At 66.9% G+C, this 112,326-nt stretch carries 111 protein-coding genes, 1 tRNA gene and 1 other RNA gene (2 of these 113 cut by a window edge); 54 read left to right on the top strand and 59 right to left on the bottom strand.

Features of this window, described 5'->3' with window-relative positions; translation table 11 throughout:
* Positions 1–305, bottom strand: the 5' portion of a protein-coding gene (locus tag KWG56_RS12325) for a malate synthase G (RefSeq protein ID WP_219354979.1). 1,837 nt of this gene lie to the left of the window's left edge; the window shows 305 of its 2,142 coding nt (coding positions 1–305); it begins with the start codon at positions 303–305; its stop codon lies off the left edge, out of view.
* A 187-nt stretch (positions 306–492) separates the two neighbouring features.
* Between KWG56_RS12325 and KWG56_RS12330 the strand changes: the two genes are divergently transcribed.
* Together KWG56_RS12330 and KWG56_RS12335 are read left to right on the top strand one after the other, a co-directional pair.
* Complete coding sequence (locus KWG56_RS12330) at positions 493–1,155, top strand: DUF1345 domain-containing protein (protein ID WP_219354980.1); 663 nt, start codon at positions 493–495, stop codon at positions 1,153–1,155.
* Between the two features lie 149 nt (positions 1,156–1,304).
* Complete coding sequence (locus KWG56_RS12335) at positions 1,305–1,679, top strand: hypothetical protein (protein ID WP_219354981.1); 375 nt, start codon at positions 1,305–1,307, stop codon at positions 1,677–1,679.
* A 39-nt stretch (positions 1,680–1,718) separates the two neighbouring features.
* Here the strand turns inward: KWG56_RS12335 and KWG56_RS12340 are convergent, their stop codons facing one another.
* Positions 1,719–1,865 (bottom strand): hypothetical protein, encoded by a 147-nt coding sequence (locus tag KWG56_RS12340; RefSeq protein WP_219354982.1) that lies wholly within the window; start codon positions 1,863–1,865, stop codon positions 1,719–1,721.
* 156 nt (positions 1,866–2,021) lie between these two features.
* On the opposite strand from KWG56_RS12340, the gene KWG56_RS12345 reads away from it, so the two are divergent.
* A complete protein-coding gene (locus KWG56_RS12345) occupies positions 2,022–3,701 on the top strand; it encodes a tetratricopeptide repeat protein (RefSeq protein ID WP_219354983.1) in 1,680 nt (559 codons plus the stop codon).
* Positions 3,702–3,704: 3 nt separating this feature from the next.
* Here KWG56_RS12345 and KWG56_RS12350 read toward each other — a convergent pair whose 3' ends face one another.
* Positions 3,705–4,409 (bottom strand): alpha/beta hydrolase, encoded by a 705-nt coding sequence (locus tag KWG56_RS12350; protein WP_244999503.1) that lies wholly within the window; start codon positions 4,407–4,409, stop codon positions 3,705–3,707.
* A 208-nt stretch (positions 4,410–4,617) separates the two neighbouring features.
* Positions 4,618–6,741 (bottom strand): S9 family peptidase, encoded by a 2,124-nt coding sequence (locus KWG56_RS12355; RefSeq protein WP_219354984.1) that lies wholly within the window; start codon positions 6,739–6,741, stop codon positions 4,618–4,620.
* Between the two features lie 109 nt (positions 6,742–6,850).
* Between KWG56_RS12355 and KWG56_RS12360 the strand changes: the two genes are divergently transcribed.
* The 8 genes from KWG56_RS12360 (at position 6,851) to KWG56_RS12395 (ending at position 17,267) form a co-directional block, all read left to right on the top strand.
* Positions 6,851–7,708, top strand: a complete 858-nt coding sequence (locus KWG56_RS12360) for a GNAT family N-acetyltransferase (protein WP_219354985.1) — start codon at positions 6,851–6,853, stop codon at positions 7,706–7,708.
* Positions 7,705–8,163: a tRNA (adenosine(37)-N6)-threonylcarbamoyltransferase complex ATPase subunit type 1 TsaE gene (tsaE, locus tag KWG56_RS12365; RefSeq protein WP_201099970.1), complete on the top strand. Its 459-nt coding sequence runs from the start codon at positions 7,705–7,707 to the stop codon at positions 8,161–8,163. The genes KWG56_RS12360 and tsaE overlap by 4 nt, the downstream gene beginning before the upstream one ends.
* Positions 8,150–9,247, top strand: a complete 1,098-nt coding sequence (amgK, locus tag KWG56_RS12370) for an N-acetylmuramate/N-acetylglucosamine kinase AmgK (RefSeq protein ID WP_219354986.1) — start codon at positions 8,150–8,152, stop codon at positions 9,245–9,247. The genes tsaE and amgK overlap by 14 nt, the downstream gene beginning before the upstream one ends.
* Complete coding sequence (gene murU, locus KWG56_RS12375) at positions 9,244–9,960, top strand: N-acetylmuramate alpha-1-phosphate uridylyltransferase MurU (RefSeq protein WP_244999504.1); 717 nt, start codon at positions 9,244–9,246, stop codon at positions 9,958–9,960. Before amgK ends, murU begins: the two co-directional genes overlap by 4 nt.
* Positions 9,957–13,046, top strand: a complete 3,090-nt coding sequence (gene addB, locus KWG56_RS12380) for a double-strand break repair protein AddB (protein WP_219354987.1) — start codon at positions 9,957–9,959, stop codon at positions 13,044–13,046. The genes murU and addB overlap by 4 nt, the downstream gene beginning before the upstream one ends.
* A complete protein-coding gene (addA, locus tag KWG56_RS12385) occupies positions 13,043–16,546 on the top strand; it encodes a double-strand break repair helicase AddA (protein ID WP_244999505.1) in 3,504 nt (1,167 codons plus the stop codon). The genes addB and addA overlap by 4 nt, the downstream gene beginning before the upstream one ends.
* 118 nt (positions 16,547–16,664) lie before the next feature.
* On the top strand, positions 16,665–17,000 hold the full coding sequence (gene trxA / locus KWG56_RS12390; RefSeq protein WP_201099967.1) for a thioredoxin: 336 nt from the start codon (positions 16,665–16,667) through the stop codon (positions 16,998–17,000).
* A gap of 72 nt (positions 17,001–17,072) precedes the next feature.
* Positions 17,073–17,267, top strand: coding sequence for a hypothetical protein (locus KWG56_RS12395; protein ID WP_219354988.1), 195 nt, complete (start codon positions 17,073–17,075; stop codon positions 17,265–17,267).
* A 183-nt stretch (positions 17,268–17,450) separates the two neighbouring features.
* Here KWG56_RS12395 and KWG56_RS12400 read toward each other — a convergent pair whose 3' ends face one another.
* The 13 genes from KWG56_RS12400 to KWG56_RS12460 form a co-directional block, all read right to left on the bottom strand.
* Positions 17,451–18,737 carry a bifunctional folylpolyglutamate synthase/dihydrofolate synthase gene (locus KWG56_RS12400; RefSeq protein ID WP_219354989.1) on the bottom strand — a complete coding sequence of 429 codons (1,287 nt, stop codon included), beginning with the start codon at positions 18,735–18,737 and terminating at the stop codon, positions 17,451–17,453.
* A 5-nt stretch (positions 18,738–18,742) separates the two neighbouring features.
* Complete coding sequence (accD, locus tag KWG56_RS12405) at positions 18,743–19,633, bottom strand: acetyl-CoA carboxylase, carboxyltransferase subunit beta (protein ID WP_201099964.1); 891 nt, start codon at positions 19,631–19,633, stop codon at positions 18,743–18,745.
* A gap of 10 nt (positions 19,634–19,643) precedes the next feature.
* Entirely contained in the window at positions 19,644–20,483 is an 840-nt protein-coding gene (gene trpA / locus KWG56_RS12410; protein ID WP_219354990.1) for a tryptophan synthase subunit alpha, read from the bottom strand.
* Complete coding sequence (locus KWG56_RS12415; RefSeq protein ID WP_219354991.1) at positions 20,480–20,950, bottom strand: hypothetical protein; 471 nt, start codon at positions 20,948–20,950, stop codon at positions 20,480–20,482. The genes trpA and KWG56_RS12415 overlap by 4 nt, the downstream gene beginning before the upstream one ends.
* Positions 20,947–22,161, bottom strand: a complete 1,215-nt coding sequence (gene trpB, locus KWG56_RS12420; RefSeq protein WP_219354992.1) for a tryptophan synthase subunit beta — start codon at positions 22,159–22,161, stop codon at positions 20,947–20,949. The genes KWG56_RS12415 and trpB overlap by 4 nt, the downstream gene beginning before the upstream one ends.
* Positions 22,162–22,193: 32 nt before the next feature.
* Positions 22,194–22,832 (bottom strand): phosphoribosylanthranilate isomerase, encoded by a 639-nt coding sequence (locus KWG56_RS12425; protein WP_219354993.1) that lies wholly within the window; start codon positions 22,830–22,832, stop codon positions 22,194–22,196.
* Complete coding sequence (locus tag KWG56_RS12430) at positions 22,829–23,242, bottom strand: type II toxin-antitoxin system VapC family toxin (protein WP_201099959.1); 414 nt, start codon at positions 23,240–23,242, stop codon at positions 22,829–22,831. Before KWG56_RS12430 ends, KWG56_RS12425 begins: the two co-directional genes overlap by 4 nt.
* On the bottom strand, positions 23,239–23,502 hold the full coding sequence (locus KWG56_RS12435; protein ID WP_201099958.1) for a type II toxin-antitoxin system Phd/YefM family antitoxin: 264 nt from the start codon (positions 23,500–23,502) through the stop codon (positions 23,239–23,241). The genes KWG56_RS12430 and KWG56_RS12435 overlap by 4 nt, the downstream gene beginning before the upstream one ends.
* An 18-nt stretch (positions 23,503–23,520) precedes the next feature.
* On the bottom strand, positions 23,521–24,735 hold the full coding sequence (locus KWG56_RS12440; RefSeq protein WP_219354994.1) for an NAD(P)/FAD-dependent oxidoreductase: 1,215 nt from the start codon (positions 24,733–24,735) through the stop codon (positions 23,521–23,523).
* A 57-nt stretch (positions 24,736–24,792) separates the two neighbouring features.
* Positions 24,793–25,527 (bottom strand): pseudouridine synthase, encoded by a 735-nt coding sequence (locus KWG56_RS12445; RefSeq protein ID WP_219354995.1) that lies wholly within the window; start codon positions 25,525–25,527, stop codon positions 24,793–24,795.
* Entirely contained in the window at positions 25,527–26,426 is a 900-nt protein-coding gene (locus tag KWG56_RS12450; protein WP_219354996.1) for a class I SAM-dependent methyltransferase, read from the bottom strand. The genes KWG56_RS12445 and KWG56_RS12450 overlap by 1 nt, the downstream gene beginning before the upstream one ends.
* A 231-nt stretch (positions 26,427–26,657) precedes the next feature.
* A complete protein-coding gene (locus KWG56_RS12455) occupies positions 26,658–27,458 on the bottom strand; it encodes an undecaprenyl-diphosphate phosphatase (RefSeq protein ID WP_201099954.1) in 801 nt (266 codons plus the stop codon).
* 22 nt (positions 27,459–27,480) lie between these two features.
* The gene (locus KWG56_RS12460) at positions 27,481–28,662 is read right to left on the bottom strand and encodes a citrate/2-methylcitrate synthase (protein ID WP_219354997.1); all 1,182 of its coding nucleotides are present in this window, start codon (positions 28,660–28,662) and stop codon (positions 27,481–27,483) included.
* Between the two features lie 145 nt (positions 28,663–28,807).
* Between KWG56_RS12460 and KWG56_RS12465 the strand changes: the two genes are divergently transcribed.
* The 3 genes from KWG56_RS12465 to KWG56_RS12475 all read left to right on the top strand — a co-directional run bounded on the left by KWG56_RS12465 (position 28,808) and on the right by KWG56_RS12475 (position 31,883).
* Positions 28,808–29,833 carry a cation diffusion facilitator family transporter gene (locus tag KWG56_RS12465; RefSeq protein WP_219354998.1) on the top strand — a complete coding sequence of 342 codons (1,026 nt, stop codon included), beginning with the start codon at positions 28,808–28,810 and terminating at the stop codon, positions 29,831–29,833.
* Between the two features lie 44 nt (positions 29,834–29,877).
* Complete coding sequence (gene fzlA, locus KWG56_RS12470; protein WP_219354999.1) at positions 29,878–30,561, top strand: FtsZ-binding protein FzlA; 684 nt, start codon at positions 29,878–29,880, stop codon at positions 30,559–30,561.
* A 224-nt stretch (positions 30,562–30,785) separates the two neighbouring features.
* Positions 30,786–31,883 carry an FAD-dependent oxidoreductase gene (locus KWG56_RS12475; RefSeq protein ID WP_219355000.1) on the top strand — a complete coding sequence of 366 codons (1,098 nt, stop codon included), beginning with the start codon at positions 30,786–30,788 and terminating at the stop codon, positions 31,881–31,883.
* Positions 31,884–31,970: 87 nt separating this feature from the next.
* On the opposite strand, the gene KWG56_RS12480 is transcribed toward KWG56_RS12475, so the two are convergent.
* The gene (locus KWG56_RS12480; RefSeq protein ID WP_219355001.1) at positions 31,971–32,390 is read right to left on the bottom strand and encodes a hypothetical protein; all 420 of its coding nucleotides are present in this window, start codon (positions 32,388–32,390) and stop codon (positions 31,971–31,973) included.
* A gap of 198 nt (positions 32,391–32,588) precedes the next feature.
* On the opposite strand from KWG56_RS12480, the gene KWG56_RS12485 reads away from it, so the two are divergent.
* Both KWG56_RS12485 and queG read left to right on the top strand, forming a co-directional pair.
* Positions 32,589–33,056: a hypothetical protein gene (locus KWG56_RS12485; protein ID WP_219355002.1), complete on the top strand. Its 468-nt coding sequence runs from the start codon at positions 32,589–32,591 to the stop codon at positions 33,054–33,056.
* 21 nt (positions 33,057–33,077) lie between these two features.
* Positions 33,078–34,211, top strand: coding sequence for a tRNA epoxyqueuosine(34) reductase QueG (queG, locus tag KWG56_RS12490; RefSeq protein ID WP_373274056.1), 1,134 nt, complete (start codon positions 33,078–33,080; stop codon positions 34,209–34,211).
* On the opposite strand, the gene bamJ is transcribed toward queG, so the two are convergent.
* Positions 34,212–34,742, bottom strand: coding sequence for a BamJ family beta-barrel-assembly machinery protein (bamJ, locus tag KWG56_RS12495; protein ID WP_219355003.1), 531 nt, complete (start codon positions 34,740–34,742; stop codon positions 34,212–34,214).
* Positions 34,723–35,925 carry a threonine ammonia-lyase gene (locus KWG56_RS12500; protein WP_219355004.1) on the bottom strand — a complete coding sequence of 401 codons (1,203 nt, stop codon included), beginning with the start codon at positions 35,923–35,925 and terminating at the stop codon, positions 34,723–34,725. Before KWG56_RS12500 ends, bamJ begins: the two co-directional genes overlap by 20 nt.
* A gap of 197 nt (positions 35,926–36,122) precedes the next feature.
* Here KWG56_RS12500 and KWG56_RS12505 point away from each other — a divergent pair, with 197 nt between their 5' ends.
* A complete protein-coding gene (locus tag KWG56_RS12505; protein WP_219355005.1) occupies positions 36,123–36,620 on the top strand; it encodes a hypothetical protein in 498 nt (165 codons plus the stop codon).
* Positions 36,621–36,758: 138 nt separating this feature from the next.
* Positions 36,759–36,953: a hypothetical protein gene (locus KWG56_RS12510; RefSeq protein WP_219355006.1), complete on the top strand. Its 195-nt coding sequence runs from the start codon at positions 36,759–36,761 to the stop codon at positions 36,951–36,953.
* A gap of 48 nt (positions 36,954–37,001) precedes the next feature.
* On the opposite strand, the gene KWG56_RS12515 is transcribed toward KWG56_RS12510, so the two are convergent.
* From KWG56_RS12515 to rplU, 3 genes are all read right to left on the bottom strand, one after another.
* A complete protein-coding gene (locus KWG56_RS12515; RefSeq protein WP_201099943.1) occupies positions 37,002–37,535 on the bottom strand; it encodes a GNAT family N-acetyltransferase in 534 nt (177 codons plus the stop codon).
* A 167-nt stretch (positions 37,536–37,702) separates the two neighbouring features.
* Positions 37,703–37,990: a 50S ribosomal protein L27 gene (gene rpmA, locus KWG56_RS12520; protein ID WP_201099942.1), complete on the bottom strand. Its 288-nt coding sequence runs from the start codon at positions 37,988–37,990 to the stop codon at positions 37,703–37,705.
* A gap of 92 nt (positions 37,991–38,082) precedes the next feature.
* Entirely contained in the window at positions 38,083–38,592 is a 510-nt protein-coding gene (rplU, locus tag KWG56_RS12525) for a 50S ribosomal protein L21 (protein ID WP_219355007.1), read from the bottom strand.
* Positions 38,593–38,840: 248 nt separating this feature from the next.
* On the opposite strand from rplU, the gene KWG56_RS12530 reads away from it, so the two are divergent.
* Both KWG56_RS12530 and KWG56_RS12535 read left to right on the top strand, forming a co-directional pair.
* The gene (locus KWG56_RS12530) at positions 38,841–39,497 is read left to right on the top strand and encodes a hypothetical protein (protein WP_219355008.1); all 657 of its coding nucleotides are present in this window, start codon (positions 38,841–38,843) and stop codon (positions 39,495–39,497) included.
* Between the two features lie 81 nt (positions 39,498–39,578).
* Positions 39,579–40,562 carry a cation diffusion facilitator family transporter gene (locus tag KWG56_RS12535; protein WP_219355009.1) on the top strand — a complete coding sequence of 328 codons (984 nt, stop codon included), beginning with the start codon at positions 39,579–39,581 and terminating at the stop codon, positions 40,560–40,562.
* Positions 40,563–40,764: 202 nt separating this feature from the next.
* Here the strand turns inward: KWG56_RS12535 and KWG56_RS12540 are convergent, their stop codons facing one another.
* Positions 40,765–41,622, bottom strand: a complete 858-nt coding sequence (locus tag KWG56_RS12540; RefSeq protein ID WP_219355010.1) for a glutamate racemase — start codon at positions 41,620–41,622, stop codon at positions 40,765–40,767.
* Positions 41,623–41,764: 142 nt separating this feature from the next.
* Between KWG56_RS12540 and KWG56_RS12545 the strand changes: the two genes are divergently transcribed.
* Together KWG56_RS12545 and KWG56_RS12550 are read left to right on the top strand one after the other, a co-directional pair.
* Positions 41,765–43,948 (top strand): M3 family metallopeptidase, encoded by a 2,184-nt coding sequence (locus tag KWG56_RS12545; protein ID WP_219355011.1) that lies wholly within the window; start codon positions 41,765–41,767, stop codon positions 43,946–43,948.
* Between the two features lie 131 nt (positions 43,949–44,079).
* The gene (locus tag KWG56_RS12550; RefSeq protein ID WP_201099936.1) at positions 44,080–45,045 is read left to right on the top strand and encodes a magnesium and cobalt transport protein CorA; all 966 of its coding nucleotides are present in this window, start codon (positions 44,080–44,082) and stop codon (positions 45,043–45,045) included.
* A gap of 166 nt (positions 45,046–45,211) precedes the next feature.
* Here the strand turns inward: KWG56_RS12550 and ppc are convergent, their stop codons facing one another.
* The gene (gene ppc / locus KWG56_RS12555) at positions 45,212–47,911 is read right to left on the bottom strand and encodes a phosphoenolpyruvate carboxylase (RefSeq protein WP_244999506.1); all 2,700 of its coding nucleotides are present in this window, start codon (positions 47,909–47,911) and stop codon (positions 45,212–45,214) included.
* A 184-nt stretch (positions 47,912–48,095) separates the two neighbouring features.
* Here ppc and KWG56_RS12560 point away from each other — a divergent pair, with 184 nt between their 5' ends.
* Both KWG56_RS12560 and KWG56_RS12565 read left to right on the top strand, forming a co-directional pair.
* Positions 48,096–49,286 carry a divergent polysaccharide deacetylase family protein gene (locus KWG56_RS12560; protein ID WP_219355013.1) on the top strand — a complete coding sequence of 397 codons (1,191 nt, stop codon included), beginning with the start codon at positions 48,096–48,098 and terminating at the stop codon, positions 49,284–49,286.
* 5 nt (positions 49,287–49,291) lie between these two features.
* The gene (locus tag KWG56_RS12565; protein ID WP_201099934.1) at positions 49,292–49,768 is read left to right on the top strand and encodes an RNA pyrophosphohydrolase; all 477 of its coding nucleotides are present in this window, start codon (positions 49,292–49,294) and stop codon (positions 49,766–49,768) included.
* Between the two features lie 51 nt (positions 49,769–49,819).
* Here KWG56_RS12565 and KWG56_RS12570 read toward each other — a convergent pair whose 3' ends face one another.
* A complete protein-coding gene (locus tag KWG56_RS12570; protein ID WP_201099933.1) occupies positions 49,820–50,293 on the bottom strand; it encodes an Hsp20 family protein in 474 nt (157 codons plus the stop codon).
* Between the two features lie 272 nt (positions 50,294–50,565).
* Here KWG56_RS12570 and KWG56_RS12575 point away from each other — a divergent pair, with 272 nt between their 5' ends.
* The 3 genes from KWG56_RS12575 (at position 50,566) to KWG56_RS12585 (ending at position 53,462) form a co-directional block, all read left to right on the top strand.
* Positions 50,566–51,378, top strand: a complete 813-nt coding sequence (locus KWG56_RS12575; RefSeq protein WP_219355014.1) for a class I SAM-dependent methyltransferase — start codon at positions 50,566–50,568, stop codon at positions 51,376–51,378.
* Between the two features lie 108 nt (positions 51,379–51,486).
* A complete protein-coding gene (locus KWG56_RS12580; RefSeq protein WP_201099931.1) occupies positions 51,487–52,410 on the top strand; it encodes a class I SAM-dependent methyltransferase in 924 nt (307 codons plus the stop codon).
* Positions 52,407–53,462 carry an alpha/beta fold hydrolase gene (locus KWG56_RS12585; protein ID WP_201099930.1) on the top strand — a complete coding sequence of 352 codons (1,056 nt, stop codon included), beginning with the start codon at positions 52,407–52,409 and terminating at the stop codon, positions 53,460–53,462. Before KWG56_RS12580 ends, KWG56_RS12585 begins: the two co-directional genes overlap by 4 nt.
* An 11-nt stretch (positions 53,463–53,473) precedes the next feature.
* On the opposite strand, the gene KWG56_RS12590 is transcribed toward KWG56_RS12585, so the two are convergent.
* On the bottom strand, positions 53,474–54,697 hold the full coding sequence (locus KWG56_RS12590; protein ID WP_219355015.1) for a S41 family peptidase: 1,224 nt from the start codon (positions 54,695–54,697) through the stop codon (positions 53,474–53,476).
* 63 nt (positions 54,698–54,760) lie between these two features.
* Entirely contained in the window at positions 54,761–55,654 is an 894-nt protein-coding gene (locus KWG56_RS12595; protein WP_219355016.1) for an ATP-grasp domain-containing protein, read from the bottom strand.
* Positions 55,655–55,762: 108 nt separating this feature from the next.
* On the opposite strand from KWG56_RS12595, the gene KWG56_RS12600 reads away from it, so the two are divergent.
* On the top strand, positions 55,763–56,779 hold the full coding sequence (locus tag KWG56_RS12600; protein ID WP_219355017.1) for an adenosine kinase: 1,017 nt from the start codon (positions 55,763–55,765) through the stop codon (positions 56,777–56,779).
* A gap of 36 nt (positions 56,780–56,815) precedes the next feature.
* Here the strand turns inward: KWG56_RS12600 and KWG56_RS12605 are convergent, their stop codons facing one another.
* From KWG56_RS12605 to KWG56_RS12615, 3 genes are read right to left on the bottom strand one after another with little or no spacing between them, the layout of a single operon-like run.
* A complete protein-coding gene (locus KWG56_RS12605) occupies positions 56,816–57,397 on the bottom strand; it encodes a Smr/MutS family protein (protein ID WP_219355018.1) in 582 nt (193 codons plus the stop codon).
* Positions 57,394–57,630, bottom strand: a complete 237-nt coding sequence (locus tag KWG56_RS12610; protein WP_219355019.1) for a helix-turn-helix domain-containing protein — start codon at positions 57,628–57,630, stop codon at positions 57,394–57,396. Before KWG56_RS12610 ends, KWG56_RS12605 begins: the two co-directional genes overlap by 4 nt.
* 23 nt (positions 57,631–57,653) lie before the next feature.
* Entirely contained in the window at positions 57,654–58,244 is a 591-nt protein-coding gene (locus KWG56_RS12615; RefSeq protein ID WP_307417890.1) for a DUF2975 domain-containing protein, read from the bottom strand.
* A 494-nt stretch (positions 58,245–58,738) separates the two neighbouring features.
* Between KWG56_RS12615 and rdgB the strand changes: the two genes are divergently transcribed.
* Both rdgB and hemW read left to right on the top strand, forming a co-directional pair.
* Positions 58,739–59,341 carry an RdgB/HAM1 family non-canonical purine NTP pyrophosphatase gene (rdgB, locus tag KWG56_RS12620; protein ID WP_219355020.1) on the top strand — a complete coding sequence of 201 codons (603 nt, stop codon included), beginning with the start codon at positions 58,739–58,741 and terminating at the stop codon, positions 59,339–59,341.
* Positions 59,334–60,509: a radical SAM family heme chaperone HemW gene (hemW, locus tag KWG56_RS12625; protein ID WP_219355021.1), complete on the top strand. Its 1,176-nt coding sequence runs from the start codon at positions 59,334–59,336 to the stop codon at positions 60,507–60,509. The genes rdgB and hemW overlap by 8 nt, the downstream gene beginning before the upstream one ends.
* Before the next feature lies 1 nt (position 60,510).
* Here hemW and KWG56_RS12630 read toward each other — a convergent pair whose 3' ends face one another.
* Complete coding sequence (locus KWG56_RS12630) at positions 60,511–62,163, bottom strand: GNAT family N-acetyltransferase (RefSeq protein WP_244999507.1); 1,653 nt, start codon at positions 62,161–62,163, stop codon at positions 60,511–60,513.
* Between the two features lie 151 nt (positions 62,164–62,314).
* Here KWG56_RS12630 and KWG56_RS12635 point away from each other — a divergent pair, with 151 nt between their 5' ends.
* Positions 62,315–62,716: a hypothetical protein gene (locus KWG56_RS12635; protein WP_219355022.1), complete on the top strand. Its 402-nt coding sequence runs from the start codon at positions 62,315–62,317 to the stop codon at positions 62,714–62,716.
* Positions 62,717–62,779: 63 nt separating this feature from the next.
* On the opposite strand, the gene KWG56_RS12640 is transcribed toward KWG56_RS12635, so the two are convergent.
* Entirely contained in the window at positions 62,780–62,962 is a 183-nt protein-coding gene (locus KWG56_RS12640; protein ID WP_236261312.1) for a GlsB/YeaQ/YmgE family stress response membrane protein, read from the bottom strand.
* Between the two features lie 224 nt (positions 62,963–63,186).
* Here KWG56_RS12640 and KWG56_RS12645 point away from each other — a divergent pair, with 224 nt between their 5' ends.
* Together KWG56_RS12645 and hisN are read left to right on the top strand one after the other, a co-directional pair.
* Positions 63,187–63,576: a helix-turn-helix domain-containing protein gene (locus tag KWG56_RS12645; RefSeq protein ID WP_201099994.1), complete on the top strand. Its 390-nt coding sequence runs from the start codon at positions 63,187–63,189 to the stop codon at positions 63,574–63,576.
* Between the two features lie 27 nt (positions 63,577–63,603).
* The gene (gene hisN, locus KWG56_RS12650) at positions 63,604–64,389 is read left to right on the top strand and encodes a histidinol-phosphatase (protein WP_219355023.1); all 786 of its coding nucleotides are present in this window, start codon (positions 63,604–63,606) and stop codon (positions 64,387–64,389) included.
* Between the two features lie 7 nt (positions 64,390–64,396).
* On the opposite strand, the gene nth is transcribed toward hisN, so the two are convergent.
* Positions 64,397–65,143: an endonuclease III gene (gene nth, locus KWG56_RS12655; protein WP_219355024.1), complete on the bottom strand. Its 747-nt coding sequence runs from the start codon at positions 65,141–65,143 to the stop codon at positions 64,397–64,399.
* Positions 65,140–66,441 carry a flavin monoamine oxidase family protein gene (locus KWG56_RS12660; RefSeq protein ID WP_219355025.1) on the bottom strand — a complete coding sequence of 434 codons (1,302 nt, stop codon included), beginning with the start codon at positions 66,439–66,441 and terminating at the stop codon, positions 65,140–65,142. The genes nth and KWG56_RS12660 overlap by 4 nt, the downstream gene beginning before the upstream one ends.
* Before the next feature lie 126 nt (positions 66,442–66,567).
* On the opposite strand from KWG56_RS12660, the gene KWG56_RS12665 reads away from it, so the two are divergent.
* From KWG56_RS12665 to KWG56_RS12685, 5 genes are all read left to right on the top strand, one after another.
* Positions 66,568–67,677, top strand: a complete 1,110-nt coding sequence (locus KWG56_RS12665; protein ID WP_219355026.1) for an HlyD family secretion protein — start codon at positions 66,568–66,570, stop codon at positions 67,675–67,677.
* Positions 67,674–69,293 (top strand): DHA2 family efflux MFS transporter permease subunit, encoded by a 1,620-nt coding sequence (locus KWG56_RS12670; RefSeq protein WP_373274057.1) that lies wholly within the window; start codon positions 67,674–67,676, stop codon positions 69,291–69,293. Before KWG56_RS12665 ends, KWG56_RS12670 begins: the two co-directional genes overlap by 4 nt.
* A complete protein-coding gene (locus KWG56_RS12675) occupies positions 69,293–69,895 on the top strand; it encodes a TetR/AcrR family transcriptional regulator (protein WP_201099914.1) in 603 nt (200 codons plus the stop codon). The genes KWG56_RS12670 and KWG56_RS12675 overlap by 1 nt, the downstream gene beginning before the upstream one ends.
* A 100-nt stretch (positions 69,896–69,995) precedes the next feature.
* On the top strand, positions 69,996–70,757 hold the full coding sequence (locus KWG56_RS12680; RefSeq protein ID WP_219355027.1) for a creatininase family protein: 762 nt from the start codon (positions 69,996–69,998) through the stop codon (positions 70,755–70,757).
* A 68-nt stretch (positions 70,758–70,825) separates the two neighbouring features.
* On the top strand, positions 70,826–71,224 hold the full coding sequence (locus tag KWG56_RS12685) for a phasin family protein (RefSeq protein ID WP_244999508.1): 399 nt from the start codon (positions 70,826–70,828) through the stop codon (positions 71,222–71,224).
* Here KWG56_RS12685 and KWG56_RS12690 read toward each other — a convergent pair.
* From KWG56_RS12690 to ftsY, 3 genes are all read right to left on the bottom strand, one after another.
* A complete protein-coding gene (locus tag KWG56_RS12690) occupies positions 71,221–71,829 on the bottom strand; it encodes a MarR family winged helix-turn-helix transcriptional regulator (protein ID WP_219355028.1) in 609 nt (202 codons plus the stop codon). The genes KWG56_RS12685 and KWG56_RS12690 overlap by 4 nt on opposite strands.
* 156 nt (positions 71,830–71,985) lie before the next feature.
* Positions 71,986–72,645 (bottom strand): inner membrane-spanning protein YciB, encoded by a 660-nt coding sequence (locus KWG56_RS12695; RefSeq protein ID WP_219355029.1) that lies wholly within the window; start codon positions 72,643–72,645, stop codon positions 71,986–71,988.
* A 2-nt stretch (positions 72,646–72,647) separates the two neighbouring features.
* The gene (gene ftsY / locus KWG56_RS12700) at positions 72,648–73,583 is read right to left on the bottom strand and encodes a signal recognition particle-docking protein FtsY (protein WP_219355030.1); all 936 of its coding nucleotides are present in this window, start codon (positions 73,581–73,583) and stop codon (positions 72,648–72,650) included.
* Between the two features lie 131 nt (positions 73,584–73,714).
* Between ftsY and KWG56_RS12705 the strand changes: the two genes are divergently transcribed.
* The 4 genes from KWG56_RS12705 to KWG56_RS12720 all read left to right on the top strand — a co-directional run bounded on the left by KWG56_RS12705 (position 73,715) and on the right by KWG56_RS12720 (position 78,116).
* Positions 73,715–74,029, top strand: coding sequence for a YdeI/OmpD-associated family protein (locus tag KWG56_RS12705; protein ID WP_219355031.1), 315 nt, complete (start codon positions 73,715–73,717; stop codon positions 74,027–74,029).
* 575 nt (positions 74,030–74,604) lie between these two features.
* Entirely contained in the window at positions 74,605–76,650 is a 2,046-nt protein-coding gene (locus KWG56_RS12710) for an NAD(+) synthase (RefSeq protein WP_219355032.1), read from the top strand.
* Between the two features lie 59 nt (positions 76,651–76,709).
* Positions 76,710–76,934: an alkylphosphonate utilization protein gene (locus tag KWG56_RS12715; RefSeq protein WP_201099907.1), complete on the top strand. Its 225-nt coding sequence runs from the start codon at positions 76,710–76,712 to the stop codon at positions 76,932–76,934.
* Between the two features lie 45 nt (positions 76,935–76,979).
* Entirely contained in the window at positions 76,980–78,116 is a 1,137-nt protein-coding gene (locus tag KWG56_RS12720) for a CobW family GTP-binding protein (protein WP_219355033.1), read from the top strand.
* A gap of 465 nt (positions 78,117–78,581) precedes the next feature.
* On the opposite strand, the gene KWG56_RS12725 is transcribed toward KWG56_RS12720, so the two are convergent.
* From KWG56_RS12725 to KWG56_RS12765, 9 genes are all read right to left on the bottom strand, one after another.
* Positions 78,582–79,637, bottom strand: coding sequence for a 1,9-bis(guanidino)-5-aza-nonane synthase (locus tag KWG56_RS12725; protein ID WP_219355034.1), 1,056 nt, complete (start codon positions 79,635–79,637; stop codon positions 78,582–78,584).
* A gap of 138 nt (positions 79,638–79,775) precedes the next feature.
* The gene (locus KWG56_RS12730) at positions 79,776–81,041 is read right to left on the bottom strand and encodes a type III PLP-dependent enzyme (RefSeq protein WP_219355035.1); all 1,266 of its coding nucleotides are present in this window, start codon (positions 81,039–81,041) and stop codon (positions 79,776–79,778) included.
* A gap of 347 nt (positions 81,042–81,388) precedes the next feature.
* On the bottom strand, positions 81,389–83,437 hold the full coding sequence (gene cckA / locus KWG56_RS12735; protein WP_219355036.1) for a cell cycle histidine kinase CckA: 2,049 nt from the start codon (positions 83,435–83,437) through the stop codon (positions 81,389–81,391).
* A gap of 51 nt (positions 83,438–83,488) precedes the next feature.
* Positions 83,489–84,565 (bottom strand): flagellar biosynthesis protein FlhB, encoded by a 1,077-nt coding sequence (flhB, locus tag KWG56_RS12740; protein ID WP_219355037.1) that lies wholly within the window; start codon positions 84,563–84,565, stop codon positions 83,489–83,491.
* Complete coding sequence (fliR, locus tag KWG56_RS12745; protein WP_201101028.1) at positions 84,558–85,331, bottom strand: flagellar biosynthetic protein FliR; 774 nt, start codon at positions 85,329–85,331, stop codon at positions 84,558–84,560. The genes flhB and fliR overlap by 8 nt, the downstream gene beginning before the upstream one ends.
* Positions 85,331–85,594 carry a flagellar biosynthesis protein FliQ gene (gene fliQ, locus KWG56_RS12750; protein WP_008258892.1) on the bottom strand — a complete coding sequence of 88 codons (264 nt, stop codon included), beginning with the start codon at positions 85,592–85,594 and terminating at the stop codon, positions 85,331–85,333. Before fliQ ends, fliR begins: the two co-directional genes overlap by 1 nt.
* 97 nt (positions 85,595–85,691) lie before the next feature.
* Positions 85,692–86,090 carry an arsenate reductase (glutaredoxin) gene (gene arsC, locus KWG56_RS12755; protein ID WP_219355038.1) on the bottom strand — a complete coding sequence of 133 codons (399 nt, stop codon included), beginning with the start codon at positions 86,088–86,090 and terminating at the stop codon, positions 85,692–85,694.
* A complete protein-coding gene (arsB, locus tag KWG56_RS12760) occupies positions 86,087–87,142 on the bottom strand; it encodes an ACR3 family arsenite efflux transporter (protein WP_219355039.1) in 1,056 nt (351 codons plus the stop codon). The genes arsC and arsB overlap by 4 nt, the downstream gene beginning before the upstream one ends.
* A gap of 9 nt (positions 87,143–87,151) precedes the next feature.
* Positions 87,152–87,502 (bottom strand): ArsR/SmtB family transcription factor, encoded by a 351-nt coding sequence (locus KWG56_RS12765; protein WP_373274058.1) that lies wholly within the window; start codon positions 87,500–87,502, stop codon positions 87,152–87,154.
* A gap of 44 nt (positions 87,503–87,546) precedes the next feature.
* Here KWG56_RS12765 and arsH point away from each other — a divergent pair, with 44 nt between their 5' ends.
* The 6 genes from arsH to KWG56_RS12795 all read left to right on the top strand — a co-directional run bounded on the left by arsH (position 87,547) and on the right by KWG56_RS12795 (position 96,297).
* Positions 87,547–88,269 carry an arsenical resistance protein ArsH gene (arsH, locus tag KWG56_RS12770; RefSeq protein WP_219355041.1) on the top strand — a complete coding sequence of 241 codons (723 nt, stop codon included), beginning with the start codon at positions 87,547–87,549 and terminating at the stop codon, positions 88,267–88,269.
* 74 nt (positions 88,270–88,343) lie between these two features.
* Entirely contained in the window at positions 88,344–88,931 is a 588-nt protein-coding gene (folE, locus tag KWG56_RS12775) for a GTP cyclohydrolase I FolE (RefSeq protein ID WP_201101025.1), read from the top strand.
* 67 nt (positions 88,932–88,998) lie between these two features.
* Positions 88,999–90,153 carry an acyltransferase family protein gene (locus KWG56_RS12780; RefSeq protein ID WP_219355042.1) on the top strand — a complete coding sequence of 385 codons (1,155 nt, stop codon included), beginning with the start codon at positions 88,999–89,001 and terminating at the stop codon, positions 90,151–90,153.
* A gap of 152 nt (positions 90,154–90,305) precedes the next feature.
* Positions 90,306–91,001 carry a sugar transferase gene (locus KWG56_RS12785; protein ID WP_244999509.1) on the top strand — a complete coding sequence of 232 codons (696 nt, stop codon included), beginning with the start codon at positions 90,306–90,308 and terminating at the stop codon, positions 90,999–91,001.
* Positions 91,002–91,149: 148 nt separating this feature from the next.
* Positions 91,150–92,823 carry an MFS transporter gene (locus KWG56_RS12790; protein WP_219355043.1) on the top strand — a complete coding sequence of 558 codons (1,674 nt, stop codon included), beginning with the start codon at positions 91,150–91,152 and terminating at the stop codon, positions 92,821–92,823.
* Positions 92,824–92,916: 93 nt separating this feature from the next.
* Entirely contained in the window at positions 92,917–96,297 is a 3,381-nt protein-coding gene (locus tag KWG56_RS12795) for a hybrid sensor histidine kinase/response regulator (protein ID WP_219355044.1), read from the top strand.
* A 196-nt stretch (positions 96,298–96,493) separates the two neighbouring features.
* On the opposite strand, the gene KWG56_RS12800 is transcribed toward KWG56_RS12795, so the two are convergent.
* Entirely contained in the window at positions 96,494–97,123 is a 630-nt protein-coding gene (locus KWG56_RS12800) for a response regulator transcription factor (RefSeq protein ID WP_244999510.1), read from the bottom strand.
* A 151-nt stretch (positions 97,124–97,274) separates the two neighbouring features.
* Here KWG56_RS12800 and KWG56_RS12805 point away from each other — a divergent pair, with 151 nt between their 5' ends.
* From KWG56_RS12805 to KWG56_RS12815, 3 genes are all read left to right on the top strand, one after another.
* The gene (locus tag KWG56_RS12805) at positions 97,275–98,657 is read left to right on the top strand and encodes a DcaP family trimeric outer membrane transporter (protein ID WP_219355045.1); all 1,383 of its coding nucleotides are present in this window, start codon (positions 97,275–97,277) and stop codon (positions 98,655–98,657) included.
* 4 nt (positions 98,658–98,661) lie between these two features.
* Positions 98,662–100,617: an acetate--CoA ligase gene (gene acs, locus KWG56_RS12810; RefSeq protein WP_219355046.1), complete on the top strand. Its 1,956-nt coding sequence runs from the start codon at positions 98,662–98,664 to the stop codon at positions 100,615–100,617.
* Between the two features lie 98 nt (positions 100,618–100,715).
* Positions 100,716–101,732: a bile acid:sodium symporter family protein gene (locus tag KWG56_RS12815; protein ID WP_219355047.1), complete on the top strand. Its 1,017-nt coding sequence runs from the start codon at positions 100,716–100,718 to the stop codon at positions 101,730–101,732.
* Positions 101,733–101,747: 15 nt separating this feature from the next.
* On the opposite strand, the gene leuA is transcribed toward KWG56_RS12815, so the two are convergent.
* The 7 genes from leuA to KWG56_RS12850 all read right to left on the bottom strand — a co-directional run bounded on the left by leuA (position 101,748) and on the right by KWG56_RS12850 (position 107,496).
* The gene (leuA, locus tag KWG56_RS12820) at positions 101,748–103,466 is read right to left on the bottom strand and encodes a 2-isopropylmalate synthase (RefSeq protein ID WP_219355048.1); all 1,719 of its coding nucleotides are present in this window, start codon (positions 103,464–103,466) and stop codon (positions 101,748–101,750) included.
* Between the two features lie 219 nt (positions 103,467–103,685).
* Positions 103,686–103,760 (bottom strand) — tRNA-Gly (locus tag KWG56_RS12825).
* 109 nt (positions 103,761–103,869) lie between these two features.
* On the bottom strand, positions 103,870–104,835 hold the full coding sequence (locus KWG56_RS12830) for a TraB/GumN family protein (RefSeq protein ID WP_219355049.1): 966 nt from the start codon (positions 104,833–104,835) through the stop codon (positions 103,870–103,872).
* A gap of 43 nt (positions 104,836–104,878) precedes the next feature.
* The gene (locus KWG56_RS12835) at positions 104,879–105,529 is read right to left on the bottom strand and encodes a hypothetical protein (protein WP_219355050.1); all 651 of its coding nucleotides are present in this window, start codon (positions 105,527–105,529) and stop codon (positions 104,879–104,881) included.
* Positions 105,530–105,538: 9 nt separating this feature from the next.
* Positions 105,539–105,727, bottom strand: a complete 189-nt coding sequence (locus KWG56_RS12840; RefSeq protein ID WP_201101015.1) for a helix-turn-helix transcriptional regulator — start codon at positions 105,725–105,727, stop codon at positions 105,539–105,541.
* A 3-nt stretch (positions 105,728–105,730) separates the two neighbouring features.
* Positions 105,731–106,189, bottom strand: a complete 459-nt coding sequence (locus tag KWG56_RS12845; RefSeq protein ID WP_219355051.1) for a hypothetical protein — start codon at positions 106,187–106,189, stop codon at positions 105,731–105,733.
* 92 nt (positions 106,190–106,281) lie between these two features.
* Positions 106,282–107,496 carry a DNA recombination protein RmuC gene (locus tag KWG56_RS12850; RefSeq protein ID WP_219355052.1) on the bottom strand — a complete coding sequence of 405 codons (1,215 nt, stop codon included), beginning with the start codon at positions 107,494–107,496 and terminating at the stop codon, positions 106,282–106,284.
* Positions 107,497–107,610: 114 nt separating this feature from the next.
* On the opposite strand from KWG56_RS12850, the gene KWG56_RS12855 reads away from it, so the two are divergent.
* The gene (locus tag KWG56_RS12855; protein WP_219355053.1) at positions 107,611–107,907 is read left to right on the top strand and encodes a hypothetical protein; all 297 of its coding nucleotides are present in this window, start codon (positions 107,611–107,613) and stop codon (positions 107,905–107,907) included.
* Between the two features lie 6 nt (positions 107,908–107,913).
* Here KWG56_RS12855 and recR read toward each other — a convergent pair whose 3' ends face one another.
* Both recR and KWG56_RS12865 read right to left on the bottom strand, forming a co-directional pair.
* Positions 107,914–108,531, bottom strand: coding sequence for a recombination mediator RecR (gene recR, locus KWG56_RS12860; RefSeq protein ID WP_219355054.1), 618 nt, complete (start codon positions 108,529–108,531; stop codon positions 107,914–107,916).
* Positions 108,531–108,860: a YbaB/EbfC family nucleoid-associated protein gene (locus KWG56_RS12865; protein WP_201101010.1), complete on the bottom strand. Its 330-nt coding sequence runs from the start codon at positions 108,858–108,860 to the stop codon at positions 108,531–108,533. Before KWG56_RS12865 ends, recR begins: the two co-directional genes overlap by 1 nt.
* Before the next feature lie 163 nt (positions 108,861–109,023).
* On the opposite strand from KWG56_RS12865, the gene KWG56_RS12870 reads away from it, so the two are divergent.
* Positions 109,024–109,638 (top strand): malonic semialdehyde reductase, encoded by a 615-nt coding sequence (locus KWG56_RS12870; RefSeq protein WP_219355055.1) that lies wholly within the window; start codon positions 109,024–109,026, stop codon positions 109,636–109,638.
* 59 nt (positions 109,639–109,697) lie between these two features.
* Here the strand turns inward: KWG56_RS12870 and KWG56_RS12875 are convergent, their stop codons facing one another.
* Together KWG56_RS12875 and ffs are read right to left on the bottom strand one after the other, a co-directional pair.
* The gene (locus KWG56_RS12875; RefSeq protein ID WP_219355056.1) at positions 109,698–111,554 is read right to left on the bottom strand and encodes a DNA polymerase III subunit gamma/tau; all 1,857 of its coding nucleotides are present in this window, start codon (positions 111,552–111,554) and stop codon (positions 109,698–109,700) included.
* A 137-nt stretch (positions 111,555–111,691) separates the two neighbouring features.
* Positions 111,692–111,787, bottom strand: an RNA gene (ffs, locus tag KWG56_RS12880) — signal recognition particle sRNA small type.
* A gap of 70 nt (positions 111,788–111,857) precedes the next feature.
* Here ffs and nudC point away from each other — a divergent pair.
* A protein-coding gene (gene nudC / locus KWG56_RS12885) for an NAD(+) diphosphatase (RefSeq protein ID WP_219355057.1) crosses the window boundary here: on the top strand, positions 111,858–112,326 show its 5' portion. Its footprint extends 452 nt past the window's final position; 469 of the gene's 921 nt are visible here — the first part of the coding sequence; its start codon is at positions 111,858–111,860; its stop codon lies off the right edge, out of view.

Raw genomic sequence — 112,326 nt, forward strand, 5'->3', positions numbered from 1 at the left:
GTGCCGATGGTGAAGGGCGCGGGCTCATCCACCAGATAGCCGATCTCGCGCAGGAAGGTCTCTGAGGCGCCCACGTCATAGGGCTGGTCCTTGCGCGCGCGGTTCCAGTCATCAATCTGGCCCTGCAGCTCATCCCGCTTGGCCAGCAGGGCGCGGTTCTGCGGCGCGAAGGTCTCGAACACTGTCGCCGCGCCGCTCCAGAAGGCCGCTGCATCAAGACCCAGACCCGGAAGCACATCCTGTTCGATCAGGGCGATGATTTCGCCCGCAACCTTCAGTCCGGCGCGATCTTCATGGGTGGTCATGGCGGCCTCTCTTCCGGCCCGGAGATCGAGCCTGTAACAATACGTGATCTCGTAAGCCAAGCCCGCGCCGCTCTGCAAGGGTCACGTCGCGTCATCCGCATCGCTTTTCGTCGAATAGGCGGCCTGTGCGGCACAGGCGCTGCGATCCAAGACTTGCAGGCGGGCGCGGGCGCGTCATGATCGTCGGATGTCCGTTCGCCGCTCCCTTTCCCTGCACGGCATCCTGCTGGGCAGTTTCGTGCTCACGGGGCTGGTCGGATGGCTGTCGCCGTTCGGGGGCCATTGGCTGACCCGCGCTGCTATCGGCTGGGACGTGGGCGCGGGGGCCTTCATCGCCGCCACCCTGTGGCGCATGGCGCGCGCCGAAGGGGTGGATGCGATCCGCAAGCGGGCGGCGGCTCTCGATCAGGCGGGCCATTGGGTTCTGCCGCTCAGTCTGCTGGCCGCCATCGCCAGCATCGTCGTGGTGATCGGCGAGGCGACGCGGGGCGACGATCCCCTGACCAGCGGCCTGCTGTCGCTGGCGACCGTGGGCCTGTCGTGGACCTTCATCCACCTGATCTTCGCCCTGCACTACGCCCATGCCTTTTATCAGGAGGAAAAGGCCGGCCCCAAGACGAAGGGCAAGGATCGCGGCGGCCTGCTGTTTCCGGGCGAGACCGAGCCGGATTACTGGGACTTCCTGCATTTCTCGCTGATCATCGGCGTGGCGTCGCAGACGGCGGATGTGCAGATTTCCGACCGGCATATCCGGCGCCTGTCCAGCATCCACAGCCTGACGGCCTTCACCTTCAACACGGTGATCCTGGCCCTGACGGTCAATCTGATGGTCGGGCTGCTGGGCAAATAGACAGCGCCATCAAGGTGCGCAGGGTGTGAACGCCCGCCCCGGCCGGTGATGAATGCTTAACCGCGTCCGTGAACGGGACCGCAAGCGGCGGGGCCTATTGTGGCGCTACGGACGACATCGCGTCCGGCCCGTATCGAGCGTTTGCGCCCATGCTGTTTCTTCTGAACGACGTCGTGTTCGATCTGGACGAGGCCTGCCCGGTCACGCCCGCCGACGCGCGCCGGTTCGAGAAGCTGGATTTCGATTATGTGCTGCAACTGGGCTGCGAGTTGTTCGCCGAGGACCCGCTGCTTCACCGCAACGATCCCGGGCGTGCCCGACGTCTGGCCTGGCTGATCTCGGAACGCAGCCCGGATATGAACGCCGCATTGTTCGCCGCCCCCTCGGTCGCCTGCAATCCCGATCTGGTCGAGCCGCGTTTCTGCGCCCTGCCCCACGTCGTCATGCAGCAGTTGCAGGCCAAAGGGCGTCGCCTCAACGCGGTCGCCGCAGACCGCGCCGTCTGGAACCGCCTCGCCGCCTGATCCTCTCGGGATCAGGACGGCCAAGAGGCGTCGTGTTCGCTAGATCACCACATTGAAGACGATGTGAACCAGCGTTGCGATCGCGAAGATAAAGCCAAACCCGACCAGTAGGCCGAAGGCGGGATGCAAGGGTTTGCCTTCACGGCGTGGGCGGGCGTAGCGGTCTTGAGGATGGATTACGGCCATCGTTCTTTTCCTTTCCCTATGTCCAGATCACCTCATCGGCGCCTGGGCGGGCGTCCGGCTCTGACGGCTGGATCGTCCCTGCAAAGATAGAATGACTCGAAAAGCCCTTGGTTGCGAGGGGTTATTTAATACGGCGAAATTGCGACGATACGGCATTTGCGAACACCGCCGCACAACACCCCTTTACGGCCCATCGCAACCTCTGCGATCAATACACCGCTCTGGGAGAGGTGTATGAAGTTCGAAACTGCGCGCGCTTGCGTCATAGGCGCATTTATCGGCCTGGGCCTGGCGGCTGCGCCGCAGGCCTCCCACGCTGATTGGCTGAGGGCTGAGAGCGAACGCTTCATCGTCTATAGCGAAGGCAGCGAGCGATCGCTGCGTGACTATGTGCAGAAGCTCGAAATCTTCGACCGGGTCATGCAGTACAAGTCCGGCATCCCAATCAGCACGACACCGCCCAGAAAACTGCCCATTTACCTGGTTTCCGGCCGCCCCGGTCTGCTGAAGATCAACCCCAACAGCGGGGACATCACGGTGGGGACCTATTTTGCGGCGGATGAAGACATCTTCGCGGCGGCCGTCCGCACCAGCAATTCAGATGGGGTTTCAGGGCAGGACGTCCTGATGCACGAATACGCTCACCATTTCATGCTGGGCAACTCTCCAGGCGCCTATCCCGCATGGTTCGTGGAGGGTTTCGCCGAATACTACATGACCGCCGCCATCGACGTGAACAAGAACGAGGTTCTTCTGGGCGGCTACAACGCCAATCGCGCCTATTGGATCATGCAGGAAGATTGGATTCCGCTGGATATCCTGTTGAAATCCAGGCCGGATGAGGTGCGTCGCGAAAGCCAGCGCGCGACCTATTATCCGATCGCCTGGCTGCTGACGCACTGGTTCTTCAGCGACCCTGCACGCCTTCAACAGTTTCAGGCCTATCTGACCGATGTCAGCCAAGGCGGCGATTCTGTTGAGGCGATGCAGCGCGCCACGGGCATGAGCCTGGACCAACTCCGCGCCGCCTTGCGTCGTTATACGCGTGTCAGACTGACCGGTAACCGCATTCAGGGCCAATTCCCGACTGCCGACATCACAGTCACCCGTCTGCCTCGATCCGCCAACGACCTGCTGCTCATCAACCAACGCATGAAGCTGGGCGTGCCGGAGGATGACCGTGCGGCTGTCAACCAGGAGGTCACGAGACTGGCCGCACGTCATGGCGAAGATCCGTTCGCCCTGCTGGTCGCCGGCCATGCCGGGCTGCGTCTCGGAGACGCCCCGGCTGGCGAGCGCGCGCTGCTGCGGCTGATCGAGATAGAACCCGACAATGTCGAGGCTCTTCAGCTTCTGGCGGAAGATCGATTGAAAAAGACGCGCGAGACCGACGACGAGGATGAAGCGTTGACGTTCAGGCGTGAAGCGCGAGACTATCTTGCCCGCGCTTATGCTGCGGCCAGCAACGATTACCGCACCCTGATGCTGATGACGGAAATGCGCCAGGGCCAATCCAGCTATCCCAACGACAACGATATGCTGGCGATGGGGCTGACGCTGGATCGCGCGCCGCAGTTGGCTTCTGTTCGTTTCAACTACGCCTCCGCCTTGACTGAAAAGGGCGACAGAGCGGAAGCCATCGCGGTGCTTCGACCACTGGCGAACAATCCGCATGGCGGGGGCGCCTCAAAGGCCGCCGTCCGCATGATTGCGGCGCTGGAAGCCGGCGGGGCTCTGCCCGACCTTTCGGACGACGAAATCGCGCCGCAGATCAGCCAGACAGAACCCGAGGCGCCAACTCCTGAGGGGGCATCGCCGAACGCACCGGCCAGCTGACGCCTATTGCAGATGGCGGCGGAAGAAGCCCGCCACCTCATCCCACGCCGAGGCCTCGGGGCGGTCGGATAAAAGGAAGGCCTCGATGATCCCAGCATGATCCAGGCCGGGGTAGAGTTTGATTTCTGATCGGCCACCACTGTCGCGCAGGCGCTGGTGCAGGGTCACGGTGTCGGCGGCGGCGACTGTGTTGTCATCTGCGCCGTATCCCAGCCAGATCGGCGGGGCGTTGGGGCGGACATAGGCGATGGGCTGGGTCCAGGTCGGGTCTGTGGTCTGTGCGGCGCCGTAAACGCCCGCCAGACCGGCGGCGGCGCGGATCAGGTTCGGCTGGTCGACGGCGGCCATGTAGCGACGGTCCAGGGTGATCATCATCGCCAACCCGGCGCCCGCCCCATGGCCAATGACGCCCAGACGGGTCGGGTCGCCGCCATGGTCCGCGGCCAGGCGCGCCGCCTGAGCCATCGCCAGGGCTGCGTCTGCGATCTGGGCCGGAAACAACGGCGGCCTAGTTACCGGGTAGTCCGGGAGCGCGACCACGAAACCTCGCGCCGCCAACGCTAGAGCCGTCGGCTCATACTGATCGTGCACGCCCGGCTTGCCGAGGAAGACCAGCACCGGAAGACCCCTCGCCCCGCGCGGTGCATACAGGTCGAGCCTTTGGCGCGGATCCTCGCCATAGGGCAGATCGTGCGCGACGCGACGCACGTCCCTGCTCAGCCGCCCCTCGAGCCCACCGCGCAGACCCAAAGGCGCGCAGGCGGCGGCCAGAAGGCCCAGCGCGGGCGCGAACAGGCCCCGGCGGGTCAGGTCGAATGCTCCATGCCCTTCAATAGGCCCGCGATCCGGTTCTCGGCAAAGAAAAGGGGCGCAGCCTTTCGACCGCGCCCCTCAATTTTCGATCCGATCTTCCGGCCTATTTGGCTGGGGCCAGATATTTGTTCAGCCAGCCGAACACCTCGTTGTGCCATTGCAGGCTGTTGGCTGGCTTCAGCACCCAGTGGTTCTCGTTGGGGAAGACGATCAGGCGGCTGTCGATGCCGCGACGCTGCAGCGCCGTGAAGGTCGACAGGCCCTGGGCGGTCGGGATGCGGAAGTCGCGGTCGCCCTGGACCACCAGCATCGGCGTCTTCCAGTTCTGGACGTGGTTGGCCGGGTTGAACTTCTGATAGCCTGCGGGATTTTCCCACGGCGTGCCGCCGTATTCCCACTCGGTGAACCACAGCTCCTCGGACGAATAGCCCATGCCGAAGGTGTCGAAGACGCCGTCGTGGTTGACCAGGCACTTGAAGCCGTCAGGCCAGTTGCCCGCGATCCAGTTGATCATATAGCCGCCGTACGAGGCGCCCAGGGCGCAGGCGTTCTGACCATCCAGGAAGCTGTATTTGGCCTGGGCTGCGGCCCAGCCCTTCTGCAGGTCCTCCAGCGGGCGGTCGCCCCAGTGCTGGCTGATCGCGTCGGTGAAGGCCTGTCCGTAGCCGGTCGAGCCGTGGAAATCGATCATCACCACCGCATAGCCCGCGCCTGCATAGGTCTCAGGGTTCCAGCGATAGGACCAGCCGTCGCCGAACGAGCCCTGCGGTCCGCCATGGATCAGGAAGGCGACCGGATATTTCTGGCCTTCGACATAGCCGACCGGCTTGATGACATAGCCGTGGACCGTCTCGTTGTTCCAGCCGGGGAAGTTGAACTGCTCATATTCGCCGAACGCCTTCTGGGCGAAGGACGGGTTGGCGTTGGTCAGGCGGCGCGGCATTTCGCGCCCCCGGAAGGTCTTGAAATAGAGGTCGCCCGGCTCGCGCAGGCTGTCCTGGGCGAAGACGAAGCCCGACGGCGTCTGCTGGAAGGCCGAAACGTGACCTGCGCCCGTCAGGGGAACCACCGTGCCATTGCCGACATCGATCGAGAACAGCTTGGTCGAACCGACATCGCCGGCGGTCGTGTACAGGGTGCGGCCGTCGCGCGACCACTGCAGGGTGTCGGCCGAGCGATCCCAGTTGGCGGCGATCTGACGCTTCTGGCCCGTGGTCACGTCCATCAGCACGATCTGATAGCGGTCAGCCTCGAAGCCCGGACGGGCCATGGCGCGATAGGCCAGGGTCTTGCCGTCGGGCGAGAAGACCGGGCCGGTGTCCCAGGCCAGGTTGTCTTCGGTCAGGTTGGTGAACTGGCCGTCGCCGGTCAGGCCGTTGGTCTTGAACAGGTCGAAGTTGGTGCTCCACGGCTCGCTGTGGCCAGCGACGCGGGCTGAGAACACGATGGAGTCGCCTGCGGGGGTGAAGACGAATTCGCTCTCGTCGCCGAACGGCTTGGAGGGGGTGTCGCCGTCAAAGCCCTTGGTGACCCAGGCCGGGGTTCCGGTCGCCCGGCCGTCGCGGCCGATCGACTGGACAAACAGGTGGTTCTGGGTGTGGTCGCTCCAGGTGTCCCAGTGACGCACGAACATGCGGTCATAGACCTGGCCGGAGGTCTTCTGCTCGGCGACTTCCTTGCCGTGCGCGACCGAGGCGTTCAGGTCGGCGGCGTTCGGATAGACGGCTAAAGACACCGCCACCTTGTCGCCCGTCGGGCTGACGCGATAGGCGTTCACATCAGTCGGCAGGTCGGTCACCTGAACCGCAGCGGCGGTCGGAGAGGCGACGCGCCACACCTGGCTGGAGCCCGACTTGTCCGACAGGAAATACAGGTTGCCGTCGCCGCCCCAGCGGGCGGTGTTGGCCTTCTGGTCCGAGATGGCCAGACGGCGCGGCGCCTGATCGGGCGCGTTCAGATCCAGAATCCACAGGCTGCCCGAACGGCTGTTGGCCGCCACGTCCGTGGTCGTCACCGAATAGACGACATAGCGCCCGTCCGGCGACACCTGCGGATCACCCAGCCGGTTGGCCGAGATCATGTCCTGATAGGTGAAGGCGTTCGGGGCTGCGGGGGCTGCCGGAACCGGCGCCGGCGGCACCTGCGCCAGGGCGGGCGCGGCGGCCATCAGGGCGCCCGACAAGGCGATACTCGCACAGGCGGCGGACAACAGGGAGCGGTGATGCATGGGGGCCTTCCTCGCAAAACAGTTGCCGCGAGGGGTAGCACCACAGTTCGTGGCGCGAAAGCGGTCCGCGCTTGCCCGCATCACGCGAACCGGCGACAAGCGATCTTCCATGGATTCCGCTTCGCCCCCCGCCAGACGCCAGCCGCACATTGTCGATGTGCTGATCGCCGAGCGTGCGCCGCGTTTGACCGCCTCGCCCTTGTGGCCGGTCGTGCGGCCCGCCCTTTACGGGGTGCTGGGCTATGGGGCGGCGGTGCGGATGGCGGACGCCATTCGGCCCCTGTCGGGGGCCGGGACCTTCGACTATGTGTCGGACCTGCTGAGGCTGAAGGTGACGACGACCAATCTGGACCGTCTGCCCGCCACTGGGCGCTGCATCGTGGTGTGCAACCACCCGACCGGGATCGCCGACGGGGTCGCTGTCTATGACGCGATCAAGCAGAGGCGCAGCGACATGATCTTCTTCGCCAACGCCGATGCGATCCGCGTCTCGCCGCGCCTGGATGAGACTATCATCCCCGTCGAATGGGTCCATGAGAAACGCACCCGCGAAAAGACCCGCGCCACCCTGAACGCGGCGAAAGAAGCCTTCGAGGCCGAACGCTGCGTGGTCATGTTCCCCGCCGGGCGTCTGGCGCGGGTGGGCGAGGATGGTCTGATCACCGACCCCGAATGGGCGCCGACCGCCGCCTCCATGGCGCGGAAATACGATGCGCCCGTCACGCCCATGCACGTCACGGGGCCCTACAGCCGCTTGTTCCACACCTTCGACCGCTTCTCGCAGGAACTGCGCGACGTGACCCTGTTCCACGAACTGCTGAACAAGGAGGGCAAGGATTTCGGCGTCAATGTCGGCCTGCCCATCCCGGCTGAGCGGCTGGACGTGGACGCTGCAAAGGCGACTGAAGTCCTGAAACATTTCACCGAACGGACGCTGGCCGCCGATCATGACGCGGTGTTTGCATGAAGATTGAACTGCCCGACGCCGAGGCCACCACCCGCCTGGGTCAGGCCATCGCCCCCCTGCTCGCCCCCGGCGACAGCGTCCTGCTGTACGGACCGTTGGGCATGGGCAAGTCGACGCTGGCGCGCGGCCTGATCCGCGCCCTGACCACGCCGGATGAGGACGTGCCGTCGCCCACCTTCACCCTGGTTCAGTTCTATGAGAGCGACCCGCCCGTCGCCCATTTCGACCTGTACCGCCTGACCCGGCCCGAAGAGGCCTTCGAGATCGGTCTGGACGAGGCGCTGGACGAAGGCTGCGCCGTCATCGAATGGCCCGAACGTCTGGGCGAGGCGCCGGAGCGGTTCCTGGGCCCCGACCGCCTGACCCTTGTCATCGCAGAGGACGGCGAAGGCCGCCTTGCGACCGTTTCCGGCGCAGGCCGGTGGGAAGCCCTGATCGACCATGTCCGTCTCTGACCGCGAAACCCTCCGTATCGACTTTCTGAAGGCCGTCGGCCTTTCCGACGCCGTGCGCGCCCCCCTGCCCGGGGACGCCTCGACGCGCCGGTACGAGCGGTTGGCCCCGGCTGACGGCCCGACCCTGATGCTGATGGACCAGGCGCCCGCCGCCGAAAGCCCGCCGTGCGATCCGTCATGGACGCCGGATCAGCGCCGCGCGGCGGGCTGGAACGCCGTCGCCCGCCTGTCGGCCGGTCGGATCGAGGCCTTCGCCGCCGTCGCCGCCCATCTGAAACGCCTGAGCCTGTCCGCCCCCGAAATCCCGGCGCTGGACGCGCCGAACGGTCTGGCGGTGCTGGAGGATTTCGGCGACGCCCTGTTCGCCCGCGTGATCGAAGACGGCGCCGACGAGACGTCGCTTTATCTGGCCGCCATCGAGGCCCTGGCCGTCCTGCACGAAGCCGGAAATCCGCCCGAAATCCTGCAGGGTCCGGCAGGCGAATGGCCTCTGCTGACCTATGACGAGACGGCGTTGCAGGGCGGGGCGGACCTGTTCGTCGAATGGCTGCCGAAACTCGATGACCGGGTGTCGTTCGACGCCGCCGCCATCGCCGACTGGCGCGCGGCCTGGGCGCCCATCGTGACCTCGGGCGCAGCGGGGGCCTCGGTCATGGCGCACCGCGACTATCATGCCGAAAACCTGATCTGGCTGCCTGAGCGTCAGGGCGCCGCCCGCGTCGGCATGATAGACTTCCAGGACGCGGTGCGCGCCCACCCGTCATGGGATCTGCACTCCCTGCTTCAGGACGCCCGGCGCGATGTCGCGCCCGCGCTGGAGGCTGAGGCTCTGGACCATTATTTCGCCCTGCGTTCCGATGTGGACCGTGCCGCCTTCATGGCCGATTACGCCGGTCTCGCGGCGCTGAACCAGGCGCGGATCATCGGCATCTTCGCCCGCCTGATCGCCCGCGACGGCAAGCCGCGTTACCGTCAGTTCCTGCCGCGCATGTGGCGGCATCTGAACGCCAATCTGGAACAACCCGCCCTGGCGCCCGTCGCCCGCTGGTTCGACCGCCATGTCCCAGCCGAGGTCCGCGCATGATGGCTCCGACAAAGGCGATGGTGCTGGCAGCGGGACTGGGCACGCGGATGCGTCCGCTGACCAATGACCGGCCCAAGGCCCTGGTCGAGGTGCAGGGCCGCGCCCTGATCGACCATGTGCTGGATCGGCTGGCCGATGCGGGCGTGACCGAGGCCGTGGTCAATGTCCACTGGTTCGCCGAGCGACTGGAGCAGCATCTGGCGGCGCGTGGCCGGGGCCCGCAGATCGTCATCTCCGACGAACGCGCCGAACTGCTGGAGACCGGCGGCGGGTTGAAGAAGGCGCGCCCGCTGCTGGGCGATGATCCGGTCTTCGTCGCCAATATCGACAGCGTCTGGATCGACCGGGGCGACGCTCTTGGCGACCTCGTCCGCCTCTGGGACCCTGAGACGATGGACGCCGCCCTGCTGCTGGCCCGGCGCGAGGGCTCCATCGGTTTCGAGGGTGGTGGCGACTTCTTCCTGGCCGATGACGGCAGGCTGACCTTCCGCGGCGACGCCCCGTCCGCCCCCTTCGCCTATATGGGGGTCCATATCACCCGACCCGGATACGCCGACCAGGGCCCCGACGGCGCTTTCTCGCTGAGCCCCCTGTGGCGCAGATCGGCGGCTGAAGGCCGCCTGTTCGGCTGCGTGCTGGACGGCGACTGGATGCACGTCGGCGATCCGCAGGCGCGCGATGAGGCCGAGGCGAAACTGGCGGGAGCGGCGTGACCGCGTTCGATCCCTTCGGCGGGTCGGGCCCACGATGGCACGCCATTCCGGCGCATAGGCCCTTCCTCGAAGACCTGGCGGCGGGGGTGCTGGCGTGGCTGGGCGAACTGCCGCCCGAGACCCTCTCGGACGCGACCATACTGCTGCCCAACCGCCGGGCGGCGCGGGCCTTCACCGGGGCGCTGTCCAAGCTGGCGGACGGGCGGCCCGTGCTGCTGCCGCAGGTGCGGCCTCTGGGCGATCTGGAGGAGGACGAGCCGCCCTTCACGCCCGGCGCCCTGGGCCTGGACCTTGCGCCCGCCATCGCCCCCCTGACGCGCCGGTTCGAGATGGCGCGGATGATCGTGGAGCAGTTCGACAGCGATCTGACGCCGATGCGGGCGCTGGATCTGGCGGACGCCCTGGGCGGTTTCCTGGATTCCTGCCAGTTGGAGGAGGTTCCCGATCCCGAACGGGTCGCCAAACTGGTCGACGGCGAAATGGCCGAACACTGGGAGCGGTCCGCCGACTTCCTGAGCCTGGGCGTCGTCGCCTGGCCGAAGCGGCTGGCCGAACTGGGCCTGGTCGATCCGGCGTGGCGGCGCGCCACACTGCTGCGCCGTCTGGCCGACCTGTGGGACGCCCATCCGCCCAGCCAGCCGGTCATCGCCGCCGGATCGACCGGCACCGTGCCCGCAGCCGCCGACGTTCTGGGCGCCGTGGCCCGCGCGCCTCTGGGCTGCGTGGTCCTGCCGGGTCTTGATCCTGATCTGGACGACCGCGTCTGGGACCAGATCGACGAAGAAAACGAACAACACCCCCAGCGCGCCCTGAAACGCCTGTTGGAACGCCACGGCATCCACCGTCACGCCGTGCGTCCATGGTTCCAGCCGCCAGTCCCGCCCCAGACGGAGCAGCGCGGTCTGGCCCGCCAGCGCCTGCTGAACGAAGCCCTGCGCCCCGCCGATGCGACCGGAGACTGGCGCGAAGCCATCCGCGACATCCGCGCCCGCGCCGTGGAGGCGGGCCGCGCCGCCGACCCCATCGCCGAGGGACTGCAGGGCCTGTCGGTCCTGAACCTGCGGCATGACGAAGAGACCGCCGCCGCCATCGCCCTGATGATGCGCGAGACGCTGGAGACGCCCGGCAAGACCTGCGCCCTGGTCACGCCGGATCAGGGTCTGGGGCGCCGCGTCGCTGCGCGTCTGGAACGCTGGGGCGTGGTGCCTGACGCCTCGGCCGGTCAGCCGCTGAACCGGATGCCTGCGGGCGTGCTGGTCGAACTGTGCGTGCGCTGGATCGCCGCCCCGACCGATCCGCAGGTGCTGCTGGGCCTGCTGAAGCATCCGCTGGTCCAGTTGGACCTTGGAGAAATCGACGCCGCCCGCGCCGTCGTGGCCTTCGAGGACATGGCCCTGCGCGGCCCGCGCCACGCCAGTTTCGCGCGGCTGAAGAGGAAGCTGGACCACGCCCTGTCGCCAGACCGCGACGGCGCCCCGCCGTCTGAGGGCCGCCTGAAACGCCATGCCCAGGCGCGCGCCCTGGGCGACCATCTGGAGGGCCTGATCACGACGGCCCGCGCGTCCTTCAGCCCCGACGCACCACTGGACGCCGCCGCCCGCGCCCTGACCGTGCTGATCGAGGCGCTGGCGGGTCAGAACGCCTGGGCCGGGCCGGATGGCGAATGCGCCGCCGGTCTGTTGTCGAACCTGATCACCGGCGGGGCCTCGCTGGGCGTCGTCTCGACCAGTGATCTGGTGGAACTGATCAAGGGGTTGCTGGCCGACGCCGTGGTGCGCACCGGCGGGGCGACCCATCCGTCGCTGCGCATCCTGGGCGCCATCGAGGCGCGTCTGGTGCGGGCCGACCGGATGATCCTGGCCGGGCTGGAGGAAGGCGTCTGGCCGCAGGGCGCGCCGGTCGATCCCTTCCTGTCGCGCCCCATGCGAAAGGCGCTGGGCCTGCCCCCGCCCGAGCGCCGCATCGGCCAGAGCGCGCAGGATTTCGTTCAGGCCGCCTGCGCCGACGAGGCCATATTGATCCACACCGAACGGCGCGGGGGGCAACCCGCCGTCCGCTCTCGCTGGCTGTGGCGGCTGGACATGCTGACGCGCGGCGCGAACATGGCTGAGACGCCGGTCGCCGTTTCCGCCCCCGCCCATGTCGCCGACTGGATCCGCGCGCTGGATGCGCCTTTGCGCGACACGCCCGACTATGCACGCCGCCCCGCCCCGACCCCGCCGGTGGACCGCCGTCCGCGCAACCTGCCCGTCACGGGGATCGAGCGCTGGGTGCGCGACCCCTACGCCGTCTATGCCCAGCGCATTCTGGGGCTGAAGGTGCTGGACCGGCCCGGCGCCTCGGCCGAGGCCATGGCGCGCGGCAACGCCATCCACGAGGCCATCGAACAGATGGTCCGCGTCTGGCCCGATGTCCTGCCCGAAGATTGCGCCGACCAGATCGCCGACTTCATCATGACCGCCATGACCGACGCCGGGTTCGAGGATGCGGCCCTGGCGCGCGAACGCCCGCTGGCCCGGAACGCCGCCCTGTGGCTGGAGCGGTTCGAGCGGGAACGGCGCGCGCGCGGGGCGACCCTGCTGATCGAACAGTCGGGCGCCGTCGTCTTTGACGCCCCCGCAGGCCCCTTCACGGTCACCGCCCGCGCCGACCGGATCGAACTGGATGCGAACGGGGCGGCGGTTCTGGACTTCAAGACCGGCCAGACGCCCAGCCAGAAACAGGTGGTGCAGGGGTTCGCGCCGCAGTTGACCCTGACCGCCGCCATCCTGGCTGAGGGCGGGTTCGACGCGCCCCCGACCGAGGCGACCGAACTGCTGTACGTCAAGGTCACCGGCCGCCGCGACCCGGGCAAGGTGGACGACGTCTCACGTCAGGGGCGCGGCAACACCCAGACCGCAGCCCAGATGGCCGCGCGCGAATTGGACCGGCTGAAGCTGGGCGTCGCCGCCTTTGATGACGAGGCTACGCCCTACACCTCATGGGTGGCGCCGCAGTTCATGGGCAATTTCGGCGGCAACTACGACCATCTGGCGCGCGTCTGGGAATGGCACGTCGTCGGCGGCGAGGACGAGGCGCCCGAATGACCGATCTGTCCCCAGTGGATATGGCGCGCGCCCATCAGGCCACCGCCGCTGATCCGGCCCTGTCGGTCTTCGTCACCGCCAACGCGGGCTCGGGCAAGACCACCACCCTGGTCAGCCGCGTGGCGCGCCTGCTGCTGAAACGGGTGCGGCCCGGTGAAATCCTGTGCGTCACCTACACCAAGGCCGCCGCCGCCGAGATGCAGGCGCGGCTGTTCGAACGGCTAGGCGAATGGGCCGTCGCCGACGACAGGGCGTTAGCCGCCGATCTGGCGCGGCTGGACGGGCGCGATCCCGCCAGCCTGACGGACGCCGAACTGTCCGAGGCCCGCGTCCTGTTCGCCCGCGCGCTGGAGACGCCCGGCGGGCTGAAGATCCAGACCATCCACGCCTTCTGCGAAAAGCTGCTGCGGCGGTTCCCGCTGGAAGCCGGGGTCGCGCCGGGGTTCGAGGTGCTGGAGGATCAGGCGGCCCTGGCCCTGTCCCACGCCGCACGCGAGGATCTGGCCCGCTACGCCCTGAACGACGCCGACGGTCCGGTGGGCCGCGCCTACGCCCATTTCGCCGTCGAACTGGCCTGGAGCGACTTTCATTCGCTGCTGGACGCAATCGAGGCGAAACGCGAGCCGCTGCTGGACTATCTGGCCCGCATCGACGCCGGGACCGCGCCCGGTCCGCATGAACTGGTCGGCGTCACGCGCGACGAAACCCCCGCCCAGATCGAGGCCGGGTTCATGGACTGGCTGAACCCCGCCGACTGGCTGGCCGCCGCCGAAGGGTTCGCCACGGGCGGCGCCAATGACAAGAAACTGGCGGGCCAGATGCGCGAGGCCGTTCCGCCCGCCACGACCCTGGCCGCGATGACGCCCATCTTCATCGATTCCAAGGGCGTGGCGCGCGACAAGTTCGGCACGTCCAAGGCCCCGCCCGGCGCGACCTCCTATCTGGCGGATGTGTCGCTGAAGTACGTCTCGACGCTGGACCGGGTGCGCGCCGCGCGCGTGGCGGACGAGACGGAGAAGGTGCTGACCCTGGCCCGCGTCCACGCCGCCCTTTACGAGGCCGCCAAACGGGCGGACGGCGCGCTGGACTTCACCGATCTGGTGGGACGCACGGTGGAACTGCTGACCAAGCGGGCCACAGCCGCCTGGGTTCTGTACAAGCTGGACGGCGGGATCGAGCATGTCCTGATCGACGAGGCCCAGGACACGGCGCCTGACCAGTGGGACATCGTCCGCGCCCTGACGGAACCCTTCTTCGCTGGTTCGGGCGCCGAGCGGAAGGACGCGGCCATCCCCCGCACCGTCTTCGCCGTGGGCGATGAGAAACAGTCGATCTATTCCTTCCAGGGCGCCAAACCGGAGCGGCTGCGTCAGGAAGCCCGCGTCTATGATGATCTGGTGCGGGCGGCGGGCGCCGACTTCCGCGAGGTGCCGCTGGACACTTCTTTCCGCTCGACGGAGGAGGTGCTGCAGTTCGTGGACGCCGCCTTCGACAGCCCCGGCCGCACCCGCGCCCTGGTGGGCGAGACCGGCGAAATCGCCATCCACCGCCCCGCGCGTCTGCAGCAGTATGGCGCGGTCGATCTGTGGCCCCTGTTCGAAGACCCGGCGACGCCCGAGCGCGAAGCCTGGAACGCCCCGGTCGACAAGGAAGACAGCCGCAGCGCCCGCAAACAGCTGGCCCAGTCGCTGGCGCGCGAGATCAGACAGCAGGTCGAGACGGGCGCCGCCATCTATGACCCGAAACAGCGCGGCGCGCTGCGCCCGGTCCGGTACGGCGACTTCCTGGTGCTGGTGCGCCGCCGCGATGCGACGTTCGAAGAAATCATCCGCGCGTTGAAGACCGAGGGCGTGCCGGTCGCGGGCGCCGACCGGCTGAAGCTGTCGAACCATATCGTCTTCGATGACCTGATCGCCCTGGCGCGCTTCGCCCTGTTCCCCGACGACGACCTGTCGTTGGCGGAGATCCTGCGCAGCCCCTTGTGCGATGTCGCCGATTTCGGCCCCGCCGACGCCCTTTATCCGCTGGCGGACAAGGTGGGCCGCGAGGGGCGCAGCCTGTGGCGGGAACTGCAGCGCCGCGCCCATGAACACCCTGCCTGGGCCGCCGCACGCGATCTGATGGGGGCGCTGATCGAGGCGCGCGACCGCGATCCCTTCGCCTTCTTCTCCGCCGCCCTGAACCGGGTCGGACCGGACGGGCGTTCGGGCAGAGCGCGGATTCTAGATCGGCTGGGTCGCGAGGCCGAGGAGGCCATCGACGAAACCCTGGCCCAGGTTCTCGCGGCCGAGGAACGCGGCGGACGCGATCTGGAGACCTGCCTCAATCTGCTGGAACAGGCCGACGTCGAGGTGAAGCGCGAGATGGAAGGCGCGCGCGACGAGGTCCGCGTCATGACCGTGCACGGCTCCAAGGGGCTGGAGGCGCCCATCGTCATCCTGCCCGACACCACTGGCAAGGCGAAGCCGCAGGGACCGACCCTGATGCCCGCGATCTTGGCCGATGGTTCGGAGGCCTGGCTGATGTGTCCGTCCAGCGCCAAGTCCGACTGCGCCGCCTCCGCCGAGGTGCGTCAGGCCCGCGTGGACCGCACCGACGCGGAATCCCTGCGTCTGCTCTATGTGGCCCTGACCCGCGCCCGCGATCGCCTGATCGTCATGGGCAGGAAGATGAGCCGTCCGAAAGAGACGGGCTACGAAGAAGGCAGTTGGTGGGACGTGATCGCCGGCACCTTCGAGCGGCTGGCGCAGGACCGGCCCGACGCTGTTCAGTTGCTCGACGGCGGGCGGCTGAGGTTCGGGGCCGATCCGGAAACCACGCCTCGCACCGCGCTATCGACAGCCGCCGCAACCGCCATTCCGGCCTGGGCGACCACGCCGCCGCCCGCAGACGCCGCCGCCCGGTTCGCCGCGCCGTCGCGGATGGAGGGCTCCATCCGTATCCCCGCGCCGTCGCCCTTGGCCAAGAGCAGTTCGGGCGGCGCGGATCTGGGCCGGTTCCGGCGCGGCGACCTGATCCACCGTCTGCTGGAACGGCTGCCGGACATCGCGCCCGCCGACCGGGCCGACGCCGCCGTGCGCCTGTTGTCGCGTGAGACCGATCTGGACGACACCCAGCGCGCCGAGATGATCGCCGCCGCCTTCTCGGTGCTGGACGACGCCCGCTTCGCCCCTGTGTTCGGCCCCGGCTCGCGCGCCGAGGTCGCCCTGACGGGATCGGCGCCCGGCCTGCCGTCCGGTGTGTCGATCAACGGCCGCATCGACCGGCTGGTGGTGACGCCGGAACGGGTTCTGGTCGTCGACTACAAGACCAACCGCCCCGCCCCCGACGCCATTGAGGCGGTCGACGCCGCCTATGTGCTGCAGGCGGCGGTCTATGTGGCGGTGCTGAAACGCCTGTATCCTGACCGCCCGGTCGAGGCCGCGCTGGTCTGGACCGACGGGCCGAAGCTGATGCCGATTCCGCAGGCGATGCTGGAGGCGGCGCTTTCGACCAGTTGAATTGCCCGCGATTCGCTCCCACATCTGTGGCCGAACCCGGACGCATCCGGACAACCTCTATTCGCGCTCAAGCAGCGAGGCCCTGCGGGCCGAGTGCTGGCGCCCCAAGGAGCCATTTATGGCGACGGTAAAAGTCACCGACGAAAGCTTCGACGCCGACGTCCTGAAGTCCTCCACCCCTGTGTTGGTCGATTTCTGGGCCGAGTGGTGCGGCCCCTGCAAGCAGATCGGCCCCGCGCTGGAACAGATCGCCGACGAACTGGGCGGCCAAGTCACCGTGGCCAAGGTGAACATCGACGACAGCCCCCTGATCCCGTCCAAGCTGGGCGTGAAGGGCATTCCGACCCTGATGCTGTTCAAGGACGGCCAGATGACCTCGATGAAGGTCGGCGCCATGCCCAAGGGCAAGATCGTCGAATGGCTGGCCGAGGCCGGCGTCAAGGCCGACGCCTGATCCTTCGCCGCCACTGAGGATCCAGCGCCCGCCGGTTCCGACCGGCGGGCGTTTTCATGCTAGGATGCCGCCATGAACGACGACGACCACATCACCGACCCGGCGGCAACCGACGACATTCCGGGCGAAACCCCGGTCCAGAAGGCGTTGCGCCTTAAGAACGCCAAGCTGGACGCCCGCCCCAAGGCGCCGCGCGGCGGCCGTTTCCAGCGCGAACAGAACGCGCGGATCGCAGCGGGCAAATCCCGTCCGTGGATGAGCAAGTAACACCAGTTCTCTCCCTCCCCGTTCCGGGGAGGGTCGTCGCGCAAGCGACGGGGTGGGGGCAGCCCGGCAAGGCCGCACTTGTCTGTTACGAACAAGGCCTGTGGGATTAGCACTGCCGCCCCCACCCGGTTTCGCTTCGCTCAACCACCCTCCCCCGCGGGGAAGGGAAAGCGCAGCTCTATCCTAGTCGGGCCAGGTTTCGCGGCTGGCGCCCAGAACCTCTCCGGCCAGATACAGCGAGCCGCAGATGGCGACCCGGCCTGCGCCCAGACGTAGCGCCAATTTCAACGCCTCATCGACCGATCCGGCAGGCGTGGCGGCCAGACCGTGTCCGCGCGCCACGGCGGCCAACCCCGCCGGGTCCGCCGCTGTTCCGTCAAAGCCCACGGTGAAGACGGTGGCGTGGCTGTCCTTCAGCGCGGCGAAGAAACCGCCCGCGTCCTTGTTCGCCAACATGCCGCAGATCAGGGCCAGCGGACGCGGCGCGCGCGCCTGCCGGTCGGCCAGAAACGCCGCCAAGGCCCGCGCGGCATGGGGATTATGCCCCCCGTCCAGCCACAGTTCAGCGTCCATCGCCTTGGCCGCCTCGCCATAGGGGCCAGCCGAAATCCGTTGCAGACGTGCAGGCCATCGGACGGACCTCAGACCTTCGGCGATCGCCGTTTCCGGCAGATCCAGCTCAAGCGCCGCCGCGATGGCCACGCCTGCATTGTCGATCTGGTGCGCGCCCGCCAGACCCGGCGCCGGCAGATCCAGGAACCGCTGCTGATCTTGAAACGCCAGCCCGCCGCGTTCCGTCCAGGCGTCGAAATCCACGCCCATGACCGTCAGCGGGGCATGGACAGCCTGCGCCGCGCGTTCGATGGCGGCCATGGCGACCTCCTGCTGGCGCGCGATCACGCCCGGCGCCCCGGGCTTCAGCACCCCCGCCTTTTCGGCGGCGATGCCCGCCAGATCGGTTCCCAGGAACTCGGCATGGTCATAATCGACCGGCGTGATGACGCTGAGCAAAGGCCGTTCGATCACATTGGTCGCGTCCAGAACCCCGCCCAGCCCCACCTCGATGATGGCCAGGTCGGCGGGGGTTTCAGACATGGCGACGAAGGCGGCGGCGGTCGTGCTTTCGAACACGGTCGCTTCGCCCCCAGAATCGGAAGTGGCGGCCTCGATTCGGTCCAGGATGGCGTTCAACTGATCGTCCTCGATCAGTTTTCCAGCCAGGCGGATACGCTCGTTGAACCGCACCAGATGGGGCGAGGTGTAGGCGTGAACCTTCAGCCCCGCCGCCTCCGCGATGGCGCGGATCATAGATACGGTCGAACCCTTGCCGTTGGTTCCCGCCACATGGATCACAGGCGGCAGGCGGTGCTGGGGATCACCCAGCGCCGCGCACAAGGCCTTCATCCGATCCAGCGACAGGTCGATCCGTTGCGGATGCCGCGCCCGGAGGCGTTCGGAGATCGGGTCCACGGCGGTCAGGCCGCCTGACGGGTTCCGCCCATCAGCATAGACAGGATTTCACCCAGGACGCGCGGCAGGTCGGCGCGGACGACCACGCGGTCGACCATGCCCTTTTCCTGCAGATATTCGGCGCGCTGGAAGCCCGGCGGCAGTTTCTCGCGGATGGTGGCCTCGATCACGCGCGGGCCGGCGAAACCGATCAGGGCACCCGGCTCGGCCAGATGCACGTCGCCCAGCATGGCGTAGGAGGCCGTCACCCCGCCCGTCGTCGGGTCCGTCAGGACCACGGCGTAGGGCAGTTGCGCTTCCTTGATTTCCTCGATGGCCAGGGTGGTGCGCGCCATCTGCATCAGCGACAGGGCGCCTTCCTGCATCCGCGCGCCGCCGGCGGCGGTGAAGCAGATCAGCGGAACCTTGCGGGCCACGGCCTCGCGCGCCGCCTTGATGAAGGCCTCGCCCGCCGCCATGCCCAGCGACCCGCCCATGAAGGTGAAGTCCTGCACGATCACGACCGCATCCTGACCGCCGACCGAGCCATAGCCGATGGCCATGGTGTCCTTGCGGCCCGCCGCCTTGCGCGCGGCGCTCAGGCGGTCCTTGTAGGATTTGCCGTCCGAGAATTTCAGCGGGTCTTCCGGCACGTCCGGGGTTTCGATGGCCTCGTATTTGGCCCCATCGAAGGTGGCGCGCAGGCGTGTCGGCGCATCGATGCGCATATGACGGCCCGACGGCGTGACCCACAGCGAGGTCTCCAGATCCGAGCGATACAGCATCTCGCCGGTATCGGGATCCTTGACCCAGAGATTGTCCGGCGTGTCCCGGCGAGAGACGATCTTGCGGACGCCGGGCGCAAAGCGGCTCAGCCATCCGCCGCGCTTTTCCTGCGGCTTGTTCTTGTCGACCATGGGGGCGCTCTTAAACGGTTTCCGTCACGGAAGCACTAGCAACCGACCGAACAGCGTCGCTCAGCAGCTTCACCTTGGCCAGAACGCGCGGGGCGGCGGGTTCGTTCGCGGCGACGGCGGCGGCGACTTCCTCGACCAGGGCCGAACCGACGACCACGGCGTCCGCCACACGGGCGATAGCGGCGGCCCGTTCCGGCGTCTTGATGCCGAAGCCCACGGCGACCGGCAGGCCCGAGGCCGCCCGCACCCGCGCAACAGCGGGCGCCACGACGTCGGCGTCGGCTTCCTTGACCCCGGTCACGCCCGCGACGGCGACATAATAGACAAAGCCCGAGGTGCCCTGGACCACGATCTTCAGACGCGCGTCATCGGACGTCGGCGTGGCCAGACGGATCAGCGAGATCGACACCTTGTCCAGCGCCTCGACCAAAGGCGCGGCCTCTTCCGGCGGGCAGTCGACCACGATCAGGCCGTCGACCCCCGACGCCGCCGCATAGTCGGCGAAGGCGTCATAGCCCAGGCTCTCGATCGGGTTCAGATAACCCATCAGGATGATCGGGGTGGCATCGTCTTGCTTACGAAACTCACGCGCCAGATCCATGGTGGAACGCAGGCCGAAACCGGCGGCCAGACCCCGGATCGCCGCCTTCTGGATCGGCGGCCCCTCGGCCATCGGATCGCTGAAGGGGAAGCCCAGTTCGATGATGTCGGCGCCCGCGGCGGGCAGGCCCTTCAGGATGGCCAGAGCCTCCTCGCGCGAGGGATCGCCCCCCATCACATAGGGAACAAAGGCGGCGCGGCCTTCGGCCTTCAGCGCCTTGAAGCGTGCGTTGATACGGGCGGTGGTCATTGAGGGGCGCTTCCGTTGGCCGGAGCCGGGGCGGCGGGCTGGGCCGCACACACGTCGCCTGGAATGGTGGCGAAGCCCAGATAAGCGGGCAGTTCAGCAACGGCGGGCTTGGTGGTGTCGTAGAAGGCGACCATCTGCAATCCATCGCAACCGCCGCCGTCGCGGCGCTTCACGAAGACTACGCGGTTGTCGTCCCCGCCCGCCGCCAGCCACTGGCGGCTTGCCAAGTCAGCAATATAGGCGTCGGCCAGAGCGCCGATCTGTCCCAAGGGGGCAGTCAAGCAATAGGCGCGGCCCGCCAGGCCCAGGCCGCCGCAATCCTGCGACAACTGCGTCCCGGGCAGCAGCGGGATATCGGTCGCCGGAGCTCCCTGCGCGCCACCCGGCGACACAGGTGCAGCCTGTTGCGCCTGTGCGGCGGTCGCAATCATCAGGACGGCGGTCGCCGCCAGCAGGTTACGGATCACAGTTCCACTCCCAGATGTTTGGCGACCTGGAAGATGTCCTTGTCGCCGCGTCCCGACATCAGCAGCACGACATCGCCGCCCTTGCCGACTTCACGCGCCACTTCGCCGGTGCGCGCCAGGGCGTGCGAAGGCTCAAGCGCCGGAATGATGCCTTCCAGTTTCGAGCACAACTGGAACGCCTCCAGCGCCTCGTTATCCGTCGCCGAACGGTATTCGGCCCGGCCGATGTCGTGCAGCCAGGCGTGTTCCGGCCCGATGCCCGGATAGTCCAGACCCGCCGAGATCGAATGGCCTTCGACGATGTTGCCGTCGTCGTCCTGAAGCAGATAGGTGCGGTTGCCGTGCAGCACGCCGGGGCGCCCGCCCTTCAGCGAGGCCGCGTGATCGGGCGTGTCCAGACCATAGCCCGCCGCCTCGACCCCGATCAGGCGCACGGTCTCATCCTCGATGAAGGGGTGGAAGGCGCCGATGGCGTTCGACCCGCCGCCGATGCAGGCGACCACGGCTTCCGGCAGCTTGCCCATCTGGGCGCGCGACTGGACCTTGATCTCTTTGCCGATCACCGACTGGAAATCGCGCACCATGGCCGGATAGGGGTGCGGACCCGCCGCCGTGCCGATGATGTAATAGGTGTCGGCGACATTGGTGACCCAGTCACGCATCGCCTCGTTCATGGCGTCCTTCAGGGTCGCGGCGCCCGCCGTGACGGGGAAGACCTCGGTTCCCAACAGACGCATGCGGAAGACGTTCGGCTGCTGCCGCTCCACGTCCACCGCGCCCATATAGACGGTGCAGGGCAGGCCGAAGCGGGCGGCGACGGTGGCCGAGGCCACGCCATGCTGACCCGCGCCCGTCTCGGCGATGATCCGCGTCTTGCCCATGCGGCGCGCCAGCAGGATCTGGCCCATGCAGTTGTTGATCTTGTGCGCGCCCGTGTGATTCAGGTCCTCGCGCTTCAGCCAGATGTTGGCGCCGCCGAAATGTTCGGTCAGGCGCTCGGCGAAATAGAGGGGGCTTTCGCGACCGACATAATGGGTCAGGAAGCCGTCCAGTTCGGCCTGAAAGCTCGGGTCCGCCTTGGCCGCCGCATAGGCCGCGTCCAGTTCATGGATCAGGGGCATCAGGGTTTCGGCGACGAACTGCCCGCCATAGGGGCCGAAACGTCCCTGCGCATCAGGCCAGGCGTAGGTGTTGGGCAAGGTTGCGGTCACGAGTTCAGCTTTCACGCAAGGCGGCGTCGGAATTACGACCGGCGCACGGCCTCGATGAAGGCCGCGATCCGGCCCGCGTCCTTAACACCCGGCGCGCTTTCGACGCCAGAGGAGACGTCCACCATCGGCGCCCCTGTTATCCGAAGCGCCTCAGACACATTGTCCGGGTTCAGACCGCCGGCCAGGAACCAGGGATGGCGAAACACCCGGTCCGCCAGCAGAGTCCAGTCGAAACTGTGCCCCACCCCGCCCGGCAAAGCTGAACCCTCCGGCGGCTTGGCGTCGAACATCAGATGGTCGGCGTGGTAATCCCATTCGTCCGCCGCCGCGAAATCATCGCCATGGCGGATGGGCAGGGCCTTGATGACCCCCGCCCCCGTCAGCGCCCGGACAGTTTCCGCCCGCGCCGGCGTCTCAGCCCCATGCAGTTGGATGAAGTCCGGCTTCAGCGTCCGCGCGATCTCGTCCAGCAGGCCGTCATCCGGATTGACCGTCACCGCCACGATTTTCGCCCGCCCGCGCGCCCGCTCAAACAACACAGCGGCGTCTGCGGGCGCGATGTGGCGCGGGCTTTTGGGAAACACCACCGCTCCCACGAAATCCGCCTCGCCGTCCAGGGCCGCGTCCAGCGTGTCCGGCGTCGTCAAGCCGCAGATCTTGATCAGGGTCATGGCACGATCACCGTCAGGCCGATGTCACGCGCAACCGCCGCCATGGCCTCGTCCAGCGTCGCCAGACGGCATCCATGTCGCACGGCCAGGGCGAGATGAAGCCCATCCGGTGCGCGCAGTCTCACGTCATTTCTGACCAGCCGCCGCGCTTCCACCATGTCATTGTCGATCACCGAAAGAATGACCCTGCCACTCAACCATTGGTCCAACTGCAGTTCGAACTCGCGACGTTCCTTGTCGTGCAGATTGCGCATCCGCGTCCTCACCGCCAGGGCGGAGGAAAACTCAGTCACGGTCCAACTGCTCATGACGAAGTCATCGACGTCCGCGATCCAGGTCGACGCCCGCTCCGTATGCTTGTCGTTCTGGAACAGAGACATCAGGACGCTGGTGTCCAGATAGACAGTCAAATCTCTTCATCCCGCATGCGGCGCAAGAGGGTTACGGAGTCCACCGAAGCCTCCGTCTTGATCCGCACACGCTTCAGCCAATCCATGTCCATCGGGCCGGATGTCGGCTTAACCGCCTGCGCCGGTTCCAGCCGCGCCACAGGCACGCCGCGCCGGGTGATCGTCACGGCCTCGCCCGCCAACATGCGATCCAGCAGCTTGGGCAGGTTGTTCTTGGCTTCGGCGACGGAATAGCTGGACATGGCCATCAAGATAGCCATTTCGGCCAAAAATGTCCATCACGCCCGATAGAGGTCCGCATCGGGATCGACCTGGCCCCGGATCGTGCGGCCGATGATCTGGGAGGCGATGACCGAATAGGTGATGCCGTTGCCGCCGAAGCCCATGACGGCGTGAATATGATCCTGTCCCTCGACCGGGCCGATCTGCGGCAGGCCGGTTGCGCTTTCGCCGAAGGCGCCCGCCCAGGTGTAGTCCACCTCGAACTCCAGATCGGGCAAAAGGCGGCGCAGCTTTCTGGCGATAGTCTGGCATTTCCGCTTCAGCTTGGCCGTGTCCTCATGCGCCGTTGCGGACGCCTCGTCCTCGCCTCCGACGATCAGCCGTCCGTCGCCGCCCATGCGGAAATACAGATAGGGGTCACAGCCTTCCCACACCAAGGTGTCGCGCAGCCAGGCGGGGCAGCGCACGCGCGGCTTGGACGCCAGAGCCCAGGACGAGATCACCTCGGCGCCCGGCGTGGGCACGCCCTTGGGAAACTCATAGCCGCAGCAGAAGATCACCTTGCCGGCGCGCACCGCATGACCCGCATCGGTCAGCAGGGTCACGCCGTCGGGGTCGCTGACCGCCTCCAGCACCTCGACCCTGGAATAGATCTTGGCGCCCTTTTCCGTCGCGCGCCGCAGCAGCCCCGCCGCCAGCCTTGCCGGGTCGGCGCTGGCCGAACCCTCCGAAACGATGGCGCCGGTGCGGTCGACGCCGAACTGTTCGCGCAGTTCCGCCGGGCCGATGTAGCGGCTCTTCAGCCCCATCGCCGTCCGCGCCTCGGCCTCGGCCTCAAGCGCCCGATGGCCGTATTCATCGCCCGCCAGATACAGGCTTCCCTTGGGTTTCAGGCCGCAGCGGATGCCTTCATCAATGACGATCTTCTGCAGGGCGTCGACCGCCGACTGCGACCGGCGATAGGCGCGCCGGGCGTTGGCCGGTCCGATCCGCCCAGCCAGGGTCGTCAGCGGCAGGTCGATCTCCCACTGCAGCATGGCGGTGGAGGCCAGGGTTGATCCCATCAGCGGCGGGCGTCGGTCCAGCACCGCCACCGTGTGATCGCGCGCCAGCTCATGCGCGACGAAGGCCCCGCTGATCCCTGCGCCCACCACGGCGACATCGACCGAGATCGCCTGGGTCAGGGGCCGCGTCTTCACGCCCAGACCGGGGCTGTCCGCCCACAGCGAACGTCCGGTCCGCAAATCCCGTTTGATGGTCGCGCCGTCCATGATCCACTCCGCCTCAGCGGAGCGATAGGTCGCCAGCGCCGTTCGGGTTCCCGCGCCTCAGTCGAACAGACTGTCGATTTCGGCCTGGGTCAGCAGCCGCCACTGACCGGGCGCCAGATCGTCGGGCAGGACCAGCCCGCCCATCCGCTCGCGGTGCAGGGCCTCCACATGGTTGCCGACGGCGGCGAACATGCGCCTGACCTGGTGATAGCGCCCCTCGGTCACCGTCAGCAGGGCTTCGGTCGGCGACACCACCTCCAGCACCGCAGGCGACAACGGCTTGTCCTCGCCCTCCAGCACCAGTTCGCCGGACGCGAACAGCGCTCCCTCCGTCCCTGCCAGGGGCCGGGCCAGGGTCGCGCGATAGACCTTGGTCACATGGCGTTTGGGCGAAATCACCCGATGCAGCAGATCGCCGTCGTCGGTCAGCAGCAACAGACCCGTCGTCTGTTTGTCCAGCCGCCCGATGGTCGAGATGGCCGGATCCCGCTCGCGCCAGCGTCCGGGCAGGATGTCATAGACCAGCGCGCCCTCTTCCTTGTGCGAACAGGTCATGCCCAGCGGTTTGTTCAACATCAGCACCAGTCCCTGGACAGGGTCCAGCGGCTGGCCGTCGATCTCCATGCGGCTGGGCAGGTCGGGCGTCACCGGAATGCGCTTGGACACATCCGTCAGGTCCACGCCGTCCAGCACGATGCCGCCCGCCTTGGCCATCCGCGCCATCTCCGCCCGCGAGCCATAGCCCATCGAACCCAATAGGCGATCAACGCGGGAGGTTGGCGTCTTGACCATTATTTCACAGCCTCAAACAGCTTGTAGCCGCCCGCGTCCGCCACCATCCGCACGCGATTGAACGCGGCGTTCAACTCCGCCTCATACGGCAGGTGCCGGTTGGCGACGATCCAGGCGACGCCGCCCTTCCTCAGCAGTTCGGCGGCCTTGCGGATGAAGGCCTGACCCAGGCGCCGGTCCTCAGCGCCGCCGTCGTGGAAGGGCGGGTTGGAGATGACGAAGTTCAGTTCGCCGTCCGCCGTCATCGTGCGCACATCGGCCCATTCGACGCTGGCGCGTGGATCTTCGAGATTCTTCCGGGCGGCCTCGACGGCCCGGCGGTCCAGATCGATCAGACGCAGCGAGGTCACCCCCGGCGAACGCAGGGCCACCGTGGCCAGTGCGCCGTAGCCGCAGCCCAGGTCCACGCCCGCGCCCTTCAGGGCGGGCAGATGTTCGGCCAGCAGGGCCGAGCCTGCGTCGATCCGGTCCCAAGCGAAGACGCCCGGCTGCGACCAGGCCTCCAGCCCCGGCACGATCCGGGGTGCGCCATCGGCGATGGCGGCGTCGAGGCCGGTCACAGCTTCCGGCCTGATCACGATGCAGCGGCGGTGGTGCGCCTTGGCGGTCTCGCCGACCTCGACGCCGAAGCCCAGCAGTTCTTTCTTCAGGCGCGACCCGCCCTTGTCCTTGAAGGCCATCACGTCCAGCCGCCCGCCGACCTTCAACGCCCGCAGCGCCTGAGCCAGCACATAGCGGCGCTCCAGCACGCCGGGCGGGGCGTAGATCATCACCTCATCGACCGAACCGTCAGGCACGGACTCGATCGGCGTGGAGCCGGGGATCAGGGGCGAGGTCTGGGTCGCGGCGCCGGGCGGGTCAAAGACGACCGGCGGTCGGCCGTAGAGAAGCGTGGTCATGCCCCGCCCTTAACGCCGCAAGGCCGTTTTCACCAGCGACGCACTTCTCAAGTCGTCATTCCGGGGCGAAGCGGAGCGAAGAACCCGGAACCCAGGGGCGCCGTCGCTTCGCTGAAGGCGTTCGACGCCGTATGCACGTTTCCTGGGTTCCGGGTTCGTCCTTTGGACGCTCCGGAATGACGGCTCCAGGCTGAATGCCGATTGGCCCCAGGATGACGGCTTGAGGAAGCCTCAGAAGCCCATCTGCAGCAGCACCAGCCCCACGACGCCCACCGCGATCCGCCACCAGGCGAAGACGCCGAAGCCGCGCTTGGACACGAAGTCCAGCAGGAAACGCACCACCGCCAGCGCCGAGATGAAGGCCACGACAAAGCCGATGACGATCAGGCCGATGTCGCTGAAATCCAGCGTCTTGTAGCTTTTCAGCAGGTCATAGGCGACCGCCGCCCCCATGGTCGGAAGCGCCAGGAAGAAGCTGAACTCGGCGGCCGAACGCTTGTCCGTCTTCAGCAGCAGGCCGCCCGCGATGGTGGCGCCCGAACGCGACACGCCGGGGATCATGGCCAGGCACTGGAACAGGCCGATCAGGAAATAGACCCGCATCGGATAGGTCTCGGCGTTCAGCCACTGGGGACGCTTGTCCATCCGATCCAGCGCCAACAGGATGACGCCGCCGACGATCAGGGCGATGCAGATGACGATCGGCGTCTCGAACAGCACGGTCTTGATGAAGTCGTAGGCAAAGAAGCCGATCACCACGGCAGGGGCGAAGGCGACCAGAAGCCCGATCAGGAAGCGCCGCGCCTCAGGGTCGAACGGCCAGCGCGTCGCCAGCGCCCACAGGCGTTTGAAATAGACGCTGATGATGGCCAGCAGGGCGCCCAGCTGGATCACGATCTCGAACGTCTTGCCCGAGCTTTCGAAACCCATGAAATGGCCCAGCAGGAGCATATGGCCGGTGGAGGACACCGGTATGAACTCGGTCAGTCCTTCGACCAGACCCAGAATGATCGCCGCAAGCCAATCCGCCATGAAATCCCCGCATGGGTCCGGGTCAGTTCGCGCCCGGCTCTGGCCCCACATAGCGCAACCGCGACCGGATAGGCGAGCCGTCAATCACCTGATCCAGCGCATGGGCCAAAAGTCCGTTCAAACGGCCAAGCAGAACCAGGTCGCCCGCCCCGGTCGGCCCCAGATCCAGCCTGCGCGACACAAGGGCCAGAGCCAGTTCGAAGCTGGCGCCCTGGCCACCCGCCGCCTCGCCTTCGGTGCGGATCGCCGCCAGATCGGGGGTCAGCTGCGCATGGCTCAGCAAGGCGTCCACGCGCGGGTCGTGGCGCGCGAAATCGCAGACGCCGAAGCCGGGCACGGAGCCGCGCAGACCGATCCAGCGCTTGGCCGCGCCGGTCGGATCACGCCGCGCCTCGCTGACATAGGCCACGACGTCCCCCATGGCCGTCAGGGTTCCGCCCAAGGCCGAAAGCCCCGCCAGCGCCGCCCCGGCCAGGGACGCGCCCCCGTCCGCCGCCGCCCGCGTCGCCAGCACCGCCGCATCCAGCCCCTTGTCGGCGCCCAGCACCAGGGCGCGGCGCAGCAGGTGGCTTTGCACGTCCACCACCTTGAACCCGCGCGCCAGACGCTGGTGGAAATACAGGCGGGGCCCCGGCCCGGACACGCTGTCCACCACCTCATTGAGCAGGGACGCGGCCTCGCGCTTCAGTACAGCGGGTTCCTGCACCCTGGCCGAGCCGTCCTCGGTCAGGCGCCGCCCCAGCACGGCCAGCACGCGCCGCTGGGTCGATCCGCCGACGATGGGATCAATGCGCGGCTTCAGACCGGCGAAGGGATCGTCGCCCCGCGCATCCCACAGCACCCGCGACGCGGCCTCGATGGAGCCGCTCTCAGAAAGCTGCACCACGTCGCGACCGCGATAGAAGAGCCGCCCCTCCGCCGTCATGGATACGGAGGAATGGACATCCGCCTCGCCGCGCGCGGCTGCGCCCAGGCCGGGCGGACGCAAGCCCGGCGCCCGCACGACGCCGACATCCCCGCTGTCGACCTCGTCGCCGCACAGACGGGCCACGTCGGCGGCGGCATAAAGGCTTTTACGGGAATCCGTCGGATCAGGCCGGGCGGCGATCCGTCCACGGCTGACATAGGCGTACAGGGTCTGGGCCTTCACGCCCAGGCGGTTCAGGGCCTCGCTTCTGGCGATCCAGCGTTCGTCAGCGCCCATATCGTCCCCTCACGACTGTTTCGCATTCGAATTGAACAGCAGGCCGCACAGCGGCGTTTCCCTGTCCTAAACTGAAACGGCCACGCTCGTCTATTCCGTCGCCAAGGTTGGCTTTCGGCCATGATTGGGAGACAAGGAAATCTGCATGTCGACCTCGTCTTCCCCCTCTCCCGCGCCGCTCGAAGACGCCAATGGCGCCACACGCCGCATCACCCGCCTGTCGGTAGGCGTGGCCATCGTGCTGATCGTGCTGAAGGCCTTTGCGCTGGGGGCGTCGGGGTCGGTGTCCATTCTGGCCAGCCTGACGGACTCGGCTTTGGACCTGGCGGGATCCCTGACCGCCTTCTTCGCCGTGCGCTGGGCCGCCGCCCCGCCGGATCAGGAGCACCGCTATGGTCACGGCAAGGGTGAGGCCCTGTCGGCCCTGGTGCAGGCCGGGCTGGTCTTCGCCTCGGCCGTCTTCATCGGCTGGGAGGCGGTGCAGCGCATTTTTGATCCGCGCCCCGTCACCTCCGGCGGCTGGGCCGTCGGCGTCGTGATCGCCGGCATCGCCATCACCACCTGGCTGGTGTGGATGCAGACCCGCGCCCTGAAGACGACCGGATCCCTAGCTGTCGCCGGGGACCGAGCCCACTACGCCGCCGATCTGGCGGCCAATATCGTCGTCTTGATCGGGGTGATCTCGGGCGCCTTCCTCAATGCGCCGGGTCTGGATGCGGCGGCGGGTCTGGTCGTCGCCGTCTGGCTGTTCTGGGGCGCGACCGGGATGTTGAGGTCCGCCGCCGATCACCTGCTGGACCGCGCCCTCCCGGAAACCGAACTGGCCGCCCTTACCCAGGCGGTGCTGGCTGATCCGCGGATCTCAGGGGTTCACCGCCTGCGCGCCCACATGGCCGGACAGGTGATGGTGGTGCAGATGCATGTCGATCTGGACGCCGCCCTGACGCTGGACGCCGCCCACGCCATTGTCGTGGAGGCCGAGACGCGGGTTCTGACGCTGTTCCCCGCCGCCGACATCCTGATCCACGCCGATCCGCGCGGTTCGACGCCCAAGCCCGCGGCGGTCGTCGCCGAACCCGCGCCAGGTCAGAGTTTGGTCACGCCGTCCGCACCCGCCGCGTCCGCACCCGAACCCGCTCCCCAGGCCAAGCCCAAGGGCCCGTGGTCCTAAGCCGGTAAACGAGGACTTAAGATGTCGTCCGCTAGGATGCGTCGATGTCCCAGTGCGTACTCTATCATTTCGCCTTCCATCCCGCCTCGCGCGCTGCGCGGCTGGCGCTGGGCGAGGCGAAGATCGAATACGCCGATGCGCCCGTCCGTCCCTGGGAAGCCGACTGCCCGCTGAACCAGTTCAACCCGTCCGGCATGCCGCCGGTCATCCAGACCTCGGATCGCGGACGCCCGCTGAACCTGTGCGAACTGCCCGCCATACTGGGCTGGATCGAGGATCAGCAGCGCGGGCCCCTGCTGCTGCCCGCCGAGGCCGCCGAACGCGCCGAGGCGCGACGCCTGACGGGCTGGTTCGACCGCCGCTTCAGCGACGATGTGGACGCCATCCTGCTGCACGAACGGCTGGAGAAGCCGCTGCTCAAACTGGGGCCGCCCGAGGCCCGCGCCCTGCGTGAAGGCCGCGAGGCGCTGAAGGAGCATCTGATCATGCTGGAGGAGCTGGCCGGCGCCCGTGACTGGCTGGCGGGACGCCGTCTCAGCCAGGCCGACCTGGTCGCCGCCGCCCACCTGTCGATCCTGGACTATTTCGGCGAGATCACCTGGACCCACTGGCCCGCGCTGAAGACCTGGTACTCCAAGCTGAAGTCCCGCCCCTGCTTCCGCCCGCTGCTGGCAGACCGTTTCATCGGCGTGCCGCCCGCAAGCTGGTACGCCGACCTGGATTTCTGAACCGACGGGGGCCATCCTCCCCGCCGGATTGTTTCGTCGCCGTGCCTGCTGTACTTTGGCCGTGACGCGAAAATGACCGCCTGTTCTTCGGGCCGTCGCACGCATCCCGGCCCGTGCCGCTGCACGGCTTGGCCAGCGTCTCCCGAATCAACCGCCTGACAACAGGCAGCCTTCTGACGTGCGCGCCCGCTTGCGTGGTCGTCAGAGGGGCACAGGAGCGCGACGTGCCTAAATCCATCACCATCATCGGCGCCGGTCTCGGCGGCCTCATCCTCGCCCGTGTTCTGCATCTGCACGGGATCGCATCCACCATTCATGAAGCCGAAGCCTCGGCGGACGCCCGCACCCAGGGCGGCCTGCTCGACATGCACGAACACAGCGGCCAGATCGCCCTGAAGGCGGCGGGTCTGTTCGACACCTTCCTGAGCCTTGTCCGGCCGGGCGAAGACGCCAAACGCATCGTCGACGCCACGGGCCGCATCCTGTTTGACAAGCCCGGCAGCCACAGGGGCGAACGGCCCGAGATCGACCGCGGCGACCTGCGCCGGATGCTGATCCAGTCCCTGCCGGCCGAGACGATCCAGTGGGGCCGCAAGCTGGTCGCGGTCACGCCATTGGGCGAAGGCCGCCACGCCCTGCGCTTCGCCGACGGCGCGACCGCCGCATCGGATCTGCTGGTCGGGGCGGACGGGGCCTGGTCCAAGGTTCGCCCCCTGCTGTCCGCCGCCGCGCCCGCCTATACCGGCACATCCTTTGTCGAGACGACGGTTCTGGATGGCGACGCCCGCCTGCCCGCCAGCGCCGAGATGATCGGTCTGGGCACCCTGATGGCGGTCATGCCGGGCCAAGGCATTCTGTCGCACCGCTATGCCGACGGAACCCTGCGGACCTATGCCGCGCTGAACCGGCCGGAGGCCTGGTTCGCCGATCCGAGCCTGATCGCAGAGGCCTTCACCGGCTGGGCGCCGCCCTTGATCGACCTGATCACCCACAGCGACGTGGAGCCGATCCTGCGCCCCATCCATGCGCTTCCCGTCGATCACAGCTGGAAGCGCACGCCCGGCGTCACCCTGGTCGGCGACGCGGCCCATCTGATGTCGCCTTTCGCCGGTGAGGGCGCCAACCTGGCCCTGCTGGACGGGGCCGAGTTGGCCCAGGCCATCGCCGCCTCGCCAGACGATATGGAGGCGGGGCTGACGGCCTATGAGCAAAGGCTGTTTCCGCGCAGCCGCCAGGTCGCCGACCTTACCGCGCGCAATCACGAACGCTTCTTCGGCGCCGAGGCGCCGCGCAGCGTCGTCGCCCTGTTCAACGGACTCTGAACCAACCTGTGATCGGTTTGGGCGGGGCGTCTTCACGCCGCGGCATGACGCCCCGCCCTGACTGGCCTGCCCTGACTGGCCTGCCGCTCAGAGGCCCGCTGCGTCGTGGGTCACCTTGCCGGTGAACTCGCAGGCGGCGCCGTGGAAATAGGTGCAGCCGTTCTTTTCCTGCAGCGACAGTTCGTAGGGCGCCGTGAATCGCAGTTCGATTTCGCAAACGCGCGGCGTCGGCGCATCCGGCTCGGCCACGCGCAGAACCCCTCTGCGGCCTGTCAGGACGACCTCGCCGTCGATGCCGCCCCCGCACCCGCCCACGTCTCCGCGCATCGGCGTCATGGTCGACAGCGAAACCGCATAACGCGTCCCGTTGATCCGCTTCAGGTCCGCCGTCAGTTCGCGGCCGGGCGTCTGGCTTGAGTAATGGCCTTCCAGTTCGTCAAAGGCCTGAGACAGAACCGGACCGGACGCCGCCAGCATCGCCCCTGCGAAAATCATCGTCCTGAGCATGAGCCACTCTCTTTTTGCCCCTTGGGGCGGTTGATCCGATGGAAACGATGACCCAGCCGCGAAAGCCGGGCAAGCGTCGCCGTTTCGCACCCTGCGCCGGGTCCTGCGCGCCATTTCGTGCTGCAGAAAACGGAGGGTTGCGATTTATTGAACAATGATCATAAAATCTGATCGTCGCAAGTGGTCATGGGTTTTGAAATGAAAACGACAGTCATCACCGTCTCCCGCATCAAGTACCTGCTGCTGCTGGCCATGAGCCTGGTGTTCGTCGTCGGCCCCTTTGCAAGCGGCATGGACGTGGATGACGTGGTGCTCCAGCTTTGCACCGGACTGTTCGGATTGTGCGCCGCCGCCTTCGCCTGGGTGATCATCCACCCCATGCGCCTTCATATGAACGGCGAGGGCTTCAGGGTTGAGGGAGGCTTCGTCCGTAGGCCGAAACTGGTGCGGTGGGGTGAAGTCGACAGCTTCTTCGTCTTCCAACCCCCGCGCAGCGGCAGGATCGTCGGCTATAATTTCAAGCCTGACAGCAGGCACGTCACGAGCATGACCAAGGTCAACCGGGCGTTCGGGGCGGATGCGGGACTGCCGCGGGGCTGGTCCAAATCGCCCGATGCGGTGGCCGCCGAACTCAACGCCTATCGAGAGCGCGCCACCCGATCCTGACACCCCGACGGCGGCAAATCCGTGCTACAGGCCGCCGCCGTGACCGAACGCCTGAAAACCTTCATCCGCCAGCGGGCGACCGAACTGGGCTTTGACATCTGCCGCTTCGCCTCGGCGGCCGACGCCTGGCCTGCGGGCGAGCGGCTGCGCCATTTTGTCGATGAAGGCCGTCACGGCGAAATGGAGTGGATGGAGACGACGCTGGAACGGCGCCAGCACCCCACCGCCATGTGGAACGAGGCCAAAACCGCCATCGTCCTGGGCATGAACTATGGTCCCGAGGACGATCCCCTGCCGCAGCTTGCCGACCGTTCGGCGGGCTATATTTCGGTCTATGCGCGCGGCGACGACTATCACGAGGTCATCAAGGGGCGGCTGAAGCAGCTGGCCGGTCAGATTGCGGCCCGCAACGGCAAGGACATCAAGGTCTTCGTCGACACCGCCCCTCTGATGGAGAAGCCGCTGGCCCAGCGCGCCGGTCTGGGATGGCAGGGCAAACACACCAATCTGCTCAGCCGCACCCACGGCAACTGGCTGTTCCTGGGCACGATACTGACGGCGGCGGAGATCGCGCCTGACGAACCGGAGACCGAGCACTGCGGGCGCTGCACCGCCTGTCTGGACGCCTGCCCGACCAAGGCCTTTCCCGCCCCGTTTCAGTTGGATGCGCGGCGTTGCCTGTCCTATCTGACCATCGAGTTCGGCGATCCCTGGCCGGTCGAGTTCCGGCGCGCCGCCGGATCGCGCATCTATGGCTGCGACGACTGTCTGGGGGTCTGTCCGTGGAACAAGTTCGCGCAGGAAGCCCGCGAGATCCGGCTGATGCCGCGCGACGCCTTTGAAAGCCCGCGCCTGGCCGACCTGCTGGCGCTGGACGACGCCGCCTTCCGCGCCCTGTTCACCAAGAGCCCGGTCAAGCGGATCGGCCGCGACCGGTTTCTGAGGAACGTCCTCTATGCGGTGGGCAATTCGGGCGATGCGGCCCTGATCGCCCCGACGCGCAGCCTGCTGGACGACGCCTCGCCGCTGGTGCGGGGCGCCGCCGTCTGGGCCCTGTCGCAGTTGTTGGCGCCCGCCGATTTCGCCGCCCTGCGCGATGCGGCGAACGAAGCCGATCCGGCGGTTCAGGCTGAGTGGGCGCTCGACGCCGCCTGATCAGCCCATAGCCGTTCCGGCGCTGCCGCCGCCCGGCACACGCGCCACGTCCAGCAGCTTGATGCGGAAGATCAGCACCGAGTTGGCCGGGATCGCCCGACCCTGGCCGCGCGCGCCATAGCCCAGTTCCGGCGGCACATAGAGCAGCCATTCGTCGCCGACGCGCATCTTCTGCAGCGCCTCGGTCCAGCCGGGCACGACCGTCTCCGGCGTGAAGATGGCGGGCGCGCCGCGCGCAAACGAACTGTCGAAGACGGTGTTGTCGATCAGCTTGCCCTCGTAATCGACCTTGACCAGGTCGTTGCGGTCAGGGCTTTCGCCGTCGGCCGGTCCCGACTGGACGACCTTGTACTGCAGGCCGCTGGGCAGGGTCTGGACGCCTTCCTCCTTGGCGTTCTTGGCCATGAAGGCGGCGGCTTCGGCCTTGCCCGCTTCGGTGTCCACCGGCGCAGCCTCGCGACCGCAGCCCGCCAGCAGCAGTACGCTCACAAGGCCGGCAGCCAGCGCCGTCTTACCCCATCCGAAGTTCATACCCACGTTCCTTCAAGGCCTCGCCGATTTCGTCAGCGTGGGCGCTATCGCGCGTTTCGACCATGATGTCGAACTCGGCGCCCTTGGCCGGAACATCCAGGGCCAGACGGTTGTGGACCACATCGATGATGTTGCCGCCCAGGCCGCCGATCACCGCCGCCATGGCCGACAGCATCCCCGGACGGTCATCGCCCAGGATGCGGTAAACCAGCAATCTCCGTTCACGGACCATCTCGCGGTTCAGCACCACGGCCAGCATCCGGGCGTCGATGTTGCCGCCGGTCAATTCGATGCCGACCTTCATCCCTTTGAAGGCCTCAGGGTTGGCCAGCATGGCGGCCAGACCGCCCGCGCCCGCGCCCTCGCACACCGTCTTCTCCATGGTGGCCATATAGGAGACGCCGCGTTCGAAATCGGCCTCCTCGCAGACGAAGACCTCGTCGATCAGGTCGTTGGCCAGACCGAAGGGAATGTCGCCCACCGCCTTGATGGCGATGCCCTCGGCGATGGTCTGGCCGGTGCAGACCGGCGGCAGGCCCGCGCGCTTGGCGGTGAATGAGGGATAGCGCGCCGCCTCGACCCCGAACACCTTGATCCCCGGCTTCATCGCCTTGGCCGCAATGGCCGTGCCTGCGATCAGGCCCCCGCCGCCGATTGGCACGATCAGGGCATCGATCTCGGGCGCATCCTCCAGGAACTCGATGCCGCAGACGCCCTGGCCCGCCACGATGCCTTCGTCGTCGAAGGCCGAGACGAAGACATAGCCCTTCTCGGCCTCTAGCCGTTTGGCCTCCTCGGTCGAGCCGGTGAAGTCCAGGCCGTGGATCACCACGGTCGCCCCGTGCGAGCGGGTGCCGTTGATCTTGGCGAAGGGGGTGCCCTCCGGCATCACGATGGTGACCGGAACCCCCAGCCGTCCGCCGTGATAGGCCAGGGCCTGGGCGTGATTGCCGGCGGACGCCGCCACCACGCCGCGTTTGCGCTCATCCGGGGTCAGCAGCAGCAGTCGGTTCAGCGCGCCGCGCTCCTTGAAGCTGCCGGTGAAATGCAGGTTGTCGAACTTCACCCAGACATCGGCACCGGTCAGTTGCGACAGCTTCCTGGAATAGCGCGTCGGCGTGTGGTCGACCTGACCCATGATTCGGGCGCGGGCGGCCTGGATATCTTCAAAACTGACACTCATGGGGGCGTTTCCATCGCACAATCGGCCGGGGAGCCGACGATTTTCTTTCGCCTGTTTCGCGCTTTGGCGGCTTGGGGTCCAGAGGTTCCGCACATGGCGATGGAACTCCAACTCCGCCTCATGCGATAGTGATCCAGCCGTCCCCCACGGCCAAGTTTCCAAAGGGAACAGCCCCCTTAGTCTCTGGAGGAGAGCCTATGTCGATCCGTCCCCTCGTTGCGCTGGCTGCAGCCGCCGCCGCCCTCGCCGCCTGCGCGCCCACGCCCGCCCCCATCGGCGCCGTGCCCGGCGCCTTCCAGGGGGACGATTTCGCCTGGTCGCAGCGCGGCGGTCAGGCGGCCATCGAGGGCCGCGTCACCTATACCCAGGACGGCAAGGCCTACGCCTGCGTCGCCTCTGCGGGGCTGACGCCCGACACCCCCTACACCCGCGCCCGCTTCCGCACCCTGTACGGTTCGACCGAACGCGCCGCCCTTCCGGCCGCCGTGGTTCGCGCGCGCGACGCCGGTGAAGCCGGGGCGGACTACCGCGCCTATGTGCGGTCCGAGCGGTGCGACAATGGGCGGTTCCGTTTTTCCGGCCTGCCGGACGGCGGCTGGTTCCTGATTGTGCCGGTGACGGCGGGCGAAGCGCCGGTCGTCCTGATGCGCCATGTCGACACGCGCGGCGGCCGTGTCGTAAACGTCACCCTATAATCCGCTGTGGGCGGACAAAAGCGTGGCCTTAGGGTCACGCCTGAACCGCCCACAAACCCACAATAACAGCGATCGCCATTATGTCGCCCCAACCGGCGGCTGATTGCGGCGCTTCTGCGACAGTCAGGGGAGGCGTTCTTGTCCCGACACAACATCACCGGTTCCGAAGCATTCAAACGCGGTCCTTCGATCGCGGTCCGTCGGTATCGCCCGGGCGGCATGCGCCGCAAGCGCGCCCGGACGACCATGACCTTCATCGTCCTGGGCGTGCTGGCGGTTCTGGCCCTGATCGTCGCCGCCGTCGCCGCCCTGACGCCCGCCGCCGCAGTCTGAACCACAGACGCGGGCGTTGAGGCCAAGCCTTGAGGGGCGTGACAGCCCCTAGGCGATCCAGACCATCATGCGGGTGTCCGCCTGGGCGCGGCGGGCCTGGCTCCAGGCCTTGCGGGTTTCGCCCGTGTACAGGAAGCCCGCCTTCTCCAGCACGCGTCCCGACGCCGGGTTGTCAGCGAAGTGGCCCGCCACCATCGCCCGGCGCTTCCACTTGCGGCTGGCCCAGACCAGGGCGCCGTCCAGGGCTTCGGTGGCGAAGCCCCGCCCCCAATACTCCCGACCGATCCAGTAGCCCGTCTCAGGCACGCGGTCGTCGCCCTCGAACATGCCGATGACGCCGACGGGCCCCAGGTCCTCGTGCTCGATGATGAAGGTGTTGGCCCGCGCCGGATCCTGAGCCGCAACCTGCAGCACGAAGTCGTCGGCGTCGCGCACACCGAACGGATGCGGCATCCGCTGGGTCATGCGGGCGATGTCGATGTCATTGGCCAGGGCCGCGATGCGGGGGGCGTCCTGGGGCGCCGGGGCACGCAGGATCAGACGCCGCGTCTCAACGACGGGAGAGGTTTCGATAACGCACATAGACTTCGCCTCACTGTCGGTGTCCGTCTCCTTGGAGGGCTCGGGCGGACTTCGAGGCGGGTAAACGCAAACGGGGAGCCTGGTGATCCAGACTCCCCGCGGAATATTTTCCCTGGTCCGGATCGGCTGCTTGGAGAGCAACGCGATCCGGTGAATTCCAGACTGCGTTACTCGGCGGCGAGCGCCTGTGCGGCGTCGTCGTTCGCCGCGAGAATCGATACGTAACAACGGCCGCCACGTTTGGTCGTGAACTTCACGGCGCCGTGGGTCAGGGCGAACAGGGTGTGGTCACGGCCCATGCCGATGTTCTCACCCGGGTGGAAGGTGGTGCCGCGCTGACGCACGATGATGTTGCCAGCCAGCACGCGCTCGCCGCCGAACTTCTTTACGCCCAGGCGTTTCGACTCGGAGTCGCGACCGTTACGCGACGAACCACCGGATTTCTTGTGAGCCATTTGATCGCTCCGTTCCTATGGCCGGGCCCCGAAGGGCTCAGCGCAGTTCTTGTTCTAACACCTGGGCGCCGCTTCGGGCGCCGCAGAAATTCTTAAGCTTCGTCGCCTGCGGCTTCAGCCTTGGGCGCAGCCTTCTTCTTGGCCGGCGCCTTCTTGGCGGGAGCGGCTTCGACTTCGGCTTCGGCGGCGACCGGCTCAGCGGCTCCGCGGACGGCCAGGTTACGAGCACGCAGGTTGATCTCAGCCTTGGTCGTCAGTTCGACCTTGCCGTCCCACTTGGCGGTCTCGCCGGCGCCTTCGATGCCGGTGATGCGCAGGACCGATTCCAGCTGGCGGTGGCCGTTCGTACGGCGGTAGCCCTGGCGACGGGTCTTCTTGAAGATCTTGATCTTCTCACCCTTGCGGGTTTCGATCAGGGTCGCGCCGACGATGGCGCCGTCGATCAGCGGGGCGCCCAGGGTCACGCCCTTTTCGCCGCCCAGCATCAGGACGTTGTCGAACTGCAGCTCTGCGCCGGCTTCGCCGTCGAGCTTTTCGACGACAATGGTGTCGCCCGGTTGGACCCGGTACTGCTTGCCGCCGGTCTTGATCACCGCGTACATGTTGAAGCCTCAGCGCAAACGCAAAAAAGAATGCGCCCGCTGGGAAACCCCGGCGGGCGAAGAGCGGCGACATATACGGATGGGCGCTTGAGAGTCAACGCCGAACCCGGCCAAAAATCAGCCCACGCCGCATTTCGTCACCCTGAAGCGGCCCGAAAACATATCCGCCGCCCTATATGCGGGCTGGCCGCAGAAAATTCGCCCCGCCCCGCTCGACCGTTACACAGTAACAGGTTATAGAGCCCCTCATGTCCCCGGCCTCCCCCGACTCCGTGCTTCTCTCCCTACTGGGGGGCGGATTCGTTGCGGCCTTTCTTCATGCGGCCCTGCCGACCCACTGGTTGCCCTTCGTTCTGGTCGGACGCGCCCAGCGCTGGGGAACCGGACGCACCCTAAGCGCCGTCGTCGCCGCAGGACTGGCCCATATCGTCACCACCGCCGTCGTCGGCGGATTGATCGTGGCGGCGGGGCTGGCGCTGGATCAGTGGATCAGCGGCCTGTTGCCCCATCTGTCGGCGGTGCTGCTGTTTCTGTTCGGTGCCTTCTATCTGGCCCGCGCCATGTTGAAGCGCCCGGTGACGGCGGGCGGCCCGGCGCTGGACAGTCCCGAACCTGCAGTGTCGAACCGCGCCGCCTTCCTGGGCCTGGTCATGCTGATGGCCCTGTCGCCGGGCGAGGTGCTGCTGCCCATCTATCTGTCCTCGGCGTCGGAAGGGATTGCGGCGCTCAGCCTGCTGACCGTCGTCTTCGCACTGGGCACCGTGGCGGGCATGGCGGTCTTCACCTCCCTGGCCAGTGCTGGCGCCTCGATCCTGCGACTGGAGCGCTGGGCGCGGTATGAGGGGGCGGTTCTGGGTCTGGCCCTGATCACCCTGGGTCTGATCGTGGCCACGCACCAACACTAACGGACAGCATTATATGATAACATTCAATGCGTTATAATATAGCCCATTGGCGTTTTCACTGATGGGCGTATAGGCGAATTCATGAACGCCGCCCACACCCACGATCACGACCATGCAGGCCATGACCATGATCATGGCGGCCACGGGCACGGCCATCATGGGCACAGCCACGGGCCGGGCGGCCACAACCACGGCCCGGTGGACACTGGCGACTGGCGCTATGCCGTGGCCCTGGTCATCAACCTGGCTTTCGTGGTGTGCGAGTTCGGGGCGGGCTTCGCCGTCAACTCGACCGCTCTTCTGGCCGACGCCGGCCATAATCTGACCGACGTGCTGGGTCTGGCCATGGCGGGCGGCGCGGCCCTGCTGGCGCGATTGGGCGGACACGGCATCGCTGGCGGGCGGCGCACCTATGGTCTGGGCAAGGCCACAGTTCTGGCGGCGCTGGGCAATGCGCTGCTGCTGATCTTCGCCTGCGGCGCCATCGTCTTCGAGGCTGTCCGTCGGTTCAATGATCCGGCGCCGATCCATTCGACCACCATCATGATCGTGGCGGGCATAGGCTTCGTCATCAACCTGGGCACCGCCCTGCTGTTCATCAAATCCCAGCACGACCTGAATGCGCGCGGCGCCTATCTGCACATGATGGCCGACGCCGGGGTGTCGCTGGGCGTGGTGCTGGCGGGCGGGCTGATGATGCTGACCGGCTGGTCCATCGTCGATCCCATCGTCAGCCTGATCATCGTCGCCGCGATCATGTGGTCGACCTGGGGCCTGCTGAAGGATTCCGTAAATCTGGCGGTGGACGGCGCCCCGGCCCAGGTCGATGTCGCCAAGCTGGAGACAGCGTTGAAGACCCTGCCCGGCGTGACGGCGGTGCACGACCTGCACGTCTGGGCCCTGTCGACCACCGAGACGGCCCTGACCGCCCATCTGGTGCATGAGCGGGACGATGCGTCGGCCCTGCTGAGAGAGGCCCAGACCCTGGCCAAGGCGCGCTTCGCCATCGGCCACACCACGCTTCAGCTTGAGACAGAAGCCCAGCCGGATTGCCCGAACTGCTGAGCCCAGGTTCAATCAACATTCAGGCCCAAACCGTCATTCCGGGGCGTCCGAAGGGTCAACCCGGAACCCAGGAGACTCGCATCAAGCATTTGATGCGTTCAGCAGCGCGTCTCTGGCCCTGGACCTGGCCCTGGCTTCCGGGTTCTTCGCTTCGCTCAGCCCCGGAATGACGACTTAAGAGATCAAGTCCGTTGGGTAACGCCTACGCCTGTTCGAACGTGACCGGCGCGCCCCAGAACTGGGCGACCAGTTCGGACTGCGGTCCCGCCTGGCCCGTGGTCAGAAAGTCGCGACGGCCGCTGTCGCCCAGATCATATTCCGGGTGATGGGCGAAATACCGCTCCAGCGCGTCAGCCACGGCCGTCGGCTGTTCGATCAGCACGGTTCCCGCAGGCAGGGCCTGGGCGAACAGTTCGGAGATGATCTCATAGTGGGTGCAGCCCAGGATGGCCTTGTCCGGGTGACGACCGATGCGGCGGCGCAGGGCGTCGACGTGATCGTCCACCACCACCTTCAGCTCCTCCGGCGGCGCGCCCAGTTCGATCAGGCCCGCCAGACCGGGGCAGGGCTCGGAGAAGACGGCGATGTCTTCGCGACGCTTGTCGATCTCGATCTCATAGACGCGGCTGATCGCGGTAGCGGCGGTGCAGAAGACGCCGGTGATGTCGATGGAGGCGACCTTTTCGCCCTCCTGCGGGCGTTCAGCCTCGAAACTCCAGGGCTTGCCGGTCGCCGCCTCGATGGTCGGCACGATGATGCCCAGAATATTGACCGGGCGTCCCAGACGCGCGCGCAGCTCGGGCAGCCAGGACTGTTGCAGACGACGCAGGGCGATGGCGCTGGCGGTGTTGCACGCCAGGACGACGATCGAGGCCCCGGCCTCGAACAGCCGTTCGCAGCCCGCCTTGGTCAGTTGGACGATGTCCTCGCCGCCGCGCCCGCCGTAGGGGGCGTGGGCCTGATCGGCCAGATAGACGAAGTCGCGCGCCGGGAAGCGCCGCGTCAGTTCACGGTGAACGGTCAGGCCGCCCACGCCGGAGTCGAAAACACCAATAGCCATGCGCCGGGCTTTAGACCTGTCGGACGCCTGTCTCAATGGCGCCCCTTGGGGAATGCGCGACGATTAATTACATCACGCCCCTGTGACGGATCGATCACATGGGTCTAGGGTCCGTCCAAATGATCCCCCAAAGGAACAACCGATGCAAAGACGACAGCTCCTTCTCGGCAGCGCAGGCCTGATGGTCATGGCCGGCGCCCCAACAGCCTTCGCCCAGAACCGCGCGGCCGCCGCCCCCTCGGCCGCCAGCATCGCAGCCGAGGCCCGGGCCGCCCGCGCCGTGCTGCCGACCCAGCGCCCTCGCGCCGAGTTGCTGCAGCCCTGGACCGGTTCGTATGACGGCGTGCCGCCGTTCGACAAGGTGACCCCGGCCAAGCTGCGCGAAGCCATGCTGGAAGGCATAGAGCTGCAACGCGCCGACATCGCCGCCATCGCCAATAACCGCGCCGCCCCCACCTTCGCCAACACCATCGCGGCGATGGAGCTGGCGGGCGAACCGCTGGACCGCGCCAGCAACATCTATGGGGTGATGACCTCCAACATCGGCGGCGAGGCCTATGACGCCGTCGACACCGAACTGTCGCCGCTGCTGTCAGCCGCCTCGGACGAAATCACCTTCAACGAGAAGCTGTTCCAGCGCATCAAGACCGTCGCCGACAACGCCGATGCAGCGGGCCTGAGCGCCCAGCAGAAACGCCTGGCCGAGCGCAAACGCGACGCCTTCATCCGCTCGGGCGCCAATCTGGACGCCGCAGGCAAGGCCGAGCTGGGCCGCATCAACACCGCCCTGTCCAACGCCTTCACCCGCTTCGGCCAGAAGGTCGTCGCCGACGAGAACGCCTGGACGGTGATCGCGAACGAAGCCGGTCTGGCGGGCCTGCCGGAGTCCAACAAGGCCGCCGCCGCCTCCGCCGCCCGCAGCCGCAACCTCCAGGGCTGGGCCATCCTGAACACCCGTTCGGCGGTTGATCCGTTCCTGACCTTCGCCGACGACCGCGCCCTGCGTGAGCAGGTCTGGAAGAAGTTCGTCAATCGCGGCGACAACGGCGACGCCAACGACACCAAGTCGACCATCGCCGAGATCGTGGCCCTGCGCGACCAGCGCGCCAAGCTGCTGGGTTATCGCAACCACGCCGAACTGCGCATGCAGGACACGATGGCCAAGACCCCGGCTGCGGCCGAGAGCCTGATGAACCGCGTCTGGGCCCCGGCCAAGGCCCGCGTCGCCGAGGAGGTCGCCGACATGAAGGCGATCGCCGGTTTCGACATCGAACCGTGGGACTACCTCTACTTCGCCGAGAAGGTCCGCAAGGCCAAGTACGACCTGGATCAGAACGAACTGAAGCCCTATTTCGAACTGAACGCGGTGCGCGCCGGCTCCTTCGCCATGGCCGAACGCCTGTATGGCTTCGAGTTCAAGAAATTGCCCAAGGGCACGGTCCCGACCTTCGAGCCGGACGTCGAGGTCTATGAGGTCCACGACAAGACGCGCGGCGGCCGCCTGATCGGCCTGTACTACACCGACGACTACGCCCGTGCGGGCAAGCGTTCGGGCGCCTGGATGACCACCTACCGCTCCTTCTCGCAGTTGGACGGCTCCAAGATCATCCTGGGTTCGAACAACAACAACTTCACCAAGCCCGAGCCGGGTCAGCCCGTCCTGATCTCGCTGGACGATGCCGAGACCCTGTTCCACGAATTCGGCCACACCCTGCACTACTTCTCGTCGGTGGTGACCTATCCGTCGTTCGGCAACACGCCGCGCGACTTCGTGGAATATCCGTCGCAGGTGCATGAGCACTGGGTGCTGAGCCGTCCGATCCTGGACGGCTATCTGAAGCACTACCAGACGGGCCAGGCCATGCCGCAGTCGCTGGTGGACAAGATCGAGGCGTCCAACACCTTCAACCAGGGCTACGCCACGGTCAGCTACCTGTCCTCGGCCATCGTCGACATGGACCTGCACACCCAGGCCACGCCGCCGACCGACATCGCCGCCTTCGAGAAGGAAAGCCTGGCGCGCATCGGCATGCCCAAGGAGATCGTGATGCGGCACCGCCTGCCGCAGTTCAATCACCTGTTCACGTCGGACGCCTATTCGGCGGGCTATTACAGCTATCTGTGGTCCGAGACGATGGACGCCGACACCTGGGCCTATTTCGAAGAGTCGGGCGACGTGTTCAATCCGGACATCGCCAGCCGCTTCCGCTCGATCATGCTGGCGCCGGGCAACACCACCGACCGCGCCGAGGCCTACCGCGCCTTCCGCGGCCGCGACCCCGACGTGGCGGCCCTGCTGAAGGTCCGGGGCTTCCCGGTTTCCTGAAGCAGGCGATCGAGCCCATGAGGCTCATCGACTGAAACGACGAACGGCCGATGGAGCGATCCGTCGGCCGTTTCGTTTGGCGGCGACCTGTCCTAAGTCTGACGGCGGGAAACTGCTGTGAGACCGCCTGCATGTCCGTCGTCGCCTCCTACGTCTACAAGGATGGAAAGCGCCTGCGAGAGGCGCCGCTGACGCAGGCGGGACTGAGGCTGAAGCCGGGCGAGTTCGTTTGGATCGGCCTGCACGACCCCACCGATGAAGAGTTCGACGTCCTGGTCCAACGCTATCGACTGCACCCGCTGGCGGTCGAGGACGCCCTGGCCGCGCACCAGATGCCCAAGGTCGAGGTCTATGGCCGCGAACTGTTCGTCGTCGCCCGCACAGCCGCGCGGATCGACGAACGGATCGCCTATGGCGAGACCCATATCTTCGTAGGCGACGACCACGTCATCAGCATCCGCCACGGCTCGTCGCGCGCCCACAAGACCCTGCGCGCCCAGCTTGAGGCCTCGCCCGACGAGTTGAAGCGGGGGCCGGACTTCGTGCTGCACGGCATTCTGGACTTCATCGTCGACGCCTACGCCCCCATCGTCGACGAGTCCGAGGATGCGGTTCTGGAGATGGAGCAGAAGACGCTGGACGCCTTCCTGTCGCGCGTCGAGATCCGCCGCCTGTTCACCCTGCGTCGCGAACTGCTGAAGTTCCGCCGGATCATGGGGCCGATGGAGGAGGTGACGCGGCGGCTGCAGTCGCTGGACCTGCCCTGCATCGACGCCGACGTCCGTCCCTATTTCCGTGATGTCAGCGACCATGTGCAGCGGGTGAACAGCCGCCTGGGCGGCCTGAACGACATCCTGTCGTCCGTGTTCGAAGTCGCCAACCTGCTGGAGCAGCAGCGACAGGGCGGCATCACCCGCAAGCTGGCCTCCTGGGCCGCGCTTCTGGCCGTGCCGACGGCCATCGCCGGCATCTACGGCATGAATTTCGAGTTCATGCCGGAGTTGCACTGGCGTTACGGCTACTATGGCGCGATCGCCCTGATGGCGGCGATCTGCACGGGCCTGTTCATCACCTTCAAGAAGACGAAGTGGCTGTAACTACAATCGGCCGTCATTCCGGGGCTGAGCGTAGCGAGGAACCCGGAACCCAGGACCGCAATCACAGCGCGTGAAGCATTCGCCGCCTGACGCAAGCCTCCTGGGTTCCGGCTTCGCCCTTCGGACGCCCCGGAATGACGGCGTTGGGACTGTTGATCGAAAGCCCTCAGCCGCTGTTGCGCAGGCCTGCCGCCACGCCGTTGATGGCCAGCAGGATGCCTTCACGAACGCGAGGATCTTCGTCCCCCGCGCGGCGGCGGCGGATCAGTTCGATCTGGACGTGGTTCAGCGGCTCGACATAGGGCATCCGCAGGCGGATCAGACGATCCAGCTCGGGCTGGCCGCCCAGCAGGGTGTCATGGCCGTTGATGGCCAGGATGGCGTCATGAGTGCGCTGCCATTCCTCGCGGATCTCGCCATAGATGCGGGCCGCCAGCGAGGCGTCGCCCACCAGGGTCGAATAGCGCCGCGCGATGGTCATGTCCGACTTGGCCATGACCATCTCCATGTTCTGGACCAGTGTCTTGAAGAAGGGCCAGGCCTCGGCCATCGCCTTCAACTCGGCCATGTCGTGACCCTGAACCGCCGATCCGAACCCGTACCAGCCCGGCAGCATCACCCGGCTCTGCGACCAGCTGAACACCCAGGGAATGGCGCGCAGGTCTTCGATCCGCGTCGAGGCCGTCCGCGACGACGGGCGCGAGCCGATCTTAAGGTCGGCGATCTCTGCAATGGGGGTGGCGGCGCGGTAATAGTCGACGAAGCCGTCCGTCTCATAGACCAGCTTGCGATAGGCGGCCATCGACCGGGCCGACAGGTCCGACAGGGTCGCGCCGTGGTCGGCGGTGAAGGCGTGATCCTGGCTCTGGCCCAATGACGCCAGCACGGCGCCGCAGGTCAGGGCGTCCAGATTGCGCAGCGCGATCTCCGGCTCGCCATATTTGTTGGCGATCACTTCACCCTGTTCGGTGGTGCGGATACGCCCCTGAACCGTGCCTTCCGGCTGGGCCAGAACACCGGCGAAGGACGAGCCGCCGCCGCGCCCGACCGTGCCGCCGCGGCCGTGGAACAGCTGCAGCTTCAGATCATGCGCCTGGGTGACCTCCACCAGGGCGCGCGACGCCTCGTGCAACTCCCAGCCCGAAGTCAGGTAGGAGCCGTCCTTGTTGGAGTCCGAATAGCCGATCATCACCTCCTGCACCCCGCGCGCCTTGGCGACGGCCAGGGCCGACGGCTCCTGCAGCAGCCGCTCCAGCGTGGGGCGTGAGGCGCGAAGGTCTTCGATCGTCTCGAACAGGGGGGCGGCCTGGATGGGACAAGCGCCGGGGTCTTCGGCCCGGTACAGCCCGACTTCCTTCAGCAGCAGATAGACCTCCAGCAGGTCCGACGCCGCATCCGTCTTGGACACGATATGGGTGCGGATCGCCTGAGGTCCGAAGGCGGCCAGGGCGCGGGCCGAGGCCTGCAGGATGGCGCGCTCCTTCAGGGTTTCGGGCTGGTATTGGGCGTATTCGCTGAACAGCTGGCGCGGCGAGGCCAGTTCGGCGGCCAGCACCTTCAACCGGCTTTCCTCGTCCAGGGCGCTGTAGTCGTCGCAGACGCCCGCCACCTTCAGCAGATCGCCCACGACCCTTTCGTGCACGTCCGAGTTCTGGCGCAGATCCAGCGTGGCCATGTGGAAGCCGAACACCTCGACCGCCGTGATCAGATCGGTCAGACGGTCGTCGGCGAATACGCCGCCGTGCTGGGCGATCAGGCTGTCGTGCAGCACCTTCAGGTCCGTCTCGAAGGCGTCGGGACCAGGATAGGCCTCGGCGACGACCAGCGGACGGCGAGGCGGCGGCGATCCGCCCAGCTTTTCATAGGTGGCGGCCAGACGCGCATAGATGCCGGTCAGGGCGCGGCGATAGGGCTCGTCCGCGCGATGCGGCGACGGGTCATGGGCGGCGTCGGCCAGGGCCTGCAGTGCGGGCGACACCTCCGCCAGTTCGGCCGCCAGGCTCAGCTCGGCGCCCAGGGTATGAACCTCATCCAAGTAGAAGTTCAGCACGGCCCGCGACTGGGTGCGGAAGGCGTCGCCTTGCACCACTGCATCCACGTTCGGATTGCCGTCGCGGTCGCCGCCGACCCAGCTGCCGACCCGCATGAAGGGCTTGAGGTCCGGCGCATCCAGCAGGCGCCGCCACGCCGACAACTGCTTGGGCGCGACGTGCAGGAAGATGCGGTCCAGGAAGGAGACCACCGTCTCGATCTCGTCCTGCACCACCAGCCCCTGGGTCCGCACCAGACGCGTGGCCCACAGAATGACGATCTGGCGGCGCAGCGGCTCGGTGATCGAGCCGGGCGTGCAGGCCGCGCCCGCCTTGTCGCAGGCGTCCAACAGGTCGCTGATGGCGGCGATGCGGTCGATCACGCTCTTGCGGCGCACCTCGGACGGGTGGGCGGTCAGGACCGGCGACACCAGGGCCTCACGCAGCAGGTTGGTCACCGCCGCCTTGTCCACGCCCTGATCGGCCAGACGCTTCAAGGCGCCCTCTGGCGTATCGGCGCGGGCGCCCGCCTCGGTCTGGTCGCGCGCGCGGCGGCGGCTGGCCCGATCCTCGGCGATGTTGGCCAGAAGCGAGAACAGGGCGAAGCTGTGCGCTAGTCCCGCCGCCTGATCCACCGACATGGCCGTCAGCAGCTTCTCCAGCCGCTTGGCCGGATGGGACGCAGGGTCGCGGTGATAGGCGATGGAGGCCTGACGCACCGCCTCGACGTGTTCGTAAAGCGCCTCACCGCCCTCTTTTCGGATCACTTCGCCCAGAACGCCGCCCAACAGACGGACTTCGTCGCGCAGGGCGTCGTCGGCGGCGGGGCTCATCATTGCTTTAATCCAAGGCTTTAGCGGGGAGATGCGCATGTGAAGTATGCGAAACCGCCTCGTCAACGCACGATCCATGTCAGAGGGCAAAACTTACGGTCATGGTGAATCACCCGTTAGGGTTTGTTAACCGCGTCAGCGCAATCATGAGGGCGAAGGATTTCGTCTTCGGTCCCGGCACGATTCAATGTTCGCCAAACGCCAGTCCGTTCTTGCAGCCGCCGCCGGCGCCCCGCCGCGCGCCCGGGCGAAGCTGAACCTGAAACCCGTCGCCGCCGCCTTGAAGAAGCCGCCGGTGATCGCGGGTCTGGCGGGTGTCTTTCTGCTGACGACCAGCGCGCTTTTCCTGACCGTGCTGGGCGATCCCCGGGCCGGAACCCCCTCGGCGCGGATCGCCCTGCAGCGCGACGCCGCCCCGGAGGCAGCGCCCCCCACCGGATTTGAAGCGTTTTCGATGGGCGCCATGGCCCTGTATCAGGACCTGGGCGACGCGGGCGATCCATCCGGCGCGGCGGGCGGCGAGGCCGTGATCACCCTGCCCGACGGCGCCACCGTCGCGGGCGGCGCCAGCTATTCCGCACCCGTCCACGCCGCGTCGCCCCTGATCAAGGCGCCCATCGCCGGTCTGTCGCAGCAGGGGCCGAACGGCGCCCTGCCCGTCATCGCCCCCGATGGACGTGTCCCGGCCCAAGCCTACGCCCGCCCATTCCGCCCGAACGGCAAGCCGCGCGTGGCCCTGATCGTCGGCGGCCTGGGCCTGAACGCCGTCACCACCCGCGCCGCCATCGAACGCCTGCCGGCGGAGGTGACGCTGAGCTTCGTCCCCTATGCCGAGAACCTGCAGTCGTGGATCGACCAGGCGCGGGCCCAGGGTCACGAGGTGATGCTGGAAATGCCGATGGAGCCGACAGGCTATCCCAACAACGACCCCGGCCCCTACACCCTCTTGGCCAACAGCACGCCCGATGATGTCCAGGCCAAGATGGACTGGCTGCTTGGCCGCGCCACCGGCTATTTCGGCGTGACCAACTATCTGGGCGACCAGTTCGTGGCCTCCGACACGGCGTCCGGCGCCTATCTGTCCTATCTGCGCCAGCGCGGCGTGGCCTTCGTCGACGACGGAACCTTCCAGCGCCGCCCCGGCGCCTCGGCGCGCGCCAGCGCCGACCGCATCATCGACCAGACCCAGTCGCCCGCCGCAATCATCGCCGCCCTGAACAGTCTGGAGGCCCAGGCCAAGGTTCGGGGCTCGGCCCTGGGGACCGGCTTCTCCTATCCGGTGACGGTCGAGGCCGCCGCCCGCTGGACCGCCGGGCTTGAGCAGCGCGGCCTGCAACTGGCCCCCGCCTCGGCCATGACGCTGCGCCCCGGCCGCTGACGCTTATGACGGATCTAAGCCTCTATCGCCCCAATGTCGGGGTCGTGCTGTTCAATCGCGACGGCCTGGTCTGGTACGGCCAGCGCCACGCCACGCCCGGCCCGCATAACCAGCAGTTCCCCCAAGGCGGGGTGGATGAGGGCGAGGACCTGCAGGCTGCAGCCCTGCGCGAACTGCGCGAAGAAACCGGCGTCACCTCGGTGGAGTTCCTGGCCCGCACAGACGACTGGGTGCTGTACGATTTTCCGCCCGAGGCGATGAACAACGCCAAGGCCTGGCGCGGCTTCAAGGGTCAGAAGCAGCAGTGGTTCGCCTTCCGCTTCACCGGCGAGGACAGCGAGATCGACCTGACGCTGGACAAGGACATCGAATTCGACGCCTGGCGCTGGGGCCCTCTGTCCGAGGCCTGCGACCTGATCGTGCCGTTCAAACGCCCGGCCTATGAGCAGGTGGTCGCCGCCTTCAGCCGGTTCGCGGCATAGAAAAAGGGCGGCGCGAACGCCGCCCTTTCAGACGTCTGGCCTAAAAGCCGTTTAGGCGGCCTTGGCCTTCTTCTCGATCTTGCCTTCGATCACCGAAGACCCGGCGCCGATCTCGACGCGGCGGGGCTTGAGCGCCTCAGGCAGTTCGCGCTTCAGCGAGATGGACAGCAGGCCGTTCACCAGATCGGCGTCCTGCACGATCACATAGTCGGCCAACTGGAAGCGACGCTCGAAATCACGCTCGGCCAGACCGCGGTGCAGATAGGTCTTCTGCGTCGCCGCATCGTCGTTGGCGGTCTTTCGGCCGGTGACGGTCAGCAGATTTTCCTTCACCTCGATGTTCAACTCGTCTGCGGTGAAGCCCGCGACGGCGATCTCAATGCGATAGGCGTTCTCGCCCGTGGTCTCGATATTATAGGGGGGATAGCCGCTGTCGGACTGGGTGGCCGCATTCTTGAGCTGGTTGGCCAGACGGTCGAAACCGACGGCGGTGCGGTACAGCGGGGTGAAATCATAGGTACGCATCAGCATCCTCCTGAGGATCAGCAAGGTTGGTCCGCCCGGCGGTTTGCCCGGACGGCTGGGGTTCAGCCCGACAGCCCGAAATCGGCGCCGCCAGTCTGGAGAGCCCGGGATCGGCGCTCTCAGGACTTCAGATGGGAAGGCCCGCCGAGGCGTCAAGGGTCTGCCGCAAAGGGATGTGAGACTGCGTCAAAGCGCCCAGCGTCGCGGTATCTTCATTTGCGCTGACGCCAAGCCCGCCTAAGAAAGCCCACCGCCTTACGGAGACGTTGTTGATGCGCGCCGCCCTATCTCTGTCGATCCTGGCGCTGGCTGCGGCGTCTGCCCCCGCCCTGGCCCAGACGCCGACCCAGCAGACCGACGCCCCGTGGACGCCGCCGCGCTCGGCCCTGTCCTCGGCCATCCCGACCTTCGAGGAGGACGCCGCCCTGCAGGCCGCCATCGCCTCGGACGCGCGCGCCGCCGCCGACCGCGCCCGCGACATCTATCGCCATCCCTATGAGTCCCTGACCTTCTGGGGCCTGACGCCGCGCATGACGGTGGTTGAGATCGAACCGGGCGGCGCCAGCTGGTGGCGGCACATCCTTGAACCCTATGCGGCGGCGACCAGCGGACGTTATGTCGGCGTGGATAAACCCCTGGAGAGCATGGGCGTCACCGACGGATCGGCGGACTTCATCCTGGTGGCCCGCGCTTTCCACAACTGGGCGCGCAGCGACCGGACCCAGCCCTATCTGCAGGCCTTCTTCAGGGCGTTGAAGCCGGGCGGCGTCCTGGCCATCGAACAGCACCGCAGCGCCGAGGGCCTGAACGTCGCCGACGTCGCCGCCACCGGCTATGTCCCCGAAAGCTATGTCATCCACGAAGCCCGCAACGCCGGTTTCGTGCTGGAGGCCCGCAGCGAGCTGAACGCCAATCCCAAGGATGACCACGACCATCCGTTCGGGGTCTGGACCCTGCCGCCGGTGCGCCAGTCCGCTGTCAGAAACGATCCCAACGGACGCACCCTGACGGCCGAGGAACGCGCCGCCTATGACGCCATAGGCGAGAGCGACCGCATGACTTTGCGGTTCCGCAAACCGGAATGAGCGGGTGCGACTCCATGCAGGTTTTGACGCTGGCGGCGAACGTGACTAAGCCGTTCCGACCGAAGTGTCAGTCGGGCCTGGGGGGCCGACGCTCTGCGCGGGTGTCTGATGCATGATTTTCCTGGGGCCGTCGCCGGCCCGTCACGCCGTTTTCTGCTGACCGGGGCCGCCGCCCTGGGTTTGATCGGCGCATCGGGCTGTAATCGCCGCAAGGAAGCCAAGACCGAGACATCGGCCGCCCCGGCGGCGCCGTCCGGCCCGTCCGAAGGCTCGCTGGAGTGGGCGGTCGCCGGTCCTTGGCGTCAGGCCAGCGACAAGGCGCGCGACCAGTACCGGCATCCGATGGAGACGCTGCGTTTCTTCGGCCTGCAGCCCCGCATGACGGTGGTCGAGTTCTGGCCCGGCAGCGGCTGGTACACCGACATCATCGCCCCCTATCTGGCCAAGGGCGGCGGGACCTATGTGGCGGCCCTGTTCCCTGAAGGCCCCACGGCCGATCCAGCCCAGGCTGCGCTGAACGCCGCCTTCCAGTCGCGCTTCTCCGCCGACAAGAAGCTGTACGGCACGCCCCAGTTCACCACCTTCGGCGCCGCCTCCGGCCCCGTCGCGCCCGCAGGGACTGCAGACCTGTGCCTGTTCCTGCGCACCATCCATGGCTGGATGGCGGCGGGGGTTGCGGAGAAGGCCTTCTCGGACGCCTTTGCGGCCCTTCGTCCCGGCGGCGTCCTGGGCATCGAACAGCACCGCCTGGCCCCGGAAGGCGATCAGGACCCCGTCGCCGCCAACGGCTATGTTCAGGAAGCCTTCGTGCGCCAACTGGCGGAGGAAGCCGGGTTCGTCTTCGTTGAAGGCTCTGAAATCAACGCCAATGAAACCGACACCAAGGATCACCCGTTTGGGGTCGATACGCTGCCGCCGACGCGCCTGACCGCGCCTCGGGGTCAACCCGCAAACCCCGAGTTCGACCGGTCGAAATATGAGACGATCGGCGAAAGCGACCGCATGACACTGAAGTTCAGGAAGCCCGAGTGAATCGCGCCCAAGCCTTTGCCGCCAACGCGCCCCTGATGGGCGTGCCCGGCGCCTCCTCTCCGCCTGGCGGCAAGGGTGACTGGTTCCGCGGCGCCGGGGGAATGCGGCTGCGCGCCGCCCTGTGGCGCCCGTCCCTGCCCAAGGGTGAAGCGCCGCGCGGCACCGTCGTGGTCAGTCCGGGCCGGACCGAACCGATCGAGAAATATTTCGAGTTCATCGGCAATCTTCAGGCGCGCGGCTGGTGCGTCCTGACCCATGACTGGCGCGGACAGGGCCTGTCGGCCCGCCTGCTGCCCGACCGTCTGAAGGGCCACGCCCGTGCGGTCGAAGAGTTTCTGGACGACTACAACCGCCTGCTGAACGCCTTTGAGGACCAGTGCCCCAAGCCCTGGATCATGGTCGGCCATTCGATGGGCGCGTGCCTGAACCTGCTGACGCTGGAAAGCGGCGAGCAGCGGTTCGCGGGCGCGGTCCTGTCCAGCCCCATGCTGCGCATCAAGACCGGCAAACGGTCGATGTGGTCGGTGAAACTGGCCGTGCGCTGGGCCATCCGCAACGGCAATGCAGGCGACTATCTGCTGGGCGACCCGGATGATCCGTTCGACCACACCTTCGCCGAAGACGCCCTGACCTCGGACGAGCGGCGCTATGAGATGTGGCGCCAGCAGCTCTACGCCTGCCCGCACCTGGGCATCGGCGGCCCGACCTACGGCTGGCTGGCCTTCGCCATCGACGCGGGCGAGCGGGCGCTGAAGCCCAAGGCGCTGAAGTCGGTGCATATTCCCGTGGCCATCGTTCAGGCGGACGCCGACGACGTCGTCTGGAAACAGACCGCCCGCTGGGCCGCGCGCCGACTGGGACGCGGCCGCTATGTGGAGATCCACGGCGCCAAGCACGAGGTCATCATGGAGGCCGACGACATGCGCGGCGTCTTCCTGCGCGAGTTCGACGCCATGGCCGACATGGTCGCACCTGTGGTCGACCCCAGCCTGACCGCCGACCCGTCCGCCCGCACCGAGGACGTGACGGAACTGGCCGCGCCGGTCGCCTGACGACGGGCGGCCTAGCCGATCAGCCCCGCCAGAGTGCGCCGCCCCGCCGCCAGAATGTCCTGACCGTCCGGCACGGCCACATCCGGCTGCATCAGCCAGCGGGGCTGACGGTTCACGTCATAGACCGGCTCAGCTGAATACTGGGCCCGGAGGCCGGTCCGGTCGAGCACGATGGGAAAGACCGCCGCGCCCAGCCCCATCATCGGGGTTCCCACGACGGTCGCCCGCCCGATGCCGCGCATCCCCATGGGGAAGCCCTCGGCCATGCTGGCGCTCCAGTGATCGGCCAGGACCACCACCGGCCGCGTGTAGGTGAAGGGGCCGCGCGGATCGACCGTCTCAGTCCAGTATCCGCTTAAGCCCTGACCTTCGCGACGACGCATCAGGGCGTAGGGTTTGGTCTCGGTGATGAACCGCCCCATGATCGGGCGCGCCACAGCCGTGTCGCCGCCGCCGTTATTGCGGACGTCCAGAATCAAACCCGGCGCATCGCCCAGTTCGGCAAGCGCCTGATCGAAACTCTCGGTCACGGCGTCATCGGCGAAACTACGGATGATGATATAGCCCGCCCCGTCCTCAAGCCTGCGCCATTCCACATTGGGTTTTGGCGTTGCAGGCCGGATGGGAATGACAATTTCGCGCGCCGTTTCACCCCCGCGTGCGATCAGATAACGCCTGGGCTGCCCACGAACACCCGCCACAGCGCGCCCCAAGGCGAAGGCCGTCGCCGCCGGGTCGGGCGAGGTCAGGCATTTCGGCGTCCATGTCTGGATCAGGGGCGCAAGCGACTGGCCATCCACGGCAAGGATCAGGTCGCCAAAGCGCAGATCTGCTTCCGCCGCCGCCGTATCTTCAAGGATGGCCTTGATCTGGGCGCGATCATTCTGTTCGTCCACGACGATATCGGAGATCGCCCCGCGCTGGGCGCCCGCCGGGGCCTCGGCTGGGGACGTATGCGGGTCATAGAGTTCCGCCATCACCTGCCCGACGACCGCAGCAAAGCCATCCCGCGAGTCCGCCTGCACCGCCATGGGACGATACATTGTCCGCACACGATCCCAATCCGTGCGCTTCTCGGAAAAGAAGCAGTAGCGATCGCGCAGCGTCGTCCAAAGCTCGTCGAAATCTCCTGCGAAGGTGACGTCTCGATCAGGCTCAACCGCCCATGCCGCGCCGCCCATCGTCGATCCGACCGCAGCCGCAAGGCCCGCGCGCAGCAACAGACGCCGATCCATGCCCCACTCCCTATTCATCAACTTGTTCGCGTGTTGTGAACTGCGAGCAGCGAACCGGGCCAGTTAAACTCCTGTAAGATCGTCAACTCTTACGCCCTGCTGCGCGACTGCACGGGCGAAACCGGCGCCGTTCGCCGGATCGTAGTCCAGATAGAAGTCCGGCTCGATCAGTTCGGCCTCCATCAGCACCCAGCGGCCTGCGTCGTCGCGGGCCATGTCGATGCGGGCGTACAGCAGCGGCTCGTCGATGGCGGCCAGCACCTGTTCGGCCAGGGCCAGGACCTCGGCGTCCGGCGCGACGGCGGCGTAGAGGCCGCCAAACTGCATTTGGATGCGGAAATCGCCCGGCACGGGGCGCTTGTTCACCGCATGGCTGAGCCGACCGCCGAAGAACAGCAGCGAGGTCTCGCCCTCGGTCTCGATGGATTTCAGATAGGGCTGGATCATCGCCGCCCCTTCCGGCGCCTCGGTCAGGGCCTCGCCCGGCGACAGGCGCAGGGTGCGAAAGGCGCCTGCGGACACGGTCGGCTTGACGATCAGCACCGGCGCGCCCGTCTCCGCGAAGGCGGCGTCCACCTGGTCCTGGGTCACGCCGTCGGTCCACAGCGTCGGCGGGATCGGCACGCCCTTCTGCGCCAGGCGGGCCAGATAGGACTTGTCCGAGTTCCAGCGCAGCACCTCGGCCCGATTGGCGACCGGCAGGCCCGCCTCCGTCCATGACGCACAGGCCTTCAGCCAGCGGGTGTGGTCGCGGTGATAGCCCCAGACGATGACCGGCAGGATCAGATCATATCCGGCCAGACCCGAGGCGTCCTCGACATGATCGGTCCAGGGCGTGGCGGTCACGGTCGCGCCCGTTTCCTGCAAGGTCGCCTTCAGGCGCTCCAGCACCTCCGGCCAGCGGCCGATGTAGGAACGGTCGGAAGGGTCGGGGGTCAGAACGGCGATCTGGGTCATGCCGATCCTCCTATCGCAGCATCGTTCCAGTTCAACCCGGCAAACACATAAGGGCTTCCTTATGGGATTTTGGATGACGCAGGACGCCCCCTGAGCTAAGGGCGTTTCATGACCCAGAACACCGCCCAGTACGACATCGCCGCCGTCGGCAACGCCATCGTGGACGTCCTCAGCCCCTGCGACGCCGCCTTCCTGGCCGCCCAGGACCTGGCCCCAAACTCGATGCAGTTGGTCGACGCCCAACGCAGCGCCGCCCTGTATGACGCCATGGCGCCGGGCGTTGAGGCTTCCGGCGGGTCGGCGGGCAACACCGTCGCGGGCGTCGGTTCGTTCGGCGGGCGCGCGGCCTATATCGGCAAGGTCGCCGACGACACCCTGGGCGAAGTCTTCACCCACGACATCCGCGCGGCGGGCGTCCATTTCGACACCCCGGTCCTGACCGGCGGCGCGGCCCAGGGCTTCGGCACCGGGCGCTGCCTGATCAACGTCCTGCCCGACGGCGCGCGCACCATGGCCACCTTCCTGGGCGCCGCCAACCAGTTGTTCGCCGACGACATCGACGAGGCCCTGATCGCCGCCAGCGAGATCGTCTATCTGGAGGGCTATCTGTTCGACCCGGCCCCGGCCCGCGCCGCCTTCGAGCGCGCCGCCGCCGCCGCGCACAAGGCGGGCCGCAAGGTCGCCATCACCCTGTCCGACACCTTCGTCGTCGCCCGCTGGCGGGCCGAGCTGCTGGATTTCGTCACCCAGTCCGCCGACATCGTCCTGGCCAACGAGGTCGAACTGGGCGCCCTGTTCGAGACGGAAGACTTCGACGCCGCCGCAGACAAACTGGCCGCCATTGTCGAGATCGCCGCCGTCACGCGCGGCGAACATGGCTCGGTCATCATCCGTGGCGATGAACGCACCGCCGTCGCCGCCTATCCGGTCGCCAAGGTTGTCGACACCACTGGCGCCGGCGACCAGTACGCGGCAGGCTTCCTGCTGGGTCTGGCGCGCGGCCTGTCGCTGGAGGAATCCGGCAAGCTGGGCTCGCTGGCCGCCTCCGAAGTCATCGCCCACTGGGGCCCGCGCCCGATGGTCAAGCTGGACCAGCTGGCCAAGGACAACGGCCTCAAGCTCTGAGAATGCTGCGCCTTCCCTGCCCGGGCGCGGAAGGCGTCAGGCCTTGCGCCGCAAGGTGACGTAAAAGGCGCCGTCGCCGCCGTGGCGCTGGTGCGCGGTGGTGTAGCCTGACACCACCGCCCGCAAACCGGGCGAATGCATCCAGTCGGCGAAAGAGGCGCGGATCACGCCGCCGCCCAGCCGCCCCTGGCCCGTGATGACCAGAACCGCCCGCATGCCGCGCGCCTGACACGAGGTCAGGAAGCCGCGCAGCTGATCCTCGGCCTCGAAACGTCCGAACCCGTGCAGGTCGATGCGCGCCTCGATGGGGTCGCGCTCGCGGGTCAGGCGGCGCTTGCGGTTGGGCTCCACATCCTCGGGCGCGGACTTGCCGCGTGTCGGCGCCCGCGTATCGACCAGAACCGGCGTCGGGGTGCGTTTGACGCCCGGACGCGGGGGCGTTCGCGGCGGCGCGGGCTGAATGGCCTCAGGCGTATGAGCCGGACCTTCGATGGCGACCCGCGCGGCCTTGCGCGCGCGCGGCGGCGTGACGGAGCCCGAGACACGCCCCCAGATGCGGCGGTCGTCAGGCGTCAGGCCGTTCGCATCGACATCCTTCGGCGCGCGCGGCCGCTTCATCCTTCGCCGTCATCGTCAAACCCGCCGGGGCCGGGCTCATAGGCCAGCAGGTCGCCGGGCTGGCATTCCAGCTCGCGGCACAGGGCGTCCAGGGTCGAGAACCGCACGGCCCGCGCCTTGCCGGTCTTCAGGATCGACAGATTGGCCACGGTCACCCCGACCCGATCCGCGAGTTCGGTCAGGGACATGCGGCGTTCGACAAGAACGCGATCGAGCTGGACGCGGATGGCCATGAGGAAGTCCTACTCGAAACGGCTCAGATCGTCAGTTCAGATTCGCGGCGCAGGCGCGCGCCCTCGCGGAAAACCTCCGCCAGGACAAAGACGATCAGCACGGAAAAAATCGGGGTCAGCAGGTCGCCGATGCCCTGTTTGTCCATCACCCCCGGCGCCAGACGCGCGGCGACAAAGCCCTGGGCCGCCCAGACGCCGCCGGTCACGACCGCCAGGGTCAGGCCGATATGGCGCAGACGGCGCACATTGTCGGGATGGAAGGGGTCGCCCATGGTCAGGGTGCGGAAGATGCGGCGCAGACTGCGCAGGATCAGCATGAAGCCGCCGAAATAGGCGGTCATCGCGCCCAGGCCGAACACCAGCAGCATGCGCGTCAGCGGCAACTGCCGCCCGCCGTCGTCGCTGGTGACGGTGATGTTCAGATTGTCGATCGGAATGAAGATGGCCGTGACCAGCAGGATCAGCAGCAGGCCTGTCAGCAGGCCCAGCAGCACATAGGCCACATCCAGGGCGATCTTCAGCAGGGTCGATACGGAGCCGGGACCCATGGCGCGAAACTGTCGACGGGCGTCGTTCAGCAGGGGGATCGGCTGTCCGCCTGGCTTCGTCGTCAATCGTGGCGGCGTCGGCAGGCGCATGGCGTGGGTATGACTTTCAGACCGGGGTGGAGAGCGCGGCGGCCGCGCGGGGTCCGGCGAACCCGCACGCGGCTCTATACATCGCGGTCTTCATCAAGATCGTCAAAGCCCTCTTGATCACTACGGGGTTTGATCCGAAGGGATCGGTCAGAAGGCCTGGATCAGGATGGCGACCAGGGCGGTCGGCAGGGCGGCGATCAGAACCGTGTTGACGAAAAGTGCGCCAAGCTTGTCCATCAGCAGCGAGGTGTTCATGGTGTGCATCGTATTTCTCCGTTGACCTGAAAGGGCGTTATCGCCCCGTTGATTTGATTTTCCGCAAAATCGTTTCTCCGGGTGGAGAAGTCAGGAACGAAGCGGCCTCGTTCTCGATGATCAATAGATAGGCCGTGCGAAGCCGAAAAGCACGTTACATATCGTTTAACGATATTAAACTTTGGCAATAGACTGTTTCAGGGATGTGATCGCCGATGAATCTCAAGCTTATCAAAGGCATGCGCCTGGTTGCGGCGACGCATAACCCCGGCAAGGCGCGCGAGATCGAAGCCTTGCTGGATGGAAATTACGAGATCGTCACGGCAGGCAGCCTGAATCTGCCCGAACCGGACGAAACCGAGAGCACCTTCACCGGCAACGCCATGCTGAAGGCGCGTCATGCCGCCGCCCTGTCGGGGGAGGTCTGCCTGGCCGACGATTCCGGCCTGTCGGTCGCCGCGCTGGACGGCGCGCCGGGCATCTTCTCCGCCCGCTGGGCCGGGCCGACCAAGGATTTCACCCTGGCGATGCAGAAGGTCGAGCAGAGGCTTGAGGAGATCGGGGCCGCCGATCGCCGCGCTTGGTTCACCTCGGCTCTGGCCGTGGCCTGGCCCGACGGCCCCTGCGTAGTGGTCGAGGGCGTGGTCCACGGCGAACTGACCTTCCCGCCGCGCGGCGACCGGGGCTTCGGCTATGACCCCATCTTCATCCCCGAGGGCGGCGACCTGACCTATGGCGAACTGGACCCCGCCATAAAGGAGGCCGACAGCCACCGCACGCGCGCCTTCCGCCTGCTCAAGGCCGCGCTGATTGACTGATCCACTCGACCCCGTTTTTCCTGATCCCGGCAGCGACGTCGGCCTCTATGTCCACTGGCCCTATTGTTCGCGCATCTGCCCCTATTGCGACTTCAACGTCGTGCGCGACCGGGGGCGGGTGAAGGAGCAGACCCGGCTTCTGGACGCCATTCTGGCGGACATGCGCGCGCAGGCGGCGATGCTGGGGCCGCGTCGGCTGGCGTCGATCTTTCTGGGCGGCGGCACGCCGTCGCTGATGTCGCCGGACGCCGTGTCAGCCGTCATCGATCAGGCGCGGGCGCTGTTCCCGCCTGCTGGCGACATTGAAATCACGCTGGAGGCCAATCCGACCGACGCCGAGGCGGGCCGGTTCGCGGCCCTGGCCGACGCCGGGGTCAACCGCCTGTCGATGGGGGTGCAGGCGCTGGACGACGCCTCGCTGAGGTTTCTGGGGCGCGACCATTCGGCGGACGAGGCCCTGCGCGCCGTCGATCTGGCGGGACGCGCCTTCAAACGCCTGTCCATCGATCTGATCTACGCCCGCCCCAACCAGACCGTCGCCGGGTGGACGGCGGAGCTGCGATCGGCCCTGGCGAAGGGGTTCGAACACGTCTCGCCCTATCAGTTGACCATAGAGCCCGAGACGGCGTTCGGCCGCGCCCTGCGGCGAGGAACCCTGACCCCGCCGGACGAAGATCAGGCCGCCGCCCTCTATGAGGCGACGCAGGCGGTGCTGCAGGACGCCGGTTTCGACGCCTATGAGGTGTCCAACCATGCGCGCGGCGTGGCGGCCCGGTCGGCGCACAATCTGCATGTCTGGCGCGGTGGCGACTATCTGGGCCTGGGCCCCGGCGCCCACGGACGGCTCACGCTGGACGGGGTGCGCACCGCCACCGTCGCCCACCGCCGGATCGACGCCTATGTGGCGGGCGTGGCCGAACACAAGCCGTGGAGCGACCGCGAGGCCCAATCCCCGGCGGACGCGGCCGAGGAGCGTTTCCTTCTGGCCTTGCGCACCGTCGAGGGCGCGCCGATCGGCCTGCTGGCGGATCTTGGCCTGTCGCCGGACGCGGCGCCTGTCGCGGACCTGATCGCAGACGGCTTCCTGACGGCGACGTCCGGCCGCCTGTCCGCTACGGCCAAGGGACGGCCCGTGCTGGACGGGGTGCTGAAGGCGCTGCTGACCTGAGCTATTTCTTCAGGCCCAGCATCCCCAACCAGCCGCCGCTGGTGAGCAACGCCACATCCAGCAGGGCCAGAGGCAGGGGCGTGGAGGCCGGCGCCGCAATGAAGCGCGAACGCCAGTCCGGCGCGAACTTGGCCTTGTAGCTGCGCAGACCCTGGAAGCCGTACAGGGCGCCGCCTTCGTCATAGACCAGGGCGCCGACGCGGGCGAAGACGGGGGCCATCCGGCGATCCTCCAGTCCCGACAGGGGCGCCATGCCCAGATCGAACCGGGCCATCCCCTGATCCTTGGCCCACTGGGTGCAGCGGGTGAACAGATAGTCCATCACCCCATGCGGCGCGTCGGGCGCATAGCGCATCAGATCGACCGCCGCCTCGTCCGGCGCCGTCAACAGATTGGCGAAGGCCACGATCCGTCCCTCGGACCGCACCACGGCCAGGGGCGTCAGGTCCAGATAGGCCGGATCGAACCGCCCCAGGGAAAAGGCCTTTTCGGTTCCCTCATGCATCTTCAGCCAGGCGTCGGACACGGCCCTTAATTCGTCCACGATGGGACCGACCGATCCGGGGGGCAGGACCTCGAACGAACCGCCTTCGCGTTCGGCGCGGTTCACGGCCGTGCGCAGATTCTGCTTGGACTTGCCCTCCATCGAGAAGTCCGCGACCTCGATCACCGCCGTCTCGCCGACCTTGCGCACCGCCAGACCCATGGTCGCCAGATCGCCCAGCACCGCCTCGCTGACCGAATAGAAGACCGCCGCCCCGCCGTAGCTGTCGGCCATCCCGGCGAAGGCCCACAGCAGTTCGCGCCGCTCCTCTTTCAGGCCCGCCGGTTCGCCCATGACGATCCAGCGGCGTCCGCGCACACGGTAGGTCAGGAAGCTGTTCCCCGAAGGACTGAACAACAGGGCCTTGTCGCCCAGCATGGCCAGCCAGGCCTCGGGCGTCGCCTCCGCCGCCGTGTCCAGCACGGCCCGGGCCCGGGTCAGGTCTTCAGGCGATGCGGGCCCGTGATCGTGCGAACCGGGCGAACTGAGCAGGGATCGCCCCGCCACGACCATGGTCAGGATGGCCAGCATCAGGCCCGCGCGCAGGAAGCCTGACGCCTGTTTGTCCGTCAGGAAGCGCCACCACAACTCGTCATTATAGGTGACGTCGCGATAGGCGAAGAAGCCCAGCCACAGCATGGCCCCCACGCCTGCGATCAGCAGCAGCAGCCAGCCAGGGCGCAAAGGCTCGCTGAGGCGCGAACGGCGGTTGAAGGCGCTGCGGCAAGGCGCCAGCAGGGCGGCGACGATCAGCAGGTCGAACGCCTCCTGCCAATCCAGCCCCTTCAACACCGTCAGCACCGCCCCGATGATCAGGGTCAGAAGCGCCGCCCAATAGGCCCCTCGACGGCGCCGCCACAGGCCCGCCGACAGCAGCATCAAAAGGAAGCCCGCGATGCTGGCCACGAAATGCGACAGGTCGATCAGGATCGGCGACACCACGCCGGTCAACTGGCGCAGGCGGGCGTCGAATTCGGGCGTCATGGCCGAGGCCAGCATGACCGCGCCCGCGACGAAGGCCGCCACCGCAAAGACCTGCGGCGTCAGCTCATAGGCCAGACCCAGCAGCCGCCGGACCAATCGCTGTGCGGGAGTTGTGCGGGACGGCAAACAGCGGCTCCGATTCGGCTGCCCCGAATATAGACCAAGAATCGGCCAACTGGGGCGAGGTTGAGGTCATTTCGCGGCGTCTGCAACAATCTGAAACATCGCGGATTAGGTCATTGCGGGCGTCGGGCCCGTGTTACCGGATTATGTCCCAATGACGATCAAGAACATTCTTCTGGCCGGCTCGGCCGTCGCCTTCCTGACCGCCGCGCCCGCCATGGCGCAAGACACGACCCCGCCCGCACCGGCTCCGGCCGCAGCTCAAGCCCCCAGCCTGACTCTGACGCCTGGCGCGACCGTTCGCGGCGCTGATGGCGAACTGGGCAAGCTTGAGGGTGTTCACAACAATGCCGAAGGCAAGCAGGAGCTGACGGTCCGCGGCGCTGATGGCCAGATCCGCGGCGTGCCGCTGGCGGGCATCCGCCAAGATGGCGCCGATGTCGTCGTCGGCTTCACCAAGGCCGAGTATGACGCAGCGCCTCCGGTCGCCGCTGACGCCCCGCCGCCGCCCGCGACCGAAGAACCGGCCCCGGCGCCCACCGAACCGCAATCCTGAACCCCACAGGAAAAAGGGCGGCTCTTACGAGCCGCCCTTCTTTTATTCAGCTCACCGGAACGATCAGGCGCGACGCTTGATCAGCCCCAACAGGAACAGAAGGATCACCGCGCCGATGGTGGCGACGATGGTCGAGCCGATCCAGCCGCCCCAGGCAAAGCCCAGCGCATTGGCGATGAAGCCGCCGATCAGGGCGCCGATGATGCCGACGATCAGATTGGTCAGCAGGCCGTGATTGCGGCCCATGATCTGTTCAGCAAGCCAACCGGCGATGATGCCGATGATGATCCAAGCAATAATACCCACGTTTTGCGTCCTTCCCTATTAAAAGCCAAGCTGCGTTGATTAATGCACATGGGCCGCCGAGGTTGCGTCTCCGCCGCTGACATTCCCCCCAGAGGCGATCCCGGCACGGCGTTTGCCGCACGACAGGCGAGTCGTCCCGCATCGGGACGTCGTCTGATGAGGATTTGGCGGCCATGGCCACCGACATCGACCTGCATCTTGGACGCCGCCTGCGTCGCCGCCGTCGTCTGCTGGGCCTGACCCAGCAGCAGTTGGCGATCCAGATCGGCATTCGCTTCCAGCAGATTCAGAAATACGAGTGCGGCGCCAACCGCATCTCCGCCGCCCGCCTGTGGCAGCTGGCCGAGGCGCTGGAATCGCCCGTCAGCTATTTCTACGACGGCCTGACCGAGGCGATGGAGCGCAAGGAGACGGCCGCCGCCGGGCGCGAGGCCTTTTCCCGCAAGGAGACCCTGGATCTGATCCAGGCCTATTATCAACTGGGCGAACGGCCGCGCCGCCGTCTGCTGGACCTGGCGAAATCGCTGCACGCCGAGGGCGACCCGGTTTCCTGAAACCTGCGGCTGGGCTAGACCTTGGCCATGACCGAATTCGAAGCCTTCGCCGTCGAACTGGCGCGAGAAGCCGCGCGCGTGACCCTGCCCTTCTTCCGCTCCGACATCGGGCATGTGGACAAGGGGGGCGCCGCCGGTTTCGACCCCGTGACCGAGGCCGACAAACAGGCCGAGGCCGCCATCCGCAAACTGATCGCCGCCCGCTATCCCGAGCATGGGATCATCGGCGAGGAGTATGGCGAGGACCGCCCCGACGCCGAACACGTCTGGGTGCTGGACCCCATCGACGGCACCCGCGCCTTCATTTCCGGCCTGCCGCTGTGGACCACGCTGATCGCCCTGCGCATCGCGGGCAAGCCGACCGTCGGTGTCATCGCCCAACCCTATCTGGATGAAATCTTCATCGGCGGCCCGTCCGGGGCCCGGCTGCTGCGCGGCGAGACCGAAACGCCTCTGGCCGTGCGGTCGTGCGAGAAACTGACCGACGCCATCATCGGCACCACCGATCCCGACATCTTCACCGGCGCAGAGCTGGGCGCCTGGACCCAGGTGCGGGCGGCGGCGCGTCTGGCCCGCCTGGGCTGCGACGCCTACGCCTATGCGATGGTGGCGTCTGGCAGGATGGATCTGGTCGCCGAAACCAGCCTGAAGCCGTGGGACTGGTCCGCGCTGGTTCCGGTGATCGAGGCGGCGGGCGGCAAGGTGGTCAACTGGCGCGGCGACGCCCCCGACGACAACGGACAGGTGCTGGCCGTCGGCGACGCCCGCCTGATCGATCAGGCGCTGATCACCCTGAGACGCGCCGCGATCTGAGGCGGCCTCAGGTTCGGGCCTCGCCCAGCGCCAGCAGGCCCGCCCGCGATGGGCACAGGTCGGCGATGATGCAGCCCAGGCAGGCCGGTTTGCGCGCCGTGCAGGTGTAGCGACCGTGCAGGATCAGCCAGTGGTGCGCCTTGGGCAGCCATTCCTCAGGCACCACCTTGAACAGCTGGGCCTCGACCTTGTCCGGCGTGGAGGCGTTGGCCAGGCCCAGCCGATGCGAGACGCGGAAGACATGGGTGTCGACCGCGATCGCCGCCTCGATCCCCAATTCATTCAGCACCACCGAGGCCGTTTTTCGTCCCACGCCGGGCAGGGCCTGAAGCCCCTCGCGATCCAGCGGCACCTCGCCTCCATGCTGCTCCAGCACGATGCGGCTCAGGGCGATGACATTCCTGGCCTTGCCCCGGTACAGGCCGATGGAGGCGATGTAGGGGATCAGCCCCTCCTCCCCCAGCGCCAGCATCTTCTGCGGCGTGTCGGCGACGGCGAACAGCCTGTCCGTCGCCTTGTTCACCGAGACATCCGTCGCCTGTGCCGACAGGGCGACCGCGACCACCAGCGTATAGGGATTGGAGAAGTTCAGCTCGGTCTTGGGGTCGGGCATGACGCCGGACAGGCGCTGGAAAACCTCCTCCACCCGATCCTCATCCGGCGGCCAGCGCAGCACAGGCACCGAAGCCCCGGTCATGACAGCGGGGCGTTTGGCGGCGGGTGCGGCGGGTTTTCGGGCCTTGGTCGGCTTCATGCCTCGCTGTCGCCGGGGCCGGTGCGCGGGTCAAGTCCCAGGGCCAGCAACGCCGACTTGGCCGCCCGCTCGCCTTCCATCCAGGCGCCGTGAGCCGTGCCGAAATAGACCGGCGCCGTCGCCTCGCCCGCCAGGAAGATGCGGTCCTCGATGTCGGTGCGCAGCCGGGCGCGGTCGGCGGCATGGCCCGGCAGGGCGTGCGAATAGGCGCCGCGCGAAAAGGGATCGACGCCCCAACTGCTGGCGGCGAGCGGCTCCAGACGTTTGCGCATGTTCGAGCCCAGGGCCGCGACCAGTTCGCTGACCGCGAAATCATACAGGGCCGCCTGTCCCTCCGCCTCCAGCCCCCAGGCCAGATCGGCGCCGAAATAGCCCTCGATCATCGGCCGCCCGAAGGGCCGCAGGTGGTAGCCGCCGGTCTGGGGCGTGTCGCGCCGGGTCCAAAGCTGGGAATCGGGCGGGAAGTCCTGAGCGCCGCGCACGCTCATATGCATCTTGGACGCCAGCCCAAGAGGCACGCCTGATACGGCCTCCAGCAGGGCGGGGACCGGCGGATCTATGCGCACCGCCTCAGACGCGATCAGGCTGTTGGGCACGGTTAGGATGACGATCCGGGCCTGAAGTCCGCCCCGGCTGGTCTCCAGCCGCAGCAGCGGTCCCGAACGGTCGATGCGCTGGACCATGCAATCCAGCACCGTGACCTCGTCCACCGCACGGGCCAGCCGCGCGATCAGGCGGCCATAGCCCTCGCGCACCCGCCAGTTCACGCCCGTGTCGCCATAGGCGTCATAGTCCAGGGCCGACACCTCGGCGAAGCGCGCGCCGTTCAGAGCGCCGGAGATGGCGTCCAGACGCGGGTTCCAGGGGTTGTCCGGCTCGAACAGATCAGACGCGGGCCGGTCCTCGCCGCGCGCCGCCGCCTCGGCGACCCGCTGCTCGAAAGCGTCGAAGGCCTCGCCGAAATCCTCCTGATCACCGGTCGTGCTTTCGTGGTTGAAGGCCTGGGCGCCCCACGGCGGCGGCGTCTTGTCCAGCGTCAGACCTTCGTCCTCGACCAGACCCGCCAGCAGATTGTCGTCGGCCGAGTGCAGCCAGCCGCAGCCCATGTCGAGACCTTCGCCCTGAATGCGCAGCGTATGCGCCCGCCCGCCGACGCGATTCCGCGCCTCCAGAATCAGAACGGACAGACCGGGCCGCATCAGACGGCGGGCGGCGGCGACACCTGCGGCGCCCGCCCCGATCACGACGACATCGACCTGGGGCGGAAGGGGATTTGAGGCGGCGGCGGATGTGGTCATGAGGCGATGGAAACACACAAAAATGGATCGTGTTCATTGCATCGCACAAACGCCCATTGATTTTTGGACGCGCGGGTCCATTTTAGCGCCGCTTCAAAACGCCGCACCCTCCCCCGGACTGTTCTCATGTCGCCTGAACTCAAGAAACGCCTGCCCCTTATCGCCGCCGGCATCGTCGGCGTGCTGCTGATCATCGGCGGCGCGATCTGGTGGATCAACGGCCAGCGCTGGGAGGCGACCGACAACGCCTTCGTCCAGGCCGACACCACCAATGTGGCCCCGCAGCTGTCGGGGCGCGTGACCGAGGTTCTGGTCACCGACAACCAGCAGGTCCAGGCCGGGGACATTCTGGTCAAGCTGGACGATGCGGACCAGCGCGCCGACCTGGCCCAGGCCGAGGCCAACCTGCAGGCCGCCATCGCCGCCGTCGGCAATGTCGACGCCCAGTCGCAGCAGGAAAAGGCCAATGTCGCCGCCCGCGCCGCCGCCGTCGCCCAGGCGCACGCCCAGGCCAATCTGGCCCACGCCGAGGTCGAGCGTTACGGCAAGCTGGCCCAGCAGGGCTGGGTCTCGCAGCAGCGCATCCAGACCGAGCAGGCCCAGGCCCAGACCTCTGTCGCCGCCGTCCAGCAGGCCCAGGCCGCCCTGGTCGCCGAGCAGCGCTCGGCCGGCGTGCTCAGCTCCAGCCGTGAACAGAGCGTCGCCGCCGTCGAACAGGCGCGCGCCCGTCTGGACGTGGCCCGCATCGCGCTGGAGCGCACGGTGATCCGCGCGCCTGTCTCCGGCGTCGTCGGCGCCCGCAGCGTTCGCGTCGGCCAGTTCGTCAACGCCGGCGCCCAGCTTCTGTCCATCGTGCCCCTGGGCGACACCTATGTGGTCGCCAACTTCAAGGAGACGCAACTGGCCAAGATGCGCATCGGCCAGGACGTGGAGATCACCGCCGACGCCTTCCCCGGCCGCAAGATCCACGGCCGCGTCGACAGCTTCGCCCCCGCCACCGGATCGCAGTTCGCCCTGATCCCGATCGAGAACGCGACCGGCAACTTCACCAAGATCACCCAGCGGGTGCCCGTCCGCATCGCCGTGGCCCGCAATGACGGGGGTCTGGCCCTGCGCCCCGGCCTGTCGCTGGACATCAAGGTCGACCTGAAGAGCCAGGGCGGGCAGCTGTTCGCCGACGCCGCCAGCGCCCCCCGCCCCGCCGCGCAACCGACTGTGGAGCCTGTGGCCCAGTGACGACCGCCAGCCCCGCAGACGGGGCTTCGGTCCCGTCCTCAGCGTCCGGCGGCGGCGGTCCCGTCGCCGGTCGTCCCGAAATCAACTGGACCATGCTGCTGCTCGGCTTTGCGGGTATGGTGGTGGGCCAGTTCATGGCCATCCTGGACATCCAGATCGTCGCCGCCTCCCTGCCCCAGATCCAGGCCGGCGTCGGCGCGTCCGCTGACGAAATCAGCTGGATCCAGACCGCCTATCTGATCCCCGAAGTCGTCATGATCCCCCTGTCGGGCTTCCTGTCGCGGCTATGGGGCACGCAGCGGCTGTTCATGGTCTCCTGCGCAGGCTTCGTTCTGATGAGCGTGGCCACCGGTCTGTCGAACTCGATCGAAGCCATGATCCTGTTCCGCGCCATCCAGGGCTTCGTCGGCGGGGCCATGATCCCGACCGTGTTCGCCGTCGCCTTCACCGCCTTTCCGCCGGACAAGCGTGTCACGGCCAGCGTCGTCATGGGCCTGATCGTGACCCTGGCGCCGACGGTCGGCCCCACGCTGGGCGGACACCTGACCGAGTGGCTGAGCTGGCGCTGGCTGTTCTTCATCAACGTCGGGCCGGGGATTCTGGTGTTGTTCCTGGTCGGCCGCTACGGCGCCTTCGACAAAGGCGATCCGACCCTGGCCAAGGGTTTCGACTGGTGGGGACTGGGCATGATGGCCACCTTCCTGATGTCGATGCAGTTTGTGCTGGAGGAAGGAGCCAAGAACGACTGGTTCCAGGACACCCATATCCTGCTGCTGACCGTGATCGCCGCCGTCGCGGGACCGATGTTCATCTGGCGGTCGCTGACCTATCATCAGCCGATCGTGGAGCTGCGCGCCTTTGGAAACCGCAACTTCCTGGTCGGTTTCATCATGACCTTCATCGTCGGTTTCGCCCTGTTCGGCGGCACCTTCCTGTTGCCGTTGTTCCTGGGCCGAGTGCTGGCCTATTCCTCGTCCGAGGTCGGCACCACCATGGTGGTGTCGGGTCTGGCCATGTTCGCCACCGCCCCGTTCGCCGGTCGGTTGGTGCGCAAGCTGGACGCGCGCATTCTGATGTTCGGCGGCTTCATGATGTGCGCCTACGGCATGTGGGAGGCGCGTCTGGTCACCGAGAACTGGGGCTTCTGGGAGTTCGCCTCAGTCCAGGCCTTCCGGGGCATTGGGGTGATGCTGGCCATGATCGCCTCACAGCAGGTGACGATGGCCACCCTGCCGCCGCACATGGTCAAGAACGCGTCCGGCCTGGTCAATCTGGCGCGTAATGTCGGCGGCGCCTTCGGTCTGGCGATCCTGAACACCAGCCTGACCACCAATACGGCCCTGCACATGGTCGAACTGACCAGCGCGATCAATCAAGGCGACCAGGCCGTGCGCGGCCTGATCGCGGGCATGGCCCAGAGGTTCGGCGACACGATCGACCCCGCCGCCTCTGCGATGAAGGCCGTGTATGGCATACTGATGAAACAGGCGACGACCATGGCCTTCGGCGACGCCTTCGCCCTGCTGGGCGTCATGTGCGCCGGGGCCGCCTTCGTCACCCTGCTGGCCCAGCCGGTGAAGGCCCAGGCAGGCGCGCCCCCGTCGGACGTCCACTGATGGCCCGACGGCGCGGCCAGGTCGACGAGAGGAAAAGCGAGGCGATTCTGGACGCCGCGACGACCCTGTTCGCCGACAAGGGGCTGCAGGCCAAGATGGAGGAGATCGCCAAGCTGGCGGGGGTGTCGAAACAGACCCTCTATAACCGCTTCGCCTCCAAGCTGGAGATCGCCCAGGCCCTGGCCAATCAGCGCTCGGACCTCGTGGTCGCGCCGTTGAAGGCCGGGGGCGAACCGGCCGTGGTGCTGGAGGCGCTGGGCCTGGCCCTGCTGGAGCGCGTCTGCCACCGCGACAAGATCGGGTCGATGCGCGGCGTGTCGCTGATGTCGGTTGAGGCGCCGGAGATCGCCCAGGCCATCTATGAGGCCGGGCCCAAACGCAGCCTGAAACTGCTGGCGGCCTGGATGGCGGATCAGACCCGGCAGGGAAAACTGCAGGTTCCGAACCCGGACGAGGCCGCTGAAATGTTCTCGGGCCTGGTCATGGGCCACGGGCATCTGAAGGCCATGCTGGGCGTCGAACAGATCAACGCCGACGGCATCGAGCAGCGCGCCAGGGAGGCCGTGCGCGTCTTCATGGCCGCCTATGCGCCCCAGTCATAGAGGCGGGCCTGTCCGCCCCTGCGGGATCGCGCTATCAGTATGAAACCCAAGTCTGCTGCGTCGCCCCCGGGACGCAGAGTTTCGTTGTGAGAGTGCATTCATGCTGATCCACCTGTCGTCCTGGCCTGAAATCGATGCGGCGCTGAACGCTGGAAAGCCGCTGTCCAGGACGGTGATCGTGCCCATCGGCTCCAACGAGCAGCACGGGCCGACGGGCCTGCTGGGCACCGACTGGCTGTGCCCCGAGATCATCGCCCATGCGGCGGAGAAGACCGATGAAAACCTGATCGTCGCCCCGACCTTCAACATCGGCATGGCGCAGCACCATCTGGCGTTCGCGGGCACCATCTCCCTGCGCCCCTCCACCTTCATGGCCGCGATCACGGACTGGGTGTCGTCGCTTAGCCGCCACGGGTTCGAGCGCATCTATTTCCTGAACGGACACGGCGGCAATGTCGCCACCATCGAAGCGACCTTCTCCGAAATCTATGCGGAGTGGAGCTATGTCGAGGAACAGCCGCCGTTCGTGCTGAAGCTGAAGAACTGGTGGGACCTGCCGGGCGTGAACAGCCTGTGCAACCAGCTGTTCCCCACGGGCCACGGCATGCACGCCACCCCGTCCGAAATCGCCGTCACCCAGGCGGCCTATCCCGAGCAGATCAAGACGGCGGACTATTCGCCCAAGATCGCGCCGAACGGTCCGATCCGTGACGCCTTGGATTACCGCGCCCGCTTCCCGGACGGCCGCATCGGGTCCGACCCGGCGCAGGCCAGCCCGGAAAAGGGCCAGCAGATCATTGATGCGGCCATCCCCGGCCTGCTGAGAGACGTCGCGGCCTTCGCCGCCGAGGAACGCCCCTGACCCGCAAAAACCCCACGCCTGCGGACGCCGCCGTCACCGGCGCCGAGCTGCTGGCCGCATCGGCTGAAGTGATCGCCGCCCGCACCACGCGGATGGCGCAGGATCTGACCAATCCCAAGGGTCAGGACCTGAAGGAGCTGTCGTTGATGAGCACGGAAAAGGCCGCCGCCATGACCGCTTCGGCCAATGCGGTGGCGGCCAGCGCCGGGGCCATCGGCCAGCGTCTGGGCCGCGCGGCGATGGACGAAGGCGCCATTGCGATGCGCGCGGCTGCGTCCCTGGCCGAGGCCCGCACGCCGGTCGAAGCCGCCACGGCCCAGTTCCGCTATGCCCTGGGCTGGTGGGGTCGAGCGACGGCCCAGGCCGTCACATTGAACAGCGAGCTGATGCGGGCGCAGGCCGAGGCCATCGCCCCCATCCACAAGACCGCGACCGCCAACGCCAGGCGGCTGCGGAAAAAATCCTAAGCCGCCTCGACGGCTTTTGGCTTCTTGATCTTGGCGGGCTTGGCCGGGCGGTCCGCCTTGCGGGCGGCTTTCTCGGCCTTCTTGGCTTCCTTGTCCGCCTGTTTCAGCGCCTTCTTGGCCGCCTTGGCCTCGGCCTTGGCGGCGTCAGGGGCGGCGTCGGCGGCGGCGGCCAGTTCCGCCAACTGCGCCAGGAAGGTCTCGCGCTGGCCCTTGGGCAGCAGGGCCATGATCCGCTTGTCCGCCGCCTCGACCAGAGGCCGCGCCGCCTCCAGACGCGCCGCCCCTTCCGTGGACAGACGAACCGCCTTGGCGCGCGCATCCAGGGTCGAGCGTTCGCGCTCCAGCAGGCCCTTGGCCGTCATGCGGGTGACCAGATCGGCCAGGGTCGAGCGGTCGATGCCGGTCATGCGGACCAGTTCCGTCTGGGTCAGGCCGGTCTTGATGGAGGTCGCCTCCAGCACAGCGAACTGGCGCTGCGTCAGGCCTTCCGGCCCCGTCTCTTCGGAATAGATATCCAGCGCCAACTGCAGGGCGCGATGCATCAGATGGCTGGGCGAGGTGCCCAGAGGCCCCACCCGTTTCGCCAGCTTTCCAGCCTTGACCATGAGAACGTCCCCCGATTGTTTCGTCCGAACGCGTACCAGCAGTGCTTTACGTTTTGACGGGGGAAGTGTGTCGGTTGCGCGACAATTTGTCTGTAGGCGCGCCACGCCCGGCGTCGGACCTGAAACACGTCCTCAAACCATAGGTTCCAGCGCCCCCTACAGGCCTGTGTCGGGCGAGATCGGACCCGGCTCCTCGTCCTTGATCATGTTCTTCATGATCAGCGGCACCTGCGACAGGCCAAAGACCGAGGCCGAAATCCACAGCACGCCGCGGAAGCTGGCCCAGACGTCGTTCGGGTTCGGCGTGTCGCGGCCCAGAGCGTGCCAGATGGCGGTCACGGCGGTGGGGCTGCGGAAAATTTCATTCAGTATGGCGACCGTCAGGAAATACAGCCCATAGCGCAGGGTCAGCTTGCGCCACGCCGCGTCATTGACCTTGATCGCCGAGCCGAGCAGCGCCTTGAACGGGTATTTCTTCAGCGGGATCGACCCCAGCAGGATCACGGCCAGCAGGCCATTCTGCACCGTCAACTTCAGCTTCACATACAGGTCGTCGTGGGTGAACACCGTCAGCAGGCCGAACACCAGGGCGAACAGGCCGGTGATCAGCGGCAGGGGTGCAAACCGGCGCTCGATGGCGAACCCGACGCCCAGCGCAATCGCCGACGCCGCCACCAGCACCCAGGTCGCCAGGATCATGTCCTTGGTGACGAAATAGCTGATCATGAAGGCGGCCAGGGCGCCGAAATCGACGGCCTGCCTGATCCACTGGCGGTTCTTCTTCTCGGGGGCAGCGGTCTTGGGGGCGTCAGTCATGCTCAGTCTTCCAGTCCCACCAGCGAGCGGGAGAATGCACGGGCGTCGAACGGCTGCAGGTCTTCGACGCTTTCGCCCACGCCGATCAGCATCAGGGGGGCGTCGGACGCCTGGGCCACCGGCACCAGAACCCCGCCGCGCGCCGTGCCGTCCAGCTTGGTCATGACGATGCCGGTGACGAAGGCGGTGCGGCCGAAAATCTGTTCCTGGGCCAGGGCGTTGCGGCCCACGGTGGCGTCCAGCACCAGCAGGGTGTCGTGAGGCGCCTCGGGATCGACCTTCTTCAGCACGCGGACGATCTTGAGCAGTTCGTCCATCAGGGCCGACTTGTTCTGCAGGCGTCCTGCGGTGTCGATCAGGACGACGTCGTAGCCCTCCTCACGCGCCTTCTGATAGGCGTCGAAGGCCAGGCCTGCCGCGTCGGCGCCGTCGCGACGGCTTTCAAAATCCGCGCCCGCCCGTTCGGCCCAGACCTTCAGCTGCTCGCGCGCGGCGGCGCGGAAGGTGTCGCCCGCCACGATCATGACCTTGGCGCCCTTGCCCGTCAGGTCGGCGGCGATCTTGCCCAGGGTCGTGGTCTTGCCCGAGCCGTTCACGCCGACGAAAAGGACGACATAGGGTTTGGGGCCGCTCAGCGGATCAAAGGTCGCCTGACGCGGCGACAGTTCGGCGGCGACCGCCTCGGCCAGGGCTTCCTTGACCTCGCGCTCCTGGGCGTCCTTGCCGAACTTCAGCGCGCGGAAGCGCTCGACGATGCGGGCGGAGGCGGCGGGGCCGAGATCGCTTTCCAGCAGATGCTCTTCCAACTGCTCCAGCGAGGCCTCGGACAAGGGCTCCTTGACGAAGGTCGCGACGACCTGATCGGTCATCTGCTTGGAGGAACGAGAGAGTCCCGCGGACAGGCGCTGGAACCAGCCTTTTTTCGGCGTGTCGGTCATGGGATGGCTTTAGCGGTGACGGAGGCGCGCGTCATCCGCATTCGCAACACCATGGGCTGGACAAGGCGCCCATGGACATTCCCGAAGGCGGCGAACAGACTTGGACTAAAGCGCAGCCTGGGAGGATCGTGATGACAGATGTCTTTCCGCAAGGCGTGGTCCACGACGCCGCCGCCGACCTGGAGGGCGCTGTGCGGGCGGACGCGGGCGTCTATGATCTGTGGAAGGCCCTGACGCCGCTGGGCCGCAATGAGTTCATCTGCTGGGTGGACGACGCCAAACATGATGCGACCCGCCAGCGCCGCATCGAACGCACCGTGGAGGAACTGCTGGAAGGCAAGAAACGCCCCTGCTGCTGGTCCGGCTGCATCCACCGCACCGACAAGGCCCCCAGCCGATGGCAGCAGGCCGTGCTGATCGACGGCAAGGGAAGGCGCGGAGCGTAGAGCACGACCACACACGCCGTAGGCGCCGGGGCCCGCAACGTCAGCTTTTAGCAGAGAAGCCCGTTTCTCGTATCGACCCGTAGCGGACTTTGGGGCAATGTTTTTTCTTAGCCGCGAGTATTCAAATAGCGCATGAGGAAATACGCAGCGCAGGCCACCGCCAATCCCATAAAGGTTGAATAGACCAGCGCATGACCACTAAGAAAATACTGGCCCAAGCCCGCGCCCATGCCTCCACAGATGCCTGTTAACATTGGACTGGGTTTTGGGCGGCGGCGATCAGGCATAGCGAATCATATCAGTTGGACGCTTGTTTCCCAACGTCTGCTTCCCACCCTTAGCCGAAGCTCCATACGTCTGTTCGTCAGCCCCGAGGTCAATGGATCGGCGCCTACCGATGAACCGGTCTGCACCACGGTCTTCGTCACCGAACTGACGAACTGATACCCCCGGCTTCGGCCTGAGGCGTTTCCGTTTTGACGGGGCGGAATGCGCCTCTCGCCCCGGCTGAAGTTTCTCGCCTATATGAAGCCTGACGAACGGCGCGCTGCGCGCCGGGTGCAGCGGGCGAGCCGATGGCCGAGACTCTTTCCTTCCATTCTCCCAAGACCCACGGCTTCGTGCGGGTGGCGGCGGCGACGCCGGTCAGCCATGTCGGCGACCCCAAGGCCAACGCCGTCGAACACGTCGCCCTGATCCGCGAGGCGGGCGAGCAGGGCGCGGACCTGATCGTCTTTCCCGAACTGTCGCTGTCGGCCTACGCCATCGATGACCTGCACCTGCAGGCGGCGCTGCTGGAGGAGGTCGAACGCCAGATCGCCGTGGTGGCCCAGGCGACGGCCGACGCGGATCTGATCGCCGTGGTCGGGGCGCCGGTGCGCAACGGCGACGCCCTTTATAACTGCGCCGTCGTGATCGGATCGGGCGAGGTGCTGGGCGTGGTGCCCAAGACCTATCTGCCCAACTACCGAGAATACTACGAGAAGCGCTGGTTCGCCCCCGCCGCCGCGCGCAGCGAGGACGTGATCCATCTGAACGGCGAGACGGTCGATTTCGCGCCGGGCCTGGTGTTCGAGGCCGTGAACCGGCCGGGCTTCATCTTCGCCGCCGAGATCTGCGAAGACTATTGGGCGCCCCTGCCCCCCTCGACCCGTGCGGCGCTGGCGGGGGCGCGCATCCTGCTGAACCTGTCGGCCTCCAACATCGTCATCGGCAAGGCGGATGAACGGGCGATGCTGAGCGCCAGCCATTCGGCCCGCACCCTGTCGGCCTATGTCTTCACCGCCTCGGGCTGGGGCGAGAGCACCACCGACCTGGCCTGGGACGGTCAGGCGACCGTTCACGAACTGGGCGTCAAGCTGGCGGAAGGGCAGCGGTTCTCGCTGGAAAGCCACCTGACCCTGGCCGACGTGGATGTGGACCGGATCGGGCTGGACCGGCTGCGCAACGGCACATTCTCCGACTGTGCGCGGCTGGAGGGCGAGGTCGCGACCATCGTGCCCTTCATGGCCCGCGAGGACGTGGTCGAAAGCGACCTGATCCGCCCGCTGGACCGTTTCCCCTTCGTGCCCGACGACGCCGGGCGGCTGGACCAGGACTGCTACGAGGCGTTCAACATCCAGGTGCAGGGTCTGATGCGCCGGATGACGGCGACACGTGCGAACCGGCTGGTGATCGGGGTTTCGGGTGGACTGGATTCGACCCAGGCCCTGCTGGTCGCCTGCCGCGCCTTTGACCGGCTGAACCTGCCGCGCACCGGCATCCTGGCCTACACCATGCCGGGGTTCGCCACCTCTGACGGCACCAAATCGAACGCCTGGACGCTGATGAAGACGTTGGGCGTCACCGGCGCCGAGATCGACATCCGCCCCGCTGCCGAACAGATGTTCAAGGACATCGGCCACCCCTACGCCGAGGGTCAGCCGGTGCACGACATCACGTTCGAGAATGTGCAGGCGGGCCTGCGCACCGACTATCTGTTCCGTCTGGCCAATCAGAATGACGCCTTTGTCCTGGGCACCGGCGACCTGTCGGAACTGGCGCTGGGGTGGTGCACCTATGGCGTCGGCGACCACATGAGCCACTACAACGTCAACGGCGGGGTGGCGAAGACCCTGATCCGGCACCTGATCCGCTGGGTCGCGGCGCGTGAACTGGTCGGGAATGATGCGACGCCGACCCTGCACGCCATTCTGGACACAGAGATTTCGCCCGAACTGGTCCCGGCCAAGGACGGGGTGATCCAGTCCACAGAGGGCACGGTCGGTCCCTATGCGTTGAACGACTTCTTCCTGTTCTACATCAGCCGCTTCGGCCTGAAGCCGTCCAAGGTCGCCTTCCTGGCGCACCAGGCCTGGGGCGACCGGACCGTGGGCGAATGGCCCGCCAACACGCCGCAGGATGAGCGGGTCGAATATGATCTGGCCACCATCAAGGGGTGGTTGAGAAAGTTCCTGATCCGCTTCTTCCAGACGGCCCAGTTCAAACGCTCGGCCCTGCCGAACGGGCCCAAGGTGGTGACCGGCGGCTCGCTGTCGCCGCGCGGCGACTGGCGCGCGCCGTCGGATGGCTCGGCGCAGGTCTGGCTGGACGAACTGGATGCGAACGTCCCGGACGCCTGAACCGGAATCCCACAGTCAGCGTATGGATATTGCGCGACCCGCTCGCTAGAAGCTTCGCCATGACCGAAGACGTGACTAAAGATTCCAACGGCAACATCCTGGCCGACGGCGACAGCGTGACCCTGATCAAGGACCTGAAGGTCAAAGGGTCGGGCGGGGTGACCCTGAAGCGCGGAACCCTGGTCAAGAACATCCGCCTGACCGGCGACACGGATGAGATCGAGGCCAATGTCGAGAAGGTACGCGGCCTCGTGCTCCGCACCGAGTTCGTCAAGAAGGCTTGAAGCCCCCCCTTTTCAAGTGACGGTGCAGCCGCCATCTAGCGGCCTATGACCGACACCCTCGCCGCCCCCGCCTCTTCTGCCGCCGCCACGAACGGCAAGATCCCCGTCACCGTGCTGACCGGCTATCTCGGCGCGGGCAAGACGACGCTGCTGAACCGCATCCTGACCGAGGACCACGGCAAGCGTTATGCCGTCATCGTCAACGAGTTCGGCGAGATCGGCATCGACAACGACCTGGTGGTCGGCGCCGACGAGGACGTGTTCGAGATGAACAACGGCTGCGTCTGCTGCACGGTGCGCGGCGACCTGATCCGCGTGGTCGCGGGTCTGATGAAGCGCCAGCGTCCCGGCAAGCCCGCCTTCGACGCCATCATCGTCGAGACGACCGGCCTGGCCGATCCCGGCCCGGTGGCCCAGACCTTCTTCGTGGACGAGGACGTCAAGGCCAAGACCCAGTTGGACAGCGTCACCACCCTGGTCGACGCCAAGCACGTCATGGCCCGGCTGGACGACAGCAAGGAGGCCCGCGAACAGGTGGCCTTCGCTGACCGGATCATCCTGAACAAGGTCGATCTGGCCACGGCGGACGAACTGGAGGCGGTGGAGGCCCGTCTGCGCGCGCTGAACCCGCTGGCGCCCATCGTGCGCGCCGAGCGGTCCAACGTGCCGCTGGACCAGGTGCTGGGCCTGCACGCCTTCGACCTGGACCGGATTCTGGAAGTGAAGCCGGACTTCGTGAACCCGCCGCATGGCGCCGACGGCCATGTGCATGACGAGCACTGCGGCCACGATCACCACCATCATGACCACGACCACGGGCATGACCATCACGAACATGACCATGCCCACGATCACGGACATGGCGCGCGCGGCCATTCGCATCAGGACGACATCAAGGGCATCTCCCTGTCGCTGGACCGCCCGCTGGACGGGACCAAGTTCACCAACTGGCTGGACAAACTGCTGGGCGAGCAGGGCCAGAACATCCTGCGCGCCAAGGGCATCATCGACGTGAAGGGCGAGAACCGCCGCCTGGTCTTCCAGGCCGTGCACATGATCTTGGAAGGCGACCTGCAACGCGAATGGGGCGTCGCCGAACGCCGCTGGAGCCGCGCCGTCTTCATCGGCCGCGATCTGGACGAGGCCGCGCTGAAGGCCGGGTTCGAGGCCTGCGCGGCCTGATGACAAGACGGGGGAGACTGATTTGGCCGCCAACCGATTTGGCACTACTGGAAGAAATTTACCGACGGTACCATTCGGAGTTCACGACTTACGACAAAGCCTCCAGAAGCCGGGAGGCCAAAATCTACGTACCCATTGATTGCTTAGCAGTCGCAAAGCACTTCAAAATCGACCCTGATATAGTTTTTGGCCGATTGTATTCACCCCTCGAACGTCGCTTCGGCCTGACAAACAAGGATGGATCGACAACACCATTCTTTGCCAGATCCGTTGGCACCGACGTGAATGCGATCAATTTTCCGATGCTGGCGGGCATCATTGCAGAGTTGCGGGCAGAACGTGCTCGATTTCACGCAGGTCTTTGGGTCGGAGGCTTAGCTGTCTTGATTTCGGTGGCTTCCTTAGCCGTATCAATATTGAAACCGTAAAAAGGCCGGTGGGGCGATCCACCGGCCTTCTTTTTGATCACGCCTTATCGAACAGCCTGTTCCAGCGACGCTTCTCGCGGGTCTTCCAGGCGCCGCGGTGATAGGCGTCGGAGGCGATCAGGGGCACGACGGTGGTGGCTTCGGCGAAGACCATCTGTTCGTGGGCGGTCTGAACCTTGCCCCACGACGCGGCCTCTTTCAGCGTCGAGGATGAGCAGGCGCCGTCGCGGACATCGGCGACCGTGATCTGGACGGCGTATCGGTGCATCTCGGCCTCGACGCCCAGGATTTCGGCGCAGACGACTGTGTCCTGGGCGAAATTCTTGGGCACGCCGCCGCCGACCATGAACAGGCCCGTGACGCCCGCCGCGATCTTGATGTCGGTCAGTTCGCGGAAGTCGGCGATGGCGTCCAGCATCAGATAGGGCCTGCCCGCCGCCGCCCGCTCCTTCTGGTGCTTGACCAGACCGAAACCCGCGGAGCTATCGACAAAGGCCGGGCAGAAGATCGGCACACCTTCTTCATAGGCGGTCTGGATCAGGGAGCCGGGCTTTTTCGCATTCCCCTCCGACAGCCACTTGCCCATCTCCCAGATGAACTCACGACTGGAATAGCCGCGCGGCTCCAGACGGTTGGCGATCTCCAGAATGGTGTGGTCGCAGGCCTGGAGCTGCTCCTCGTCGATATAGGTGTCGTAGATGCGGTCGATGTAGTTTTCGCGCAGGACATTGTCGTCCACCGAACCGGCGGCCTGATAATGTTTGAAGCCCAGGGCCTCAAAGAAATCCATGTCCACGATCGAGGCGCCCGTGGCGACCACGGCGTCGACCATGCCGAACTTCACCATGTCGCGGTACACGTCCATGCAGCCGCCCGCCGAGGTCGAGCCGGCCAGGATCAGCCAGGGCGAGCAATCCGCATCCTCGATGGCCATGGAGAAGATGTCGGCGGCGCGGGCCGTGTCGCGCGACGAAAAGCTCATCTTGCGCATGGCGTCGATGATCGGACGGGCGTCGAAGTTGGTGATGTCGACGTGCTCGACGACGTTCTGCAGCAGTTGGGCCTTGGTGTTGGCGGGCGCGGTTGCGGTCATTTCGGAAGCTTGCCTTGATGAACGCCCGTCGGACACGCAGCCATGCCGGGACGGAGCGACCGGCGGGACCGTTAGCCTCAGCATAATCCGCCACCCTCGAACTTGATCCGAGGGTGGCGGCTTGAGATGTGAACGCGTTTACTTCCGGCGCGACTTGCGCTGGCCAGCCTTGCCCTTGGGACGCGACAGGCGGACGACCTTGCGCGCGTTCTCTTCCGCCGTGGTGCGCACGGTGGGGATGGAACGCGGGGCCAGACCGTAGAGCGAGGCCATCGGGGCGTCCTCGACCACGGCGATGTCGTGTTCGCCATAGCCGTTGAAGCCGGTCGACATGGCCACGCCATAGGCGCCCAGCATGCCGATCTCGATGAAGTCGCCTTCGCGCACATCGGCGGGCAGCCAGAACGGACCCGGCATATGGTCGATGGAATCGCAGGTCGGGCCGTAGAACTGGAAGGCCTTCAACTCGCCCGCAGACTCGCCGTCCCGGACCAGTTTGGTCGGGAAGGGCCAGCGCGAGTGGGTCGCGTCGAACAGCGAACCGTACGAGCCGTCGTTCAGATACAGGGCGTCGCCCTTGCGCAGATCGACGCGGGCCAGGATCGACGAGGACTCGGCGACGATCGCCCGGCCGGGCTCGCACCACAGCTCGGTCGTTTCCGACACCGGCATCTCGTTGAAGCCGCGATGGATGGCGTCGGCGTATTCGCTCATGTCCGGCGGGACCATGCCCGGATAGACGGACGGGAAGCCGCCGCCGACATCGACGATGTCGACGATCACGCCCGCACGGCTGATCGAGCGTCCGACCTGGGCCATGGCGGCCTGGTAGGCGGTGGGCCGCATGCACTGCGAACCGACGTGGAAGCTGACGCCCATCAGGCCTTCCTTGACCGCCTGGCGCGTGGCCAGCAGCAGGGCGGGAGCCTGATCCGAGGACACGCCGAACTTGCCCGACAGGGTGTAGGCCGCGCCGTCCGCCGACACGGCCATGCGCACGACCAGATTCAGGTCGTCTGCGCCGCCAGTGGCGTCGAGGATCTTGGTCAGCTCGTCGATGCAGTCGAGCGCAAAGGTGCGCACGCCGTAATCGAAGTAAGCCTTGGTGATGGCCGAACGGCTCTTGACCGGGTGCATGAAGGCCAGACGCACGTCGTCGCTGACCGAACGGACCAGTTCGATCTCAGCGATGGACGCCACGTCAAAACCACGAACGCCAGCCTCGACCAGGGTCTCGATGACCCAACGCGACGGGTTCGCCTTCACCGCATAGAAGACGTCGGCTTTTAAATTATCCTGGAACCAGCGCGCCGCTACGGAAACCGAACGCGGCCGCACGAGTGCGACGGGACGTTCAGGAGGCCGCTCACGGACCAGGTCCAGGGGAAGCTGGTACGTGCGCAATTCACGTAACCCCCTGATGATTGTTAACCCAGACCGGCGTTAGCAGCGCGTAACGGTTAGACCTACGGGGTCCGCCGGAAAGCGCGATATGGGGTCTGTGGACCGTCATGTAAAGTGGTAATTTCATGGCGGGATCGGCTGAGGACCTGGCCCGTTCGTGCGTCAGCGCCCCGCGCCTTCGCTGCAGAGGCGACGGGAGCCCCCTGGACGGCCTTGGCGGGGCGCCGGGCCTGCGCCCGACGGGTGATTTGACGCCCCGCGCGCTCCCTGCTTTCTTTCGTCATTCCGGGCGAAGCGCAGCCAAGCTCCGGAATGACGAAAGGGAGTATTGATGCGGAAAGCTTTCGTCAGGCCGCGTGCAGTTCCTGTTTCACGCGTTCGGCCAGGGTCTTGATGTCCAGCGGCTTGGGCAGGAAGGAGACGCCGACCTCGTCCTGCAGCAGGTCGGAGAAGTCGCTTTCGGCATAGCCCGAGATGAACATCACCGGCGCGTCGCCCAGGTACTGGCGCGCCTTTTTCAGCAGGGACGGGCCGTCCAGGCCGGGCATGATGACGTCTGAGATCATCATGTCGATTTGCCCCGCATGCTCCTCGGCCAGGATCAGGGCCTCTTCGCCGTCGCAGGCCTCGATCACCTCATAGCCGCGCTGGCGCAGCAGACGGGCGGCGATGCCGCGCACGGCGTCCTCGTCCTCCACGAACAGGATGCGGCCCGCGCCGGACAGGTCGCGCGGCGCCTTGACCTTGACCTCGACCGGCTGGACCTCGGCCAGTTCCGCCTCGCCCGCCGCGGGCAGGAAGATGCGGAAGGCGGCGCCTTTTCCTTCGATATTGCTGACGGTGATATGGCCGCCCGCCTGCTGGGCGATGCCATAGACGGTGGCCAGACCCATGCCCGTGCCCTCGTTCACCGCCTTGGTGGTGAAGAAGGGTTCGAAGATCTTGTCCACCAGTTCGGGCGGCACGCCGGGCCCGCTGTCGGACACCTCGATCAGGGCCACTTCGTCGGTCGTGGCGCCCGCCCAGCCCAGGCTGCGCGCCTCCGCGCCGGTCAGGCGGCGCGTGGTGATGGTGACGACCGCGTCGCCGGGTTCGACCACGCCGCGCATGGCGTCACGGGCGTTGACGGCCAGGTTCATGACGGCGGTCTCAAGCTGGGACTTGTCGGCCAGGACCACCGGCAGGTCGCGGCCGTAGTCCGTCTCAAGCCGCACGTCCTCGCGCAGCAGCCGGCGCAGCAGGATGGAGAATTCCCCGACCAGTTCGCCCAGGTCCAGACGCTCGCGCCGCACAGTAGACTTGCGCGAGAAGGCCAGAAGCTTGCGCACCAGATCAGCGGCGCGGATGGCGGTCTGGCGGATTTCGTTCAGGCCTTCGTACGAGGGATCGCCGACGGGGTGGCGCTCCAGAAGGCCCGACAGCTGAAGCTGGATCGCCGTCAGCAGATTATTGAAGTCGTGGGCCACGCCCCCAGCCAGCTGGCCGACGGCCTGCATCTTCTGGGCCTGCGACAGCTGCAACTCCATCGACTTCTGCGCCGAGACGTCAAACAGCCAGATGCGGCGCTTGTCGCCCTCGGGCGCCACATACAGATGCAGCATCTTGTCGGGAAAGGCGCGGGCGACCAGTTCGATGGGGCCGGACGCGCCCGAGGCCAGACGCGCCCGCGCCTCGGTCACGCCGACCAGCTCAAACAGATGGCCGAAGGCGGCGTCGCCGGCCGCCGCCGGACCGGTCAGGACGGCCAAGGCCGCATTGGCCTCTTCCGCCCGCCCCGCGAACAGGTCATCGCCGCCGATCACAGCCGAGCCGAACGGCGCGCCGGCCGCCATGGCCCGCGCCTCGCCGGAGACGGAGGCCACGGCCTGAGCGGGGGCCGCCGCCATGGGCAGGACGGCGTCGGGGGCGGCGCGCATCAGGTAACGGCCCTGCCCCGCCTGATTCTTGCCCGCCTGGCCGATCACCACCTCGATCTCGCGCTCGCCGATCTGGACGATGGCGTGGCCCGGCTGGCCCTGACGCGCCTGGGCGAAGGCCATGTAGAGGGCCTGGGCGGACTTGCCGCGCGGCAGGGCCGTGGTCGTGCCGTTGGCCTCGGCCCAGGCGCCGTTGAAGGCCAGGACCTGGCCGGAATCCCAGACCAAAGCGGCTGGTTCGGCCATGGCGTCCAGCATGTCGATGACGGCGTCGGTCGATCCCTGGGGCGTCTCGGCGCGGCGGAAGGCGAACAGGCCGATCAGGGCGATCAGGCCTACGGTCAGGATCAGGATCAGCCCCGGCGCCGAGGTCGGGTTGGTGCGGAACGCCGGATAGGCCAGGGCGCCCACCGCCACGACGAACCCAAGGGCCATCACGATCAGCATCGGATCGAACGGAAGGCGACGGGTGGACGTCATGCGGCCTCGCGAATCAGTGGTCGGATCATACGCTGAAATCCTGACGCCTTCTTACCGGCGCGGACGGGACTGGAAGACGAAGCCGATGATCTTGGCGGCGGCGTCGAAATGCTCGCGCGGAATGACCTCGTCGACCTCGACCGTGGCGTAGAGGGCGCGGGCCAGGGGCACGTTCTCGACGATCGGCACGCCGTGTTCCGTCGCCACCTCACGGATGCGCAGCGCCAGGGCGTCGACGCCCTTGGCCACGCAGATGGGCGCGCCGTCGCCCTGGTCCGGCTCATAACGCAGGGCCACCGAATAGTGGGTCGGGTTGGTCACGATCACCGTGGCCTTGGGCACATTGGCCATCATCCGCTGGCGGCTGCGCTGCATGCGGATCTGCTTCAGCTTGGCCTTGACGTGAGGGTCGCCCTCGGACTGTTTATAGTCCTCTTTCAGCTCTTCCTTGGTCATCCGCATCCGCTTGGCGAAGCGAAGCTTCTGCCACAGAAAGTCCGCGCCCGCCGTCACGGCCAACAGCACCAGGGCCGCGAAGAACAGCTTCATGGCCATGTCGCGCGCCAGCGGCAGCAGGTCCATGGGGCTCATGCCCACCATGTTTTCGAACTCGCGCGCATGGGGCTTCAGCGCAAACCAGCAGACCGCGCAGACCGCCGTCAACTTGAGGAAGGTCTTGACGAACTGCATCAGACCGTCCGGCCCGTAGATGCGCTTGAACCCGCTCAGCGGGCTGATCGACGACCATTTGGGCTTCAGCTTCTCAGCCGTGAAGATCAGGCCCGACTGGGCGATATTGCCGCCGACGCCGCCGATGATGGTGGCCAGCATGATCGCGCCCAGAAACGGCCCCATGGCCCACAGCGCCTTGGCCAGTATCTGCGTGCCTGCGCCAGAGTTCAGCACGCCCAGCATCTGATGCGGCGAGGCGATGAAGGGAACCAGCTGTTCGGCGATGGACGAGGCGAACCAGCCGCCCGCACCCATGATGACGGCGGCGGCGCCCGCCAGGGACATCACCTGGGCGACATCCGGCGACTTGGCCGAATCGCCCTTCTTGCGGGCGTCCGCAAGTTTTCGCGGGGTGGCCTCTTCGGTTTTCGACTCGGGATCGGCGCCTTCAGCCACCCACGCCTCCCGAAACGAAGACGTCCGCCAGGCGGCGGTAACGGTCGATGAAGACGGTCCCCAGCGCGCCCAGGCTGAGCGCGAAGATCGACAGGCCCAGAAGCACGCTCAAAGGCGCGGCGGCGAAATAGACCTGGAACGACGGCATGACCCGCGCGATCAGGCCGGACGCCAGATTGAAGATCAGGGCGAACACCAGCACCGGCGCCGCCAGCTGCACCCCCAGCAGGAAGCTGTCGCCCAGGGTGCGAACGGCCATGGTGGTGAAGTCGCTCATCACCAGGGGCTGGGCTGGGGCGATCAATCGATAGGAGCCCACCATGCCCGCGATGAACAGGTGATGGGTGTTGGTGGCGAACAGAAGCGTCACCCCCAGCAGGGTCAGGAAGGCGGCCAGAGTCGTGCCCGGCTGGGCCTGCATCGGGTTGGCGGTCTGGGAGAAGCTGAGCGTCGTCTGCAGCGAGATGATCTCGCCCGCCGTGGTCAGGGCCGACATGAACATGCGCAGCAGCAGGCCGATCATCAGACCCACGACCACCTCATGAATGATCCATCCCGCCATGCCGCCCACGGTGTCGGGCAGGCCCGGCAGGGTGGCGCGCACCACCGGCCATAGCGCCAGTGAAATGACCAGGGCCAGGGACAGGCGCACCCGCGGCGGCACATAGGCCTCGCCGAATCCGGGGAGCAGCATCAGGATCGCGCCGATGCGGGCGAAGATCAGCCCCCCCGCCCAGACCTGATCGGCGGTGGCGTAAGCCTCCACTACATGCCCGCGATGCGCGCGGCGATCTGGCGCATGAAGCCGCCCAGCAGCGCGCCCATCAAGGGCAGGAACAGCAGCAGGGACACGAAGATGGCGATGATCTTGGGCGCATAGATCAGGGTCTGCTCCTGAATCTGGGTCAGGGCCTGAAACAGGCCGATCACCACGCCGACCACCAGACCGACCAGCAGGACAGGCAGGCACAGCTGGATCGTCAGCCAGATGGCGTCGCGGCCAACATCCAGAACTTCGGCGCCGTTCATCGGCCTGCGCTCCCGCAAATCACTGGGCAGAAAATGCCGGGAGGATGGTTAACGGAGCGCTAACCGTTTCGCTTGGTTTTGACGCTTCAATGGAATTTCAGGCCCCGACCGCCTCGCCGTCCTCCTTGGTGAAGCGGGCCACGGGTTCGGACAGCAGTTCAAGCACAAGCTCTGACGGGCGGCACAGCCGCACGCCTTTGTCCGAGACGACGATGGGACGGTTCACGATCACCGGGTGGGCGATCATGGCGGCGATGATCGTCGGATCGTCCGCCTCTTCATCAAACAGGCCCAGCGCGCGGGCGGGCGTGCCTTTGTCGCGGATCAGGCTGCGGATCGGCGCACCCATCTGCGCCGCCAGAGACTGCAGCCGTTCAGCCGACCAGCCCGCCTGAAGATAGTCGACGACCACCGGCTCCTCGCCCGACGCCCGGATCATGGCCAGGGTGTTGCGCGACGTGCCGCAGGCGGGGTTGTGATAGAGGGTGATGGTCATGATGCCGCTCTGTGCTTGAGGCGCCGGACGCGGGCGCCGGATTCGTACCAGGGCTTTGATCGGTTCACGATCGCGACGACGGACAGCATGACCGGAACCTCGATCAGGACGCCGACGACCGTGGCCAGGGCGGCGCCGGACTGGATGCCGAACAGGCTGATCGCCGCCGCGACCGACAGTTCAAAGAAGTTGCTGGCCCCGATCAGGGCCGACGGTCCCGCGACGCTGTGGCGCTCGCCCACCGCCCGGTTCAACAGATAGGCCAGGCCGGAGTTGAAATAGACCTGGATCAGGATCGGAACCGCCAGCAGTCCAATGACGAGCGGCTGGGCCAGCAGGGTCTCGCCCTGAAACCCGAACAGCAGGATCAGAGTGACCAGCAGGGCCGCCAGAGACACCGGCTGGAAAAGACGGGCCGCACGCTCAAGCGCAGCGGATGACCGGCGCAGCAGCAGCCCCCTGATCGCCTGGGCGATGACGACCGGGACCACGATATAGAGGGCCACCGACAGGGCCAGGGTGCTCCACGGCACGGTGATGGACGACAGTCCCAGAAGGAGGGCGACGATAGGGGCGAAGGCCACGATCATGATCGCGTCGTTCAGGGCGACCTGCGACAGGGTGAAGTTGGGATCGCCCCGGGTCAGGTTGCTCCAGACGAACACCATGGCCGTGCAGGGCGCCGTCGCCAGCAGGATCAGGCCCGCGACATAGCTGTTGATCTCGTCCGACGGCAACAAAGGGCGAAACAGCACGGACAGAAACAACCAGGCCAGAACCGCCATCGAGAAAGGCTTCACCGCCCAGTTGATGACCAGGGTCACCCCGATGCCGCGCCAGTGACGCCCGACCTGACGCAAGGCGGCGAAGTCCACCTTCAGCAGCATCGGAATGATCATCAACCAGATCAGAGCCGCGACCGGCAGATTGACCGAGACGACCTCCAAGGCCGCCAGAGTTGCGAACAGGCCCGGCGCAACCGCCCCCAGGGCCACGCCGATGAGGATGCAGGCCAACACCCACAGCGTCAGATAGCGTTCGAATATCGACATGACCCTGCCCTACCGACCGTCGTCGGGCGGACAGCACATGGCCCGGTTCACGACCTCGCTCAGCGGCGCGCAGACGGCGGGGGAGCCCTGACAGCAGTCTTCCATCAGATAGGCCAGCAAGGCGCCCATCCGGCCATAGTCGGCGGCGTAGATGATGGAGCGCCCATCCCGCACGGCGCTTGTCAGACCCGCACGCGTCAGAATGTTCAGATTGTTCGACAGGGTGCTTGCGGCCATGCCGACCGCCTCGCCCAGCCTGCCCGCCGCCAGACCTTGCGGCCCGGCGCGGACCAGCGCGCGAAAGATGTTCAGGCGCCCGTCGTGCGCCAGGGCGCCGAGGGCCTCGATGGCTGATTTCATTTCCATACTTCACAAATAATCGAAATATTGGCAAAGGGGAAGCCATGATCGATCTACCCGCACTCGACGCCGCCTTCGCCGACCGCCCCGAACTGGAGCGTCTGCGACCGACAGACCCGGCCCACCCGCCGCGCTTCCTGCTGCTGTACGGCTCGCTGCGCGAACGCGCCTTCAGCCGTCTGATGATCGAGGAGGCGGATCGGCTGTTGCGCAGCTTCGGCGCCGAGACCCGCATCTTTGACCCCCGCGGCCTGCCCCAACCGGACAGCGTCGATCCGTCCCACCCCAAGGTTCAGGAACTGCGCGCGGCCTCGCTATGGTCCGAGGGCCAGGTCTGGTGCAGCCCCGAACGCCACGGCGCCATGACCAGCATCTTCAAATCCCAGATCGACTGGCTGCCGCTGGAAAGCGCAGGCGCCCGGCCGACGCAGGGTCGGACCCTGGCGGTGATGCAGGTCAACGCAGGCTCTCAATCGTTCAACACCGTCAACCAGTTGCGGATTTTGGGCCGCTGGATGCGGATGATCACGATTCCGAACCAGTCCTCGGTCGCCAAGGCCTTCAATGAGTTCGACGAGGACGGCCGCATGAAGCCCTCGCCCTATTACGACCGGCTGGTGGACGTGATGGAGGAGCTGTACAAATTCACCCTGCTGACGCGGGGCCGAGCCGACTATCTGGTGGACCGCTACAGCGAGCGAAAAGAGACGGGCCGGTCGCCTGCCGCCGACAGCTTGGCCGACGCCGCGCCGGCGGCCTCATCCTGAAACTGCCTGCTCCCCGCCGGAAAGCGCAGACGAAGCCCTCCCATTCCCTGACCAGCCTCGCTATGTAGGCCGCCATGACCGATACGCCCTCCAAGCCCTCCGTCTCGCAGGCCGAAGCCGAAGCCGCCGTCCGCACCCTGATCCAGTGGGCCGGCGACAATCCCGACCGCGAGGGCCTGCTGGAAACGCCGTCGCGGGTGGCCAAGAGCTATCGCGAGCTGTTCCAGGGCTATGAGACAGACCCGCTGTCCTATCTGGAGAAGACCTTCGAAGAGACCGGCGGCTACGACCAGCTGGTGGTGCTGAAGGACATTCGCTTCGTCAGCTTCTGCGAGCACCACATGCTGCCGGTCGTGGGCAAGGCGCACGTCGCTTACCTGCCGACCGACCGGGTCGTGGGCATCTCCAAGCTGGCGCGCGTGGTGCGCGGCTTTGCGCGTCGCCTGCAGATCCAGGAGAAGATGACCTCCGAAATCGCCGAGGCCATCCAGACGGTCCTGCGCCCGCACGGCGTCGGCGTGGTCATCGAGGCCGAGCATTCCTGCATGACCCTGCGCGGCGTCAATGCGCCGGGCGCCAGCCTGTCGACCAGCCACCTGATCGGCGTGGTGCGCGACGACCCTCGCACCCGCGAAGAATTCCTTAGACTGGTGCGAGGCTAGGATTCACCATCCTGGCAGGGGGATTGGTCCACCTTTTGCGTCCATACGGGCAGAGGAGGCGGATCTGATGCCCTGGACGCTGATTTCGAACCGGAATGAGACAACCCCGATCGCGCGCGGCGGCTGGCTGGACGCCCTGCGTTTCATCGTGGCCTTCCTGATCATTCTGCATCACTTCCAGGCCGCCGGTCCGTTTCCGCTGGCCGAGCACCTGCACCCGGTGTTCGAGCGCGGCGGCTTTCTGCTGACCAACTTCTTCCTGATCGATTCCGGCTATGTGCTGATGCGCGTCTATGGCGCAGCGGTGGACAAGGGCCGGATGTCGCCGACGGACTTCTTCCTGAAGCGGTTCCTGCGCGTCACTCCGGCCCATCTGATCATGGGCCTGTCGCTGGTGGCGCTGGTGCTGCTGAGCACGGCGGCGGGCGTGACGCCGCGCAATCCCGAATGGTTCCGCTGGGACCAACTGCCCGCGCAACTGCTGCTGCTGCAGTCCTACGGCGTCTATGGCGGCCTGGGCTGGAATGCGCCGACCTGGTCGATCTCGGCTCTGATCGGCTGCTACCTGTGCTTCCCCTGGATCATCCGCGGCCTGATGCGCCTGGGGCCATGGGCGGCGCTGGCGGCGGGTATCGGCGTCTATCTGGTCGCCAACCAGCTGTGCTGGAGCCTGCTGGGCTATCCCGTCTATCAGATGCCGATGGGCTACGGCTTCATCCGCGCCCTGCCGCTCTTCTTCCTGGGCATGGCGCTGGCCTGGTTCGCCCAGAAGATCTGGATCAATCCGCGCCTGGCTGGTTGGGCCGGCATCGCCGCCGCCGTCGGCCTGGCCGTGGTGCAGAACTTCGACAAGCACGCCCTGATCTCTCTGAGCCTGATCTCGATCATCATTCTGGCGGCGGGCGCCGTGCCGGTGACCAGACCATCCAAACTGGTCGAGAAGGCCGCCCAGGTTTCATTCTCGATGTTCATCTCCAACGAGGTGGTGCGGATCGCCTGGTTCGGCGTCGTCAATGTGGCGGCGGCCCGTTTCGCCCTGTCCGAACCGGTTCAGTGGGTGCTGTGGGCCATGGGAGTGGCCGCCGCCGTCGGCTTCGCCTTCGCCTTCCACTTCGCCATCGACAACCCAGTTCAGGCGCGCATCCGCACCTGGCTGAAGAGTCGTCGCGGCAGAACTGTCGTGAGGGTTGAAGCAGGGCCTGTCATTTCAATAGATGGCTGACCGACAGCACGCACCCTGCTGAAATACTTATAGAAATAGCCATCAGGTGTGACCTATAAACAACGGAACTACGTTCCCGGAACGCAGGATCGCGATTAATCTTGCGTTGCATAACAGCTTTGCCTTTAACGTTGCCATTATCGCACAGGCTCTTGGGGGAGGCCGACATCTTCGACAGTTGGTCGACAACCAAGGATGCGGATGCGGGTGAACCCCTCGCCCGATCCGCCTGGACGCCCAGGTTCACACGCGGCGCAGGCTCTGCGGCGTGCAAGCGGGTGATGGACATCGTCCTGGCCGGTTTGGCCCTGTGGATTCTGCTGCCCGCCTATTGCGCCATCGCCCTGGCTGTCGTGATCGAGACGCGCGGCCCGGTGCTGTTCCGCCAGCGCCGCACAGGCCTGAATGGCGAAATCTTTACCATCCTGAAGTTCCGCAGCATGACGGTGACCGAGGATGGCGACAAGATCGCCCACGCCACCAAGAACGACGTGCGCGTCACCCGCGTCGGCGCCTTCATCCGCGCCACCAGTCTGGATGAACTGCCCCAGCTTGTGAATGTGATCATGGGCGACATGTCGCTGGTCGGTCCGCGCCCGCACGCCCTGGCCCACGACGCCCATTATGGCGCCCTGCTGCCCTGCTATTCGAAGCGTTTCGCCGTGCGTCCGGGCCTGACAGGCTTGGCCCAGATTTCCGGCCTTCGCGGCGAGATTCACCAGCTCAGTTGCATGGCCCGCCGGGTCGAGGCTGATGTCCTCTATGCCGACGGCTGGTCGTTCCGCGACGACATTCTGATCATCTGCCGCACCGTGCCGATGATCCTGAAGCGCGTGAACGCCTACTGATCCGCACGTCGCAGGTTTTCGAAAAACCACCGATCCTCGACCAAAGTCGCTCTCTCCAGCCGCGCTTGGCTGCGTCAGTCTGATCCTCCACGCGTCCGTCAGGCCGCGCATAACGGCCGATAACGGCGACTTGGGAGGAAATGGATCAATGGCAACCGACGCAACAACTGCGTCCGGCGAGGGGGAACATACGGTCGGTCGCAGTGATCGGCTCGTGATCCTGGCCTCTTCGGTCGGCACCGTCATCGAGTGGTACGACTTCTATCTCTACGGATCGCTGGCGGCGATCATCACGGTTCAGTTCTTCTCGGGCGTGAACGAGACCACCGGCTATATCTTCGCCCTGATGGCCTTTGCGGCCGGGTTCGCCGTGCGGCCGTTCGGCGCCATCGTCTTTGGACGTCTGGGCGACCTCTGGGGGCGCAAGAACACCTTCCTGGTCACCATGCTGTTGATGGGTCTGTCGACCTTCGTCGTCGGCCTGTTGCCGCCCTATGCGGTCATCGGCATCGCGGCGCCGATCATCCTGGTGCTGATGCGCCTGATCCAGGGCCTGGCTCTGGGCGGGGAATACGGCGGCGCCGCCACCTATGTCGCCGAGCACGCGCCCAAGGGCAAACGCGGCTTCTACACCTCCTTCATCCAGATCACTGCGACCGCAGGCCTGATCCTGAGCCTGGCCGTGATCCTGGGCGTGCGCTTCGCCGTTGGTGAAGAGGCCTTCGCCGAATGGGGCTGGCGGGTGCCGTTCCTGGTTTCGATCCTGCTGCTGGGCGTGTCCCTGTGGATCCGGCTGAAGCTGGCGGAAAGCCCGTCGTTCAAGAAGATGAAGGCCGAAGGCAAGGGCTCCAAGACCCCGCTGAAGGACAGCTTCATGAAGTGGCCCAATCTGAAGCTGGTGCTGATCGCCCTGGTCGGTCTGACCGCCGGTCAGGCCGTGATCTGGTACACGGGTCAGTTCTACGCCCTGTTCTTCCTGGAGCGGGTGCTGCGGGTTGACGCCTCTCTGGTCTATGTCCTGCTGGCCATCGCGCTGCTGGCGGCCTCGCCCTTCTTCATCTTCTGGGGCTGGCTGTCGGACAAGGTGGGCAGGAAGCCGATCATCCTTGCCGGGTGCCTGATCGCAGCCCTGACCTATATGCCGCTGTTCAACGCCCTGACCCACGCGGCCAACCCGCGTCTGGCCGAGGCTGCCGCCTCGGCGCCGGTCGTGGTCTATGCTGACCCCGCCGACTGCAATCTGCAGTTCGACCCCGTCGGCAAGACGGTCTTCAACCACTCGTGCGACCTGGCCAAATCCTACCTGGCCAAGGCGGGCGTGACCTATACGAACGTCAAGGCCCCGGCCGGAACCGTCGCCGAGGTCCGTATCGGCGATCAGACGGTGATCAACAGCTTCCGCGGCGACGCCCTGCCCGCCGCCGACTTCGCCGCCCGGAAAAAGACCTGGGATGCAAACCTGGGCGAGGCGCTCGCCGCCGCAGGCTATCCCGCCAAGGCTGACAGCGCCCTGGTCAACAAGCCTCTGGTCGTGCTGATCCTGTTCATCCTCGGCTTCTATGTGACCATGGTGTACGGCCCGATCGCGGCGGCGCTGGTCGAGATGTTCCCGACCAAGATCCGCTACACCTCCATGTCCCTGCCCTATCATATCGGCAACGGCTGGTTCGGCGGCTTCCTGCCCACCACCGCCTTCGCCATGGTGGCCGCGACAGGCAACATCTACTACGGCCTCTGGTATCCGATCGTCGTGGCGCTGGCGACGGTCGTGCTGGGCTTCCTGCTGGTCAAGGAAGGCAAGGACGTCGATCTCAACGCCTGATCCTGCTTTCAGGCGCGGATGAGGGGGCGGGCTGTCGCAGGACAGTCCGCCCTTTCGCTTGTGAAACCCCATACTCAAGGTTCAGATGCCGCCATGTTCAGCCTGCTGATCCTCAGCCTTGTCGTGGGCTATATGGCGATCCTGTTCGCCGTCGCCTGGTATCAGGAACGCCCGGCGACGCGCGCCAGGGGCAAGGGGCTGGGGCCGTCGGTCTATGCCCTGTCGCTGGCCATCTACTGCACTTCCTGGACCTATTACGGCGCGGTCGGCACGGCGGCGCGCAACGGGTGGGAGTATCTGCCCATCTATATCGGCCCGATCATCGGGGTGACCGTGCTCTTCCCGCTGTGGCGTCGGATCGCCGCCGCCGCCCGGCGCGAGAACGTCGGCTCCATGGCCGACTTCGTGGCGTCGCGCTACGGCAAGAGCCAGGCCCTGGGCGCCGCCGTCACCGTGGTCGCCATCCTGGGCTCCCTGCCCTATATCGCCCTGCAGCTGAAATCCCTGTCGATGGCGGGCGAACTGCTGACGGCGGACACGCCGGTGGCGGGGTCCGAAAGCCTGACGGTTCTGGTTCTGGCCGGGGTTTTGGCCTTCTTCGCCATTCTGTTCGGGGCGCGTCGTCCCGACCTGACCGAGCACAATCGCGGACTGATCCAGGCCATCGGGCTGGAGTCGGTGGTCAAGCTGGGCGCCCTGCTGTTCGTGGCCGTCTTCGCCCTGGTCCTGCTGCTGAACCAGGGCGCGCCGCCGCGCATCATCGAAGGCCTGGGCGCCCTGTCGCGCCCCCCCGAGGTGACGCCCAGATTCTCGGCCATCATCCTGATCTCGACCCTGGCCATCTTCTGCCTGCCGCGTCAGTTTCATGTCGCCTTTGTCGAGGGCGCCGCGCCGTCGGACGTGAAGCGGGCGCGCTGGATCTTCCCCATCTATCTGCTGCTGACCAGTCTGGCGGTCCTGCCTCTTGTGGCGGCGGGGGCCCTGTTCGCCCCGGCGGTGAACCCGGATCTTCTGGTGCTGGCCCTGCCGTTCGGACGAGGTGAGAGCCTGCTGACCGCCATCGTCTTCGTCGGCGGCTTCTCGGCGGCGACGGCGATGGTCATCGTAGAGGCCGTAGCCCTGTCGGCCATGGTGTCCAACAGCCTGATCCTGCCCTTCGTGGCGCGGGACCGCTGGCGCGTGCGGGGCGACGCCTCGGACATGGCGGGCACGATCCTGCACGTGCGGCGCGCGGCCATCGTCGCCGTGCTGCTGCTGGCCTGGGTCTATTATCAGGCGATGGACCAGTCGCACGGTCTGGCGGCCATGGGGCTGGTGTCCTTCGCCGCCCTGGCGCAGCTGGCGCCCGCCCTGTTCGGCGCGGTCCTGTGGCGGGGCGGCCATGCGGTCGGCGCCTTGGCCGGCATGGCGGTCGGCCTGACGATCTGGATCATCATGCTGGCCCTGCCGCAGCTGGCGCCGGACGCGGCCTGGCATCCACATCGGCTGCTGGGGATCGACGACCCGCTGGCGCTGGGGGTGTTCGTCAGCCTGGGCCTGAATCTGGCGGTCTATGTCGGGGTGTCGCGCATCGCCCAGCCGCGCCTGATCGACCGGGTTCAGGCCCGCGCTTTCGTGGACCGGATCGGGCCGGACTGGACCGAGAACCGCCCTTCGCCTTCCGGCGCCTCTGTCGGCGACCTGCGCGCCCTGGTCGCCCGGTTCATCGGCGACGAGCGGGCCGAGCGCGCCTTCACCGCCTGGGGCAATGAGACGGACACCCGGCTGCGCGACGCCGATCCCGCCGACGCGGCCCTGGCGCGTGCGGCCGAACGGATGCTGGCGGGGGCGATCGGCGCCGCATCGGCCCGGCGCGTCATCGCCGCGGCCTTAGCCGGGGTCGGACGCGCGCCCGAGGACGTGGTGCGGATGCTGGACGAGGCGTCGCAGGCGGTTCAGTTCAACCGCGACCTGCTGCAGACCACTCTGGACAACATCGACCAGGGCGTGATCGTGGTGGACGAGGATCTGCGCGTCACCGCCTGGAACCGGCGCTATGTCTCCATGTTCGAACTGCCGGTCGGCTTCGTCCACGTCGGCCTGCCCATCGCCAGCATCTATCGCCTGAACGCCGAACGCGGCGAGAGCCCCAACGACATTGAGGCCTGGGTCGAGCGGCGGCTGGAGGCGTTGGCCCGCCGCATTCCCCACGACCACGAACGCCAGCAGCCGGACGGGCGGGTGCTGCGGTCGTCCGGCGCGCCCATCCCCGGCGGGGGCTACGCCACCAGCTACACCGACATCACCGCCCTGCGCCGCGCCGCCCGTCAGCTGGAGGAGGCCAACGAACGGCTGGAAGCCCGCGTCGCCGACCGCACGGCGCGCCTGGACGAAGCCCGCCGGATCGCCGAGGACGCCACCGCCTCCAAGACCCGGTTCCTGGCCGCCGCCAGCCATGACCTGCTGCAGCCGCTGCACGCCGCGCGCCTGTTCATCGCCGCCCTGAAGGAAGAGCCCGCCGTGTCTGGCGGGGGGGCCGATCCCGCCAGCCACACCCTGGCCGTCAACGCCGACCGCGCCATCGACAGCGCCCACCGGCTGCTGACCGCCCTGCTGAACCTGTCCAAGCTGGAGGCCGGGGGGGTCAGCGCGGCGGTGACGCGCCTGTCGCTGGGCGGGCTGTTTGACGAACTGCGCCGCGAATATGAGCCGGTGGCTGAGGCCAAGGGGTTGCGCCTGACCATCATGCCCAGTCGACTGTGGATTTCGTCGGACCGCGACCTGCTGCGCTCCATGCTGCAGAACCTGATCTCCAACGCCATCCGCTACACCGACGCGGGTCGGGTGCTGGTGGGGGCGCGGCGGCATGGCCAGACGGTGCAGCTGCTGGTCGCCGACACCGGACGCGGCATTCCCGAGGCCGACAGGGAGACGGTCTTCGGCGAGTTCGTCCGCCTGCCCGGCGCCCCGGTGGACGAGCCGGGCGCCGGTCTGGGTCTGGCCATCGTGCGGCGCCTGTCCAGCCTGCTGGATCACCCGCTGGAGCTGAGCTCGGGCGCGGGACGGGGCACGACCTTCCGCATCACCGCCCCGCGCGCCGCCGCCGCACCGGTCGCCGACATGACGCCGGTGCGCGAGGCCCGGCTGCCTCTGGCGGGCCTGCGCGTCCTGTGCGTGGACAATGAGCCGGTCATCCTGGATGCGCTGAACGCCCTGCTGACCCGTTGGGGCGCAAAGCCGACCCTGGCCGCGGGCATCGCAGCGGCCAAGGCGGCGCAGGGACCCTTCGACGCCGCCGTAATCGACCTGCACCTGGGCGACGGGCCCGAAGGGTTCGCCCTGATCGACTGGCTGCGTCCGGTGGGCGTGCGCCGCGTCGCCCTGGTCACCGCCGACACCCGCGATGGTCTGAACGAACAGGCGACGGCGGCGGGCGCGATCCTGCTGCCCAAGCCGATCAAGCCTGCGGCCCTGAAGGCGTTTCTGTCGAGCTAAGCTCAACCTGCATTCACCTCAGAACCGTCATTCCGGGGCGTCCGAAGGACGAACCCGGAAACCAGGAGGATCGTATCCAGCGTCAAAAACGTCCAGCGATGCGACCGTAGCCCTGGGTTCCAGGTTCTTCGCTTTGCTCAGCCCCGGAATGACGATCTGCAATGTCGCCGGATTGAATGACGATGGACCTAGCGGGTCAGCTGGGATCCAGCTGTTTGGCTAAAATCACCGCCTGGGTGCGGTTATGGACGCCCAGCTTGCGGAACACACTGGTCAGGTGCGCCTTGATCGTGGCCTCGGACACACCCAGGTCAAAGGCGATCTGCTTGTTCAACCGCCCGGCCTTCAGCCCCTCAAGAATGCGCAGCTGCGACGGCGTCAGGCTGGACACGCGTGCGGCCAGATCATCCGCGTCTTCGACGTCGGGCAGGTCCGGCGCCCAGCTGTCCCCCGCCAGGATGGCGGCGATGGCCTCGACCATCTGCGGCAGGGCGGCGGATTTGGGGATGAAGCCCGCCGCGCCCAGTCCCAGAGCGTGACGCACCACCGGCGCATCCTCGCTGGCGGAAATCACGGCGACCGGCACAGCCGGATATTCGGCCCGCACGGCGGCGAGGCCCGCCATCCCCTCGCTGTCCGACAGTTTCAGATCCAGCAGCAGCAGGTCCACCGGGGCCGACTGCATGGCCGCCTTGGCCTCCGCCAAACTGGCGCATTCCTCGACGGCGGCGCCCGGCGCCGCCTTGTCGAGGGCGGACCGCAAGGCGGCGCGGAACAGCGGATGGTCGTCAGCGATGACGATGCGATCCATAGGCGTCCTTCCCATGCGCGGCCTTCTGTCGTCCGCATTGGCGACATCATGGCGCGGTTCGACTTTGGTCGAAACTAGACCAATGGCCAATGGCCTCCACCACCTCAAGGAGAAAAGGTTCGAGGAACGCAGGCCTGCATAAGACGGGCCCGGGAGGACTCAAAGGATGATCAAGACCAGCCTTATGGCGGGGTCGGCTGTCGCCGCCCTACTGATCACGCCTGGCGCCGCCTTGGCCCAGACCGGCGGCGGCCAGACCAGCGGCGGCCAGGCCGCGCTTGAAGCCCGCATCGCCCAGCTTGAGGCCGAGCTGACCGCGTTGAAGACCGAAGTGGTCGCCTCACGCACCCAGCAGGCGGCCCAGCAAGAGGACATCCTGCGGTTGGAGACGCGGCCCGCCGCCTCTCCTCCGGCGCCGGTTCAACAGGCCGCCGCCCCCGCGCCCCTGAGCGAAGGCTTCCGCATCGGCGATCACACGGTCAGGTTCGGCGGCTTCATAAAACTGGACGCCTCCGTGTCGCGCTATTCCGACGGCGCGCCGCTGAACGGCGATTCCTTGCGCGAATTCCACGTCCCCGGTTCGGTGCCCATCGGCGGCCAGAGCGAGGATGCGGCGACCGATTTCAACGCCCGCCAGACCCGGTTCTGGCTGACCACCGACGGAGTGGTCGGCGGCCACAAGATCGGCACGCGGCTGGAGATGGACTTCCAGACCCTGCCCGGGGTCACGGACCAGCGCACCACCAGCCCGGCCAACCCGGCCCTGCGCCGTGCCTTCGTCACCATCGACAACTGGCTGTTCGGCCAGGAGTGGTCGAACTTCCAGAACACCGCCGTCCTGCCTGAATCCGCCGACTTCATCGGCGCGGCGGAAGGCACGGTCTTCGTGCGCCAGGCCCAGGTCCGCTATACGCGCGGCCCCCTGTCCATCTCGGTCGAGAACCCCGAGACGACCGTCACCCCGTTCGGCGGCGGCGCGCGCATCCTGAACAACGCCAACAGCCTGCCGGACGTGACCGCCCGATATGCCGTCTCACGGCCCTGGGGCGATGTGCAGGTCGCCGGCCTGCTGCGTCAGCTGAAACACCAGAACACCGCCGCCGACATCGATGCGTCCACGACCGGCTGGGGCCTGTCGGCCTCGGCCAAGATCAAGGTCGGCGACAAGGACGACATCCGCCTGATGCTGAGCGGCGGCGAAGGGATCGGCCGCTATCTGGGGCTGAACTTCTCCAACGACGCCGTTGTAACCGCGTCGGGCGACCTGGAGGCCATCGGCGTGGTCGCCGGGTTCGCCGCCTATCGCCACGTCTGGGCGCCGGGCGTGCGCTCCAATCTGATCTGGTCGGCGCAGCGGGTGGACAACGACACCGCAATCACCGGCCTGAACGTCAACCGATCCGCCCAGAGCCTGCATGCGAACTTGATCTGGTCGCCGGTTGCTGCCTTTGATCTGGGCGCCGAGCTGATGTTCGCGGATCGCGAAATCGAGACCGGCGCGAGCGGCGACATGACGCGTCTTATCCTGTTCGCAAAATACGGATTCTGATCTGATGTTGGAGACATCCCGCGTGCCTGATTCCGAACTCTATCCGGTTCCCGCCGAGCTGGCCGCCAAGGCCCACATGAACCGGCAGGCCTATGAGGCGGCGCGGATCGCAGCGCGCGAAACGCCCGACGCCTTCTGGTCGGAACAGGTGAAGCGGCTCGACTGGATCAAGGCGCCGACGAAGATCAAGGACGTCTCCTTCAAGAAGGAGGACTTCCGCATCCGCTGGTTCGAGGACGGGGTGCTGAACGTCTCGGCCAACTGCATCGACCGCCACCTGCCCCATCGCAAGGACGAGACGGCGATCATCTGGGAAGGCGACGATCCCGCGGACAGCCGCGCCATCACCTATGGCGAGCTGCATGACGAAGTCTGCCGCATGGCCAATGTGCTGAAGGCGCATGGGGCCAAAAAAGGCGACCGGATCACCCTGTATCTGCCCATGATCCCCGAGGCCGCCTACGCCATGCTGGCGTGCGCGCGGATCGGGGCGGTGCATTCGGTCGTGTTCGGCGGATTTTCGCCCGACAGCCTGTGCGGCCGGATCGAGGACTGCGGATCGACCCTGGTCATTACCGCCGACGAAGGCGTGCGCGGCGGCAAGGCCGTGCCGCTGAAGGCCAATGTCGATGCGGCGCTGGAGAAGGTGAAGGTCGACACGGTTCTGGTCGTGCGCCGCACCGGCGCAGACGTGCCGATGATCGAAGGCCGCGACTTCGACTACGCCGCCGAGGCCGCCAAGGTCACGACCGACTGCCCGCCCGCGCCGATGAACGCCGAAGACCCGCTGTTCATCCTCTACACCTCGGGATCGACGGGAAAGCCCAAGGGGGTGCTGCACACCACGGGCGGCTATCTGTTCTGGGCCGCCTGGACGCATGAGCTGGTATTCGACTATCGCCCCGGCGAGGTCTTCTGGTGCACCGCCGACGTGGGCTGGGTCACCGGCCATTCCTATCTGCTGTACGGCCCGCTGGCGAACGCGGCGACGACCCTGATGTTCGAGGGCGTGCCCAACTATCCCGACAGCAGCCGCTTCTGGCAGGTGGTGGACAAGCACAAGGTCGAGATCTTCTACACCGCCCCCACGGCCCTGCGCGCCCTGATGCGCGAGGGCGACGCCCCGGTGAAGGCGACCTCGCGCGCCTCGCTGCGCATCCTCGGCACGGTCGGCGAGCCGATCAACCCCGAGGCCTGGCGCTGGTATCATGAGGTCGTCGGCGACAGCCGCTGCCCCATCGTGGACACCTGGTGGCAGACCGAGACGGGCGGCCATCTGATCACGCCCCTGCCCGGCGCCACCGACCTGAAGCCCGGCTCCGCCACCCTGCCCCTGCCCGGCGTCGAGCTGCAGATCGTCGATGCGGAAGGTCAGGAGCTGACCGGCGCCGTGTCCGGCAACCTGTGCATCACCGACAGCTGGCCGGGCCAGATGCGCACCGTCTATGGCGACGACCAGCGCTTCTTCGACACCTATTTCTCGACCTATCCGGGCCGCTATTTCACCGGCGACGGCTGCCGTCGGGACGAGGACGGCTATTACTGGATCACCGGACGGGTGGACGACGTCATCAACGTCTCGGGCCACCGCATGGGCACCGCCGAGATCGAGAGCGCCCTGGTGCTGCATGACGATGTCGCCGAGGCCGCCGTGGTCGGTTATCCGCACGACATCAAGGGCCAGGGCATCTACGCCTATGTCACCCTGAACAAGGGTGTTGAGGCCAGCGAAGAGCTGCGCAAGGCGCTGGTCGCTCATGTCCGTCGCGAAATCGGTCCCATCGCCGCCCCCGACGTGATCCAGTGGGCGCCGGGCCTGCCCAAGACCCGCTCGGGCAAGATCATGCGCCGCATCCTGCGCAAGATCGCCGAAAACGAGATCGGCGCCCTGGGCGACACCTCGACCCTGGCCGATCCGTCGGTGGTGGACGATCTGGTCAAGAACCGCGCGGGCGCCTGATTTCCGGCTTCTGACGCCACGCTTAATCAAGGCCCGGGCTTCAACCCCGGGCCATAGCGGCCTATCAGTGCGGCGACCCGCCGCAGCCTGAGCCGTCCATGCCTCGTTTCCTGTCCCGCCTGCCGATCGACGGCTATCTTCTGGCCCTGATCGGCATGGTGGTTCTGGCGGCCCTGCTGCCCGCCAGCGGCCAGGGCGCGGTCGTGATGGACGTGGTGGTCAAGGTCGCCATCGCCCTGCTGTTCTTCCTGTATGGGGCGCGGATGTCGCCTGCGGCCATTGCAGCGGGCCTGATGCACTGGCGGCTGCAGGGGACGGTCTTCCTCAGCACCTTCCTGCTGTTCCCCCTGCTGGGTCTGGGGCTGGTCTTCCTGATGCGCGGGTCGCTGCAGCCCGACCTGCTGACCGGCATGATGTTCCTGTGCCTGCTGCCGTCCACGGTGCAGTCGTCGATCGCCTTCACCTCCATCGCCGGCGGCAACGTCCCCGGTGCCCTGACCAGCGCCAGCCTGTCGAACCTGATCGGGGTGGTGGTCACCCCCCTGTTGGTCGCCCTGCTGATCGGAAGCGCGGGCGGCAGCGCAGGCGGGGGCATCCATCTGCAGTCCATTCTCGACATCGGTCTGCAGATCCTGGTGCCCTTCGCCGTGGGCCAGTTGTGCCGCCCGCTGCTGCTGGGCTGGCTGACCCGTCACGCCAAGCTGACCGGGCTGGTGGATCGCGGCTCGATCCTGCTGATCGTCTACGCCGCCTTCAGCGAGGGCATGGTCGCCGGGGTCTGGTCCCATGTCGCGCCGGCCGACCTGGCCAAGGTGATCGGCCTGAACATCGTGCTGCTGGGGCTGGTGCTCGGCCTGACCCTTCTGGCGGGACGCGCGCTCAAGTTCGACCGGCCCGACCGGATCGTCATCCTGTTCTGCGGCTCAAAGAAAAGCATGGCCAGCGGCATTCCGATGGCCGGCATCCTGTTCGCCAGCGCCTCCGTGCCGCTGATCGTCCTGCCGATCATGCTGTTCCACCAGATCCAGCTGTTCGCCTGCACCATCATCGCCCAGCGCTACGCCCGCGAAAATGCGGCCCGCCTGAAAGACGAGCCGCAGATCGAAGCCTATTGATATGATGGTGCGGACTTAGCTGTCCGCGAGGCTCAACGTCTTCTCCGCCGCCTGGCCGCCCGCCGCATCGGCGCGGTTGGCGGCGCCCAGCAGGGCCTTCAGCGAGGCGGTGGCCACATCCGGGTCGGTCGCCACGCCGAAGATGGTGCGCCCGTCCGCCGTGCGGCATTCGACATAGGCCGCCGCCTGAGCGTCGCCGCCGTGGCCGATGGCGTGTTCGTGGTAGTCCTCGATATCCAGCACCAGGCCGCAGTCTTCGCGCAGGGCGTCCAGAACGCTGGACAGGAAGCCGTTGCCGCGCCCTGAAATCCGGCGCTCTTCGCCATTCAGGCGGATGCGGCCGGTGAAGCGGCGCTCCTGCCCGGGCGCCGAGCGACCCTCTTCATAGTCCACCAGGGCGAACGGGCCGTTCCCGCCCTCCGGCGCATAGACTGAACGGAACACGTCCCAGATGTCGGCGGCGGTCAGTTCGCGGCCCACCTGATCGGCGAAGGCCTGAACATGCTGGCTGAAGTCGGCCTGCATGCGCTTGGGCAGTTTCAATCCCTTGTCCTGTTCCAGCACCCAGGCGAAGCCGCCCTTGCCGGACTGGGAGTTGACGCGGATCACCGCCTCGTACGACCGGCCCAGATCGGCCGGGTCGATGGGCAGATAGGGCACGTTCCAGATATGGTCGTTGCGCTTGGCCTGGGCGGCGAAGCCCTTCTTGATCGCGTCCTGGTGGCTGCCCGAGAAGGCGGTGAAGACCAGTTCTCCGGCATAGGGATGGCGCGGATGGACCGGCAGGGCGTTGCAGTGCTCGACCGTCTGGATCACCGCATCCATGTCCGAGAAGTCCAGCTCGGGATCGACCCCTTGCGTGTACAGATTCAGCGCCAGGGTCACCAGATCGACATTGCCGGTGCGCTCGCCATTGCCGAACAGGCAGCCCTCGACGCGGTCGGCGCCGGCCATGACCGACAGCTCCGCCGCCGCCACGCCCGTGCCCCGATCGTTGTGCGGGTGAACCGATACGATCACGCTGTCGCGGCGCGAGATGTGGCGGCAGAACCATTCCACCTGGTCCGCATAGACGTTCGGCGTCGCCGCCTCGATCGTGGCGGGCAGGTTGAAGATGATCGGCCGCTCGGGCGTCGGCTCGATCACGTCCAGAACGGCCTCGCAGACCTCCAGGCTGTAATCCAGTTCGGCGGTGGAGAAGGTCTCGGGACTGTATTCGAAGCGCCAGTCGGTGTCGGGGCGGCGCTCGGCCTCCTCACGCATCCGCGACATGCCCTCGACGGCGATCTTCTTGATGCCCGCGCGGTCCATGCCGAAAACGATCTCGCGCCAGGCGGGCGACAGGGCGTTGTACATGTGGACGACGGCGGTCCTGGCGCCTTCCAGGCTTTCGAACGACCGGGCGATCAGATCCGCCCGCGCCTGGGTCAGCACCTGCACCACCACGTCGTCGGGAATGCTGCCCGCGCGGACCAGGCCGTTGATGAAGTCGAACTCGGTCGCGCCCGCCGAGGGGAAGCCGACCTCGATCTCCTTGACGCCGATCTTCACCAGCAGGTCGAAGAAGCGCTGCTTCTTCTCGGCGTTCATCGGGTCGATCAGGGCCTGGTTGCCGTCGCGCATGTCCGTCGACAGCCAGCGCGGCGCCTTGTCGATGGTGCGGCTGGGCCACTGGCGATCCGGCAGATCGATGGTCGGGAACGGGCGATATTTGATGGAGGGGTCGCGCAACACGGTGCGTCTCCTGAGAACTTCGTAGCGATATGTGGGGTACGACAGGCGTGATCCGCCGCCGGGCAGCCGTCAGTCCCGGCGGCAGCCAATAAGTCGCGACCCGGCGAGCAGGCGCTCAGCCGGACGAAGATTCAGGAAAAGGGCGAAAGAATTTGCCACGCACCACCCTACCAAGGATCGATTGACGAAACAATCCACCCTTTGCGTGTCGATAGGATTTGGAGCGGGTGAGGGGAATCGAACCCCTGACATTCAGCTTGGGAAGCTGACGTTCTACCTCTGAACTACACCCGCGCCGGGCGGTCGCAGCAGCGTCGCGGAGACGGCTCGACCCTTGATCCCATAGCGGCGCGGGCGGTTCGGCTCAAGGCGAGATGCGGCGGCGGGCCGCCGCATCCGCATCTTACTGCACGGGTTCGACGGTGACGCCGCGCGATTTCAGGATGGCCTGGACGCTGTCCTCGCCGGCCAGGTGGGCGGCGCCGACGGCGATGAAGGCGGTGCCGGAGCCCTGCAGCAGGGTCTGGATCTGGTTGGCCCAGTCGGTGTTCCGCTCGACCAGCAGCACCTTGTACAGTTCGGGGGAGTCCGACTTCATTTCCTGAACGGCGACCCGGTCCAGAGTGGCGACGTCGCCCTGGGCCCAGGCGCCGACCATGGTGTCGAGCATGGTCGTGGCCTCGTCATAGTTCTTCAGCGTCTCACGCAGGAAGGCCAGTTGCGTGTCGTCGGGCAGGTTGGCCAGCATGCCGATCTGCTTGTCCAGCGTCTCGAAGCCATGGATCGGCTTGCCCGCCGCCTCGGCCCGCGCCTTCAGGGCCATTTCGACGCCGGACTTGGGATCATACCCCGCCTTGACCAGGGGAGCGACCGACAGGCTGAGCGCCGCCAGCCAGGGCTTCATGATGTCCATCTGGGCCGCGCTGGCGCCGATGGCCTTGGCGGCCTCGTCCAGTTCGGCGACTTCCTCCGGCGTCAGGCGGCTGCTGAGCGGCGTCTGCGGCGACAGGCCATGCTGCTGGATCAGAGGCATGATGGCGGCCTGATCATCGGGATTGCTGATCTCGAACCAGATGTCGGAAGCGCTGTCGAAGGCCTGGGTGACGCGCGGGCTGGCCCAGCCGGTCGTCGGGCGCAGCACATGGATCGAGCCGAACAGATACAGGGTCGAGTCCGCATCCTTGACCACCCACAGGGCCGGGCCTTGCCCTTGAATGGCGGGATGGGCGGCGGCGGGCGCGGCGTCCTGGGCCAGGGCCTGACCGGGCGCGCCCGAGATGGCGAAGAACAGGGCCAGACCACCAGCCGCGCCGACGGCGGCGCGGGCGAGGTTGGAGGCGGAGGTCTTGAGGACGGCGGACAGTTTCATGAAGTCTCCTTGATCGTCTTGGATCAGATGTGGATTGGCGGGATCAGGCCAGGCCGCGACGAACGCTGACCGTTAGGGATGCGGCGAGATAGACAGCCATCAGGACGGCGTAGACGTCCCAGGCCGTCAGGGGCGTGGCGACGCCCAGACGCTCGGCGGCGGCCCAGATGAACAACAGACCCTGCCCCAGGAAGAAGGCGATGGTCGCCGTCTCCAGCACCGAACGGCGCAGCAGTTCGTCAGCCTGCCGATAGACGCGCCAGTTCATCACCGTATGGGCGACGAACAGGAGGGCGATGGCGGCGACGCCGAAGAGAGGCGGCAGGCCGGTCAGGCTGAACACCATCGGCAGCAGCAGGATGAGGCCGGAAAAGCCGATGACCAGGGCCTGGAAGCGGGCGACCGCGATCTCATGAGCGGACGCCGGTCCTTCCAGTTTGTACATGCGGCCGAGGCGGCGGGCGTTCAGGCTGGTGATCAACACGGCGATCGCGCCGAAGATCAGACCGCCCGCCAGCAGGCAGGCCAGCACGTCCGACCATCTGAGGTCCGCCGCAGGCAGGGCATGAGGGAAGACTTCGGCGGCGAGATGACCCACGCCATAGCCCGCCACGCCGCAGACGGCGAAGATCAGGGCGATGCCGCCAAGCGGTCTGGCCCATTGCGGCATGGACTTGGAAGACAGGTTCGTCATGGCGAGGCCCTATTCCGAGAAGATGGATTCGATGGGTTGTTCGAAGATCCGGGCGATCTTGAACGCGAGCGGCAGGGACGGGTCGTAACGACCGGTCTCCAGCGCATTGACGGTCTGGCGCGATACGCCCAGCACCTCGGCCAGATGGGCCTGGGACCAGTCGCGTTCGGCGCGCAGAACCTTGAGACGGTTGTTCATGGCTCAGCCCCGCATCCGCGCCAGCCACCACCAGGTCCAGACGACGATATAGCCGATCATCATCGGCGCCAGCATCAGGGCCGCGCCGGTCAGCATATAGTCGATCGGCTGGCCGCCCGTGCCGATGGACCGTGCGATCACCTCGCGCCATGGCCCCGCCGACGCCAGAATGAAGGCGATGCCGCCCACGCACATGCCGCCAGAACCGCCCCAGTACCAGGCGGACTTATGGGCTTCGCGCGCGGCCTCATCGATGGAGCGCATCCATTCGGCGCCGATCCACAGCGCGCCGATCATCATGCCCGCGGCATAGACGCCGAACACGGTCAGAATGGCCACGCTATCAGGGAACCAGCCTGCCTTCTCGCCATAACCGGCGAGGATCGCGCCTGGAATGAGGAACGCAATGCCGGCGCCCAATGTGATGGCGGTCGCCTTGGTGACCTTCGACCATTTGCGCATTCGTCAATACCCCTTGTCTAAATGACAAGTGTATTTGTCACATCGAAAAAGGCATTGTCAAGCAAGCTTTCCATATTTCATGCGGAGATGTTTCAGTCCCCGTTCGGCGCGATCAATTCCGGGCGGCTGATGATGCGCGGCGCAGTCTCGACCGGAGGCAGCTCGGGCAGGGCCTTGCCCTCATGGTCGACCTGCAGGTCCTCGAAGCGACGGGCCGAGACCATGACCTGGCTTTCCAGCGACCCGACGAACTGATTGTATTTGCCGACCGCCTGATCCAGCGCCCGCCCGACGGCGGAGGCGTGCCCCCCCATGACCGACAACCGCTTGTAAAGCTCGCGCCCAAGAGCGGCGACCTTGTCGGCGTTGGCGGCCTGCTCCTCGGCGCGCCAGCCATAGGCGACGGCCTTGCACAGGGCGAACAGGGTGGACGGGGTGGCGATGACGACGCGGGATTCCATGGCGTTGGACAAGAGGTCCGGATCATGGTCCAGCGCCGTGGCCAGGAAGCTGTCGCCCGGGACGAACAGGACGACGAAATCGGGGCTGGGCTTGAACTGGTCCTGATAGGCCTTGGTCGACAACTGGCGCACGTGGGTTTTCAGGCTGGCGGCGGTGCGCAGACCGACCGAGCGGGCGCGCGCTTCTTCGTCCCCCTCCCCTTCATCAAAGGCCAGCGGCACCTTGGCGTCGATCACGAACATGCCGCCGCCGGGCAGGCGCACGATGAAGTCGGGGCGGTTCTGGCGGCCCTCGTCGTCGGCGCTGGAGGTTTGTTCGGTGAAGTCGAATCGTCCGGCCATGCCTGCGGCCTCCAGCACATTGCGGCAGGTCTGTTCGCCCCAGCGTCCGCGACGGCCGGTGTTGCCGCGCAGGGCCTCGGTCAGCTTGCGGGCCTCGTCGCGCGTGGCGGAGGAGGCCGTCATCAGGGCCGCCAACTGCTCGCGCAGGCCGCCTGTCTCCTCGGCGCGGGTCTTCTCCAGCGCGGCGACATGCTCCTGGAACTTGGTCAGGGTGTCGGCGACGGGCTTGAGCTGAGCCGCCATCCGCTCGCGCGCCAGCTGGTCCTGGGCGCGGAAGGTCTCGGTCGCGCGGCTGACCATCTGATCCGCCACCACCTGCGCCGACTGGGCCGCCTGGGCGCGCAGCAGTTCGCCCATGGTGACGCGGCTTTCCTCGACCAGATCAATCCGCGCCTCGGCCGCCGCCAGATCGCCGCGCGTCCGCTGCCAGCCCATATAGGCCCACAGGAAACCGCCCCCCAAAGCGGCGGCGAGCAGGGCGAGGATGGGGACGATCATGTTCATGCTCCGTTCCTAGCCGGAGTCGCGGCGGTTTTGAAGCCGCCCGCATCTTTCAGGAACGCCGGTCGCTCCCTGACGTTGGTTTGGCTGCATCCATTCGTTCAATGAGAGGCGCCCATGACACCCGTAGAACCCGACCGCCACGACAAGGCCGCCGACGCGGTCCACGAAGGACGCCCCGTCGAGGCGCAATATGTGCGCGGCGGCCGACGCAATCCGCGCATGCTGGTGCTGCTGTTGTTGTCGACCGGCGCGGTGGCCATCCTGCTGTTGGGCATGTGGCTGGTGTCCAACGGCGGTTTCAGCGCCCAGAACCCGACCGCCGGCGAGCAGGCGGCGCAGGCCCGCACTTTCGATGAGACAGACGGGGGAGCGCCCGCCGCTCAGACGCCGCCCGCGACGCCGTCCAACTGATCGACCTCAGGCGGGACGGCGCGCCCGCAGGGCCTGGACGATGGTGCCGTCGTCCAACCAATCCAGTTCGCCGCCGACCGGCACGCCGCGCGCCAGAGAAGTAACCTCGACCTCCGGGCCGGAAATACGTTCGGCGACATAATGGGCCGTAGTCTGGCCGTCGACGGTGGCAGGCAGGGCCAGCACGACCTCGCGCACGCCGCCGCCCCCTTCTCTCTGATGCCTGACCCGTCCCACCAGTTCGGTGATGCGCAGATGCTCAGGCCCCACGCCGTCGAGGGCGGACAACAGGCCGCCCAGCACATGATATTTGCCACGGAACGCGCCGGACCGCTCCATCGCCCACAGGGCGCCGGCCTCCTCGACCACGCAGATCAGGCCGTTGTCGCGCGAACCGTCTGAACAGATGGCGCAGGGATCGCGCGTGTCGGGCGCGCCGCACACCGAGCAGGACACGACCTTCTCCGCCGTCTCAGCCAGAGACGCCGCCAGCGGCACAAGCAGTTGCTCGCGCCGCTTCAACAGGGCCAGCGCCGCACGACGCGCGGATCGCGGGCCTAGACCCGGCAGCTTGGCCAGCAGCGAAATGAGCCGTTCGATCTCCGGCCCGGCGGACGCAGCCATCAGAAGAGTTTCGGCATTCCGGGAATGTTCATCCCGGCCATCGGACCCGCCGCCTCACGCATCAGGGCGTTGTTCTGCTCGTCCAGCTTGCGCTTGGCGTCGGCGTGAGCGGCGACGATCAGGTCGGCCAGGATCTCGCCCTCGCCGGGCGTCAGCAGGCTGTCGTCAATCTTGATCGCAGTGATCTCTCCCGGCCCCTTCAGGGATACCGAGACGAGCCCGCCGCCCGAGGAGCCCTCGGCGGAGGTTTCGGCCATCCTGGCCTGGGCGTCCTGCAGCTTTTGCTGCATCGCCTGGGCCTGCTGCATAAGTTGAGTAAGGTCTTTCATACCCCCTAGATAGGGCGAACGACGCGTGTCGCACAGGGGGTTCGTTTCGTGGCGCGTCGTCGCATATGGAAACATTGAATTGCTGGTTTTGCACTTGCAGCAATTCTCAGAGCGCCTAATTAGCACCTGCACTCGTTGCTAATCTAATCAGGACGCCTCCCCAATGGCCTATGATGCCGTAACCCAACGCGACGCCCCGCTGTCGGACGCCGCCCTGTCGCAGCTTTTCACCGAAGCGCGCACCCGCAACGCCTGGAGCGACCGCCCCGTCGCGCCGGAACTGCTGCACAAGCTGTACGACCTGACCAAGTTCGGCCCCACGGCGGTCAACGCCACCCCGGCCCGCTTCCTGTTCATCACCTCGCCCGAGGCCAAGGCCCGTCTGGCCCCGCTGATGGCTGAAGGCAACCGCGCCAAGACGCTGCAGGCGCCGGTGAATCTGATCATCGCCCAGGACATCGACTTCCACGAGCATCTGGACACCCTGTTCCCGCACGCGCCGGGCGCCAAGGACTGGTTCGGTGAAGAAGCCGGTCGCCGCGAGACCGCCTTCCGCAACGCCTCGCTGCAAGGCGGTTATCTGACCATCGCCGCCCGCGCCCTGGGCCTGGACGTCGGCCCGATGTCCGGTTTCGACGCCGCCGGCGTGAAGGCCGAGTTCTTCGCCGACAGCAATGTCGAGCCGAACTTCATCATCAACCTGGGCTATGGCACCGACGAGAACCTGTTCCCGCGCTCGCCGCGCCTGTCGTTCGATCAGGCCGCCAAAATCCTCTGAGGCGAAGCCTGCTTTAGAAGATCAAAGGCCCCGGACGCTGGTCCGGGGCCTTTTCGTTTTCAGTCCTCGTCGTCGCCTGCGTCGTCGGGGATTTCCGGGGTCACCACCGTGGGGGCGATCCGCTTGATCTCGCCCAGGGTCGCGCCGGGGAAGGCCTTCAGCACCGCAACCACGAACGGGTCGGCCTCGACCGCCGCACGCTCGGCCGCGCGGGCCTTCTTCTGTTGTTCGATCAGGGTTTCGCCGCCGCCCTGGCCGTTGGCGGCGATCAGCCAGGTGCGGCCGGTCCATTCCTTCAACCGCCCAGCCAGCTTGCGCGCCAGTTCAATCGGCGCGCCCTCGACGCTTTCATAGACGATGGCGCCGGGCTTGAACGAGACGGGTTTGACGAACCGCTCGACATCCATCTGCAGGCCGATTTCGCGCTTCTCGCCGATCAGGGCCACGACCTGCTCGAAACTCTGCGGATTGGGCAAAGCGGACTGGACCACCGGGCGCGCCGCCAGTTGGGCCGAGGCGCCGCCGCCGCCCCCGCCGCCGCCGCCGCCACGCGGGGCCAAGCCGCCGCCGATGGGATCGCCGGACTGCAGACGTTTCAGCGCCTCTTCCGGTCCCGGCAGGTCCGCTGCATAAGCCAGACGCACGATGGCCATCTCGACCGCATCGGCGGGATTGGGCGCGCGGCGCACCTCGTCCAGCGCCTTCAACAACATCTGCCAGGTGCGCGACAGGGTCGCCGCCGGTATGGCCGCGCCCAGGGCCGTCAGCTTCTGCGCCTGATCATTGGGCAGGCGGGTCGCATTCGGGCCCAGCATCTTGGCGACCGAGGCCGCGTGGCAATGCTCCAGCAGGTCGTTGGTCACCTGCACCGGATCGGCGCCGAAGCCGTACAGGGTGCGGAAATTCTCCAGCGCCTCAGGCGTGCGGCCCGCCATGATCGATTCGAACAGGGCGATGGTCTGGCTGCGGTCGGCCAGACCCAGCATGTCGCGCACCGTCTCGGTCTTGACCATCTGGCCGCGCTCGGCCTGCACCAGGGCCTGATCCAGCAGCGACAGGCCGTCGCGCACCGAGCCTTCCGCCGCGCGTGAGATCAGGGCCAGGGCGTCCTGTTCGATCTTCATGCCTTCGCGGTCGGCGATCCGGCCCAGGTGCTCGACCAGGATCTCCGGCTCGACCCGGCGCAGGTCGAAGCGCTGGCACCGGCTGAGGATCGTCACCGGCACCTTGCGGATTTCGGTCGTGGCGAAGATGAATTTGGCGTGGGGCGGCGGCTCTTCCAGCGTCTTCAGCAGGGCGTTGAACGCCTGCGTCGACAGCATGTGGACCTCGTCCAGCACATAGACCTTGTAGCGGGCCTCGACGGGGGCGTAGCGGACGCTTTCCAGGATGTCGCGGATGTCGTTGACGCCCGTGTGCGACGCGGCGTCCATCTCCATGACGTCCATGTGCTGACCGGCCATGATGGCGGCGTCGTGCCGTCCCTGCGCGCTCAGGGTCAGAGACGGCCGGTCGATGACGTCGGTTTCATTGTTCAGCGCGCGGGCCAGCAGGCGCGCGGTGGTGGTCTTGCCGACCCCCCGCACCCCGGTCAACATGAAGGCGTGAGCGATCCGGCCCGTGGCGAAGGCGTTGGTCAGGGTGCGGACCATCGCCTCCTGGCCGATCAGATCCTCAAAGGTGCGCGGGCGGTATTTGCGGGCCAGCACCTGATAGGCCGACCCATCGTCTGCATGGGCCTCGATCTCGGACGGCGCGGTTTTGGGCGCAGCGGCCGGCGCCGCAGCCACGGGCGCAGCAGCCGGTTCAGGCGCAGCCGCAGGCGAACCGAACATGTCGTCGGTGTTCTCGTCGCGTTCGGCGACGTCGTCCTCTTCCCAGGGCGGGCCGTCGAGGCTGGGGTCATGGTCCGTCATGGAGCGACTCTTACAATGGGCGACCGTCGCCGCGAAGCGATTCCCGCCCCCCGTTCGTCATTCCGGTCGCAGCGCAGTGAACAGCCGCGCTCAACCCGCGAGCGCCCGCGTCGCCAGCATGGCATATTCAAAATGTAGGGAAGTAGAGACCGCGACCCGAAGGTGAATTCGTTGTGGCTGCTGCCTTCCGGCCCTGACCAGATTGGCGAAGCCTTCGCCCGCGATCTCCGAGAGGGGATATGACGGCTGATGCGATGAGAATCAAGTCTTCTCGCCCCTCCTGCAGCGGCGCTACAAGGAGGCATGGCTCACCTGAACATCTTCGCCGGCAATCCGCTGGACCGCGCCGGCGACCTTCGCAACGATCCCGAGTGGCTGGCCGAGCAGGCGGATAAGCCTTACGCCCAGGCGATGGTGCTGTGGGAAGGCCGCCCGCTGATCGAGGACAGCGCGGACGGTCCGCGCCTGACCTGGCTGTCGATGGCCCACGCCCGCGACATGGTGCGCGACCGCGAACTGTTTCTGGGGCTATGGAAGGACGAGCCGGTCTTCGCCGTCGAATTCGAAGGCTCAATCGACCCCGCCGAGGGCCCGGTGCGGGGCATCGGCGCCTTTCATGAGATGCGGGCCGCCGCCGCCATACTGTCGGCAAGCGAGGCCGCCATGGCGGGCGGCGCCAAGAGCCTGTTCGACTGGCGGCGCAGGCATGGTTTCTGCGCCAACTGCGGCACCCTGACCCAGACGGCGTCGGGCGGCTGGAAGCGCGTCTGCC

Source organism: Brevundimonas nasdae, assembly GCF_019395145.1.
Taxonomy (GTDB): domain Bacteria; phylum Pseudomonadota; class Alphaproteobacteria; order Caulobacterales; family Caulobacteraceae; genus Brevundimonas; species Brevundimonas nasdae.

Coding starts and splice junctions, on each gene's coding strand:
- KWG56_RS12875 (WP_219355056.1), bottom strand. CDS start 111,554: ATGACGGACCATGACCCCAGCCTCGACGGCCCGCCCTGGGAAGAGGAC.
- KWG56_RS12675 (WP_201099914.1), top strand. CDS start 69,293: ATGGCCCGACGGCGCGGCCAGGTCGACGAGAGGAAAAGCGAGGCGATT.
- KWG56_RS12540 (WP_219355010.1), bottom strand. CDS start 41,622: ATGGCTATTGGTGTTTTCGACTCCGGCGTGGGCGGCCTGACCGTTCAC.
- KWG56_RS12600 (WP_219355017.1), top strand. CDS start 55,763: ATGACCCAGAACACCGCCCAGTACGACATCGCCGCCGTCGGCAACGCC.
- KWG56_RS12795 (WP_219355044.1), top strand. CDS start 92,917: ATGTTCAGCCTGCTGATCCTCAGCCTTGTCGTGGGCTATATGGCGATC.
- trxA (WP_201099967.1), top strand. CDS start 16,665: ATGGCGACGGTAAAAGTCACCGACGAAAGCTTCGACGCCGACGTCCTG.
- tsaE (WP_201099970.1), top strand. CDS start 7,705: ATGAAGATTGAACTGCCCGACGCCGAGGCCACCACCCGCCTGGGTCAG.
- KWG56_RS12340 (WP_219354982.1), bottom strand. CDS start 1,865: ATGGCCGTAATCCATCCTCAAGACCGCTACGCCCGCCCACGCCGTGAA.
- KWG56_RS12435 (WP_201099958.1), bottom strand. CDS start 23,502: ATGGCTATCTTGATGGCCATGTCCAGCTATTCCGTCGCCGAAGCCAAG.
- KWG56_RS12815 (WP_219355047.1), top strand. CDS start 100,716: ATGCCTCGTTTCCTGTCCCGCCTGCCGATCGACGGCTATCTTCTGGCC.
- trpA (WP_219354990.1), bottom strand. CDS start 20,483: ATGACCACCGCCCGTATCAACGCACGCTTCAAGGCGCTGAAGGCCGAA.
- KWG56_RS12515 (WP_201099943.1), bottom strand. CDS start 37,535: ATGTGCGTTATCGAAACCTCTCCCGTCGTTGAGACGCGGCGTCTGATC.
- KWG56_RS12550 (WP_201099936.1), top strand. CDS start 44,080: ATGTCCGTCGTCGCCTCCTACGTCTACAAGGATGGAAAGCGCCTGCGA.
- KWG56_RS12440 (WP_219354994.1), bottom strand. CDS start 24,735: ATGGACGGCGCGACCATCAAACGGGATTTGCGGACCGGACGTTCGCTG.
- KWG56_RS12570 (WP_201099933.1), bottom strand. CDS start 50,293: ATGCGTACCTATGATTTCACCCCGCTGTACCGCACCGCCGTCGGTTTC.
- hisN (WP_219355023.1), top strand. CDS start 63,604: ATGACCGAATTCGAAGCCTTCGCCGTCGAACTGGCGCGAGAAGCCGCG.
- KWG56_RS12835 (WP_219355050.1), bottom strand. CDS start 105,529: ATGACGAACCTGTCTTCCAAGTCCATGCCGCAATGGGCCAGACCGCTT.
- KWG56_RS12865 (WP_201101010.1), bottom strand. CDS start 108,860: ATGAAAGACCTTACTCAACTTATGCAGCAGGCCCAGGCGATGCAGCAA.
- KWG56_RS12680 (WP_219355027.1), top strand. CDS start 69,996: ATGCTGATCCACCTGTCGTCCTGGCCTGAAATCGATGCGGCGCTGAAC.
- KWG56_RS12465 (WP_219354998.1), top strand. CDS start 28,808: ATGTCGACCTCGTCTTCCCCCTCTCCCGCGCCGCTCGAAGACGCCAAT.
- KWG56_RS12715 (WP_201099907.1), top strand. CDS start 76,710: ATGACCGAAGACGTGACTAAAGATTCCAACGGCAACATCCTGGCCGAC.
- KWG56_RS12355 (WP_219354984.1), bottom strand. CDS start 6,741: ATGCATCACCGCTCCCTGTTGTCCGCCGCCTGTGCGAGTATCGCCTTG.
- KWG56_RS12505 (WP_219355005.1), top strand. CDS start 36,123: ATGTCGATCCGTCCCCTCGTTGCGCTGGCTGCAGCCGCCGCCGCCCTC.
- KWG56_RS12665 (WP_219355026.1), top strand. CDS start 66,568: ATGTCGCCTGAACTCAAGAAACGCCTGCCCCTTATCGCCGCCGGCATC.
- KWG56_RS12485 (WP_219355002.1), top strand. CDS start 32,589: ATGAAAACGACAGTCATCACCGTCTCCCGCATCAAGTACCTGCTGCTG.
- acs (WP_219355046.1), top strand. CDS start 98,662: ATGTTGGAGACATCCCGCGTGCCTGATTCCGAACTCTATCCGGTTCCC.
- folE (WP_201101025.1), top strand. CDS start 88,344: ATGACCGATACGCCCTCCAAGCCCTCCGTCTCGCAGGCCGAAGCCGAA.
- fliQ (WP_008258892.1), bottom strand. CDS start 85,594: ATGAACGGCGCCGAAGTTCTGGATGTTGGCCGCGACGCCATCTGGCTG.
- KWG56_RS12710 (WP_219355032.1), top strand. CDS start 74,605: ATGGCCGAGACTCTTTCCTTCCATTCTCCCAAGACCCACGGCTTCGTG.
- bamJ (WP_219355003.1), bottom strand. CDS start 34,742: ATGAACTTCGGATGGGGTAAGACGGCGCTGGCTGCCGGCCTTGTGAGC.
- amgK (WP_219354986.1), top strand. CDS start 8,150: ATGTCCGTCTCTGACCGCGAAACCCTCCGTATCGACTTTCTGAAGGCC.
- KWG56_RS12705 (WP_219355031.1), top strand. CDS start 73,715: ATGACAGATGTCTTTCCGCAAGGCGTGGTCCACGACGCCGCCGCCGAC.
- fzlA (WP_219354999.1), top strand. CDS start 29,878: ATGTCCCAGTGCGTACTCTATCATTTCGCCTTCCATCCCGCCTCGCGC.
- KWG56_RS12580 (WP_201099931.1), top strand. CDS start 51,487: ATGCATGATTTTCCTGGGGCCGTCGCCGGCCCGTCACGCCGTTTTCTG.
- KWG56_RS12360 (WP_219354985.1), top strand. CDS start 6,851: ATGGATTCCGCTTCGCCCCCCGCCAGACGCCAGCCGCACATTGTCGAT.
- KWG56_RS12790 (WP_219355043.1), top strand. CDS start 91,150: ATGGCAACCGACGCAACAACTGCGTCCGGCGAGGGGGAACATACGGTC.
- cckA (WP_219355036.1), bottom strand. CDS start 83,437: ATGACGTCCACCCGTCGCCTTCCGTTCGATCCGATGCTGATCGTGATG.
- addA (WP_244999505.1), top strand. CDS start 13,043: ATGACCGATCTGTCCCCAGTGGATATGGCGCGCGCCCATCAGGCCACC.
- KWG56_RS12690 (WP_219355028.1), bottom strand. CDS start 71,829: ATGGTCAAGGCTGGAAAGCTGGCGAAACGGGTGGGGCCTCTGGGCACC.
- KWG56_RS12500 (WP_219355004.1), bottom strand. CDS start 35,925: ATGAGTGTCAGTTTTGAAGATATCCAGGCCGCCCGCGCCCGAATCATG.
- KWG56_RS12330 (WP_219354980.1), top strand. CDS start 493: ATGTCCGTTCGCCGCTCCCTTTCCCTGCACGGCATCCTGCTGGGCAGT.
- KWG56_RS12765 (WP_373274058.1), bottom strand. CDS start 87,502: ATGAAATCAGCCATCGAGGCCCTCGGCGCCCTGGCGCACGACGGGCGC.
- KWG56_RS12460 (WP_219354997.1), bottom strand. CDS start 28,662: ATGGGCGCTGACGAACGCTGGATCGCCAGAAGCGAGGCCCTGAACCGC.
- KWG56_RS12805 (WP_219355045.1), top strand. CDS start 97,275: ATGATCAAGACCAGCCTTATGGCGGGGTCGGCTGTCGCCGCCCTACTG.
- recR (WP_219355054.1), bottom strand. CDS start 108,531: ATGGCTGCGTCCGCCGGGCCGGAGATCGAACGGCTCATTTCGCTGCTG.
- murU (WP_244999504.1), top strand. CDS start 9,244: ATGATGGCTCCGACAAAGGCGATGGTGCTGGCAGCGGGACTGGGCACG.
- KWG56_RS12425 (WP_219354993.1), bottom strand. CDS start 22,832: ATGACCCTGATCAAGATCTGCGGCTTGACGACGCCGGACACGCTGGAC.
- KWG56_RS12450 (WP_219354996.1), bottom strand. CDS start 26,426: ATGACCACGCTTCTCTACGGCCGACCGCCGGTCGTCTTTGACCCGCCC.
- arsB (WP_219355039.1), bottom strand. CDS start 87,142: ATGTCGATATTCGAACGCTATCTGACGCTGTGGGTGTTGGCCTGCATC.
- KWG56_RS12480 (WP_219355001.1), bottom strand. CDS start 32,390: ATGCTCAGGACGATGATTTTCGCAGGGGCGATGCTGGCGGCGTCCGGT.
- KWG56_RS12855 (WP_219355053.1), top strand. CDS start 107,611: ATGACACCCGTAGAACCCGACCGCCACGACAAGGCCGCCGACGCGGTC.
- KWG56_RS12545 (WP_219355011.1), top strand. CDS start 41,765: ATGCAAAGACGACAGCTCCTTCTCGGCAGCGCAGGCCTGATGGTCATG.
- KWG56_RS12610 (WP_219355019.1), bottom strand. CDS start 57,630: ATGGCCATCCGCGTCCAGCTCGATCGCGTTCTTGTCGAACGCCGCATG.
- KWG56_RS12575 (WP_219355014.1), top strand. CDS start 50,566: ATGCGCGCCGCCCTATCTCTGTCGATCCTGGCGCTGGCTGCGGCGTCT.
- KWG56_RS12870 (WP_219355055.1), top strand. CDS start 109,024: ATGGCCTATGATGCCGTAACCCAACGCGACGCCCCGCTGTCGGACGCC.
- KWG56_RS12335 (WP_219354981.1), top strand. CDS start 1,305: ATGCTGTTTCTTCTGAACGACGTCGTGTTCGATCTGGACGAGGCCTGC.
- KWG56_RS12445 (WP_219354995.1), bottom strand. CDS start 25,527: ATGGTCAAGACGCCAACCTCCCGCGTTGATCGCCTATTGGGTTCGATG.
- rpmA (WP_201099942.1), bottom strand. CDS start 37,990: ATGGCTCACAAGAAATCCGGTGGTTCGTCGCGTAACGGTCGCGACTCC.
- KWG56_RS12590 (WP_219355015.1), bottom strand. CDS start 54,697: ATGGATCGGCGTCTGTTGCTGCGCGCGGGCCTTGCGGCTGCGGTCGGA.
- arsH (WP_219355041.1), top strand. CDS start 87,547: ATGATCGATCTACCCGCACTCGACGCCGCCTTCGCCGACCGCCCCGAA.
- arsC (WP_219355038.1), bottom strand. CDS start 86,090: ATGACCATCACCCTCTATCACAACCCCGCCTGCGGCACGTCGCGCAAC.
- KWG56_RS12845 (WP_219355051.1), bottom strand. CDS start 106,189: ATGCGCAAATGGTCGAAGGTCACCAAGGCGACCGCCATCACATTGGGC.
- KWG56_RS12595 (WP_219355016.1), bottom strand. CDS start 55,654: ATGACCCAGATCGCCGTTCTGACCCCCGACCCTTCCGACCGTTCCTAC.
- KWG56_RS12560 (WP_219355013.1), top strand. CDS start 48,096: ATGTTCGCCAAACGCCAGTCCGTTCTTGCAGCCGCCGCCGGCGCCCCG.
- KWG56_RS12725 (WP_219355034.1), bottom strand. CDS start 79,637: ATGACCGCAACCGCGCCCGCCAACACCAAGGCCCAACTGCTGCAGAAC.
- KWG56_RS12830 (WP_219355049.1), bottom strand. CDS start 104,835: ATGAAACTGTCCGCCGTCCTCAAGACCTCCGCCTCCAACCTCGCCCGC.
- KWG56_RS12800 (WP_244999510.1), bottom strand. CDS start 97,123: ATGGGAAGGACGCCTATGGATCGCATCGTCATCGCTGACGACCATCCG.
- KWG56_RS12395 (WP_219354988.1), top strand. CDS start 17,073: ATGAACGACGACGACCACATCACCGACCCGGCGGCAACCGACGACATT.
- rdgB (WP_219355020.1), top strand. CDS start 58,739: ATGAATCTCAAGCTTATCAAAGGCATGCGCCTGGTTGCGGCGACGCAT.
- KWG56_RS12605 (WP_219355018.1), bottom strand. CDS start 57,397: ATGAAGCGGCCGCGCGCGCCGAAGGATGTCGATGCGAACGGCCTGACG.
- accD (WP_201099964.1), bottom strand. CDS start 19,633: ATGGTCGACAAGAACAAGCCGCAGGAAAAGCGCGGCGGATGGCTGAGC.
- KWG56_RS12455 (WP_201099954.1), bottom strand. CDS start 27,458: ATGGCGGATTGGCTTGCGGCGATCATTCTGGGTCTGGTCGAAGGACTG.
- KWG56_RS12660 (WP_219355025.1), bottom strand. CDS start 66,441: ATGACCACATCCGCCGCCGCCTCAAATCCCCTTCCGCCCCAGGTCGAT.
- ppc (WP_244999506.1), bottom strand. CDS start 47,911: ATGATGAGCCCCGCCGCCGACGACGCCCTGCGCGACGAAGTCCGTCTG.
- KWG56_RS12695 (WP_219355029.1), bottom strand. CDS start 72,645: ATGACTGACGCCCCCAAGACCGCTGCCCCCGAGAAGAAGAACCGCCAG.
- KWG56_RS12640 (WP_236261312.1), bottom strand. CDS start 62,962: ATGGGCCGCAATCACGGCCTGCTGACCAATCTGATCGTCGGCATCATC.
- KWG56_RS12850 (WP_219355052.1), bottom strand. CDS start 107,496: ATGAACATGATCGTCCCCATCCTCGCCCTGCTCGCCGCCGCTTTGGGG.
- rplU (WP_219355007.1), bottom strand. CDS start 38,592: ATGTACGCGGTGATCAAGACCGGCGGCAAGCAGTACCGGGTCCAACCG.
- KWG56_RS12530 (WP_219355008.1), top strand. CDS start 38,841: ATGTCCCCGGCCTCCCCCGACTCCGTGCTTCTCTCCCTACTGGGGGGC.
- KWG56_RS12720 (WP_219355033.1), top strand. CDS start 76,980: ATGACCGACACCCTCGCCGCCCCCGCCTCTTCTGCCGCCGCCACGAAC.
- KWG56_RS12565 (WP_201099934.1), top strand. CDS start 49,292: ATGACGGATCTAAGCCTCTATCGCCCCAATGTCGGGGTCGTGCTGTTC.
- ftsY (WP_219355030.1), bottom strand. CDS start 73,583: ATGACCGACACGCCGAAAAAAGGCTGGTTCCAGCGCCTGTCCGCGGGA.
- nth (WP_219355024.1), bottom strand. CDS start 65,143: ATGAAGCCGACCAAGGCCCGAAAACCCGCCGCACCCGCCGCCAAACGC.
- KWG56_RS12780 (WP_219355042.1), top strand. CDS start 88,999: ATGCCCTGGACGCTGATTTCGAACCGGAATGAGACAACCCCGATCGCG.
- KWG56_RS12840 (WP_201101015.1), bottom strand. CDS start 105,727: ATGAACAACCGTCTCAAGGTTCTGCGCGCCGAACGCGACTGGTCCCAG.
- KWG56_RS12535 (WP_219355009.1), top strand. CDS start 39,579: ATGAACGCCGCCCACACCCACGATCACGACCATGCAGGCCATGACCAT.
- KWG56_RS12635 (WP_219355022.1), top strand. CDS start 62,315: ATGACGATCAAGAACATTCTTCTGGCCGGCTCGGCCGTCGCCTTCCTG.